97 protein-coding genes and 5 pseudogenes are annotated in these 114,300 nt (G+C 71.4%); 51 read left to right on the forward strand and 51 right to left on the reverse strand.

The annotated features are described in order from the left end of the window. A partial coding sequence (locus ACZ4EF_RS28280; RefSeq protein ID WP_467506881.1) for an RHS repeat-associated core domain-containing protein occupies positions 1-921 on the forward strand: 921 nt, incomplete at its 5' end. Between the two features lie 535 nt (positions 922-1,456). Here ACZ4EF_RS28280 and ACZ4EF_RS28285 read toward each other — a convergent pair. Further along, positions 1,457-1,645 (reverse strand): annotated as a pseudogene (locus tag ACZ4EF_RS28285) (IS701 family transposase); the annotation flags it as partial. Positions 1,646-2,022: 377 nt separating this feature from the next. Between ACZ4EF_RS28285 and ACZ4EF_RS28290 the strand changes: the two are divergent. Beyond that, positions 2,023-2,190, forward strand: a complete 168-nt coding sequence (locus ACZ4EF_RS28290) for a hypothetical protein (protein WP_467506883.1) — start codon at positions 2,023-2,025, stop codon at positions 2,188-2,190. Between the two features lie 116 nt (positions 2,191-2,306). Here the strand turns inward: ACZ4EF_RS28290 and ACZ4EF_RS28295 are convergent, their stop codons facing one another. Continuing rightward, entirely contained in the window at positions 2,307-2,573 is a 267-nt protein-coding gene (locus ACZ4EF_RS28295; protein ID WP_391050043.1) for a hypothetical protein, read from the reverse strand. Positions 2,574-3,838: 1,265 nt separating this feature from the next. On the opposite strand from ACZ4EF_RS28295, the pseudogene ACZ4EF_RS28300 reads away from it, so the two are divergent. Continuing rightward, positions 3,839-4,034 (forward strand): annotated as a pseudogene (locus tag ACZ4EF_RS28300) (IS5 family transposase); the annotation flags it as partial. A gap of 27 nt (positions 4,035-4,061) precedes the next feature. Here the strand turns inward: ACZ4EF_RS28300 and ACZ4EF_RS28305 are convergent. From ACZ4EF_RS28305 to ACZ4EF_RS28330, 6 genes are all read right to left on the reverse strand, one after another. Then, positions 4,062-4,463, reverse strand: coding sequence for a hypothetical protein (locus ACZ4EF_RS28305; protein WP_391161758.1), 402 nt, complete (start codon positions 4,461-4,463; stop codon positions 4,062-4,064). Beyond that, on the reverse strand, positions 4,457-4,621 hold the full coding sequence (locus ACZ4EF_RS28310; protein WP_391050036.1) for a hypothetical protein: 165 nt from the start codon (positions 4,619-4,621) through the stop codon (positions 4,457-4,459). Before ACZ4EF_RS28310 ends, ACZ4EF_RS28305 begins: the two co-directional genes overlap by 7 nt. 134 nt (positions 4,622-4,755) lie before the next feature. Beyond that, positions 4,756-4,920, reverse strand: a complete 165-nt coding sequence (locus ACZ4EF_RS28315) for a hypothetical protein (RefSeq protein ID WP_467506886.1) — start codon at positions 4,918-4,920, stop codon at positions 4,756-4,758. Between the two features lie 952 nt (positions 4,921-5,872). Continuing rightward, positions 5,873-6,772 (reverse strand): RHS repeat-associated core domain-containing protein, encoded by a 900-nt coding sequence (locus ACZ4EF_RS28320; protein WP_467506888.1) that lies wholly within the window; start codon positions 6,770-6,772, stop codon positions 5,873-5,875. Continuing rightward, positions 6,769-7,185, reverse strand: coding sequence for a hypothetical protein (locus tag ACZ4EF_RS28325; RefSeq protein ID WP_467506890.1), 417 nt, complete (start codon positions 7,183-7,185; stop codon positions 6,769-6,771). Before ACZ4EF_RS28325 ends, ACZ4EF_RS28320 begins: the two co-directional genes overlap by 4 nt. A 247-nt stretch (positions 7,186-7,432) precedes the next feature. After that, positions 7,433-7,744 carry a hypothetical protein gene (locus ACZ4EF_RS28330; protein ID WP_467506892.1) on the reverse strand — a complete coding sequence of 104 codons (312 nt, stop codon included), beginning with the start codon at positions 7,742-7,744 and terminating at the stop codon, positions 7,433-7,435. A gap of 547 nt (positions 7,745-8,291) precedes the next feature. Here ACZ4EF_RS28330 and ACZ4EF_RS28335 point away from each other — a divergent pair. Continuing rightward, positions 8,292-8,459 (forward strand): hypothetical protein, encoded by a 168-nt coding sequence (locus tag ACZ4EF_RS28335; RefSeq protein WP_355348527.1) that lies wholly within the window; start codon positions 8,292-8,294, stop codon positions 8,457-8,459. Positions 8,460-8,499: 40 nt separating this feature from the next. After that, positions 8,500-9,528 carry a helix-turn-helix transcriptional regulator gene (locus ACZ4EF_RS28340; RefSeq protein WP_467506894.1) on the forward strand — a complete coding sequence of 343 codons (1,029 nt, stop codon included), beginning with the start codon at positions 8,500-8,502 and terminating at the stop codon, positions 9,526-9,528. Here the strand turns inward: ACZ4EF_RS28340 and ACZ4EF_RS28345 are convergent. After that, positions 9,519-10,550: an SDR family oxidoreductase gene (locus ACZ4EF_RS28345; protein ID WP_467506896.1), complete on the reverse strand. Its 1,032-nt coding sequence runs from the start codon at positions 10,548-10,550 to the stop codon at positions 9,519-9,521. The genes ACZ4EF_RS28340 and ACZ4EF_RS28345 overlap by 10 nt on opposite strands. 123 nt (positions 10,551-10,673) lie before the next feature. On the opposite strand from ACZ4EF_RS28345, the pseudogene ACZ4EF_RS28350 reads away from it, so the two are divergent. Continuing rightward, positions 10,674-10,949: pseudogene (locus ACZ4EF_RS28350) on the forward strand (discoidin domain-containing protein); the annotation flags it as partial. 86 nt (positions 10,950-11,035) lie between these two features. Continuing rightward, entirely contained in the window at positions 11,036-11,671 is a 636-nt protein-coding gene (locus tag ACZ4EF_RS28355) for an NAD(P)-dependent oxidoreductase (RefSeq protein ID WP_467506898.1), read from the forward strand. A 95-nt stretch (positions 11,672-11,766) separates the two neighbouring features. Here ACZ4EF_RS28355 and ACZ4EF_RS28360 read toward each other — a convergent pair whose 3' ends face one another. Next, positions 11,767-12,147: a DoxX family protein gene (locus ACZ4EF_RS28360; protein ID WP_391162205.1), complete on the reverse strand. Its 381-nt coding sequence runs from the start codon at positions 12,145-12,147 to the stop codon at positions 11,767-11,769. An 88-nt stretch (positions 12,148-12,235) separates the two neighbouring features. Here ACZ4EF_RS28360 and ACZ4EF_RS28365 point away from each other — a divergent pair, with 88 nt between their 5' ends. Further along, positions 12,236-13,144 carry a LysR family transcriptional regulator gene (locus ACZ4EF_RS28365; RefSeq protein WP_391050021.1) on the forward strand — a complete coding sequence of 303 codons (909 nt, stop codon included), beginning with the start codon at positions 12,236-12,238 and terminating at the stop codon, positions 13,142-13,144. A 270-nt stretch (positions 13,145-13,414) separates the two neighbouring features. Here the strand turns inward: ACZ4EF_RS28365 and ACZ4EF_RS28370 are convergent, their stop codons facing one another. The 3 genes from ACZ4EF_RS28370 to ACZ4EF_RS28380 all read right to left on the reverse strand — a co-directional run bounded on the left by ACZ4EF_RS28370 (position 13,415) and on the right by ACZ4EF_RS28380 (position 15,783). Beyond that, positions 13,415-14,314, reverse strand: a complete 900-nt coding sequence (locus ACZ4EF_RS28370) for a hypothetical protein (RefSeq protein WP_467506901.1) — start codon at positions 14,312-14,314, stop codon at positions 13,415-13,417. Between the two features lie 94 nt (positions 14,315-14,408). Continuing rightward, complete coding sequence (locus ACZ4EF_RS28375; RefSeq protein WP_188283376.1) at positions 14,409-14,756, reverse strand: ATP-binding protein; 348 nt, start codon at positions 14,754-14,756, stop codon at positions 14,409-14,411. Between the two features lie 319 nt (positions 14,757-15,075). After that, entirely contained in the window at positions 15,076-15,783 is a 708-nt protein-coding gene (locus ACZ4EF_RS28380) for a TetR/AcrR family transcriptional regulator (RefSeq protein ID WP_355348507.1), read from the reverse strand. Positions 15,784-15,925: 142 nt separating this feature from the next. Between ACZ4EF_RS28380 and ACZ4EF_RS28385 the strand changes: the two genes are divergently transcribed. The 3 genes from ACZ4EF_RS28385 (at position 15,926) to ACZ4EF_RS28395 (ending at position 20,022) form a co-directional block, all read left to right on the forward strand. Continuing rightward, positions 15,926-17,191, forward strand: a complete 1,266-nt coding sequence (locus ACZ4EF_RS28385; RefSeq protein WP_467506903.1) for a saccharopine dehydrogenase family protein — start codon at positions 15,926-15,928, stop codon at positions 17,189-17,191. 150 nt (positions 17,192-17,341) lie between these two features. After that, positions 17,342-18,013 (forward strand): DUF4232 domain-containing protein, encoded by a 672-nt coding sequence (locus ACZ4EF_RS28390; protein ID WP_355348501.1) that lies wholly within the window; start codon positions 17,342-17,344, stop codon positions 18,011-18,013. Between the two features lie 200 nt (positions 18,014-18,213). Next, on the forward strand, positions 18,214-20,022 hold the full coding sequence (locus ACZ4EF_RS28395) for a gamma-glutamyltransferase family protein (RefSeq protein WP_467506905.1): 1,809 nt from the start codon (positions 18,214-18,216) through the stop codon (positions 20,020-20,022). A gap of 36 nt (positions 20,023-20,058) precedes the next feature. Here the strand turns inward: ACZ4EF_RS28395 and ACZ4EF_RS28400 are convergent, their stop codons facing one another. The 3 genes from ACZ4EF_RS28400 to ACZ4EF_RS28410 form a co-directional block, all read right to left on the reverse strand. Further along, on the reverse strand, positions 20,059-20,442 hold the full coding sequence (locus tag ACZ4EF_RS28400) for a PPOX class F420-dependent oxidoreductase (protein ID WP_355348495.1): 384 nt from the start codon (positions 20,440-20,442) through the stop codon (positions 20,059-20,061). Positions 20,443-20,757: 315 nt separating this feature from the next. Then, positions 20,758-21,639, reverse strand: coding sequence for an alpha/beta fold hydrolase (locus ACZ4EF_RS28405; RefSeq protein WP_467506908.1), 882 nt, complete (start codon positions 21,637-21,639; stop codon positions 20,758-20,760). A gap of 148 nt (positions 21,640-21,787) precedes the next feature. Then, positions 21,788-23,326: an alkaline phosphatase family protein gene (locus ACZ4EF_RS28410; protein ID WP_467506910.1), complete on the reverse strand. Its 1,539-nt coding sequence runs from the start codon at positions 23,324-23,326 to the stop codon at positions 21,788-21,790. Between the two features lie 249 nt (positions 23,327-23,575). On the opposite strand from ACZ4EF_RS28410, the gene ACZ4EF_RS28415 reads away from it, so the two are divergent. Continuing rightward, positions 23,576-24,751, forward strand: coding sequence for an epoxide hydrolase family protein (locus ACZ4EF_RS28415; RefSeq protein ID WP_467506912.1), 1,176 nt, complete (start codon positions 23,576-23,578; stop codon positions 24,749-24,751). A gap of 33 nt (positions 24,752-24,784) precedes the next feature. Here the strand turns inward: ACZ4EF_RS28415 and ACZ4EF_RS28420 are convergent, their stop codons facing one another. Both ACZ4EF_RS28420 and ACZ4EF_RS28425 read right to left on the reverse strand, forming a co-directional pair. Next, complete coding sequence (locus ACZ4EF_RS28420) at positions 24,785-26,503, reverse strand: mucoidy inhibitor MuiA family protein (protein ID WP_467506914.1); 1,719 nt, start codon at positions 26,501-26,503, stop codon at positions 24,785-24,787. Positions 26,504-26,506: 3 nt separating this feature from the next. Continuing rightward, positions 26,507-28,795 (reverse strand): DUF4139 domain-containing protein, encoded by a 2,289-nt coding sequence (locus tag ACZ4EF_RS28425; RefSeq protein WP_467506916.1) that lies wholly within the window; start codon positions 28,793-28,795, stop codon positions 26,507-26,509. A 423-nt stretch (positions 28,796-29,218) separates the two neighbouring features. Here ACZ4EF_RS28425 and ACZ4EF_RS28430 point away from each other — a divergent pair, with 423 nt between their 5' ends. Beyond that, positions 29,219-30,532 carry a family 16 glycosylhydrolase gene (locus tag ACZ4EF_RS28430; RefSeq protein ID WP_467506918.1) on the forward strand — a complete coding sequence of 438 codons (1,314 nt, stop codon included), beginning with the start codon at positions 29,219-29,221 and terminating at the stop codon, positions 30,530-30,532. Positions 30,533-30,987: 455 nt separating this feature from the next. Beyond that, the gene (locus tag ACZ4EF_RS28435; RefSeq protein WP_467506920.1) at positions 30,988-32,142 is read left to right on the forward strand and encodes a cytochrome P450; all 1,155 of its coding nucleotides are present in this window, start codon (positions 30,988-30,990) and stop codon (positions 32,140-32,142) included. A 59-nt stretch (positions 32,143-32,201) separates the two neighbouring features. On the opposite strand, the gene ACZ4EF_RS28440 is transcribed toward ACZ4EF_RS28435, so the two are convergent. Together ACZ4EF_RS28440 and ACZ4EF_RS28445 are read right to left on the reverse strand one after the other, a co-directional pair. Continuing rightward, a complete protein-coding gene (locus ACZ4EF_RS28440; RefSeq protein WP_467350361.1) occupies positions 32,202-33,569 on the reverse strand; it encodes a HAMP domain-containing sensor histidine kinase in 1,368 nt (455 codons plus the stop codon). Continuing rightward, complete coding sequence (locus ACZ4EF_RS28445) at positions 33,566-34,264, reverse strand: response regulator transcription factor (RefSeq protein ID WP_355348469.1); 699 nt, start codon at positions 34,262-34,264, stop codon at positions 33,566-33,568. The genes ACZ4EF_RS28440 and ACZ4EF_RS28445 overlap by 4 nt, the downstream gene beginning before the upstream one ends. Positions 34,265-34,299: 35 nt before the next feature. Between ACZ4EF_RS28445 and ACZ4EF_RS28450 the strand changes: the two genes are divergently transcribed. Both ACZ4EF_RS28450 and ACZ4EF_RS28455 read left to right on the forward strand, forming a co-directional pair. Then, positions 34,300-34,863 (forward strand): hypothetical protein, encoded by a 564-nt coding sequence (locus ACZ4EF_RS28450; RefSeq protein WP_401858425.1) that lies wholly within the window; start codon positions 34,300-34,302, stop codon positions 34,861-34,863. Positions 34,864-35,183: 320 nt separating this feature from the next. Then, on the forward strand, positions 35,184-35,960 hold the full coding sequence (locus ACZ4EF_RS28455; RefSeq protein ID WP_467506923.1) for a CAP domain-containing protein: 777 nt from the start codon (positions 35,184-35,186) through the stop codon (positions 35,958-35,960). 159 nt (positions 35,961-36,119) lie between these two features. On the opposite strand, the gene ACZ4EF_RS28460 is transcribed toward ACZ4EF_RS28455, so the two are convergent. The 4 genes from ACZ4EF_RS28460 to ACZ4EF_RS28475 all read right to left on the reverse strand — a co-directional run bounded on the left by ACZ4EF_RS28460 (position 36,120) and on the right by ACZ4EF_RS28475 (position 41,085). Next, positions 36,120-38,276 (reverse strand): ATP-binding protein, encoded by a 2,157-nt coding sequence (locus ACZ4EF_RS28460; protein WP_467506925.1) that lies wholly within the window; start codon positions 38,274-38,276, stop codon positions 36,120-36,122. A 154-nt stretch (positions 38,277-38,430) separates the two neighbouring features. Beyond that, complete coding sequence (locus ACZ4EF_RS28465) at positions 38,431-39,570, reverse strand: glycosyl hydrolase family 18 protein (RefSeq protein WP_467506927.1); 1,140 nt, start codon at positions 39,568-39,570, stop codon at positions 38,431-38,433. A 95-nt stretch (positions 39,571-39,665) separates the two neighbouring features. Next, positions 39,666-40,499: a GntR family transcriptional regulator gene (locus tag ACZ4EF_RS28470; RefSeq protein ID WP_467506929.1), complete on the reverse strand. Its 834-nt coding sequence runs from the start codon at positions 40,497-40,499 to the stop codon at positions 39,666-39,668. Between the two features lie 193 nt (positions 40,500-40,692). After that, on the reverse strand, positions 40,693-41,085 hold the full coding sequence (locus tag ACZ4EF_RS28475) for a DUF5997 family protein (RefSeq protein ID WP_391049983.1): 393 nt from the start codon (positions 41,083-41,085) through the stop codon (positions 40,693-40,695). Positions 41,086-41,144: 59 nt separating this feature from the next. On the opposite strand from ACZ4EF_RS28475, the gene ACZ4EF_RS28480 reads away from it, so the two are divergent. Next, positions 41,145-41,951, forward strand: coding sequence for a LysR substrate-binding domain-containing protein (locus ACZ4EF_RS28480; RefSeq protein ID WP_467506931.1), 807 nt, complete (start codon positions 41,145-41,147; stop codon positions 41,949-41,951). A 115-nt stretch (positions 41,952-42,066) separates the two neighbouring features. On the opposite strand, the gene ACZ4EF_RS28485 is transcribed toward ACZ4EF_RS28480, so the two are convergent. Continuing rightward, positions 42,067-42,582 carry a malectin domain-containing carbohydrate-binding protein gene (locus ACZ4EF_RS28485; RefSeq protein WP_467506933.1) on the reverse strand — a complete coding sequence of 172 codons (516 nt, stop codon included), beginning with the start codon at positions 42,580-42,582 and terminating at the stop codon, positions 42,067-42,069. Between the two features lie 132 nt (positions 42,583-42,714). On the opposite strand from ACZ4EF_RS28485, the gene ACZ4EF_RS28490 reads away from it, so the two are divergent. Further along, the gene (locus tag ACZ4EF_RS28490) at positions 42,715-43,035 is read left to right on the forward strand and encodes a DUF6191 domain-containing protein (protein ID WP_355348442.1); all 321 of its coding nucleotides are present in this window, start codon (positions 42,715-42,717) and stop codon (positions 43,033-43,035) included. Positions 43,036-43,061: 26 nt separating this feature from the next. Here the strand turns inward: ACZ4EF_RS28490 and ACZ4EF_RS28495 are convergent, their stop codons facing one another. The 10 genes from ACZ4EF_RS28495 to ACZ4EF_RS28540 form a co-directional block, all read right to left on the reverse strand. Then, positions 43,062-43,961 carry an aldo/keto reductase gene (locus tag ACZ4EF_RS28495; RefSeq protein ID WP_467506935.1) on the reverse strand — a complete coding sequence of 300 codons (900 nt, stop codon included), beginning with the start codon at positions 43,959-43,961 and terminating at the stop codon, positions 43,062-43,064. Between the two features lie 59 nt (positions 43,962-44,020). Further along, the gene (locus tag ACZ4EF_RS28500; RefSeq protein WP_355348436.1) at positions 44,021-45,235 is read right to left on the reverse strand and encodes a metal-dependent hydrolase family protein; all 1,215 of its coding nucleotides are present in this window, start codon (positions 45,233-45,235) and stop codon (positions 44,021-44,023) included. 60 nt (positions 45,236-45,295) lie between these two features. Continuing rightward, a complete protein-coding gene (locus tag ACZ4EF_RS28505) occupies positions 45,296-46,282 on the reverse strand; it encodes a succinylglutamate desuccinylase/aspartoacylase family protein (protein WP_355348433.1) in 987 nt (328 codons plus the stop codon). Between the two features lie 101 nt (positions 46,283-46,383). Continuing rightward, positions 46,384-47,163, reverse strand: coding sequence for an IclR family transcriptional regulator (locus ACZ4EF_RS28510; RefSeq protein ID WP_355348430.1), 780 nt, complete (start codon positions 47,161-47,163; stop codon positions 46,384-46,386). A gap of 62 nt (positions 47,164-47,225) precedes the next feature. Continuing rightward, a complete protein-coding gene (locus tag ACZ4EF_RS28515; protein ID WP_467506938.1) occupies positions 47,226-48,875 on the reverse strand; it encodes a gamma-glutamyltransferase family protein in 1,650 nt (549 codons plus the stop codon). Then, positions 48,872-50,467 carry a DUF885 family protein gene (locus ACZ4EF_RS28520; protein ID WP_467506940.1) on the reverse strand — a complete coding sequence of 532 codons (1,596 nt, stop codon included), beginning with the start codon at positions 50,465-50,467 and terminating at the stop codon, positions 48,872-48,874. Before ACZ4EF_RS28520 ends, ACZ4EF_RS28515 begins: the two co-directional genes overlap by 4 nt. Positions 50,468-50,555: 88 nt before the next feature. Next, a complete protein-coding gene (locus ACZ4EF_RS28525) occupies positions 50,556-52,349 on the reverse strand; it encodes an ABC transporter permease (RefSeq protein ID WP_355348421.1) in 1,794 nt (597 codons plus the stop codon). Between the two features lie 133 nt (positions 52,350-52,482). After that, positions 52,483-53,664, reverse strand: coding sequence for an ABC transporter substrate-binding protein (locus ACZ4EF_RS28530; protein WP_355348418.1), 1,182 nt, complete (start codon positions 53,662-53,664; stop codon positions 52,483-52,485). Positions 53,665-53,763: 99 nt separating this feature from the next. Further along, complete coding sequence (locus ACZ4EF_RS28535; RefSeq protein WP_391049967.1) at positions 53,764-54,840, reverse strand: ABC transporter ATP-binding protein; 1,077 nt, start codon at positions 54,838-54,840, stop codon at positions 53,764-53,766. A gap of 313 nt (positions 54,841-55,153) precedes the next feature. Next, positions 55,154-55,807: a GntR family transcriptional regulator gene (locus ACZ4EF_RS28540; protein WP_355348412.1), complete on the reverse strand. Its 654-nt coding sequence runs from the start codon at positions 55,805-55,807 to the stop codon at positions 55,154-55,156. A 442-nt stretch (positions 55,808-56,249) separates the two neighbouring features. Between ACZ4EF_RS28540 and ACZ4EF_RS28545 the strand changes: the two genes are divergently transcribed. The 5 genes from ACZ4EF_RS28545 to ACZ4EF_RS28565 all read left to right on the forward strand — a co-directional run bounded on the left by ACZ4EF_RS28545 (position 56,250) and on the right by ACZ4EF_RS28565 (position 61,260). After that, positions 56,250-57,158, forward strand: coding sequence for a dihydrodipicolinate synthase family protein (locus ACZ4EF_RS28545; protein WP_467506943.1), 909 nt, complete (start codon positions 56,250-56,252; stop codon positions 57,156-57,158). Beyond that, complete coding sequence (locus ACZ4EF_RS28550) at positions 57,155-58,156, forward strand: proline racemase family protein (protein WP_467506945.1); 1,002 nt, start codon at positions 57,155-57,157, stop codon at positions 58,154-58,156. Before ACZ4EF_RS28545 ends, ACZ4EF_RS28550 begins: the two co-directional genes overlap by 4 nt. A gap of 104 nt (positions 58,157-58,260) precedes the next feature. Beyond that, positions 58,261-59,502, forward strand: coding sequence for an NAD(P)/FAD-dependent oxidoreductase (locus ACZ4EF_RS28555; protein ID WP_391161795.1), 1,242 nt, complete (start codon positions 58,261-58,263; stop codon positions 59,500-59,502). Continuing rightward, positions 59,486-59,782: a (2Fe-2S)-binding protein gene (locus tag ACZ4EF_RS28560; protein WP_467506947.1), complete on the forward strand. Its 297-nt coding sequence runs from the start codon at positions 59,486-59,488 to the stop codon at positions 59,780-59,782. The genes ACZ4EF_RS28555 and ACZ4EF_RS28560 overlap by 17 nt, the downstream gene beginning before the upstream one ends. Next, positions 59,779-61,260 carry an FAD-dependent oxidoreductase gene (locus ACZ4EF_RS28565; RefSeq protein WP_467506949.1) on the forward strand — a complete coding sequence of 494 codons (1,482 nt, stop codon included), beginning with the start codon at positions 59,779-59,781 and terminating at the stop codon, positions 61,258-61,260. Before ACZ4EF_RS28560 ends, ACZ4EF_RS28565 begins: the two co-directional genes overlap by 4 nt. A 95-nt stretch (positions 61,261-61,355) precedes the next feature. Here ACZ4EF_RS28565 and ACZ4EF_RS28570 read toward each other — a convergent pair whose 3' ends face one another. Together ACZ4EF_RS28570 and ACZ4EF_RS28575 are read right to left on the reverse strand one after the other, a co-directional pair. Beyond that, positions 61,356-62,318, reverse strand: a complete 963-nt coding sequence (locus tag ACZ4EF_RS28570) for a helix-turn-helix domain-containing protein (RefSeq protein WP_467506951.1) — start codon at positions 62,316-62,318, stop codon at positions 61,356-61,358. Positions 62,319-62,454: 136 nt separating this feature from the next. After that, positions 62,455-63,966, reverse strand: a complete 1,512-nt coding sequence (locus ACZ4EF_RS28575) for a glycoside hydrolase family 3 protein (protein WP_391049952.1) — start codon at positions 63,964-63,966, stop codon at positions 62,455-62,457. A 569-nt stretch (positions 63,967-64,535) separates the two neighbouring features. On the opposite strand from ACZ4EF_RS28575, the gene ACZ4EF_RS28580 reads away from it, so the two are divergent. From ACZ4EF_RS28580 to ACZ4EF_RS28605, 6 genes are all read left to right on the forward strand, one after another. After that, positions 64,536-65,597 carry a phytanoyl-CoA dioxygenase family protein gene (locus ACZ4EF_RS28580; protein WP_391161801.1) on the forward strand — a complete coding sequence of 354 codons (1,062 nt, stop codon included), beginning with the start codon at positions 64,536-64,538 and terminating at the stop codon, positions 65,595-65,597. Next, positions 65,579-66,898: a DUF6271 family protein gene (locus ACZ4EF_RS28585; protein WP_467506954.1), complete on the forward strand. Its 1,320-nt coding sequence runs from the start codon at positions 65,579-65,581 to the stop codon at positions 66,896-66,898. Before ACZ4EF_RS28580 ends, ACZ4EF_RS28585 begins: the two co-directional genes overlap by 19 nt. 8 nt (positions 66,899-66,906) lie before the next feature. Further along, positions 66,907-68,118 (forward strand): type III PLP-dependent enzyme, encoded by a 1,212-nt coding sequence (locus ACZ4EF_RS28590; RefSeq protein ID WP_467506956.1) that lies wholly within the window; start codon positions 66,907-66,909, stop codon positions 68,116-68,118. Next, positions 68,115-68,717, forward strand: a complete 603-nt coding sequence (locus ACZ4EF_RS28595) for a GNAT family N-acetyltransferase (protein ID WP_355348379.1) — start codon at positions 68,115-68,117, stop codon at positions 68,715-68,717. Before ACZ4EF_RS28590 ends, ACZ4EF_RS28595 begins: the two co-directional genes overlap by 4 nt. A 5-nt stretch (positions 68,718-68,722) precedes the next feature. Further along, positions 68,723-69,934, forward strand: coding sequence for an MFS transporter (locus ACZ4EF_RS28600; RefSeq protein ID WP_391049942.1), 1,212 nt, complete (start codon positions 68,723-68,725; stop codon positions 69,932-69,934). 61 nt (positions 69,935-69,995) lie between these two features. Then, the gene (locus tag ACZ4EF_RS28605; RefSeq protein ID WP_402711824.1) at positions 69,996-70,436 is read left to right on the forward strand and encodes a GNAT family N-acetyltransferase; all 441 of its coding nucleotides are present in this window, start codon (positions 69,996-69,998) and stop codon (positions 70,434-70,436) included. Here ACZ4EF_RS28605 and ACZ4EF_RS28610 read toward each other — a convergent pair. Further along, complete coding sequence (locus ACZ4EF_RS28610) at positions 70,412-71,008, reverse strand: GNAT family N-acetyltransferase (RefSeq protein WP_467506959.1); 597 nt, start codon at positions 71,006-71,008, stop codon at positions 70,412-70,414. The genes ACZ4EF_RS28605 and ACZ4EF_RS28610 overlap by 25 nt on opposite strands. A gap of 160 nt (positions 71,009-71,168) precedes the next feature. Between ACZ4EF_RS28610 and ACZ4EF_RS28615 the strand changes: the two genes are divergently transcribed. After that, positions 71,169-72,071 carry an oxygenase MpaB family protein gene (locus ACZ4EF_RS28615; protein WP_391161808.1) on the forward strand — a complete coding sequence of 301 codons (903 nt, stop codon included), beginning with the start codon at positions 71,169-71,171 and terminating at the stop codon, positions 72,069-72,071. A gap of 90 nt (positions 72,072-72,161) precedes the next feature. Here the strand turns inward: ACZ4EF_RS28615 and ACZ4EF_RS28620 are convergent, their stop codons facing one another. The 8 genes from ACZ4EF_RS28620 to ACZ4EF_RS28655 form a co-directional block, all read right to left on the reverse strand. Continuing rightward, positions 72,162-73,418, reverse strand: a complete 1,257-nt coding sequence (locus tag ACZ4EF_RS28620; RefSeq protein ID WP_391049934.1) for a S53 family peptidase — start codon at positions 73,416-73,418, stop codon at positions 72,162-72,164. 264 nt (positions 73,419-73,682) lie between these two features. Next, positions 73,683-76,655 (reverse strand): alpha-L-rhamnosidase-related protein, encoded by a 2,973-nt coding sequence (locus ACZ4EF_RS28625; RefSeq protein ID WP_467506961.1) that lies wholly within the window; start codon positions 76,653-76,655, stop codon positions 73,683-73,685. A gap of 333 nt (positions 76,656-76,988) precedes the next feature. After that, positions 76,989-77,171: a hypothetical protein gene (locus tag ACZ4EF_RS28630; protein WP_355349108.1), complete on the reverse strand. Its 183-nt coding sequence runs from the start codon at positions 77,169-77,171 to the stop codon at positions 76,989-76,991. A 131-nt stretch (positions 77,172-77,302) separates the two neighbouring features. Beyond that, positions 77,303-77,563, reverse strand: coding sequence for a DUF5133 domain-containing protein (locus ACZ4EF_RS28635; RefSeq protein ID WP_467506963.1), 261 nt, complete (start codon positions 77,561-77,563; stop codon positions 77,303-77,305). A 125-nt stretch (positions 77,564-77,688) separates the two neighbouring features. After that, positions 77,689-78,450, reverse strand: coding sequence for a GOLPH3/VPS74 family protein (locus ACZ4EF_RS28640; protein WP_355349102.1), 762 nt, complete (start codon positions 78,448-78,450; stop codon positions 77,689-77,691). 247 nt (positions 78,451-78,697) lie between these two features. Next, entirely contained in the window at positions 78,698-79,438 is a 741-nt protein-coding gene (locus ACZ4EF_RS28645) for a hypothetical protein (protein WP_391161812.1), read from the reverse strand. 564 nt (positions 79,439-80,002) lie between these two features. Next, a complete protein-coding gene (locus ACZ4EF_RS28650; protein WP_391161814.1) occupies positions 80,003-80,929 on the reverse strand; it encodes a hypothetical protein in 927 nt (308 codons plus the stop codon). Positions 80,930-81,133: 204 nt separating this feature from the next. Next, on the reverse strand, positions 81,134-81,412 hold the full coding sequence (locus tag ACZ4EF_RS28655; protein WP_355349093.1) for a hypothetical protein: 279 nt from the start codon (positions 81,410-81,412) through the stop codon (positions 81,134-81,136). Positions 81,413-81,774: 362 nt separating this feature from the next. Here ACZ4EF_RS28655 and ACZ4EF_RS28660 point away from each other — a divergent pair, with 362 nt between their 5' ends. Both ACZ4EF_RS28660 and ACZ4EF_RS28665 read left to right on the forward strand, forming a co-directional pair. Then, positions 81,775-82,518 (forward strand): alpha-L-rhamnosidase-related protein, encoded by a 744-nt coding sequence (locus ACZ4EF_RS28660; RefSeq protein ID WP_467506966.1) that lies wholly within the window; start codon positions 81,775-81,777, stop codon positions 82,516-82,518. Positions 82,519-82,546: 28 nt separating this feature from the next. Continuing rightward, positions 82,547-82,897 (forward strand): hypothetical protein, encoded by a 351-nt coding sequence (locus ACZ4EF_RS28665; protein ID WP_467506968.1) that lies wholly within the window; start codon positions 82,547-82,549, stop codon positions 82,895-82,897. Positions 82,898-82,909: 12 nt separating this feature from the next. Here the strand turns inward: ACZ4EF_RS28665 and ACZ4EF_RS28670 are convergent. Beyond that, positions 82,910-83,756, reverse strand: a pseudogene (locus ACZ4EF_RS28670) (IS5 family transposase). Positions 83,757-84,164: 408 nt separating this feature from the next. Between ACZ4EF_RS28670 and ACZ4EF_RS28675 the strand changes: the two are divergent. From ACZ4EF_RS28675 to glgX, 7 genes and pseudogenes are all read left to right on the forward strand, one after another. After that, complete coding sequence (locus ACZ4EF_RS28675; protein ID WP_391049919.1) at positions 84,165-84,689, forward strand: hypothetical protein; 525 nt, start codon at positions 84,165-84,167, stop codon at positions 84,687-84,689. Between the two features lie 247 nt (positions 84,690-84,936). Further along, positions 84,937-85,552 (forward strand): annotated as a pseudogene (locus ACZ4EF_RS28680) (IS5 family transposase). Positions 85,553-85,682: 130 nt separating this feature from the next. Continuing rightward, positions 85,683-86,720 carry an alcohol dehydrogenase catalytic domain-containing protein gene (locus tag ACZ4EF_RS28685; protein WP_467506970.1) on the forward strand — a complete coding sequence of 346 codons (1,038 nt, stop codon included), beginning with the start codon at positions 85,683-85,685 and terminating at the stop codon, positions 86,718-86,720. Positions 86,721-86,870: 150 nt separating this feature from the next. Next, the gene (locus ACZ4EF_RS28690; RefSeq protein WP_467507014.1) at positions 86,871-87,317 is read left to right on the forward strand and encodes an MmyB family transcriptional regulator; all 447 of its coding nucleotides are present in this window, start codon (positions 86,871-86,873) and stop codon (positions 87,315-87,317) included. A 229-nt stretch (positions 87,318-87,546) separates the two neighbouring features. Continuing rightward, positions 87,547-91,254, forward strand: coding sequence for an alpha-N-acetylglucosaminidase TIM-barrel domain-containing protein (locus ACZ4EF_RS28695; RefSeq protein WP_467506972.1), 3,708 nt, complete (start codon positions 87,547-87,549; stop codon positions 91,252-91,254). Positions 91,255-91,357: 103 nt separating this feature from the next. Beyond that, the gene (locus ACZ4EF_RS28700) at positions 91,358-92,401 is read left to right on the forward strand and encodes a zinc-dependent alcohol dehydrogenase family protein (RefSeq protein ID WP_467506974.1); all 1,044 of its coding nucleotides are present in this window, start codon (positions 91,358-91,360) and stop codon (positions 92,399-92,401) included. A 187-nt stretch (positions 92,402-92,588) separates the two neighbouring features. Next, positions 92,589-94,703: a glycogen debranching protein GlgX gene (gene glgX / locus ACZ4EF_RS28705; protein ID WP_401725392.1), complete on the forward strand. Its 2,115-nt coding sequence runs from the start codon at positions 92,589-92,591 to the stop codon at positions 94,701-94,703. Between the two features lie 85 nt (positions 94,704-94,788). Here glgX and ACZ4EF_RS28710 read toward each other — a convergent pair whose 3' ends face one another. Then, positions 94,789-96,318, reverse strand: a complete 1,530-nt coding sequence (locus tag ACZ4EF_RS28710) for a class I adenylate-forming enzyme family protein (RefSeq protein WP_467506976.1) — start codon at positions 96,316-96,318, stop codon at positions 94,789-94,791. A gap of 295 nt (positions 96,319-96,613) precedes the next feature. On the opposite strand from ACZ4EF_RS28710, the gene ACZ4EF_RS28715 reads away from it, so the two are divergent. The 4 genes from ACZ4EF_RS28715 to ACZ4EF_RS28730 all read left to right on the forward strand — a co-directional run bounded on the left by ACZ4EF_RS28715 (position 96,614) and on the right by ACZ4EF_RS28730 (position 102,160). Beyond that, positions 96,614-98,299 carry an NAD(P)-binding domain-containing protein gene (locus ACZ4EF_RS28715; protein WP_467350418.1) on the forward strand — a complete coding sequence of 562 codons (1,686 nt, stop codon included), beginning with the start codon at positions 96,614-96,616 and terminating at the stop codon, positions 98,297-98,299. After that, positions 98,296-99,375, forward strand: a complete 1,080-nt coding sequence (locus ACZ4EF_RS28720; protein ID WP_467506978.1) for an alpha-hydroxy acid oxidase — start codon at positions 98,296-98,298, stop codon at positions 99,373-99,375. Before ACZ4EF_RS28715 ends, ACZ4EF_RS28720 begins: the two co-directional genes overlap by 4 nt. After that, positions 99,369-100,811, forward strand: a complete 1,443-nt coding sequence (locus tag ACZ4EF_RS28725) for a cytochrome P450 (protein WP_467506980.1) — start codon at positions 99,369-99,371, stop codon at positions 100,809-100,811. Before ACZ4EF_RS28720 ends, ACZ4EF_RS28725 begins: the two co-directional genes overlap by 7 nt. Before the next feature lie 62 nt (positions 100,812-100,873). Then, a complete protein-coding gene (locus ACZ4EF_RS28730; protein WP_467506982.1) occupies positions 100,874-102,160 on the forward strand; it encodes a cation:proton antiporter in 1,287 nt (428 codons plus the stop codon). A 36-nt stretch (positions 102,161-102,196) separates the two neighbouring features. On the opposite strand, the gene ACZ4EF_RS28735 is transcribed toward ACZ4EF_RS28730, so the two are convergent. After that, complete coding sequence (locus ACZ4EF_RS28735) at positions 102,197-103,669, reverse strand: serine hydrolase domain-containing protein (RefSeq protein ID WP_467506984.1); 1,473 nt, start codon at positions 103,667-103,669, stop codon at positions 102,197-102,199. Between the two features lie 444 nt (positions 103,670-104,113). Between ACZ4EF_RS28735 and ACZ4EF_RS28740 the strand changes: the two genes are divergently transcribed. Beyond that, a complete protein-coding gene (locus ACZ4EF_RS28740; RefSeq protein WP_391161825.1) occupies positions 104,114-105,568 on the forward strand; it encodes a ricin-type beta-trefoil lectin domain protein in 1,455 nt (484 codons plus the stop codon). Between the two features lie 246 nt (positions 105,569-105,814). Here the strand turns inward: ACZ4EF_RS28740 and ACZ4EF_RS28745 are convergent, their stop codons facing one another. Next, positions 105,815-106,045 carry a hypothetical protein gene (locus ACZ4EF_RS28745; RefSeq protein WP_467507018.1) on the reverse strand — a complete coding sequence of 77 codons (231 nt, stop codon included), beginning with the start codon at positions 106,043-106,045 and terminating at the stop codon, positions 105,815-105,817. On the opposite strand from ACZ4EF_RS28745, the gene ACZ4EF_RS28750 reads away from it, so the two are divergent. The 7 genes from ACZ4EF_RS28750 (at position 105,963) to ACZ4EF_RS28780 (ending at position 113,270) form a co-directional block, all read left to right on the forward strand. Continuing rightward, complete coding sequence (locus ACZ4EF_RS28750; RefSeq protein ID WP_467507016.1) at positions 105,963-107,438, forward strand: sugar ABC transporter ATP-binding protein; 1,476 nt, start codon at positions 105,963-105,965, stop codon at positions 107,436-107,438. The genes ACZ4EF_RS28745 and ACZ4EF_RS28750 overlap by 83 nt on opposite strands. After that, positions 107,435-108,481, forward strand: coding sequence for an ABC transporter permease (locus ACZ4EF_RS28755; protein WP_467506986.1), 1,047 nt, complete (start codon positions 107,435-107,437; stop codon positions 108,479-108,481). Before ACZ4EF_RS28750 ends, ACZ4EF_RS28755 begins: the two co-directional genes overlap by 4 nt. Continuing rightward, the gene (locus ACZ4EF_RS28760; protein WP_467506988.1) at positions 108,478-109,482 is read left to right on the forward strand and encodes a sugar ABC transporter substrate-binding protein; all 1,005 of its coding nucleotides are present in this window, start codon (positions 108,478-108,480) and stop codon (positions 109,480-109,482) included. The genes ACZ4EF_RS28755 and ACZ4EF_RS28760 overlap by 4 nt, the downstream gene beginning before the upstream one ends. Continuing rightward, on the forward strand, positions 109,475-110,485 hold the full coding sequence (locus ACZ4EF_RS28765) for an ABC transporter permease (RefSeq protein ID WP_467350431.1): 1,011 nt from the start codon (positions 109,475-109,477) through the stop codon (positions 110,483-110,485). The genes ACZ4EF_RS28760 and ACZ4EF_RS28765 overlap by 8 nt, the downstream gene beginning before the upstream one ends. Positions 110,486-110,546: 61 nt before the next feature. After that, positions 110,547-111,305: an SDR family NAD(P)-dependent oxidoreductase gene (locus tag ACZ4EF_RS28770; protein WP_355349045.1), complete on the forward strand. Its 759-nt coding sequence runs from the start codon at positions 110,547-110,549 to the stop codon at positions 111,303-111,305. Further along, positions 111,302-112,066 (forward strand): SDR family NAD(P)-dependent oxidoreductase, encoded by a 765-nt coding sequence (locus ACZ4EF_RS28775; RefSeq protein ID WP_467506990.1) that lies wholly within the window; start codon positions 111,302-111,304, stop codon positions 112,064-112,066. Before ACZ4EF_RS28770 ends, ACZ4EF_RS28775 begins: the two co-directional genes overlap by 4 nt. Before the next feature lie 202 nt (positions 112,067-112,268). Beyond that, positions 112,269-113,270, forward strand: a complete 1,002-nt coding sequence (locus ACZ4EF_RS28780; RefSeq protein WP_467506992.1) for a LysR family transcriptional regulator — start codon at positions 112,269-112,271, stop codon at positions 113,268-113,270. Between the two features lie 51 nt (positions 113,271-113,321). Here ACZ4EF_RS28780 and ACZ4EF_RS28785 read toward each other — a convergent pair whose 3' ends face one another. After that, a complete protein-coding gene (locus ACZ4EF_RS28785; RefSeq protein WP_467506994.1) occupies positions 113,322-114,200 on the reverse strand; it encodes an SMP-30/gluconolactonase/LRE family protein in 879 nt (292 codons plus the stop codon). Between the last annotated feature and the right edge of the window lie 100 nt (positions 114,201-114,300).

Below are 114,300 nucleotides of genomic sequence, written 5' to 3' on the forward strand. Positions count from 1 at the left end.
GCCAACCAGATCACCACCAGCGGCTACACCTACGACGCCGCCGGGAACCTCACCAAGACCCCGTCCCTGTCCTCGGTCACCTACAACGGTGCCGGACAGATGACCGCGGCCACCACCTCCGCCGGAACCGGCACCTACACCTACGCCGGCACCAGCCAGACCGAGCTGACCCACCAGACCACCGACACCGGCGAGAACGTCGACTACGTCTACGGCCGCCCCGACGGCAACGGCCAGCCCGTCATCGAACAGGTCACACTCGACGCCGGCACCGCCTACATCGACCACGACCCCACCACCGGCCAGCCCCTGGTCCTGCGCACCACCACCGGCACCGAGGCGTACTACATCACCGACGGCTTCGGCAGCCCCGTGGAATTCATCAACCAGTCCACGGTCACCTCCACCGTCTACCAGTACGACCCCTACGGCGCCTACCAGACCACCACCGCCACCGGATCAGCCGCAGCCCAGAACCCCTACCGCTACGTCGGCGGCACCTACGACCGCACCACCGGCTGGATCAAATACGGCCAACGCTGGTACAACCCCACCACCGGCCGCTTCACCACCCAGGACACGTACTCCTTCCTCGCCGACCCCGCCCAGGGCAACCGCTACGCCTACGCAGGCGACGACCCCATCAACAACACCGATCCCACCGGGCAATTCGGACTGTCGTCGGTGACTAGTGGCCTCGCAAAAGGGCTCGACGCTTATGACTGGCTGCAGGCAGGCACTAGCCTGCTGAGCGGAGACATTTCAGGAGCGGCGTCTGGGTTCGCCAGCATCAGCGCAGGAGTGGTGGCCGGTGCCGTATGTGAGGCAGCAACAGCCCCTGAATCCGCCGGACTTTCCACCGTAGGCTGCTATGCGTTCGGTGTGGCCGCATCATATTCAGTGCAGGTAGCTCTGTCGTGAATTAGATCGCTGGGGGAGCGCTCTCTCCAGGAGCGCCCCCCAGCCCCCCTCGAGAGGTGATATTCATTTCCGATAAAATCGAGAAAAACTCCGCTCGCGGCTGGCTGTACCTCGCTGCGGCTTTCTTAGGCTTCTACGTGATCGTTGGATTCATAATGACCGCCAGCGGAAAAAGCGCGGCTTCGGCCTGGGGCGGCACACTCCCTGTATTGATCGCCCCACTCCTAGGCATCGGATTCGTCCGATACCGAAGGCAAAAGCCAAATGGCCTCCGATAGGCCCGACGCGAGTAAGCATGGCATCCAATACAAGCGGCAGGAGTCACAATGACGACAATAAACTTCGCCGCCGGAGGGACGAGCCTGCCCAGTAGCACCGGAACGGATATCGCAATTACCTGCGTGTGCGCCGTCGTAGCAGGCGTAATATTCTTCATCTTCAGGTTCAAAAATAAGAAGTAGCGCGACACTGCAACTCGGGTAAGAGGCTGGTCTCGCAACATCGGGGTTAGTACTCCAGTCGTAGTTCGTGATCTTCAAGTCTGAGTTGCTTGTCGTCGGTAGCGGCTGGTCTGGGAGCGGGCCTGGTGGTGACGTCGCCAGTCGGACCAGCCGAGCCGGTGGTCCGTGCCGTAGACGGGTTGTTCGTTGCAGGTGAGCGGGGTGCGGGTGTCGGGTGCGGGGTGGCGGTCGCCGTCGTCCGCGCGGACGACGGCGAGGAAGGCGCACCCAGCAGGTGATCTGGCCAACCGTCCGGGGAGTCCGCACTGGCTTTCTCGCCAATAATAGAAAACGGGAAAAATGAGCAAAGACGCAACACGAACGCTGGTAATATTCATAATTATTTGCGCAGCACTGGGAATCGCTGGCATCACTCAGGGGGTAAACGGAAATGCCGTAATCCTAACAGCAGGGATCGTCGCTCTTGCTTGTGCCCTTGTGATGCTTTTTCTGATTATTCGAGGACCCAAAAAAGAGTAGCTTTACTCCAACCGCGGATTCCAGAGCAGCCCCTGGTGCGTCGGCGGTTTCGATAGCAATGTCACCCACCACGCCGAAAGAGTGCCGAATGGGAAAATCGGGTCCGAATATGGCGCGGCGAATGGTGATCTTCATCATCATCACGTTCATTGCTGCCGTATTTCTTATCATCCAGGGAAATAACGAGGAGGGCACAGGCGGAGTGGCATTCATCTGCGTGGGAATCGTTACGCTCGCAGCCGCCGGAACGCTGACCTATCTCATGCTGCGCGGTCCGCGGCGTGAATGATTCTACTGGGGGCTGGCAGCGGCGGGAGCGGAACCACACAGTCAGTTGACCCGTGAACAACCGTCACCCACGACCGAGCAGTACGGCGCCGACGAACACTCCTGACGGCACGGCTCTCAGCGATGGGGGTGCCGGTAGCCGGGATGGCGCTGCGGCGTCGCGGTCCCGTCGAGGCGCTTGCGCGGTTTGGCTTTCGGTGTCTCGCGGGCGAGCGCGCCTATCCGGCGCCGCAGTTCCTCGAGCCAGGCCAGCCGCTCCGGGCTGAGCACCAACTGCTGCTCTTGGCCGTCGTCGTCCGTGTCGGCCGGATCGGGAAGGGCGGGCTGCTCGTGCAGCACCACGGCGGTCGACCGGTCCTGCGGCGAGCGCTTGCCGGGACTCACCTCACCACTTGGCGCAGCCTGGTCCGGGGCCGGGTCCCGTGAAACGAACGGGCCCCGGATGTGCCTGCGGAGTCCGGACGCTACGGATCGCAGCGACTCCCCCACAACCTGTACGAGTGGGTCCACCTGTCGTCCTACGCCATGACCGACGCCCACGCCTACACGCAGATGATGGTGGGCACCAATGGCGCTTTCTTCCAGATGCTGGGCTGGGCGACGACCGGATTCGCCGCCAACTCCATTGCTGCGACGCCGACCGCTACGTCACCCAGGACGCGGTCGCCCACGCGGTCGGCCTGTTCGGTCAGCCGCTCCTGCCGGGCACCGACCTCAGCAACTGGTGGACCATCGGCAGCCAGTACGCCGTCGAACGCTCCTGACCCAGGCCGCCTGTGCGGCGGCGGAAGCACTTCGCCGCGTGCTGCGGATATGCAGATGCTCCCGGTGCTCGGCACCGGGAGCATCGAAGAGCAGGGCCGCTCGCTCGGCCTTGCCGGGTCTCTCCAGGGCGGTCGACCCGGGTGACCACGGGCGGGTCGTCGCTCTTCTTCTCCGTGCCGACGAGTGCCGGGTTGGCGAAGGTGTCAGCGAAACTCTGCTGCTGAGCCGGTGGCGGCGGTGCCTGACCGGGCTCCCTCGTTCTGTGCGTCGCTCATGGTCACCAGTGTGGACCATGAGGGCGACGAATTCACTATTTGGTAAGGTGAAAGATTAATGCACGTATTATTCGAAGTCCTGTTGGTGGTTGCTGGAACAGTTTTCATCGGTGGCGCGCTCTTTCGATGGCGCAACCGTCAATCGTACGGCGTGAAGTCCCTTTCAGCATCTGTCATGTTGGGTTTGACGGGGTGCTTTGCCCTGGCAGCAGCGGCCTGGCCACCTCTGCTCGGAGGCATGGTTTTGACGGGAATCGCCTTCTGGGCATTCCAGCGAAAAGAGTGACTTTCCCCGGGTGCTGGCGCGGTGATTGCGCCAGCACCCGGCCCTGCCTATGGCCGTGATCCCGTGCCGTTCGGATCCGTGGTCACCGCGTCGACCAACACCGGCACGTGCGTCTACGCCCCAGCAGGTGATCTGGCCAACCGTTCGGGGAGTCCGCACTGGCTTCTCGCCAATAATAGAAAACGGGAAAAATGAGCAAAGACGCAACACGAACGCTGGTAATATTCATAATTGTTTGCGCAGCGCTGGGAATCGCTGGCATCGCTCAGGGGGTAAACGGAAATGCTGTAATCCTAGCAGCAGGGATCGTCGCTCTCACTTGTGCCCTTGGCTTCAAGGTGCTTCCGCGGCGCTGGGTCGTCGCGCGGACGTTCGGCTGGCTCATGCACCACCGCCGGCCCGCCCGCGACTACGAAACTCACCCTCACTGCTCCGAAACCCATGATCAACATAGCGATGATCGACCTCACGAGCCGCAGACTGACCCGGGAATCGATCCACAACTGGCGCGACAACTGAACGGCGGCAGAGTCGGCCTCCTGCGAATCACAGCAGGTAGGGCCACAGGCTGACGCTGTTCCGCTCCACACTGATCTCGACCCACGTTCCATCGACAGCAGTCGATGGCGGCGGGTCGGCGAGGTCGAACAAGATGTGGGTTCCAGCTACTTCCAGCATGGCTCCGCCATCGCCCGTCAGGCCCAGCCGCCCCCGAAAGACAATCCGACCGCCTTCCTCCTCATCCACCCCCGGTGAAAATGAAGTGGCCGGTCGAGTGTTGCCGCCCCAGGCCACGTCCTCTTCAACGGTCCACTCCACATGATGTTCGCGGCCCACTCCCGTCGGATCGCCGCACCAGAACGCCGCAGCGGCACCCACCTCCGAGCGCACTCGAACCGTCGCGCGCCCGTCGGCGACCTGCCTCACCGCTTCCACTTGGATCAACACCCCGCAATCATCCACGGCAGCACCGCGCTGCCAAACACTCCTGCCAGGACAAAACGCTCTTTCAGGGCAAAGGATGCCTTGGCGTCCACTTGCCCCGTCCACTCGCCGACGGCGCCGTGGATCCGCCAGGCGGTCTCCCGGGCGTCCTCACTGCTCACGGCTTGGACCACCAGGAGGACTTGTAGCCCTGCCAGCCGTCGAGGCCCGGCTGACCCACCGAGCGCCCCTTGCCGGCAGCTCGAATGCTGGGAACGGGGCGCCGGCGTACGGGGCAGGTCAGCCGATGCCGTAGTTAATAGTGCGGCGTTCGGATGACGGGTTCCTGCGGGGCGGGCCCGCCGTACGTGTACTCGCCCTTGTTGCCCTCGGTACGGCGGCCGCGATGAAGCTTGGCGACGAACATTCCCCGGTCGAACTGGGCGAAGACACCCATCATCTGGCGCATGGTAGTGCGCATCGGGACCTCCGGGGTCGTCGGGCATGATCTCGCCCTCTGTTATGAGTTCTTACGACGCCGATTTTTTCGGAAGTTCGCCCCCTTCCGCCTCATCAGCGGGCCCAAAAAGGCCGTTGCAGCGATCACTGCGATGATCACAATCAGAGTGCTCACGTGACTCCTTCAGATTGCGAAAGGAAGCCCGAAGGCGGCGCCTCCGGGCAGATGAATTCAGCAGATATTCAGTGGTCTTGGTTATTTTTTCTTGCTTTTCTTTTTCCGACCACAATAATAATGGCGAATATGACGATTAGGCACATAATTCCTATGAGATCGAATACGGGACCGCCCGGCAGTCGGGTTCCGCCTACTGCAATATCAAAACCACTCTTCAATTTCTACTCCTATGGTTAGCGGTGACGAGGGCGGCCACCGATGGTCGGGGCCGCCCTCACCTCGCAGGTTAGTCGGATACCAGGCCGGAGACGTAGTCGCCCGCCAGAGCGGAGCCAGCTACACATCCTGACTCAAAGATGGTTGACAGGCCTGCTGTGGGAACTTCGAAGTATCCGATAACAAGTTGCATGCGGATTCAACGATGATTCCAGTCGCTGCGCCGGCTCCTTCTTGTCCGGGGTGCCGACGGCGGTGTAGTCCGCCGTCACCACCAGATCCTCCTCGCTGTCAGCCGCCCGCCCTTTTAGCTTTCTACTGTTTGCACCGCTCAAGCCATGCATAGGTGGACCATATGGCGAACATTAGGACTGCAAAGAACAAGCACGTCCAAATTGCTTGATGTGCCCCATTGTCCGTGGCGAAAAAGTCCACGAGGCCGGCGACCACCCCGACCAAGAGGGCGAGTATTCCCCGCATGCTACTTTTCCAGTCATGTTCACCGCCGGTATAGTTGGTTCATTTGTTATGGACCGTGGCCAGGTTTTCGCAAATCCGGCCACGGTCCATGGAGAATCTTCTACAATTTCCCTACCATTTTGAGGACAGTGCCGCCGGCCCCGCCCCCAATTGCGCCGCCAGCGCCGTACCCAACACACGAATCAAGGTCACCTTTTGTGCTTCCACTGTTCATGGAGCTGGCAGTCATTCCGTCCACACAACCACTGAGGAATCCGGCGACATACGGGTTTTGAGTCACCACCAATGCTGTAACTCCGACTGCGGTTCCCAGTACGATTCCCATCGTATCCCCCAGACTGAATGTGCCGTTGGGGTCCATATGATTGATGGGGTCGTTGCCGAAGGCGGCGTACGGGTTGGTTTCCTGGCCGGAGGGGTCGGTTTGGGTGAAGCGGCCGGGGGTGGGGTCGTAGTAGCGGGCGCCCGTTTTGTACGGGCCGGTGGGGTCGAGGTAGGTGCCCTGGAAGCGGTAGGGCTGGGGCACCGCTTCGACGGGGGTCGAGGCCTCCTGGCCGTAGGGGCTGTGGGTGCGGGTGCGGGCGGCGTTGGCCAGGCCGAGGACGGAGCCGTCGACGTCGGTGAGGTAGTAGTCCGAAGTGCCCCCGGTTTTCATGGAGTTGAGTGTGCCCTGGGGGTCGCGGGTGTATCCGGTGTCGGTTCCTGCGGTGGTGGAGGCGGCGAGTCCTTCGGGTCCGTTGTGGAAGGTCGTCGCGCCGAGGCTGGTGCGTTCGCCGTTGTCGGTGCCGGAGTACGCGGCGGTGAGCTGGTTGAACTCCGACCAGGTCTCGCCGTTGCGGGCCACCGCGCTGATGCAGGGGTTCGCGGCTGTTTCGTCTCCTGCTGCGTTGTAGGACCAGCCGGTGGAGGAGCCGTTCTTGGAGATGAGCTGGCTGGCGTCGTTGTAGGCGTAGGTGGTCCTGGTGTCGGGGCACGTGAAGAGGGCGTCGACGCCGGTCATGTTGCCCGCCGCGTCCAGGCAGTAGTGAACGGGGGTGGGGGTGTCCGCTTCGGTGAGCCGGTTATGGCGGTCGTAGGTGTAGGTGAAGTAAGGCGTCCGGCGGCGTCGTAGCCGTAGTCGACAAGGCCGGTGGGGTCGGTGTAGGTGTCGACGTGGCCGTCGGGGGTGTAGGTGAGCAGTGTGGTGGAGCCGTCGGTCAGGGTTCGCAGGGGCTCGCGGTTGAGCTTGTCCATCGCGTACGTGGTGGTGCCGGTGGCGTCAACGCGGGAGCGCTGGTTGCCGTCACCGTCGAAGGTGTAGGTGACACTGGCGCCGCCGGATGTGACCACCTTCGTCGTGCGGGTGTCGGTGGTCTTGACGAGGTTGCCGTAGCCGTCGGTGTCGAACACCGCGGTGCGGCCGTCGCTGCTCATCGGCGGCCGCGGTGTGCTGGTGGGGGTCGGTGCCGGTCAGCTGCCGGGCGCGGTGGAGCAGGCCGGTGCCGTAGATGCGTTCCGCGGCCGCTGCCCGGCGCATCTGCCGGATCTCTGTCGCGGTCGTGTCCTGCGGGCCCGCCAGCTCCGGCAGCCCCTCGATGCCGGCAGCCGGGGGCTCGGGTGTCAGGGCCTGCTCGAGCAGCTGGTCGGCGTCACGCCATGCGGTGGCGCTGTGCGGCTTCTGTCAGGTGCTCTCGCTGCGTTCTTGCTGGTTGCGAAGCTGTGTGCTGCGGTTCTCGGGGGCGTCGACGGCGGCGTGGCGGTGGTCGACCTGTACGGGGCGCTGCTGGCGGGTGGTCCAGCCGGGCATGGTAGCCATGCCGCGCGGCCCGGCGGCGAGGAACCCGGACGCACGCCGTACGCCGCCGGGCGGTTCCTGGCGCAGGTCCAGGGCTGCCAGGACAACATCGGCGGTCCAGACCGCGTCGGAGACCTCGTTGACCGCCCACGCGATCCGGGCCTGGTCGGCGGCCCGCGGCCATGGCAGACGCCGCATCAGCTCTTCGGCCAGCGCGAACCGTTGGCCGACGTGGTTGTGCTTACATGGCCCGCGCTTGGCCTTCTTCTGGTGAGACGACGTGCGCTTCCCGCTGACGGGCTTGCCCTCGGAGGGATCAGGGGTACTACCGGCAGTGGAGACAGTTGAGGTACCACCCCGCAGTGGGGGTGCAACGGCCCTCGCCCAATCCGGGCCGGACACCGCTCCTGGCCGTGCTCCCCGGCCTCCGTTGCACCCTGCGTCGACGTTGTCGGCGAGGTCTTCGCCGACCGCCTTGGGACCGTCTTCCTCGCCATCACAGCAAGCCGGACACCTCACCCACACGCCAACCGCGCGAGCCAGGGTCAGGGAACCACGGCCGGGCGCGGAGTGTCCTTGAGGGCATCCGCACCCGCGGGAGACCCTGCGGGCAGAGACGAGGACGATGAGGATGCCGGTGAGAGGTCGTACGACGAGATGTGTGATCGCGGGGGCATCGCTGGCCATCGCCCTGGCCGCTCTGTCCGGGTGCGCAAGCGACAGACGCGGGACCGGGGACTCACCCGTGGCGAACCACAAGGGTGACAACGCGCCCGCCGACGTCACCAACTTCCCCGACCACTACGCCAACATCGCCACCAAATGCGTCGCGGGCGCACCCGGCTACCGCGCGTTCGTCACCACCCGCGACGCCGCACCCGTCATACTTCCCGACCCCGGCTGCAAAGGCTGACCCCTCACCGCCGCGCCGGCGGGTGCGGGATCATGGGGGGATGCGCGCTGCCCGGCTGATCCGTATGGCCCTGCTGGTCCAGTCGAGTCCCGGTATGACCGCCGCCGCGATCGGCCGGGAACTGGGGGTCAGCGAGCGGACGGTGATCAGGGACGTACAGGCGCTGCAGGAGGCGGGAGTCCCCGTACGGTCGGAGCGGGGACGGGCGGGCGGATACCGGCTGGCGCCGGGGTACCGGACCCGGCTGACCACGCTCGGTCCCGGGGAGGCCGAGACGCTCTACCTCACCGGACTGCCCTCGGCCCTGCGGGACCTCGGACTGTCCGACGCCGCGGACACCGCACGGCTGAAACTGTCCGCGACCCTGCTGCCGTCGCTGCGCGCGGCGGCCGAGTCCTCAGCGCACCGCTTCCACCTCGACGCACCGGCCTGGTTCCGCGAACCGCCGGCCTGCACGCTGCTGCCCGAACTCGCCCGCGCCGTATGGTCCGACCGGACCGTCGAACTCACCTATACACGGCCGGGACGCGACGGCACACCGCCCGCCACCGTGACGCGGCACCTGGAACCGTACGGCCTCGTCCTCAAAGCCGGGGTCTGGTACGTCGTGGGCCGCGTCCCCGGCCCACCGGCAGAACACGAAGACCCGTGGCGGACCTACCGCGCCGACCGGATCACCGCCCTGTCCCCCGGCGCCGGCGAGCCCTTCACCCGCGACCCCGCCTTCGACCTCGCCGCGCACTGGCAGGCCAGGGCCGCAGAATTCGCCCGGGCACTGCTGCGCACCACCGTCACCGTCCGCCTGACCCCCCGGGGACTGGACCGCCTGCCCGCCGTCACCGACCCCGCCGCGACCGGTGAGGCACTCGCCCGCGCCGACACCCCCGACACCGCGGGCCGCGTCACGCTCCGCCTGCCCGCCGAAAGCGAAGAGGTCGCCTTCACCCAGCTCACCCAACTGGGCGCCGACGCCGAGGTATTGGCCCCGCAGGGCCTGCGCGCCCGCTTCCGCGACCACGCGCAGGCCCTCAGCGACCTCTACGGCCCCCCGCCGCAGGATCAGCGGTAGTCGTCCGCCGTATCGGCCTTCCCCCCGTACCGCACATCCTCGAAATACCCCCACCCGTCCGGCTGGCTGCCGTCGACGTCCCGCACACCGTAAACCCTCGCCAACTCCCCGCTCGACGTCGACGTGCCGTTCCACCGCGCCGACCTCTCCGGGTCAGCCGCCAGGGCCGCCACCGCCCGCGCGAGATAGTACGGCGACTCCGCGACCGCGAAATCCGGCTCCGTCAGGACAGCGTCACGCCAGTTCTCCTCCGACACGCCGAAGTGCGCCAGCATCTGCTCCGACCGCAGAAAACCCGGCGACACCGCAACCGCCGTACCGCCGAACTCCGCCAGTTCCTCACCCAGCCCGAACGCCATCCGGATCGGGGCGTTCTTCGCCAGGTCGTAGAAGAGATTCTCCCGGTAACGACGGTTCGACACCGCCGTGCCATCCGTCACCTCCACCAGCAAAGGCTCCGCCGACCGCACCAGCAACGGCAGCGCCAACGCCGCGGTGATCACGTGCGAGCGCACCCCCAGCTCCAGAATCCGCAGACCGTCCTCCAGCGGCGTCTCCCAGCTCTTCTTCCCGAACACCGAACCGGTCAGCAGATGCTCACCGCCCCACAGATCGTTCACGAGGATGTCCAGCCGCCCCCGCTCACGTCCGATCCGCGCCGCAAGAGCACGGACCTGCTCCACCACCAGATGATCAGTGGGAACAGCCACGCCCGTACCCCCCGCCGCCGTCACCAGCTCCGCCGTCTCCTCGATCGTCTCCGTCGCCCGGCCGACCTCGCTGACGCGCCCGCGCGTCGTACGGCCCGTCACATACACCACCGCACCCGCACGGCCCAGCTCAACGGCCAACGCCCGCCCCGCACCACGCGTGGCCCCCGCCACCAGAGCGATCCTCCCGTCCAAGGAACCTGCGGAAGAACCAGCAGAAGAGACGGCGGAAGAGACCGTGGAAGAGACGGCGGGAGAACCGGCGGGAGAGACGTTCCGGCCGGGATCCTGAATGTTCGTGTTCTTGTCCATCCCCCCAACCTCCACCCCAAAGGTGACAACCCCCGTCACCCTTTCCCGGCGGTCACAGAAACCGCGACGACGACAGGTCCAACAGCGCCAAACCCACAGCCCTGACACCCCTGGCATCCGGCCCGGTCAACGGCACCCGGAGCCGCGCTCACCGTCGACCTGGGCAAGGCCACGTGCGTCGGACGCCCAGTGGTCCAGGCGTCAGGGGCCACGACCGCGTACCGGATCGACGTCTCATCCGACGGCGCCGCCTGGACGCCCTTCGGCGACCCCGTCGCCGCGTCGGGCCCCGCCACCTCGACGGTCACCGCGACACCGGTGACCGCCCGCTATGTCGGATACACCGCGCAGGGCCCGGCGGCGCCCCATGTGGTGAGTCTTGAGGTCTATACCGGGTAGCCGCGGGCGACAATGCGCACAGGCCGGGTGACGGTCCGCGGGAGCACCGCGGACCGCGCCCCCGCACACCGGTCCGGGAGGCCGACGTGAAGCTCCTCGTGTTCGGGGCCAACGGCAGGACCGGGCGGCAACTCCTCGCCCAGGGACTGGCCGCGGGCCACGAGATGACCGCCTTCGTCCGTCCCCGGGCCACCCCGCCGGAACCCCGGCCCCGGCTCCGCGTCACGACCGGGGAAGTGACCGGGGACCAGGAGGCGGTGCGCGCCGCCGTCGAAGGGCAGGACGCGGTCCTGACCGCGTTCGGCAGCCCCACCACCTGGCACGGCCTGACCTCGCCCACCCTGACCGTCACCGCGATCCCGCGGATCGTGCGGGCCATGCGCGACACCGGAGTCAACCGGATCGTCCACCTGTCCGCACACGGCGTCGGCGACACCGCCGACCAGGCGCCGGCGGTGTACTGGGCCGTCTACAAGGCCCTCGGACCGATGTTCGCCGACAAGGCGGCCGGAGAGGAGATCCTGCGCGCCAGCGGCCTGGACTGGACCCTGGTCTATCCCGTGATGCTCGTCGGCGGACCCCTCACCGGCCGCTACCGGACCGGCGAACGCCTCCCGTTGCGCGGAATCCCCCGTATCTCCCGCGCCGACGTCGCCCACTTCATGCTCCGCGAGGCCGCCTACCCGGCCCACCTCCACACCACTGTCCAGCTCGCCAACTGACCCGCTCCACAGCTGCGTCGGGTACCGGACCGCACGCGCGCCGGTGAGCGCGGCACGGGCCCGCGCAAAGGAACGGATTCCGGGCCGCCGACCCGCTAGTAGGCGACAGTGAGCGCGAGGGACGCGACCGCCAGGGCCAGATAGCCGCCGGGGAACGCGATGTTGTAGAGCACACGGGCACGCACATGGGTGAGGACAGCGCCCACGAAGAAGACGACGAGGCCCGCGGCGGCGGCGACACCGACGGGCCGGACGCCCAGGAGCCCGAGGAGAAGACCGGCGGCGCCGGCGGCCTTGAGCGAGGCCAGCCAGATGTGCCAGCTCTGCGGGACGCCCACCTCCGCCGAGTTCGCCAGGACGAACTCGGCGCGGGCGAGGTCCGCGACGGCGATGCCCGCGTTGGCCAGGATGGTGACGACGGTGATGATCACATACGCGGTGAACACGATGCTTGTCCTCGGGGTCGGAAACGTCATGGGCTCGAAGAAGGTGCGGGCGCCCGCGACCACCAGCCTCGTCACACTCAACTTTCCCGTCCAATACCTGCACCTATAACCTGGGGGCATGGACGTGGACACCCGGCTGCTGCGCTACTTCGTCGCCGTCGCGGAAGAGGGGACCCTCACCCGCGCCGCCGAGCGGCTCTTCGTGTCGCAGCCCGCGCTCACCAAGCAGATCAAGCAGTTGGAGAGTCAACTCGGGGTGCGGCTGTTCACCCGGTCCCGTACCGGCATGACGCCCACGGACGCGGGCCGTCTGCTGGCGCAGCGCGCGCCCGCGCTGCTGGCGGACTGGGACCGCGTGCTGACGGAGACCAGGAGCGCGGAGCGCCGGGGCCTGCGGCTGCTGCGGGTCGGCTTCCTCGCCAGCGCGGCCAATGAGGCGACTCCGCACATCATCGCGGAGTTCACGCGTCGGCGTCCGCGGTGGCGGGTGGAGATGCGGCAGGCGTCCTGGGCGAATCCGACCGCCGGGCTCGCCGACGGGGACGTCGATGTCGCGCTGGTACGGCTGCCGTTCCCGGGCCAGGAGGCGCTGCGGGTGGTGCCGCTGTTCACCGAGCCGCGCTGGGTCGCGCTGCCCGAGGCGCATCCGCTGGCCGCGCGGGAGACGATCGCCTTCCGGGACCTGTGGGACGAGCCGTTCGTGGCCGCTCCGGCGGAGACCGGCCGGTGGCGGGAGGAATGGCTGGCCGCCGGGGAGCGCGAGGGCCGTCCGGTACGGATCGGCGCCGTCACGGACCTGCCCGACGACTGGCTCAGCGCCATCGCCAACGGTTACGGCGTCGCTCTCGCGCCCGCGTCCGCCGCCCGCTTTTACGCCAGGCCCGGTATCGCCTACCGCCCGGTGAGCGGCGTCAGCGACAGCGAGGTCGGCGTGGCCTGGGCACCGGCCGACGACGCCAATCCCGTGGTCCGGGACTTCGTCAGCTGCTGCACCGACCGGCCGTGGCCGGACGCGTCAGGGGCCTGACCACCACGGGCGGGCACGGGAACACGGCGCTCGGACGGGAAGACCGCGGCACCAGGGCACGGGGAACGCGGCGCTCGGCGAGAAGCCCACCTTCGCATCATTCCGTTTCCGGCCGCTGGGGATACCCATGGTCTGACAGCGGCTAACACAATGGGTTGACCTGTCGTCGCGTGATGAGGCAGCAGGCGAGTTTGAGGAACGCTTCGTGGATGGCGGTACGGTGTCTCAAGGGCCGTATCGCCGAAGGCCGTTCAGGGATCTGACCTGACGTCAGGCGGGCAGGACGGCCAGCGATCCCGAGTGCACGGTCAGGGCGACCCGGTGGGCGGCGCCGTCCCGGTTCGGGACCTTCACCTGGACGTCGGCGGAGGTGGCGGCCGTGGTGACGGCGTAGGCGTCGCCCGCCGGGACCGGGAGGCGTACGGCGGTCGACGCGGAGGTCGTCACCACGGCGAGGGTGTCCGGCGGCGCGCTGAAGCCGAGGTCGGCGCTGCTGGAGGTCACCGCGAAGTCGGCGTGGGAGGGGTGCAGGGCGTGGGCGGTGAGGCGGTCGGAGGCGACATTGACGGTGAGTCGGCCGCCGAGTCCTTCGAGCAGGGTCTCGCCCGAGGTCTGCCGCAGCCGCAGGCCGGTCTTCTCAGGGACGGTGAGGGTCAGGTCGCCGTCGCACGAGCCCACCGTGTCGCCCCCGACGCCGCCGCCGTCGTCGTCACCGCCGTCATCACCGGTGTCCGTACCGCAGACCAGGGTGAGAGTGCGCAGGCCCGCCGCGTCGTCGACGACACCGCGCACGCGCGCCGTACCGCCGTCGGGGCGGTGATACGTGCCCGAGACCGTGTGGGCGCTCGCGTCGGCGGTGATCCGCACGCGACCCGCGACTCCTTCGAGGACCAACAGGTCGGCGGCGTCGGCGTGCAGACGGGCCGTGGCGTCGGGATCGGTGCTGCCGAATCCGGCGCTTCCCTGGTCGGCACGTTCCTGGTCGCTTCCCGCGCCGGGCGCGCCCTTGTCCGCCGGGCCGCCGGCTCCGGCTCCGCCGTGGTCGCGGCCGTGTCCGGTGAGGACCACAGCGGCGGTCACGGCGAGGGCGATCACCAGTACGGCGATGAGGACGCCCGGCCGGGCGGTCCGTCGTCCTGCGGGGTGTACGGGCTGGTCAGCGGTCTCCATGCCGCCCGTCTGCCCCGCGGGCCACGCCCGAACCCCACCGGGATGCCGGTCGGGTCACGGGCGGGCGAGGTGCGGGCGCGAGGTCCCGGCGACCCTATCGGGCCAGCGTGACCAGGACGGTCTTGCCGCCTCCGGGGCGGCGGGTCACCGCCAGTGAGTGGGCCAGCCGTTGGATCATCATCCAGCCGAAGCCGCCTCTGGCGCCGTTCCAGTCGGGCGCGCGGCCTTGCGGCGGGGTGTCGCTGGGGTCGTCGATCGCCACGCGAAGGGTGTTCGCGGCGGCGCTCAGACGCAGTTCGCGTACCGCTCCAGCGTGCCGGAGGGCGTTGGCGGCCAACTCGGAGACCACGAGGGTCAGATTCTGCAGGGTCCGTACGGCCAGCGGAGGGTGGAGGGTGTCCGCGAACTCCGAGGCGGCGACGCGTGCTTCCGCCGCGCTCATGGGCCGGGAAACAGTCACGGCGTGGGCCACCGGCGTTGCCGCCGGTGCCCCGCCATCGGACGGATCGCTCACGTGAATCACCTCTGGAGGAGATCCCGCGGCGCGTGCGACCTGAGGTCAGCCGCGCCGCAGCATCATGACGACGAGTACGACGACGACGATGAGAACGATGGTTCCGATACCTATGTACATGTGACGCTCCTGAACCAGATTGTCCGGCGGTTTGCTTCCTCAGGTCGCTTGCCCGGCTCGGACCGGTCTACCGCGTTCTTTCGATACAGGGGTAAGGGACCGGATCCGGGGAAGGACGCCGGGTCGGTCAGCGCGTGGCCGGGGGCAGTTCGCGGGCAGCCTGCGCGATGAGCATGTCCAGGGCGTCGGGATAGGCGCTGCGGGTCATCCGGGCGGCGAGCAGGGGCGCGGTCGCGGCGATGTGCGGGTGGGTGCGGGGCGACAGGGCCGCGTACGTGTCCTGCCAGATCTCCTCGTCGGCCGCGCGGGCGGCGGCGGGCAGCGCCAGCGAGGCCGCGTCCAGGGCGGCGAAGGCCAGGCAGCCGTCGATGAAGACGTGGTAGACGCGTACGAGGCCGGGGCCGGTGAATCCGGCGCGGTGCAGGATGCCCAGGATGGCCTCGTCCGCGGCCAGTTCGCGCTTCCCCCCGCTGACCCGGCTGGCGGTCAGCACCGCCGCCTGCGGGTGGGCGAGATACGCGCGGTGGATCCGCAGGCCCAGGTCGCGCAGATCGCGCCGCCACTGGCCGGTGGGCGTCCAGCCCGCCAGGGCCCGGCCCATCAGTTCGTCGGCGATGGCCAGGACGAGGGCGTCCATGCCCCGGAAGTAGCGGTAGAGGGAGCTGGGGTCGGCGCCGAGTGCCAGGCCGAGCCGCCGCGCGGTCAGCCCCTGCGCGCCGTGTTCCGCCAGCATGCGCAGGGCGGTCTCCACGATCAGTTCGTGGCTGAGCACCTCGCCCTGCCGCGTCGGCCGACGTCGTTGCCGCGCGGCTCCGTCCACCACCTTCTTGGCCACGGCCGGGAGCTTACGCCAACGGCATTGACCTTACGGCGCCGCCGGCGGTTCCATCACTCCACGGCGCGAGCACCCCCCGTGCGAGGGCCCCGGCCGCACCGCTCACCCGCTCATCCACTCGACCAGCGGAAGGAACCCCGCCATGCGCGTACTGCTCATCGGAGCCGGAGGCGTCGGAAGCGCCATCACCCGGATCGCCGCCCGACGCGATTTCTTCGAGCACATGGTCGTCGCCGACTACGACCCGGGCCGGGCCGAGGCGGCCGTCGCGGCACTGGGCGAGGCGGCGGACCGGTTCAGCACGGCCAGGATCGACGCCTCCGACCAGCTCTCCGTGGAGGATCTGCTGCGGGAGCGGCGGTGCGACGTGCTGCTCAACGCGACCGACCCGCGTTTCGTCATGCCGTTGTTCCAGGCCGCGCACCGGGCCGGGGCGACGTATATGGACATGGCGATGTCGCTGTCGGTGCCGCACGCGCGGCGGCCCCACGAGGAGTGCGGCACGAAGCTCGGCGACGACCAGTTCGCGCAGGCGAAGGCGTGGGAGGAGGACGGGCTGCTGGCACTGGTCGGCATGGGCGTGGAGCCGGGCATGTCCGATGTCTTCGCCCGCTACGCCGCCGACCACCTCTTCGACGGCATCGACGAGATCGGGGTGCGCGACGGCGCGAATCTCACGGTGGACGGCTACGACTTCGCGCCGTCGTTCAGCATCTGGACCACCATCGAGGAGTGTCTGAACCCGCCGGTGGTGTGGGAGAAGGACCGCGGCTGGTACACCACCGCGCCGTTCAGCCAGCCCGAGATCTTCGACTTCCCCGAGGGCATCGGCCCGGTGGAGTGCGTGAACGTCGAGCACGAGGAGGTGCTGCTGATCCCGCGCTGGGTCGACGCCCGCCGGGTGACGTTCAAGTACGGTCTCGGCCAGGACTTCATCGACAAGCTCCAGACCCTCCACGACCTGGGCCTGGACCGTACGGACCCGGTCACCGTCGCCACCGACCGGGGTCCGGCCCGGGTCTCCCCCAGGGACGTCGTCGCCGCCGTGCTGCCGGACCCGGCCGCGCTCGGCGACCGGATGCACGGCAAGACCTGCGCGGGCACCTGGGTGAAGGGCACCAAGGACGGCCGCCCGCGCGAGGTCTACCTCTACCACGTGGTCGACAACCAGTGGTCGATGCGGGAGTACGGTTCCCAGGCCGTCGTCTGGCAGACGGCGATCAATCCGGTGATCGCCCTCGAACTCCTCGCCGACGGCACCTGGAGCGGCAGCGGTGTCCTCGGCCCCGAGGCGTTCGACGCGCGGCCCTTCCTCGACCTGCTCGTCGCGTATGGGTCCCCGTGGGCGATGCGCGAACAGGCCGGGAACGCGCAGGATCGGGACGCGGCCCCGGCGCCGAACGCGTAGCCCCCGCCGCCGTCGGGGCGGATGCCCCGAGGTGCCCCCGGACCTGGGGCGCCTGTGTAGCCAGGGAGGACAGGGGCAGGCGTGGCATCACACGGTGAATGAGTACGACGGGGTCGGTCTTCCGGCCCCAGGACGCACGGAGGTCCCACGATGCGCAGCCTGTCCGTACGCGTGATGGTGCCCGCCGCGGCTCTGGCCACGGCGGCCCTGACCTTGACGGCTTGTTCGGACGACGGCGGGTCCGCCGCTCCGGCGGGCTCGTCCGTCTCGGTCAGCGCGGCGCCGTCCGACTCCCCGTCCGCCGGTGCGCCGTCCACGACGGGCGACGGTACGCAGAGCGCGCCGGGCGGTACGCCCACGTCGTCGGCGGACGGCTCCGGCGGCGCGTCGGCCGAGGCGGCGGGGCCGAGCGCGTGCGTCAGCGACCACCTCAGCGTGGCGCTGAAGGACGCCGAGGTCGGCGCCGGGCAGTACCACGCGAAGGTCGTCTTCACCAACACCGGCAGCACGGCGTGCACGCTGACGGGCTATCCGGGCGTCTCGTACGTCAAGACGGCCGGGGCGCAGGCCGGTCCCGCGGCCGACCGTGACGGCGGTTCGCACGGCACCGTCTCGCTGGCGCCGAAGGCGACCGCGTACGCGGAGCTGCACGACAGCAACGGTCAGGGCGGCTACAGCGCCGACCAGTGCAAGCTGACGAAGGTCGAGGGGCTGCGGATCTATCCGCCGAACCAGAAGGCGGCGCTGTTCCTCGCCGACAAGACCGAGCACTGCGCCGGTACGGGCATCCATCCGCTGACCATAGGCGCCGTGCGGCGCTGACGGCCGGTCGCCTGACGCACCGTCAAGGGCCCGCGCGGGCCCGGATGGTGGACCGCCGCGGACCCGCCGCTTCCCGGTCGCTAGCCTGCGTGCAAGGACGCGGCACCGTGATGTGCCAGGTCATGGCGGCGGACGGCCCTCGAAGCGGGCAACGGGACGCGCCTTGACGGGAGTTGCCCGACCCGAGAGAGGCGCAGCGCATGTTCACGACCAGGCCGACCCTCCAAGGCACCTTCGGCATGGTGGCCTCCACCCACTGGCTCGCCTCCCAGAGCGCGATGGCCGTACTGGAGGGCGGCGGCAACGCGTACGACGCCGCCGTGGCCGGTGCTTTCGTGCTGCACGTCGTGGAGCCGCACCTCAACGGTCCCGGCGGCGAGGTGCCGATCATCGTCGGGCCCGCCGAGGGGGAGGTACGGGTGCTGTGCGGGCAGGGGGTGGCGCCCGCGGGCGCGACCGTCGCCCACTACCGCTCGCTCGGCCTGGACCTGGTGCCCGGTACCGGGCCGCTGGCCGCCGCCGTGCCCGGCGCGTTCGACGCCTGGATGACGTTGCTGCGCGACTACGGCACCGCGTCCCTCGCCGAGGTGCTGCGTTACGCGATCGGGTACGCGGCGGACGGTCATCCGCCGGTCGAGCGCGTCACGGCGACCGTCGAGACGGTGCGTGAGCTGTTCGAGACGGAGTGGACGACGTCCGCGGAGCTGTATCTGCCGGGCGGCGAGGCGCCGCGTCCCGGCGAGCTGTGGCGCAATCCGGCGCTCGCCGCGACCTGGCGGCGGCTGATCGCCGACGCGGAGGCGGACGGCGGCGGGGACCGGGTCGCGCAAATCGAGGCCGCGCGCCGGATCTGGCGGGAGGGCTTCGTCGCCGAGGCGATCGTCGCCCAGGCCGTCCGTCCGACCATGGACACCAGCGGCGAGCGGCACACCGGGACCCTCACGGCCGCCGATCTGGCGGGCTGGTCCGCGTCGTACGAGGAGCCCGCCACGTATGAGTGGGACGGCTGGACGGTCTGCAAGGCCGGTCCGTGGAGTCAGGGCCCGGCCTTCCTCCAGCAGCTCGCCCTGCTGCCGTCGCGCGCCGCCGACCTGCCCGCGTACGGGTCCGCCGCGTATGTCCACCGACTGGTCGAGGGCACGAAGCTCGCCATGGCCGACCGCGAGGCGTGGTACGGCGACGCGTCGGACGTCCCGCTCGACGCGCTGCTGTCCACCGCGTACAACACCGGCCGCCGCCAACTCATCGGTGACCGGGCCTCGTACGAACTGCGGCCCGGCGACCCCGAGGGTCGGACGCCGAAGCTGAGCGCGTACGCGACCGCCGCGGGGGAGGGCGCGAGTGCGCGGGTGGCGCCGGCCGGAGTCGGGGCGGGCGAGCCGACGGTCGCGGTCGACGGCGGCACGCGCGGCGACACCTGTCATATCGATGTCGTGGACCGCTGGGGCAACATGATCTCGGCGACGCCCAGCGGGGGGTGGCTCCAGTCGAATCCGGTGATACCGGAGCTGGGCTTCCCGCTCGGCACGCGGCTCCAGATGACCTGGGTCGAGGAGGGTCTGCCCAACTCCCTGTCCCCCGGCCGCAGGCCGCGCACGACGCTCAGTCCGTCGCTGGCGCTGCGGGACGGGGTGCCCGTCCTCGCCTTCGGCACCCCCGGCGGCGACCAGCAGGACCAGTGGCAGGTGCACTTCTTCCTTGCCGTGGCGCTCCGCGACCGGGTGCGCGGCGGCTACGACCTGCAAGGCGCCGTCGACGCGCCGAACTGGCACACCGACAGCTTCACCGGCTCCTTCTACCCGCGGGCCATGGCGCCGGGCAGCCTCACCGTCGAGGAGCGGACGGGTCCCGATGTCGTGGCCGAACTGCGCCGCCGGGGGCACGCGGTGAGCGTCGGCGGCGCCTGGTCGGAGGGGCGGATCTCCGCCGTCGCGCGCGATCCGGAGACGGGCGTGCTGTCGGCCGCCGCGAATCCGCGCGGCATGCAGGGCTACGCCGTGGGACGTTGACGCGTCCGGACGGCGGCGCGCGGCCCTGCGGAATCCTCAGCCCATGCCCACGCTCTGGTGCTCGGGCTCGATGAGCGCGACGACGAGCTCGTTGTCGCGCGAGTAGGGGCCGCCGGTGTACTTCGTCGCCATCCGGTCGATGATCTCCCAGACGGCGTCGCCCTCCAGCCATTCGACGACCTTGCCGCGGATGACGACCGGCTGGAAGGGGTTGTCGGCCGGGGTGAGGGAGAGCGCCACGCGCGGGTCGCGGCGCAGATTGCGGGCTTTGCGGGACCGCGGGCCGGTGAAGATCGTGACGCGGTCGCCGTGGGTGCCGATCCAGACGGGGACGGTGTGCGGGGCGCCGTCGGGCAGGACGGTCGCGATGTGGGCGAGTGAGGTGCCGTCGAGGACGCGGCGGACGTCGGGGTCGAGCATCGTGGTCAGCTCCTGATGGCTGGTGCGGGTGCGCCGGTGAACGGGTCGGCGGCTCTGGTGGTGTACGCGGACGGCCGCCCAGGGCCGCGTCCGGGGACGTATCCGTGGACCGACACGCGTGCACACTGAGAACCCTGCCAGGTCCGCGCGCCCTCGGCATCCCGCGCGAGGCGCCGGCCGAGCGGCTGAACCGCCTCGTCGACGAGGGCGTCCTGGAGGGGTGACCATACGACCGCCGGGCCGTACGGGGGCGAGGCCGGTCCGCCGGGGCTCCGCGACCTGACGGACGCTGCGCGACCGCAGCGCGGTCATCGCTCAGGCGGTGTGCTCCGCCACGAGGCCGATGATCTCGGGCCACAGCTCACGGGGGCGGTCGTGGCCCATATCGGGGATCAGGACGAGTTCGGCCCCTGGCACCAACTCCGCGGTGCGCTCCCCGCCGCTGGGGCCGATCAGGGTGTCGTCCAGGCCGTGGATGACGAGGGTCGGCACCTTGAGCTTCCGGAGTGCGTCCGCGCGTGAGCCGCCGAGGATCATCGCGCCGAGCTGCCGGCCGACGCCGGAGGGGTGATAGGCGCGGTCATAGCTGCGGGCGGCCAGGTCGCGCAGGGCGTCGGCGTCGCCGTAGCGCCGGGAGGCCCACACCAACTCCCTGTCCGCCGCGGCGACATAGCCTTCGCGGTCGGCCGGTTTCGGGGCGAAGAGCACCGCCTGCGCCTCAGGGGTCGGCCGACCGTATTCGGACTCGCCGGTCGAGGACATCATCGAGGTCAGGGTCAGCACCCGCGACGGCCGGTGGATGGCCATCGTCTGGGCGATCATGCCGCCCATCGAGGAGCCGAGGACGTGGGCCCGGTCGATGCCGAGCGCGGTGAGCAGGCCGAGGCCGTCGTCGGCCATGTCCTGGAGCGTGTAGGGGACCATGGCCAGGGCGGAGGCGATGTCTCCCGAGCCGACCGCGGCGATGAACCGGCCCATGTCGACGGGGTGGGCGTCGAAGGAGGTGGACAGCCCGCAGTCGCGGTTGTCGTACCGGATGACGTGGCGGCCACGGTCCGCGAGCGCGCGGCAGAAGTCCTCGTGCCAGGAGATCATCTGGGCGCCGAAGCCCATCACGAGCAGGACGGCGGGATCGGCGGGGTCGCCGAAGGTCTCGTAGGCGAGGGACACTCCGGGCGCGACGTCTGCATGGGGCATGTGCGGAGTCTGCCAGTCGGCCGATCGCCTCGCATCCGGCTTTCGGCCAGGGCTGACCTGCGTCTTCTCCCGCACTTTCAGGTGCCGGGTCGGGCGGGCAGGGGGCGCGGATGCCGGTGGCGGCGCCCCCTGCCCGGACATCGGGCGGCTAGGCGGTGATCTTGACCGCGTCGATCACCCAGTACCAGTTGTTGGAACCGGTGTAGTGGAAGCGGAAACTGACAGTGGAGGCGCCCGCGGGCGCGGTCAGGGTGAGGGACTCCACCTTGGCGACCGTGTCGGTGGTGTAGGTCTTGACGACCGTCGGGGTGCCGCCGTTCCAGGAGGCGAGGATCTCGGCCTTCTGGCTGCCTTCCTGGAGGTAGTGCGTGACGAAGTCGAGGGTCACCTTGGAGCCCGCGGTGACCGCGTGGGCGGGGGTGACGAGCGTCGAGTCGAACGTGCCGGAGAAGGACTTGTCGGCCCACTCGTCGGAGTCGGCGACCGCGAAGACCCCGCGCGAGCGGACGTTGAGTTCACGCGACTGGTCGGCCTGGGCGCGGGACCAGAACTCGTCGGTGGCGAAGGACCAGCCGCGCCACTCGGTGACACCGCCGGTGCCCATCGCGGAGTTGATGATCGACCAGCCGCTGGGCGTGGTGTGCGTGTAGCCCAGAACCCCGGCGGGGATGCCGGTCTCGTCGGTGCGCGGTGAGAGCGTCAACGCGTCGAAGGGATCGGTCGAGCGCTCCTGAATGGGCTTGCCGTCCAGGCCCCAGGAGGCGGCGGGAACGATGCCGAGCTGCTTGAAGACCGTGGCGGCCACGTCGACCAGGCGGGTGTCGATGGGCCGCAGGCCCGCCGCGATGCCGGGCCCCTGGGCCAGCACGAAGGTGCGCCGCTCCTCGATGGTGGAGCCGCCGTGGCCGCCCGCGTCCAGGTGTCCGTGGTCGGTGGCGACGATGACCGTCCAGCGCTCGCTCGCGTAGGTGGGACGGGCCTTGACCGCGGCGAGCAGGCGGCCGAGGTAGCCGTCCTGGGTGGCGATGGCCTTGAGGTACGCCTGGCTGGCGGCGCCCGAGGCGTGCCCGACCTCGTCGGTGTTGCCGAAGTAGACGAAGGCGACATCCGGGTTCTGATCGCGCAGGACGGATTCGGAGTCGGCGACGATCTGGGCGTCGGTGACGGTGTAGTCGGCTGTGTCGCCGTCGTAGACGGCCTTGCCGTCCGCGCCGTCGGTGAAGGTGCCCTGCGCGTCGAGCGGCTTCCAGTCGACGGCCACGTACGTGGACAGGGCCGGTTTCACGGACGCGATGCGCTTGATGAAGCCCGGGTAGGCGCCGTAGTTCTTGCCCGCGAAGGTGTTGTCCTTCACGCCGTGCTTGTCCGGCCACACACCGGTGGCGATGGTCGACCAGCCGGCGCCGGAGACGGTGGCCGCCATCGGGCTCGCGTAGAGCAGGCTGGTGCCGTAGGTGCCGTTCGCCATCAGGGACTTGAGGTGGGGGGCGGTGGCCGCGTCGATCCTGTCGTGGCGCAGGCCGTCCATGCCCACGACGAGGACCTTGTCCTTACTGGTGCCGTTCGGCAGCGTGGGGGCCGCGGCGGCGGCCGGGGTCGCGGCGGTGACGCCGCTGACGGCGACGGTCGCGCCGACGGCGGCGGTGGCCGCGAGGACGCTGCGGCGGGAGATCCCGTGGTCGGACATCTGTTGCTCCGTTCGACATGGCGGAGGTGGCGGAGGCGGGCGGTGCGGGAGGGCACCAGTGGGACCGAACACCCCGGAACATCGAGGCCGTTCGGTCCATACCTGTTATCTTTCCGTGACGCGTGGGCGGAGGCCAGACCCCTGCGGGAGACGACCTGTTGAACGGTCGGCTACCAGTGGCCGACGTCCGGATTCGCCACGCTCCCCCGTTCCGGGGCCGCCGGGGTACGCGGCGTTAGCATGCGTCCCATGCCCGATGCCCCGTTCCGCCCCGAACCCTTCGCCCCGCGGGCCGACGCCGCCGCGCTCGACGACCTGCGGACCCGGCTGCGCGCGACGCGCTGGCCGGACGCGCCCGAGGACGCGGGATGGTCGCTGGGAACCGACCTGGACTACCTCCGCGAACTGGTCGCCTACTGGGCGGACGGCTTCGACTGGCGGGCGCAGGAGGCGGCGCTGGCCCGGCTCCCCCGGTTCCGGGCCCCGATCGGCGGGCTCGGCATCCACTTCGTCCACGCCCGCGCCGTCGCGCCCGCGGGGCCCGTCCTGCCGCTGGTCCTCAGCCACGGCTGGCCGGACTCCTTCTGGCGGTACGCGAAGGTCGTCCCGCTCCTCACCGATCCGGCCGCGCACGGCGCCGACCCGGCCGACGCCTTCGACGTGGTCGTGCCCGACATGCCGGGCTACGGGTACTCCGACCGCCCCGCCGCGGGACGGCCGCTCGACTCCGTCGCCGTCAGCGGCCTGTGGGCGGAGCTGATGGACGTCCTCGGCTACGCGCGGTTCGGCGCGGCGGGCGGGGACATCGGCAGCCATGTGAGCCGCTATCTCGGGCTCGACCACCCCGACCGGGTGGTGGCCGTCCACCGCACCGACGGCGGCCTGCCCGTCTTCGCGGGCGATCCGGCGGAGCTCACACCCGAGGAGAGCGCCTGGTTCCAGCAGACCGCCGCCTGGGGCGCGGCCGAGGGCGGATACGCCGCCATGCACCGTACGAAGCCGCAGACCGCGGCCGTCGGGCTCCAGGACTCGCCCGCGGGGCTGGCCGCGTGGATCGTGGAGAAGCTGCGGGCGTGGAGCGACTGCGGCGGCAACATCGAGCGGAGCTTCACCAAGGACGAGATCCTCACCAACGTGACGATCTACTGGCTCACCGGGACGATCGCCTCGTCGATGCGGATGTACCACGCGAATTCCGCGATCCCGTCGGCCCAGCTCACCCGCCGCGTCGAAGTGCCCTCCGGCTTCTCGCTCTTCCCCGGCGACATCGCCCGCCCGCCGCGGGCCTGGCTCGAGCGTACGGCCAACGCCGTACGCGTCACCGAGCCCGCGCGCGGCGGCCACTTCGCGGCGTTCGAGGAACCCGAGGTGTACGCGCGGGAGTTGCGCGAATTCTTCCGCCCCTACCGGGCGGCAGCGGGCTGAACGGCGGTCCTGCGTAAGGGCGTCAGGGCCGCGTCACAGACCGGTCACCGCGCTCGACGCGCTGACCTCGTAGACGAGGGTGATCTCGCGGCGCTCGCCGGGAGCCAGGCGCTGGACGTAGCGGACGATGCCGTCGTCGTCGGTCTCGTCGGGCGCCGGGCGGCAGCGGTCGGGCAGGGTGCGGACCTCGACGGCCGAGACCTCGGAGACGGGGACGCGTTCGCGGATCACGACCTCGCGGGTGAGGTCGGCGCCCGGCCGGTCGGTGTCGCCGGGGTGCTCGGCGCTCGGCTGGTCCAGGCGGGAGACGAAGAGCCGCACCTGACGGGTGATCACGGTGCGCTGGTTGATCCCGGCGAGACCGGTGGTGTCGCGCTGCTCCTCGGTGTGGCGGACGACCCGGAAGGTGTCCTGGCTGCCGAAGGACAGGCGTACGTCCTCGCCCGTACCGGCGAAGGACATCGTGGCCCGGCCGGTGTAGCCGCTGTCGCGCACCAGGTCGACGGGGCCGGCCAGCAGGACGTGGCCCGCGGCGTTGGGGAACCGCGCGGTGGTCACGACCAGCGGCGACAGTTCGGGGGCGCAGGTGTCCTCGGTGCGGCAGGCGGCGGTGAAGGCCGACAGGTGGACGCGGTGCGGGCGCCGGTCGGAGGGGACGGTGACGGGGCGGGGCGCGTGCAGGACGCGGACCGCGCCGCCGTCGTGCAGGCCGGGCAGCGGTCCCGCGCCGCCCGCGGTGTCGGCGGCCGAGTCGCCGCCCACGGTCGTGACGTCCTCCTCGCGCAGGTCCACCTCGACGGTCCGGCGCTCCTCGACGGTGCGTTCCCTGAGGGTCAGGACGTCCTCGGTCAGCTCCGGCGGGGCCGCAGCGAGCGTCGGGCGCGCGGTGGACAGGGACAGCCGTACGCCGTTCCAGTCCTCGCCGGTGTCCTGCCACACGAAGGCGTCTGTCTCCAGGGTGACGCTGTCGCGGTCGGCGGCGAGCGTCGCGCGGTAGGCGGGGCGCCACAGCGCGCACGGGACGAGGCTCACGACGCGGATCCGCGCGGAACCGGCCTCGGGCGCCTCCACGACGAGTTCCACGAAGGCCGTGAGCACCGGGGGTTCGGTCTCGGTGGCCGCCAATGCCGTACGCGCCGTACGCAGTTCCTCGTTCAGGTCGTGCTCGCGGCGGCGCAGCCGGTGGAGTTCGCCGATCCTGGTCTCGGCGTCCTCGTCCACGCGCTCCAGGCGGTCGGCCCAGCGCTCGGGGTCGGCGGCGCCCGCTCCCGCGCCCTGCACGATGTCGCGGTGCAGATCGGCCTTGGCCTGGTGGACCACGGCCAGCGCGCTCTCCAGGCGCTGCCGCAGCTGTCCGACCTCGCGCATCTCCCGTTCCAGGGAGTCGACTTCGCGGCGCAGCTCGGACGCGTCGGGACCCGGCCCGCCGGGAGGCGCGGGGGTGTAGGTGCGGATGACGCGGGCGTCGAACACGCGCGGACCGTCCGCGCCGAGGTCCGTGTCGTCGTCCCCCTCGGTGTCCGCGGAGATCTCGGCGCGCAGGGACCGGTCGACGGTCAGCGAGGTGACCGGGCCGATCCGCAGGCGCTGGACGCCCGCGGTGAGCCGCGCGGTGCCGGTGCGTTCGACCTGGGCGCGGTCCTCCAGGCAGGTCACGGTGGTGACCGGGAGGAAGAGCGCGTCCGGCTCGGCGGGCGTGTCATCGGCGCCGGGCGCGCCGGTCCCGTCGGTCAGGGTCTCCGGGGTGGTCACGGTTCACTTCCTCCGGTTTCCGCCGACGACCGACTTGCCCGCGGGGAGGCGGACCTCGAACCCTCCGGTGAGCCTCGTGGTCCGGCCGGGTGCCAACTCCACGCGCCACACGCGCGCTCCGCGGACGTACGAGCCGCCCTGGCCCGTGAGCGGTTCCTCGGGTTCCGTCCAGGCCGGTCGCGCCCGGTGCTCCTCGATACGGACGTCCTTGTCGGTCGACACCGGTACGCGCTCGCGGACCTCGACGACGACGGGGTACGGCAGGCGGTTGGCGACCTCGATCTCCACGGTGTGGTCGAGGACGGTCGTGCCGCCGCGCAGTCCCGCGGTGGACTCGCGCATGTGGGTGCGGCGGGCCACCTGGACGCTCTCGGCCACGCCGACGCCGACCGCCTGCCGCTGTCCGGGGGCGAGGGTCGGCAGGGCCGCGGTGAGGACGAAGTCGCCGTCCACCATGACGTCGGCCGGACCGGCGAGCAGCGCGTGCGGGGAGGTGTTGGTGACCAGGACGGTGCCGAAGACGGCCGTGTCCACCGCGGGGACGCACACGTGCAGCGACTCCGTGACGACCGGCACCTCGCTGACCGGCACGATGTGCCACGCGCCGTCGGACACCACGTCCGCGGGCGCGGCGGTGTCGAAGCGGTAGTCGAAGGAGCCGGCCGAGGTCCGTACGTCGACCGCGTGCGCGGGCCGCGGGAGGCGGCCGACGGTCTCGGCCCTGCGCCGGTACTCGGTGACCACGGTGGCGATCGGGGCGGCTTCCGGTCGCAGCGTGCCGCGCTCGGCGCCCGCGTCGGGACCCGCGACGGTCAGGCGGCCGTAGTCGAGCATGTCCACGGACGGCGCGGTGGACGGCGGCGGTACGGGCGGCGCGGCGGTTTTGCGCCGGGCGCTGCGGGCGACGGGCGCCGACCTGCCGCGTGCGCGGTCCGTCGCGGGCTCGGCGTGCGCCTGGGACATGGGCGCTGCGGCGGGGAGCGGAGCCGGGGGCGGCGCCGCTCCCGGTGCGGGCACCGGGCCGCCGAACGAACCGCCGTAGCCGACGGCCTCGGCCGCGCCGCCGGGCTCCGCGGGTCCGTACGCGCCGCCCGCCGCCAGGTCCGGCGAGAGGTCGGCCTCTTCCAGGTCGTCCTCGACGCCGCCGAGCCACGCGTTCATGGACCTGGGGGCGCCCGGGCCCGACGGCCGGGCCGGACCGCGCGACGCGGCGGGGTGCGCCGCGGCGGCGCCGTCATAGCCGGTGAACAACTCGGCGAGCCCTGGCGGCGGTTCGCGCCATCCGGGGGTCTGCGGTTCCTGCTGGGCGCGGCCGATCCGCAGCGACCGCAGTTCGGGCACGTCGGAGCGGCGCAGCAGGTCCGCGGTGGACAGCGCGAGACGTACGCCCAACCAGTCCTCGCCGGTGCGCTGGGCGACGCAGGCGCGCAGGACGAGCGTGCCCGCGCCGCTGGTGCCGTCCAGGCGGAGTTGGTAGGTGGGGACCCAGGTGGCGCCGGGGACGTGGTACTCGACCTCGACCTCCACGTCGATCTCGGCCGGGGCGTCGGCGGGTGTCCGGGCCTCGTCGTTCGGGGAGGTGTCCTCGCGGGTTTCGGGCGCGTCCGGTGCGTCGGCCGACGCGTCCGGTACGTCGGTCGTGTCGGTCACCTCGGAGGCCAGTGTCACGACCGCGCCGACGGCCGGGTCGGTGCGCTCGGCGCTCAGGGCGGTGGACGACTGGTGCAGTCGCGCCCGCAGGACGTCCACGTCGTGGTCGGCGCGCGCCAGTTGGTCCTCGGTGGCCCGCAACCGCTCGTGCAGGAAGCCGAGTCGGGTGTCGACGAATCCGGCCAGGGCGAGGAAGGACTCGACGGGCGCCCAGCGAGGCGGGTCGCCCCTGCGCGGCTGCGGCGGCTCGGCGCGCAGCGCCGCCACCTCCTCGATCTCGCTCTCCAGCCGGTACTTGCGGTCCTGGAGCCGGGACTGCTGGTCCTCGGCGTCCTCCAGGTCCAGCCGCAGCGAGGGCAGTTGCTCGCCCCGGTGCACGGTGGCGCCGACGTCCAGCCGTACGCCGGTCACGCGCAGCCCGTGCGGTCCGTTCACCACCCGGCCGCGCAGCGACTGTTCGTAGAGCGTGGGCGGCAGGCCCTCGACGCGGACGGTGGTCTCGGCGGTTCCGGTCGGCACCGTGACGCGCGCGCGGCGGGTGACGACCGCTCCGGAGGCGTGCACGACGACGGAGGTCACCTCGGACTCAGCGGCGGACGGCTCGTTCGGCTCATCCGTGCCGCTCGGAACGGCTGCGCCCACCTTGTCTCCCCCACGCTCGGCCCGCGGCCGGTCTGCCCTGTAACGTCTCGGGGCCCGGACTCGTCCGTACCCTAGCCGAGTCCTCCTGGGCACGCCGAGGGTCGGTGCCGGTCCGGCGGCGCGGGAGGTCCGGCCGGTGACGGACGATCACGAACGCCGTGTCTTAAGGGCCGGTTAAGAGCGGCTTATCAGCGCCTCGGGCCGATCGGCGTCCTCGCAGTTCGGGCACGTCACGGGCGTGCGGGCGGCTGTCCGGGCGGGTTGGCGGGCAGGGTGACCGTGCGTAGCATCGGGGCCGTCGGCGGCGGTCGTCGCTCCCGTGAGAGCGCTCCCCCGGCCACGGCCCCCGCCTCCCCCGACGCCGTACGCCCGGCCGCCGCCGACGCGAACCCTGATCTCCCCCACAGACAAGGTACGTAACCCATGGCTGCACACCGCGCACGCAGATGGTCGCTCGGCGGACTGGTCGTCCTGGTCGCCGCCGCTCTGGTGGCCGCCGTCCTGGTGGCGACGACCGGTCCCGGCACGTCGAGGGCGGACGCCGCCGAGGGCCGGCAGACCTGGTCCGACGAGTTCGACGGCCCCGCGGGCAGCGCGCCCGACCCCGCCAAGTGGACGCATGAGAAGGGTGGTTCGGGCAACGGCAACAACGAGTTGCAGTACTACACCGACAGCACCTCCAACGCCGCTCTCGACGGCGACGGGCACCTGGTGATCACCGCACGGCCCAACTCCGACACCGGACTGTCCTGTTGGTACGGACCCTGTAAGTACACCTCGGCGCGGCTGAACACGGCCTCGACCTTCACGCAGGCGTACGGTCACTTCGAGGCCCGCATCAAGATCCCGCGCGGCCAGGGCATCTGGCCGGCGTTCTGGATGCTGGGCAGCGACATCGGCAGCGTCGGCTGGCCCCACAGCGGTGAGCTGGACATCATGGAGAACATCGGACGGGAGCCCGGCACCGTCCACGGCACGATCCACGGCCCCGGCTACTCGGGCGCGGCCGGTATCGGGTCCCCGTACACACTGCCCGGCGGCGCGGCCTTCGCGGACGACTTCCACACCTTCGGTGTGGACTGGAGCCCGAGCGCGATCACCTGGACGGTGGACGGCACGGTCTACCAGACGCGTACGCCGTCGGACGCGGGCGGCAACACGTGGGTGTTCGACCACCCGTTCTTCCTGATCCTCAACCTGGCGGTCGGCGGTGACTGGCCGGGCTCGCCCGACGGTTCGACGTCCTTCCCGCAGACGATGACGGTCGACTACGTACGGGCGTCGCAGTGGGCCAGCGGCTCCGGCACGACGGCGGGCGGCGGCACCGGCGGGTCCGGCGGGTCTGGCGGCTCCGACCGGGTCGGTTCGATCAAGGGCATCGGCGGCATGTGCGTGGACGTGGCGGGCGGCGCGTCGGCCGACCGTACGCCGGTCCAGCTCCACGACTGCACCGGCAATGTGGCCCAGCAGTGGACGCTCGGCGCCGACGGGACGGTACGGGCGCTGGGCAAGTGCCTCGACGTGGACGGCGGTTCGACGGCGGACGGCGCGGCCGTGCAGCTCTACACGTGCAACGGCACCCAGGCGCAGCAGTGGAAGTACACCGACGCCCACGACCTGACGAACACGGGCGCGGACAAGTGCCTTGACGCGAAGGACAACGCGTCGGCGGACGGGACGCGGTTGCAGACATGGACGTGCGGCGGGGCCGCCAACCAGAAGTGGATCTTCGGCTGACCCCTGGTCCGACGGCGTGGGGCGTGCCCGGTCCACCGGGCGCGCCCCGCGCCGTCTTTGGCCGGTTTCGGCGGTTCGCCCGGTTCGCTCGTGGGAGTACCGTCACCTTCCGGGAGCACCGACCGACAAGGAGTACGCCATGTCATGGGTGACCAGCGGCCTTCGGGCGCTCAGCGGCGAGATGCGCGCACGGTGGCACGGGTACTTCGTCGGCTACGGGCAGCAGGACTGACGCCCGCAGCAGGACCGGGCACCACTCGGACCGACAAGGAGGACGGCCACGATGTCATGGATCGTCAGGAGCCTTCGCGCGCTCAGCGGTGAGGCGCGTGCGCGGCGCAACCAGTACGGCGACAGGTACGGGCACAACGCCTGACGTCTTCTCCGCGCGGGGACGGGGCGGGCGGCCGTACGCGGCGCGCGTTCCGTCCCGTATCCGACAAGGCGGGCGACCCGTGTTCCTCGACAGGAAGAGTCTGTGGCCGGACCTGCGGCGGTGGGAGGAGCAGGCGGCGGGCCGTGACGGGCCGTTCCGGCTGCGCTTCGGCACCCTGTTCGTGGCCGACGGCGGCGCGGCCCGTGACGTGCTGGTCGAGCAGGCGGGCGACTATCTGTCCCAGTCCGGGTTCTTCCGCCTCGGGCCGGAGTCCCTGCCCCCGGCGGTCAGGGGCGAAGCCTCGCGTGAACTGCTCAGGGTCCTGGCCCGGCACGATCCCGCGTCGTCCTTCGACCTCGGCGCGGCTCTCGGCGAGGTGTGTGACGGTCGCGGCCGTCTGCGGCACCAGCGCTGGGGCGTCGAGGTGGTCCGGCGGTACTTCGCCCCCGTCATCGCGGACCGGAGCCACACCGCGATCAACGCGCTCGTCGACACGTATGTGACATCGAGTGTGGTCGCCGACGACGTCGTCGGCCATGTGCTGAGACGCTCGCACCGTACGGTGCCCGCCGTCCGGGCCGGGCTCGCCGAACAGCTCGGGCGGCTGTCCGCTCAGGAGGACGGAGCGCGGGATCTGGTCGACCTCGTGCTGGGGCTGCCCGGCGAGCTGTCGACGGCCGATCGCGCGCAGGTGCTGCAACGCCTCGTGCTGTCCACGGTCGGCTTCACCGGCGTGACGCTCGAATGGGTGGTGCTGCTCGGGGTCCGGCACGGCTACAACACCCCGACGGTGCGGCGGGAGCAGGTCCACCGCCTGGTCAGGGAAGCGCTGCGCCTGTATCCGACCGCCTGGCGGCTGATGAGAGTGGCCGCCGCCGACCACGAGATCGCCGGGGCCGAGGTCCGCGAGGGCGAGCACGTCCTGATCGGCACGCACGCGATCCACCGGTCGGCGGCCGTCTGGGAGGCGCCGCTGGACTTCCGCCCCTCGCGCTGGCAGCGGCCGACCGACGAACAGCGGCGGTCCTACCTGCCGTTCGGCAAGGGCGAGGGCATGTGTCCGGCGAGCGGCTTCGCCGTCAGGGCCCTCGAACACCTCGGCCACCTCATCCTGAGCGGCTACCGGGGCGAGGTACGGCTGCGCACGCGCAGGCCGCACGTGCGTACGCTTCTGGCGCCGCCCGCCGGCTGGACCCGGCTCACCGCGCGAGCGGTACCGGCTCCCGAGCGCTGAATCGGCCACCGCGGCCCACGCCCTCGGCCGCGGGGCAGGACTTCTTCGTGGCCGCCGCGTCAGACCGGCGACTTGCGCAGGCGGGCCCGCCTGCGGTGCAGCGGTCCGCGCTTGGGCGGCGGTGAGGCGAGGCCGAAGCGGACGGCGACGCGGGTGCCGCCCATCGGGCCGCGGTCGATGTCCAGCGCGCCGCGGGTCGCGGCTGCGGCGCGGCGGGCGATGTCGAGGCCGAGGCCGGTGGACGCGGTGCTGGCGCCGCGGACGAGGGCGTCGTCGGGGTCCGGGATGCCGGGGCCCGCGTCCTCGACGGTGAGGGTGACGGACTGGGCGGCGCGCACCAGGCGCAGCGCGAAGGCGGTGCCGGGCGCGGTGTGCCGGAAGACGTTGCCGACGAGCGCGTCGATGACGGCGGCGAGGTCGTCCTCCGGCAGGTCGATCAGGGCGTCCTCGCCGGTCACTTCCACCAGGCAGGGGCGGCCCTGCTGTTCCGCGAGCGTCGTCCAGAATCCGGCGCGGCGGCGGACGATCACCGTGGCGGCGCACAACACCTGTTCGGGCCGGTCGAGTTGGGGCGCGCCCATGTGTCCGACGGCCAGCGGTGTGCGGGCCGCGGTGATGACGGCGTGCAGTTGTGTTTCGAGCTGGGCGACCGCGGCGGCCACGGGGGCGGCGTCCGGTCCCGTACCCATGCGTTCGGTGGCCAACTGGAGGGCGGTCAGGGGTGTCCTGAGGCGGTGGGACAGGTCGGCGACCAATTCCCGCTCGACGGCGAGGAGTTCCAGCATGCGTGCGGCCATGGCGTTGAACGCCTGCCCGGCCTCACGCAGTTCCGGCGGCCCCATGGGGTCGACGCGGGACTCCAGGTCGCCGCGGCCGAGCGCGTTGGCGGCGCAGGAGAGGTTGCGGGAGGACCGTACGACGCGGGAGGCGAGGCGGTCGGCGACCAGGACGGAGCCGACGACCAGGCCGACGGCGAGCAGCGCCATCACGGTCAGCGACGCGTTCACCCCGCGGTTCAGCTCGGCTTCGGGGACGAATTCCTCGACGACGGCGACCCGGCCCTGCGGCAGCACGACCGGCTGGAGGTAGACCCAGCCGCCGCCCGGCAGGTCCTGCGCCAGTGACTCGCCGTCGTGCTGTGCGCGCACCAGCAGGGAGTGGGGTGCGTGGCCCGCGCCGATGGAGCGGCCGGCGGGCTGGTGGACCGCCAGGTTTCCCGACGGGTCGAGGCCCGAGACGGCCTGCCGTACGGCGGCCGGGTCGTCGGTGAGCGTGAGGACCGGCGCCAGGGCGGCGGCGCGCTGCTCGGCGGCGGTGATCGCCTGGTTGCGGGCCTCGGAGCGGACCAGCAGGCCCAGCGGGATGAGGAAGGACAGGGCCACCATCGAGGTGACGGCCAGGGCGACCCTGGCCAGGGTCCCTCTCACCGCGGGGTCACCAGTTTGATGCCGACGCCGCGCACCGTACGCAGCAGGCTCGGCGCCGCCGCGCTCTCGCCGAGTTTGCGGCGCAGGGAGGACAGGTGGACGTCGATGGTCTGGTCCTCGACGTAGGGGTCGCGCCAGACCTCGGTGAGGATGTGCCGTTTGGACACGACGGTGTCGGCGTTGGCGGCGAGGAAGGACAGCAGGTCGAACTCGCGGCGGGTCAGGGGGACTTCGTGTCCGTGCAGGTGGACGGTGCGGGGTCCGGGGTCGATGCGCAGCGGTCCGAGGGTGACGGGCTCGCGCAGATTGGGGGCGCCGGTCCTGCCGTCGGGGCCCGCGGAGCGGCGCAGGACGGCGCCGAGGCGGGCGGTGAGCTGTCCGCCGGAGAAGGGTTTGACCAGGTAGTCGTCGGCGCCCGCGTTGAGGAGCCGGATGATCTCGGCCTCGTCGTCCCTGGCGGTGACGATCAGGACCGGTACGCGGGAGATGCCGCGGATCATGCGCAGCGCGTCGCCGCCGTCGAGGTCGGGCAGGCCGAGGTCGAGGATCACCGCGTCCAACGGCGTTCTGGTCGCCTCGCGCAATCCGCTGAATCCGTCGGCGGCGCTGCGGACTTCGTGCCCGTCGCGGGTGAGTATCCCGATCAGTTCGGCACGTATGCCGGGATCGTCTTCTACGACAAGGACGCTCGCCATGCGGCACACCGTAACGGATCGGCCATGATGGCCCGGTGCCCCGGTCCTTGCGCCATTTCCTGATCTGGCTGTCGTGCACGGTCCTCACCGTCACGGCGGTGTCGTTGACCGTGCGCTTCGTGGTGGGTTCGACGGCGCCGCTGCCGCCGTCCGCGCGGGATGTGGCGGCCGGGATCGCCACCAACTCGCCCAGTTCCGTGGTGATCGGCTCGCCGACGGCCACGCCCCGGCAGTCGCCGACGCGGACCCGCAAGCCCACGGTGTCGCCGTCCCCCTCGACCCGTCGCCCGACGGCGACCGCGACCAGCCCGTCCTCCGCGCCGGCCGCGCCGCCGTCGACCGCCTCCCGGCCGCCGGACTGCGAAGGAGGTGCCGGGACGCACAGTTTCGAGTCGACGGGCGGTCAGGCGTCGATACGGTTCGGCGCGGACGCGGTGTGCCTGGTCTCGGCGGTGCCCGCGATCGGCTTCACCACGAGCACCCGGCAGAGCGCGCCGGACACCCTCACCATCACCTTCACCGGGGCGCGCCACCGCTCGGAGCTGACGGCGACGCTGCGTCCGCAGGCCAAGGAGGTCACCAGCGAGGTGTCCTGGTGAGGCGCGGTGTCCGCGGTTCTTCGCCCGCCCGGCCGGGGGCGGGGCTCAGCGGTGTCCGCGGTCCTGCGGACGCCCGGCCGGGGGCGGGGCTCAGCGGAATCTGCGGCTTTCCTTAGGGGAACGTGAAGTTGGGCTCGGCCGGCGGATCGGACGGCTCCGGCGGCCTAGGGTCGTGCCCGCCGGACCGTTCCTGTGAGCGGGTCCCCCTCACGACACGTCTCCCCCACCACGAGGTGCCAGCAATGAGTTCGTCCCGCCGTGCCCACTCCCGTAACTCCGCCCATGGCCAGCACAGGGCGAGGCGCAAGCCGCGGATACGCATGGCGGTGACCGGAGCCGCGGCCCTGGCCGTACTCGGTGGCGGCACCGCCTTCGCCTGCCTCGGGGCGCCGCATCAGGGGTCGCCCCCCGCCGGGCACAGCGGCTCCGGCTCCGGCTCCGGCGACGCGAGCGCGTCGGCCGGGCACAGGCCCGGCGGCAAGCCGGCCGGTTTCCGGCCCACCGCCCCCGCCGCGACCATCTCCACCACGCACCGCCCGCGCCCCGGACGGCCGAGCCCCAAGCCGACGGCCACGCCGACCGGCACCCCGGTGACCACCGCGCCCACGACGGCGGCGCCCAGCCCCTCGGCGACGACTCCCGCACCGCCCGCCACGACGAACCCGCCGAGCGCCGGGGACGCCGTGCGGCAGGTGCTCGACCTGATCAACCGCAATCGCGCCGCGGAGGGCCTCGCCCCGTACACGCTGCTCGAAGGGCTCAACAAGAGCGCCGCCGCGCACAATCAGGTGATGGCGTCCGGCTGCGGCCTGTCCCACCAGTGCCCGGGCGAACCGGCCTTCGGTGACCGCGAGACGGCCGCCGGGGTGCACTGGACGTCGGCGGGCGAGAACATCGGCGAGGGCGGCGGTGTGGGCTCCTCCGCCTCCGCGATCGCCGCGAGCGCGGTCGGTCTGACGCAGATGATGCTGGACGAGAAGGCCCCTGACGACGGCCACCGCCGCAACATCCTCAGCAGCGGCTACACGCACATCGGCATCGACGTCTACCGCGACGGTTCCGGCACGGTCTGGATGACGCAGGACTTCTCCAACTGACCGTCGCCGCCTCCTACTTCCTTCCCGCCCGGTGCCGCGAACCCCACAGCGCGGCACGTTCCCGTCGGCCGGGGCCGACCTCCCCCCGGCCCCGGCCGACGGATGTCCGACCGGCCGCCCCGTTCCCTCGCGGGTCTCCGGCAGGGGTGAACGGGCCGCTCACGCGGTGTGGTTGTCCGGCTGGAGGGCGGCGGCCAGGGCGGTCGGGCCGTGGGCGGTGGACCCTTGGGCGTACGCGGCGGCGTACGCCTGGTCGCCCAGCGCCGCGCGGGCCGTCTCCTCGCAGCGCTCGCGCACCAGTTGGAGTTCCGGCGCGCCGCGCTGCGGGTGGCCGACGCTGCGCCAATAGGCGCCGCCGGTGCCGTAGACCGACGCGGCCTGCTCGGCCCGGCCCTCGGCGGCCAGGGCCGCGGCGAGCAGGTCGAGGCCGAGCGCGATGCCGAAGGCGTCCCCGATGAGGCGTTTGCTCTCCAGCATGGTGCGGGCGTAGCCGATGGCCTCGGTGGGGGCGCCGGAGAAGAGGGCGACGACGGAGAGCTGGTAGTCCAGGTAGGAGCGGGTCCAGACCTCGCCGGTGCGTACGCAGTGCTCGCGCAGTTCGAGGGCCCGCTCGCGGCCTTCGGCGAAGTCCCCGAGGGCGGTGAGGGAGAGCACTTCGACGAGGTTGCAGCGCAGCCGGTCCGGGGAGTCGAAGGCGAAGCCGGGCGCGCCGCCGAGCGCCGCGCGTACCGCGTCCAGTGCCTTGCGCGGCTGGCCCATGAGCAGGCCCAGCAGGCCGGTGAGGCAGGCGGCGGCGATCCGCTCCTCCTGGTCGCCGCCCGCTTCGGCCGCGGCCTCCACCTCGGCGCTGATCTCGGTGGCCAGGGCGTAGTCCCCTTGGAGGGTGACCGTGGCTCCGAGGCCGGTGAGCGCGCGGGCACGGGCCCGGTCCTGCGCGGTGTGCAGTTCCAGGGCGCGCTCCAGATAGGAGCGGGCTTCCTTGAGGTGGCCGCAGCAGGTCCAGAAGTAGACCAGCAGCCCGGCCAGTTCGGCGGCCTGCGCCGGGTCGTGGACGAGCCAGTGGTCGAGGGCGGAGCGCAGGTCGGGGTGGGTGTCCTCGATCACCCGGTAGCCGAGGAGCTGGTCGGGGCTCGACCAGCTCCCGTCAGCCCAGCGGGCGAGGCCGGTGAAGTAGTCGGCGTGACGGCGGGCGGTCGCGGCGGACTCGCCCAGCTCGCGCAGCCACTCACCGCCGTACTCGCGGATCGTGTCGAGCATGCGGTAGCGCTCGCGGTGTCCTGCGCCGCTCGACGCGTCGTCGGCAGGGGCCGTCCTGATGATCACCGACTGGATGACCAGCCGTTCCAGGGTCGGCGCGACGTCAGCGGCGCGCAGCGGGCCGCCGGTGGCGACCGCTTCCGCGGCGGCCAGGTCGAAGGCGCCGCGAAAGACGCTGAGCCGGGCCCAGAGCAGCCGTTCCTGCGGGGTGCACAGCTCGTGGCTCCAGCCGATCGCGGTGCGCAGTGTCTGGTGGCGCCGGGGCCAGACGAAGCCGGTGCGGGACAGGACGTCGAAGCGTGAGCCGAGGCGGTCGGCGACGTCGGCGACGGTGGCGGGGCCGACCTGGGCCGCGGCCAGTTCGATGGCCAGCGGTATCCCTTCGAGGCGGCGGCAGATGGTCGCGGCGGCCTCCGCCGCGCCGGGTTCCGCGAGCGGGGTGTGGCCGAGGCGGCCGGTGACGCGCTGGTTGAAGAGGGCGAGCGCGTCCTGTCCTTCTGCCGACAGCGGTGCGACGTCGATCAGTTCCTCCACGGCGGAGGCCAACGGGCGGCGGCTGGTGGCCAGTACGGTCAGGCCGGGCGCGGCCGTCAGCAGTTCTCCGACGAGGTGGGCGCACGCCTCGATCAGGTGCTCGCAGGAGTCGAGCACGAGTAACAGGCGCTTGTCGGCGAGCCATTCGCACAGTGCCTCGACGGGCATCCGCGGTGAGTGGTCGGCGAGGTCGACGGCGTCGCTGACGGTGGCGAGCAGCAGGTGCGGGCTGTCGAGGGTGGCGAGGTCGGCCCACCAGGTGCCGTCGGGGAAGCGGGAGGAGTCGGTGTCTTCCGCAGAACCGATTCGCCGGTCCGCGCCCGGCTCCTGTTCCGCGGCGACTTCCACGGCGACGCGGCCGACCGACGCGCGCGCCGCCGCCCGCAGCGCGAGCCGTGTCTTGCCGACTCCGCCGGGCCCGGTGAGGGTGATCAGCCGACGGTGTGCCAACGCCATGTCCAGCCGCGCGAGTTCCGCCGTACGGCCGACGAAACTCGTTGTCTCCTGCGGAATGTGCCCCTTCATGGCCACAGCCTGACACCGACCGACCGCGGAGGGAAACGGGCCGTCGTGGTGAAGCTCGGCGCGAGTGCCTCATGAGGGCGCGTCAGGCGGCGTACGCGGAACCGGACTCGGGCCGGTCCCGCGGGTCGCGCGCTTCACCCGCACTGACGGAGAGTCACCCGGTGAACCAGGGGTTCCCGCCGCCGAGGGACCAGACGGAGACTTTGGTGACGCCCAGTGAGGTCAGCACCGCCAGCTTGGAGTTGAGCGCGGTGCTGTCCACGTAGTCGTAGAGCTTTCCTCCGGAGACCCAGCGGATCTCTCCGGAAGAGGCGTCGCGACGGGCGGCGATCGTGCTCGGGTCGGTGGAGAAGCCGGGGCTGTGCTTCATGTCACTGAACTGGATGTTGCCGGTGACCGCGTCCAGGTCGCACGGGTCGGGCGCGCTGATGCCGTACGAGGGCAGGGCGATGACCAGCCGCGACGGGTCCGGGATCTTGCTCTGCGCGTACCGCGTGACCTGCTTGAGCCAGGCGAGCGGGGTGATCGGCAGGCAGCGGCTGCCGGGCGCGGTGTCGAACTCCTCGTCGTACGCCATGATGTCCAGTTCGTCGACGCCCTTGGCGCTGACGGCGGCGTAGTCGTAGAAGGCGGCGTCCTCGGTCATCGCGGGCGCGTCGACCACGAGTTTCTTGCCCTGCGCGTGCAGGGAGGTCGCGAGCTGGCCGAGGAAGGTCTTGTAGTTGGTGAAGTCGGCGGCGCTCCAGGACCAGTAGTCCTCCATGTCGACGTCCACGCCGGTGAGTTGGTTGGTCACCACGAAGGAGGTGAGCTGCGAGACGGCGTCGCTTCGGTTGGCACTGCTGCTGACCAGGGCGTGGACGTCGGCGGTGGTCATGCCGGAGACGGTCGGGTACTGGTAGGCGGAGTGCGCCTTGAGGTCGGCGACGTTGGCGGCGCTGTAGGTGTTGCAGAGCCCGGCGGCCGTGGTCTCCAGGCTGACCTTGCCCTTGCCGGTGACGCTCCAGTACTCGGGTTTGAGCGCGCCGTTCTTGACCCGGTTGTCGGCGTATTCGCTCGGCGCGGTGCAGGTGGAGTCGCCTGCGGAGCCGGGGTAGAGCCAGGTCTGTAGCTGTACGGCGGAGGCGGCGGTACGGGCGGCGGGCTGCCGGTGGGCGGCGCCGCTCGACGCGGCGGCCGACGTACCGGGTCCGGACGTACCGCTGTCGGTCGTCATGGCGCCCGCGGCCATGGCACCGGCGAGGGCGGCCGAACAGGCGGCGGCCGTGGCGAGGATGAGCCTGCGACGAAGCATGATCCGTCCCTTCGGGGCGTGGGGGTGCGCCGCGTCGGCCGGGGGCGGCGGCGCGGGGTGGGGGGTGACGGAGGAGTCGTGGGTGGGCGCGGGGGCTACCCGTTGTCGTTCCAGTAGGGGTCGAGGACCAGGGTGTCGGCGCCCGGTACGCGCGAGGCCGCCGACCAGGAGCCGCCCAGGACGCGTCCGCTGTCGGGCTCGGGGGCGAGCGACAGTTCGGTGAGGATGCGGTACCGGTCGCCCCGGTAGACGGAGCGGGTGAACTCCACGACGCGCCCGTCCGCGTCCCTGGCGGCGCGTTCGAAGAGCAGGGCCGGGGTGTGGACGGGCACGCCGAGCAGTTCGGCCTCGGCCTCGTCCACCACGGTCGGTTCGATGAGCTGTGAGGCGCGGGTGAGCAGGATGCCGTACCGGCTGCCGAGCAGGCGGTAGAAGGAGTCGGTCTCCAGGTCGTGGGCGGTGAGGCCGGGGACCAGCGCCGTCGGTATGTGCAGCGTCTCGACGCACATCGGGTCGCCGTCGACCAGCCGCAGCCGGGCGATCCGCAGGATCCGGTCGGCCGGGGCGGTGCCGAGGCGGCGGCCGATCCTGGGTCCGGCGGCCATGGCGGTGAACTCCACGGTGCGGCTGGTCCACGCGCCGTCCACACCGCCGACGCCCATGCTCGGTCCCGGCCCCGCGGCCGGCCCCAGGCGCTGGGCGACCTTGTCCTCGGCGACGAAGACGCCGCGGCCGTGGGCCCGGATCAGCAGTCCGTCGCGCACCAGGTCGTCCATCACCGAGCGCAGCGTCGGGCGCGAGACCTCCAGGGTCTCGCAGAGCTGGCGCTCACCGGGCAGCGGTCGTCCGGTCGCGGTCTCCTCGACGAGGTCGAGGAGGTGCGTACGGATCCGCTGCCGCTTCTCCCAGCGGCTCTCGCTGCTGACCATGGGCCCACCAGTCCTGTCCGCGCGGGGCGGGTGCCGGTGTCTCGGCGTCCGGACGCCGAGGTGTTCGGCGACGCACCGATGATGGACCCCGTTCTTACCACTGGTCAATATGTGGTCAGCGAATCCGCGCCGGAGTCAGCGGACAAAGGTCGGGGGACAAAGGTCAGCGGGTACGAGTCAGCGGGAAAAAAGATCAGCGGGTACGGGCGGCGCGCTCCGCGTTCTTCTCCTTGATCCGCACCGCTTCCTTGCGGACCTCCGCCTGCACGGCACGCTCCTCGACCAGCCACTGCGGCTGGTCCTGCTTCAGTGCCTCGATCTCCTCGGTGGTGAGCGCCTCGGTCACGCCGCCGCGCGCGAGACCCGCGATGGACACGCCGAGCCTGGACGCGACGACAGGGCGGGGGTGCGGTCCGTTGTGCCGCAGTTCCACCAGCCACTCGGGGGGATCGGCCTGGAGCGCGTTGAGCTCGGTGCGCGAGACGACACCCTCCTGGAACTCGGCGGGTGTGGCCTGGAGGTACACACCCAGCTTCTTCGCCGCTGTCGCGGGCTTCATGGTCTGGGCGGTCTGCTGCGACGTCATGCCGTCAAGGGTAACGAGCGCGTGCGCCGCCTCCGACCACCAGCGGATAACCTGCTGGGGTGACAGGTTCGGAAGTACCTCCTTCGTTCCGGCTCGCATACGTTCCGGGCGTGATGCCGACCAAGTGGGTGCGGATCTGGAACGAGCGACTGCCGGAGGTCCCGCTCACCCTGGTCCCGGTGCCCGCCGCCGAGGCGTTCGGCGCGCTGCGGGACGGCGGCGGGTCCGGCGCGGACGCCGGATTCGTACGGCTGCCGGTCGACGGCGCGGACCTCAGCGCGATCCCGCTCTACACGGAGACGACGGTGGTCGTCGTCCCCAAGGACCACGCGGTCGCGGCGGTCGACGAGGTGTCGCTGGCCGATCTCGCGGACGACATCGTGCTGCGTCCCCTGGACGACACCCTCACCTGGCAGACGCCGCCGGGGCGGCCCGCGAAGGAGCGGCCCGCCACCACGGCGGACGCCGTGGAACTGGTCGCGGCGGGTGTGGGCCTGCTGATCGTCCCCCAGTCGCTCGCGCGGCTGCACCACCGCAGGGACCTCACCTACCGTCCGGTCCCGGACGCGCCCGAGTCCCGCGTCGCCCTGTCCTGGCCGCAGGAGGAGACCACGGATCTGGTGGAACACCTCATCGGCATCGTGCGCGGTCGCACCGTCAACAGCACGCGCGGCCGGCCGCTCCCGGAGCCGTCCGCACCGGGGGCGAAGGCCGCGAAGGCCAAGGACAAGGCGAAGGACAAGCGCCCGGACAAGGCATCGGAGGCGCGCCGCAAGCCCGCGCCGGGCCGGGGTGCCGGAGGCAAGGGCGGCAAGAGCGGCGGTACGGGCGGCGCGAAGCGCGGCAAGCCCCGCCGCCGCCCGTAGCCGGACCGGGGTCCCGGTCCCCCGTACGGCAGCGCGGTCGGCCGGACCCGCCATGGAGGCACCGCCCGGCCGGCCGACCGCGATCACGTGGACGATGCGTGCCGGAGGCGGGTCGTCAGCTCGCGGGCGTCACGACGATGGCGTTGACCTGGGCCTGGTTGGCGGAGCCGCGGGTGAAGTCGAGGGAGACGGTGCCGGAGGCGTCCACGGTGACGGGGAAGTCCTTCTCGACGCCGAAGGCTTCCTGGCCGTCCGCGCCCGCCGCCACGGCCGCGCCGATGATGTCGAAGTCGGTCAGGACCTTGGCGCCGTCGATCGTGACGTCGAATTCACGCTGACCGGAGTGGGTGTAGTACCAGTCCATGAAGTAGAGACGGACCTGGTAGTCGGCGCCCGGCGTGAGACCGGGGATGCTGTAGGAGGAGTCCCCGACGCGTGAGGTGTTCCAGATGTCGGCGGGGATCGGGTGGGCCACGGTCCGTCCCCAGTTCGGGAAGCTGGGAGCGCCCGCGGGAATGGTGTCGGGCCTGCCGCCGGTGCCGGTGTCCGCGATGAAGTCGCCGCCGCCCGCGCCGCCGAGGTCGATCGACATCCCTGGTGCCACGTCGGCGTGAGCGGTCCCCGCGGTCACGAGACCGCCCAGCACCATGCTCAGAGGGAGCCTCCCGCCGGACCCCTCGCGCGGCCGACGAGGTGGCGCGCGGGCCGGACCGGCCCCTGCCGGCCCATGGATCACCGGCGCCCGGACGGCGATACTGGGGGCATGACGTTCGTCGTTTTCATGACCCTGCCCGGTCTGGTCATCCTGCTGACCCTGGTGGCCTTCGCCGATCAGATGCTCATGCGGGCCGGGCGGGCCGGAATCCTGCCGTGGCGCGGTCCTGGCCGCCAGGGGCAGATTTCGTCCACCGGCTTCGAGATGCTGCACGCGAGCTTCTCGCCGGGCAAGCAGAACGAGTTGAAGGAGCGGCAGTCGGCCCTCGTGCTGCGGGACGACGAGGAGGACGGCGCGCCCGCGAACCGTACGACCGTCGATCTCCAGCGCGGGACCGCGGTCGTACGGATGGCGCGGCCCCGCTCCTGAGGCGCGACCTTCGGAACTCCTCTCGCCTAGGACGGCACGCGGCTCGCGACCGCCGCGTCCAGTCGGCTCACTTCGTCCTCCCCCAGGTGCAGTTCGGCGGCGCGGGCGGAGTCGAGGATCGTCTCGGGGCGGCGGGCGCCCGGTATGGGGATGAGGGCCGGGCTGGTGGACAACAGCCAGGACAGCGCGGTGCGTTGCGGGCTGGCGTCGTGGGCGCGGCCGATCTCGGTGAAGGCGGCGGTGAGTTCGTCGTCCTTCGTGCCGATGGTGCCCAACGGCCGCCAGGCCAGAAAGGCCAGACCGAGTTCCTCCGCGCGACGCACTACCGCGCGGTGCTGTACGGCGCTGGGTGAGAACTCGTTCTGCACGGCGACGAGGGCGTCACCCAACAGCTCGTGTGCCTGGTCGAGTTCGGCGACGGTGACGTTGGAGACACCGACCGAGGTGACGGTCCCGTCGGCGACCAGCCGGAGCAGCGCCGTCAGCGAGTCGGCGATCGGCACCACCGGGTCGGGTGCGTGCAGGAAGAACAGCTCGATACGGTCAAGGCGGAGCCGGTCGCGGGACGCGGCGGCCGAGCGGACGAGGTGGTCGGGGCTGCTGTCGGTGAGCCACCGCCCGTCGCCCGGTCTGACCCGGCCCGCCTTCGTCACCACCGTGACTCCGGAGGCGTCGCCGTCCCAGCTCTCCAGCGCGTCGGCGATCAGCGTCTCGTTGTGGCCTACTTCGTCGGCACCTGTGTGGTAGGCGGAGGCGGAGTCGATGAGGGTCACTCCGGCGTCGAGCGCGGTGTGGATCGTCGCCGTGGCACGGGCGCGGTCCGGGCGCCCTTCGATGGACAGCAGCATGCCGCCAAGGCCGACCGGGAAGACCTTCGAACTCCCGCACGCGCGGGTCGGGTTGGTGAGGTGCGGTGGGTGGTGCATACGGCTCCCTGTCTCGTGTGATGGTGCTGCCGCGTGCGGCGCCGGGGCCCTGGCGGCGCCTAGCGGCGTACCGCGAGGCGGCCCCGTGAGAAGACGGCGGCGACCTCGGCCTCCGGGTCCGCCAGCCGCTCGACGTGGACAGCGGGGTTGTGGCGGGTCAGGACGATGTCGGCGCGGGCGCCGGGCGCGAGCACACCGAGTTCACCGGCCGCGCCGAGCAGCCGGGCGCCGGTGGTGGTGGCGCTGCGCAGCACCGCCCAGCCCGGCTGCACCCTGGCCCGCAGCGCGAACTCCCGCGACTGGTGGACGTGCATCGCGCCGAGCAGGTCGGTGCCGAAGGCGATCGGGGCGTCGGCGGCGTGGGCGTGGGCCAGCGCGGTGAGGCCGCTGTCCCGGACGGCCGCGACCTTGGCGGTGCTCGCGGGCGGGAGCCCGTGGAGCGGACCCTCCTGCGCCAGCACCGTGTACGTCACCAGCGTCGGCACGTAGTACGCGTCGTGCTCGGCGAACAGCCGGGCCTCGTCCGGGCCGATCAGATTGCCGTGCTCGATGGTGCGTACGCCCAGACGCAGCGCGCGGGCCACCGCCTGCGGGGTGTAGGCGTGCCCGGCGCAGTAGACGCCCGCACGCGCGGCCTCGTCGACCGCCGCGCGGATCTCGTCCTCGCTGTACTGCGGGGTGTCGATCCGGTCGGTGGGGCTGGAGATCCCGCCGGAGAGCATGAGTTTCACGAACGACGCCCCGGACCGTACGCCTTCGCGTACGGCGGTGCGCAGTGCGTCGGGTCCGTCGACGATCCGGCCGATGCCGGGCACGGCCGGATGGTCGTCGGCGTGGTAACGGCCACGGGGTCGCAGGTCGCCGTGGCCCCCGGTCTGCGACAGCGCCTTGCCGCACACGTACAGCCGGGGTCCTGGCGCCAGCCCCTCGTCCAGGGCGTCGGCCAGCCCGGCGTCGGCGCCGCCCGCGTCCCGGACGGTGGTGAAGCCGCGTTCGAGCATCGCGCGCAGTTCCCGTAGCGCGTGGGCGGTGACGTAGCTGGGCGCCATCCCGGTGTCGGCCCACTCGTCGGCGGTCACCGAGGTGACGTGCACGTGGCAGTCGATGAAGCCGGGGACCGCGTACAGGTCGGTGCCGTCCACGTCGCCGGGCGCGAGTGGGTCCGGGGTGTCGGCCGTGACGGCGGTGATCCGGTCTCCTTCCAGGGTGATCCGCCGGTCCCTGAGGATCTGTTCGCTCTCGGGGTCCACCACGTGGACGTGTCTGATGTCCATGCCGGTACGCCGCTCCTCGTCTCCGCTACACCCGTCGCCCGCTGGCTCGCGCCCCCGCGCTCAGGCGCCGAACAGCTCGTCGACGGTGGTCGTGGTGCCGGCGTTGCCGACCATGAAGCCGTAGTCGCCCGGCGCGGTGCGGGAGTAGCCCTCGCGGCTGAGCACCAGGATGTTGGAGTCGTACGGCGCGACGAGCTGTTCCAGCGTCTCGAAGGTGTACGGGTCCACGACCTCGCCCAGCACCGTGCCGCCCTTGATGACCTCGCCGAGCCGGTCAGGGGTGAAGTGGGAGATCATCGTGCCGCCCTTGGTCGGGCGCAGCGTGACGAGTTCGGTCATCACCGTCTGCTGCTCGACGATCGCCTCGGGGGCGCCTTCCAGCATCCCGATGCCCTTGAGCATGTTGCGGCCCTGGCGTACGGCCTTGTCGAGGAAGGCGTCGGTGAGCTGCCCGCCGCCGCCCAGTTCGCAGACGGTCGAGGAGATGCCGTTCTTGATCGCCCACGCGTTGGAGGTGCCCTCGTAGGGCTCGTGGTGGTAGAGCAGCGCGGCGCCGAAGGACGTGGCCATCTCCCGGCCGTCGTCCATGATGTAGGAGTACTCGACCGTGGAGTACAGGCCGCTGGAGTGGAAGTCCACGAAGTAGTCGGCCTGAAGCATGATCTCGGCGAGCACGGCGGCCAGTTGCTCGGTGACCGAGCCGTTGCGGTCGCCGGGGAAGATGCGGTTGAGGTTGAGGCCGTCCTGCGGGGTGAAGCGGGACATCGCCGCGTACGCGTACGGGTTGGCCACCGGTACGGCGACGATCGTGCCCGCCAGTTCGGCGGGGTCGACCGACGAGACGAACCTGCGGATCTCCTCGGGTCCCATGGCCTCGTCGCCGTGGACGCCGCCGAAGGCGACCAGGGTGGGCCCCGGCCGGGCGCCGGTCAGGCGGTGGACGGTGAGCGCGAGGTCGTGCCCGTTGTCCACGCGGGTGACGGGGACGGTCTCGACGGTGTGGCCGGGCTGCGCGGCCGGGGTACCGGTGGCTGTGGTGTCGCTCATCCGCTGTGTCTCCTTGCTGATACGGGTACTGATACGGGGATCGGTGCTCGGGTTCTGGTCGTCGCCGGGGCCGGGGAGGGTGTCCCCGGCCGCGGCGGGGGTCACCGCATGTCGCCGATCGCGGACGCCTCCTGGCGCAGCGCGGGAACGGCTCCTTCGGCGAGGTCGAGGGTGAAGCGGGCGGCGGGTCCGCTGATGGAGAGTCCGGCGACCGCGACGCCGTCGGGGCCGACGACGGCGGCGGCCCGGCAGCGCAGGCCCACGCTGTAGGTCTCCTCGTCCACGGCGTAGCCGCGCCGCCTGGCCTCCTCCAGCTCCGGCTGCATCTTCTCCAGCGTGGCCTCGGGGTCCGCCACGTCGGCGCCGCGCAGCAGCGCGAGCTGCCGGGCGCGGGGCAGCCGGGACATGATGGCCTTGCCGAGCGCGGAGTTGTCGGGCGGTATGAACTCGCCGATGCGGTTCACCGCGCGCAGCGGCTGCTCGGACTCGGTGCGGGCGATGATGAACATGCTGTTCCCGACGATGCGTCCGGCGGTGGTGCTCTCGCCGGTGACGCCGGTGAGCAGCCGGGTGGCCTGCTGGAGGCGGTCGTTGCTGTAGAGGTGTTCGCTGACGGCCGCGGCCATGGCGGCGAGCCGTCGGCCGGGCACGAAGCGGTGCGAGGTGGTCTCGTTGAGGAAGCCCCAGGTGACGAGCTGGGCCGTCAGCCGGGACACGGTGGACAGCGGCGCGTCGGCCGCCGCCGCCAGTTCGGTGAGGGTCAGCGGTGCGCCCTCGGCGACCACGGACTGCTCCAGCAAGTTGAGGATGCGCCCCATGTAGCTGGGTGACTTGGTGTTCTCGCTGGGGGCCGGTACGGGGACTTCGGTGTCCTCTGCCATGGGTACGTGCGTCTCCTGTCGTCCCAAGTCGGTTGCGTTGGGCGGCTGTTCGGGCGGGTCGGTCACCATCCCGTGGCCCGTCCCGGGCGCCGCGGGTCGCAGTATCCGTGGCGGTGGCCGTCCGCGTCGACTTCCACCGCGTGGACGGATCCGAAGTGCCAGAAGTAGGGGGTGGTCGGTCGTACGTCGGCGCCGTAGCGGGTGGCGAGCGCGTCGAGCACCCGCGGGTCGATCCGTGCCTCGACGGTGAACGGCTGGTCGGTCTGGACGCCCTGGAAGCGCGGCGCGTCGATCGACTCGGCCAGGTCGAGGCCGTATCCGAGGTGGTTGGCCAGGACGATCGCGGTGGCGCGCGCGGACAGGCCCGGTGACCCGAGGGCCAGGTGCGGGGTTCCGTCGCGGGCGACCATGGTGGGCGGGAAGGGCGACAGAACGCGCCGCCCGTCGCCGTCGCCGGTGCCGGGGAAGCTGTTGCCGCTGTTGACGTGGACGCCGTCCACGACCAGGCCGGTGCCGAAGGTGGTGCCGTAGACGCTGTGGGTGAGCGACGCCATGTTGCCCGCGCCGTCCACCGCCACGACGTGGTCGGTGTTGTGGGTGTGCGGCGCGCCGGGCGGCCGGACCGTACCGCCGCTCGCGGGCGCCGGGTCGCGTCGGGTGTTGCCGCGGATCAGCGCGGCCAGCGACGCCGTGAAGTCGGGCGAGAGGAGTTCGTCCACCGGGACGTCGAAGGACAGCGGGTCCTTCACGAAGCGCTCGGTGAAGAATTCGGCGAACGCCATGGCGCGTCGCAGCACTTCGAGGGCTTCGGCGTCGCGGGTGTAGTGGCCCAGGGCGGGCAGGTCGAAGTGTTCCAGGATGCCGAGCACGAGGCCGATGAGGACGCCCGCGGACGACGGGGGCGGGGCGCCGACGATCTCGTGGTCCCGGTAGGCGCGCCGCACCGGGCGGCTCGCGCGGGCGGTGTAGTCGTCGAGGTCGCGGGCGGTCACGGTGCCGCCGGTCTCGCGGACCGCGGCCACGAAGCGCGACGCCCACGCGCCGCGGTAGACGTGGTCGGGGCCGTCGGCGGCGATCCGCCGCATCGTCTCGGCCAGCGCCGGGCGGACCAGCCGCTCCCCGACGGGCGGTACGTGGCCGTCGGGCAGGAATTCGGCGCGGCCCGAAGGGTGCGCCGCCAACCGGCCCGCGGCGGCCTCGAATGCCTCGCCGTACAGGAAGGAGTACATCGGGAAGCCGGCGGCGGCGACCTCGACGGCGGGTGCGAAGTAGTCGGCCCAGGGGATGCTGCCGTGGCGTTCCATGGCCAGGTGCATGCCCGCGACCGCGCCGGGGACCGCGACGCGGCGGCCGGAGGAGGCGCCGAGGGCGCCGTCCACCGTCACGTAGTGGTCCCAGGTGGCGGAGACCGGCGGGCTGTCTCGGGTGTGGTCGAGTTCGCCGTCGATGTAGTCGTAGGCGCGCCGGGCGGCGTCGTAGTAGAGCACGGACATGCCACCGGCCAGGGTGGTCATCTGAGGTTCGACCACGCCTTGCAGGGGGATGGCCGTGAGCACCGCGTCCATGGCGTTGCCGCCGCGCCGCAGGACGTCGAGCATCGCGTCGGCGACCGCCGGGTGCATGGCGGAGACCATGGCGGTGCCGCCGTGGGCGGAGTCCTTCCGCCCCTGTTCGAGTGCCCGGTCCACGACCGGCCGCTGGCCCGCCGTCATGCCGGTCCGCTCCCCTGGTCCGCCGGTGCGCCCGGACCCGGCTGCGAGAGCGGCGCCGGGCCGATGCCCATCGCGGAGGCCACCAGGCCGACCGGCGGGGAGCCGAAGGCCATCAGCTCACGGTGGAAGCGCGGCAGCGTGAAGCCGCTGCCCCACGCGGACTTCGCCTGGTCGCGCAGCCGCCGCATGAGGACCTTGCCCCAGGTGTAGCGGATGTAGGTCGGCTCCCACACACCGCGCAGCGCCTCGGCCCGCGCGGCCGGTCCCGCCAGGAACGCCTTGCGTTCGAAGAGGGCGATGGCGTCGTCGAGGGTGAGGGCGCCGGTGTGGATGCCGAGCGCGGCCTGGACGCGGACGACCCGCATCATGGCTTCCTGCGCCATGCCGAACTGGTAGAGGGGGCTGTCGTCCTGGTAGCCCTCCTCCCACATCATCTCCTCGGCGTAGTGCGCCCAGCCCTCGAAGAACAGCTCGGACCAGAGCGTCTTGCGGATCGGCCGGTCGACCTTGCCCATCATCAGGGCGTGGCTACAGTGGCCGGGCCCGATCTCGTGGACGGCCATCACGGCCATCGCGGGCCGGTTGAACCGGGACAGCCAGGCGCGGTGGTCGTCGAGCGACCAGTGCGGCGAGGGTCCGGTCACGTGGAAGAGCGAGTGGCCGCGCGTCTCCCACGGCGCGGTCCAGCTCACCCGGCCCGCGGCCCAACTCCGCGCGGGCGGGCTGGGTTCGATGACGCACGCCTCGTCGACGACGGGCACCAGTTCGCGCTCGCGCACGAAGCGCGCGGCCAGCGCGACCTGGGCCTGGGTGTCGGCGAGGATGCGCGGGAAGTCTCCGTGGTCGGCGCGCACCCGGGCGCTGAGCCGCCGGGTCCTGGCGGCCGGGTCGTCGGCGCCCGCGGGGTCGAGCCGGGCCGCGGCGTCGTCCAGGATGTCGCTCATCCGCGCGTACTCGCTGTCGGCCATGGCGGCCAGTTCGTCCAGGTCCACCGGGACGCGGTCCTCGCAGCCGAGGAGCGCGGTGAGGTCGGCCCTGCCGAGTCCCGCTGCCGGAGCGGCCTCGCGCGCCGCGCGTTCGAGGTGGGCGGTCAGCCGTTCCAGCGCGGCCAGGGCGCGTACGCCGTCCTCGCCGTCGTCGGCGCGGACCTCGGCGGCCATTCCGCGCGCCGCGGGCAGGAACATCCCGGCGACGGAGGACGACAGTTCGTCCAGCGCCTCGATCGCGTTGTCCACGGCGTCCGGCCAGAGCCGCAGGTGGCGGCGCCTGGCCCGCACGCGTACCGCCTCGTCGTCGTAGGGCCGGTCGTACGGCGACAGGTCCAGCGCCTCGATGTGGACCCAGGGGTCCCAGCGGTGCTGGCGGATACGGCCGAACCGGGTCCGCATCGCGTTCTCGGTGGCGGCGAGCTGTGCTTCGTCGTGCGCGTCGTCCAGCGCGGGACCGCCCAGCGCGGCCAGCGCCGAGGCCACCCCGGCAGGCGACAGGTCGACGATCGTGCCGTCGTACTCGTCGTGCAGTCCTGAGTATTCGCGCAGGTAGGCGGCGTCCAGGTCGCAGACGTGGCGCAGCCGTGGGAACAGCTCAGCCATCGGTGGTCTCCTTGGTGGTACGAAGGCGGGTGGTGTGCGGGTACGCGGACGCGGGTGCGGCGTGGCCCGAAGCGGTGGTGGCGGTCGGTCACAGCTCCAGTCGTCGGCCGCGCTGGACGACACGCAGGAGCAGGGCGCCGAGTCCGACGACGAGCACCGACAGCGCGGTCATGATCGTGGACAGGGCCGCGGGGGTCGGGTCCTGGTAGTTGTTGAGGTAGCCGTACATCCACACCGGCAGGGTCTGCTGGTCGGAGGTGAGCAGGAAGATCGACAGGTCGATCTCGTTGAAGCTGACGAGGAAGGCGAAGACGCCGCTGATGAGCAGGGCGGGCGCGATCTGCGGCAGCGTCGTGCGCAGGAAGGCGCGCAGCGGCGAGGCGCCGAGGTCGATCGCCGCGTAGTCCAGGGTGCGGTCGGCCCGGGTCAGGGCGGCGGACAGCAGCACGATCACGAACGGCACGGTCGCCACGGTGTGGGCGAGGACCACCGCCCACCGCCCGGAGGGCAGACCCGCCCGGGCGAGCAGCATGAACACGGCGAAGCCGAAAGCGATCTTGGGCACCACGACGGGTGAGAAGAGCGCCGACTGCACCACCCCGCTGCCCCGGAAGCGGTAGCGGACCAGGGCGACCGCGCCGGCGGAGCCGAGCAGGACGGCGAGCACCGCGACCAGCGCCCCGATCCACAGGCTGCCGACGAAGGCGTCCATGACGCCGTCCTGGTGGTAGAGGTTGGTGTACCAGCGGGTGGAGAAGCCGGGCGGCGGCCATACCCCGTAGGAGACCGACGACAGCGAGCTGATCACGACGATCGCGGCGGGCACGAGCTGGAAGGCGTACAGCACGGCCATCCACACGCCGAGCCCGCGGATGCCGCGGGGCGGCGAGGGGCTGATGGTGACTCCGCCCTGGTCGGCCTCGGCGAACCGGCGCTGGAGGAGGACGAACGCTCCGGTGGAGACCAGCGCGAGGATCAGCAGCACCAGGGCGCAGACGGAGGCGCCCGGATAGTCCGTGGTGCCGACCAGGGAGTAGATGCTGGTGGACAGGGTCGCGACCCGCCCGCCGCCGAGGAGGCTGGGGGCGGTGAAGCTGGAGATGGTCAGGGCGAAGGTGAGCTGGCATCCGGCGATCAGGCCCGGCGCGCTCAGCGGCAGGGTGATCGAGCGGAAGGTGCGCCAGCGGGAGGCGCCGAAGTCGTCGGCCGCATCGGCGAGGGTCCCGTCGATCTGCCGGAAGGTGCTGCTGATCGGCAGGACCATCAGCGGCAGCAGGGTGTGCACGAGGGCGATGACGACGGCGCTGCGCTCGTAGAGCAGGTGGACGGGGCCGATGCCGAACAGGCCGAGCGCGGAGTTGAGGAAACCCTCCTGGCCGAGCAGCAGTTGCCAGGCGTAGACGCTGGCGATGCCGGAGAAGACGAGCGAGGAGAAGACCACCGCGTATCCGGCGTTGCGCCAGCCGGTCCGCTTGGTGTGGTGCAGTGCCAGGGCGGTGAGGTAGCCGACGACCGCGGTGATCGCGGTGACCAGCAGACCGACGAGTACGGTCTGCCAGATCACCGACCAGTAGTAGGAGCTGGTGAGGACTTTCGTCCACGTGGCCAGGGTGTTGGTGGTGTTGACGCCACCGGGTTGGTACTTCTGCAGGGAGTACTCGACGAGCGACTCCATGGCGAAGGCGAACACCGCGAGCAGCAGCACGATGCTGGGCGCGAGCAGGAGGAGTGCGGTGCGCCGGTCGCGGCCCTTGCCGGTGAAGGCTTTGGGCTGCGCTCGGCGGGGTCCCGGCTTCTCCGGGGCCGGGCGCTCCGCCGTGGCCGTCGCCGCCCCGCTCACCGGGGCGGCTTCTCGTATGCCGCCTGGAGGGTTGTCCGCCATCGTGCAGGTCCTTCCGGTCGTGGGGTGGACGTCGTCGGGGCTGAGCCGTGAGAACCGGGCTGTCGGAACCGGTCCGTGAGAGCTGAGCCGTAAGAACTGGAGCCGTAAGAACTGAGTCGTACGAACGGGGCCGTCAGATCTTGGAGACGACTTCCTCGTTCCACCGCGCGGTCCAGGCGGCCATGTTCTTGCCGACGGTGTCCCAGTCGACGTCCACGAACTTCTGGTCGGCGCCGGCGGCGATGGCCGGGATGGCCTGGAGCTTCGGGGTCAGCTTCGAGGTGCTGGAGGCGGGGATCTCGACCGAGGTGTCCACCCAGCGCTGGTTCCACTTGGGCTGGAGCATCTCGTTGACGATGTCGTAGCAGACCTCGAGCTGGTCGTCGGAGGAACCGGAGTTGATGTTGACGCCGACCGGGTCGAAGAAGGCGCCCTCGGTGGGGCGGCTGAAGCCCAGCGGCGCGCCCTGGGCGTGCCAGGCCGTCGAGGTGCCCAGGTAGTGCGAGGTCAGCGGGGCCTCGCTGGTGGAGAGCACGTTGAGGAACTGAGGGTTGGCCGTCACGATCGTGCGGATGTTCTTGGCGTGCTCGATCCACAGCTTGAAGCCGGGGTCCATGTTGTCCCAGCCGCCGCCGTTGAGCTTGGCGGCCATGCCGATGGCCCACCAGGGGATGGTGAAGAAACAGAGCTTTCCGCGCTGGTCGGGCGACCACAGGTCGGTCCAGGACGCGAAGCCCTTGGGGTAGGTCTTGGTGTTGTAGACCAGCCCCATCTGGTCGGCGCCGAACACCACACCGCAGTGGTCGCGCTCGACGAACTGGGCGTGCAGTTGCGAGGTGTTGGGGATCTTGCTGTAGTCCAGCTTGAGGTACATACCGGTGGCCTTGCCGGTGGCCGTCGCGCCGCCGTTGGAGAAGACCAGGTTGTTCAGCGGCTTGTGCGGGTTCGCCTGGTAGGCGGCGGTCTGCTTGGCGAGGTTGAGCGTGTCGTCGATCTTGATCTGCACGTTGGGGTGCTTGTCCTGGTACTCCTTGGCGAACTCCCTGGGCATGAGGCCGAGATCGGCGCCCGCGAAGGGGGTCATGGTGATGGTGAGCTTCTTGCCCGCTCCCTTGCCCGCGCCCGAACTCGCCGACGTGCCGGGCTGCTTGTTCGAGGCGCAGGCGGCCAGGAACAGTCCGGCCGCCACCGCGCCGCCGCCGGTCAGCAGCGAGCGCCGCGACACCGGGGTACGGCCGGTGCCTTCCCCTGCGGGCGACGCGGCTCCGGCCGCTGCCGCCTTGTCCCCGTTCGATCTGCCCGTGTTGCTGTGCATGGTCTCTCCCTGGGTGGTCACAGCACTTCTGGTGGTGGGCCCGCGCTCGGCCGGGACTGTCGCGCGGACAGGCCCGGTGGCCCGTCGCGCGGACGAGTCCTAGGAGTCGGCGCCGAGCATGACGGCGGCGTCGGACGGCCAGCCGATCTCGACCTCGTCGCCCGTGGCGATCCCCCGTGCGTCCTTGGCGGGGAGTTGTACGACCAGTTCCTGCCTGGAGTCGGCCACGGCCACCTGGAAGCGGATGCTGGCTCCCTGGAAGGTCAGGTCCGTGACGCGGGCGGTGAAGCGGTTGTCGAAGTCGCTGGTCAGCCGGGGCCGCATGGCGATGGCCTCGGGCCGGACCGACAGCGCCGTGCCGGGCCCCGGCGTGCGGCAGGTGAAGCCGTCCGCGCGCAGCACCCGGTCGGCGACGGCGCCGCGGATGATGTTGGTGTCGCCGAGGAACGTGGCGACGAATTCGGTGGCGGGGCGGTCGTAGAGCTCGTCGGGCCGGCCGACCTGCTCCACACGGCCCTGGTTCATCAGGGCGATCCGGTCGGAGATGGTGAACGCCTCGGTCTGGTCGTGGGTGACGAAGACGAAGGTGGTCCCTGACTCCTGCTGGATCTGCTTCAGGGCGCGCTGCATCTGCACCCGCAGCCGCAGGTCCAGCGCGCCCAGGGGTTCGTCGAGCAGCAGTACGGCGGGCTTGTTGGCCAGGGCGCGGGCGATCGCCACCCGCTGCTGCTGGCCGCCGGACAACTGGGCGGGCTTGCGGTTGGCGTAACCCGCGAGGTCGACCAGGTCCAGCATGTCGGTGACGGTCGACCGGATCTCCGCCCGTGACTGGCGGCGTATCTTCGGACCGAAAGCGATGTTTTCGGCCACGGTGAGGTGCGGGAAGAGCGCCAGTCTCTGGAAGATCAGGTTGGTCGGCCGCTTGTTGGGCGGCACTCCGGTCATGTCCTTGCCCGCGATGGCGACGGTGCCTTCCGTGGGCTGTTCGAGACCGGCGAGTATCCGCAGCGTGGTGGACTTGCCGCATCCCGACGGTCCCAGGAGCGAGAAGAACTCGCCTCGCCTGACACCGAGGTTCATGCTGGTCACCGCGGTCTCGCCGCCGGGGTAGGTCTTGCTGACATCGGTCAATCGGGCGTCGAGGGCCGACGGATCGTCCGGGTTCACAGCGTTCACCTGAACTTCCATTCATTGGAACTTGGCTTCCACTGGGGTGAGCAGGACGCTAAGTGAGCGACAAGGGTGCGGTCAACGGTCGATCACGAAGTTCTTGAATCGGCGACGACGCACAGGGCACCGTTCAAGCCATCCGACCGGGCTCGCGAGCGGGTCGGGAAATCGTCGTCCGGGCGCTCAACGCCCGCCCGCCACCTGCGAGTTGACTCCCCCGGGCCGCACGGGGCCGAGCCCGCGCGGAGCGCCGCCGGGCGGGGAGAAAATTTCGTCCGATCCGCCCGGTAAAACCTGTGTTACGCGGACGGAAGGGACGTCAGCGCGCCGCCCAGAGCCCCCGGACATGCCCGATGTGCCGGTGCATCATCAGCTCGGCGCCCACCGCGTCGCCGTACTCCACGAAGTCCGTGAGTTGGTGGTGCTCCATCGCCGACTCGACGAGGCTGCCGTCGGCGAGCAGCGGCGCGAGGCCCAGCAGCCGGGTCCGCGCGCGCAGACCCGCGACGACGTTCACCAGGTGCCGGTTGCCGGTGTAGCCCAGCAGCGTGAGGTGGAAGATCCGGTCGGCCTCGACGTATCCGACCAGGTCACCGGCGCGCGCGGCGACGACGATGTGCTCGGCGAGCGTGCGCAGCAGGGGCAGGTCGGCGGCGGGGACCAGCGGGACGACGGCGCGTACGGCGGGCGGTTCGATCAGCAGGCGGACGGCGGTGATCTGGTCCAGGTCCTGGTCGGAGACCTCGGTGATCCGGAAGCCCTTGTTGGGCTGGGCCACCGCGAGCCCTTCCTTGACCAGGTCGAGCATGGCCTCCCGCACCGGGGTGGAGGACACGCCGAAGCGCGCCGCCAGGCTGGGAGCGGAGTAGACCGCGCCCGGGATCAGGTCCCCGGAGACGACGGCGGCGCGCAGTTCGTCGCGCACCCGGTCCCGCTGCGTCTCCCGGCCGTCGGCGCTCTGCCCACCGCTCACGTGCCCCGCCCTTCGGCTCTCCCGCGCCCCCGCCGCTCGGCCGGCGCATCGCCTGTCCGAGGTCAGGATGACAGCCGGGCGGGGTACGGCGGCGACAGGGCGGAGGGTCAATGAGGTTTCATTGTGCGGCGCAATGATATTCACGGACGCGCGAGCCGGGAACGAAAGGGGCAAAGGCGCATGTCCCCGCGCTGTTCACTCGAAGATCCGTCGAGGTCTGGCGTCAGTGCCATTGCACAGCTACTGTGACAGCGCAGCGCCCACGGTCCCGGCGGCCGGTCCGTAGCCCGTTGCGCACCACCGATCCGGGCTCCCGTCGCGGCGCCCCCGTCAGCGTCCAGGCGCCCAACGCGCGGCCCGCGAGCCCTCGTTCGCCCGCCCGGCCCCCGTCGTCCTCGCACCGCCGAGGCGGCGCGTCCGCCCTTCCCGTGAGGAGAACCGCATGCCCGACACCCAGGCGCAGCCCTGGCACGGGGTCTACGTCGCCACCGCGCTCCCGTTCCGCCCCGACGGTTCGGTCGACCTCGACGCGTACGGCGAGCACGTCCGGTTCCTGGCCGACGGCGGCTGCCACGGCGTGTGCCCCAACGGTTCGCTCGGCGAGTACCAGACCCTCAGTATCGACGAGCGCACCCGCGTGATGCGGACCGCGATCGAGGCGGCCCCCGAGGGCTTCGGGGTGATGCCCGGCGTGGCCGCGTACGGGTGGCGGGAGGTCTGCGAGTGGATCGAGCGGGCGGCGGAGGCCGGCGCCGCCTCCGTCCTGCTGCTGCCGCCCAACTCCTACCGGGCCTCGCGCTCCGATGTCGTCGCCCACTACCGCGAGGCCGCGCGGGTCGGGCTGCCCGTGGTCGCGTACAACAACCCCATCGACACCAAGGTCGACCTCACCCCCGGCCTGCTCGCCGAACTGCACGCCGAGAATCTGATCGTGGCGGTCAAGGAGTTCAGCGGCGATCCGCGCCGCGCCTATCTGCTGGCCGAGTCGGCGCCGGGCCTGGACCTGATCGTCGGCGCCGACGACATGGTGCTGGAGCTGGGGCTCGCGGGCGCGGTCGGCTGGATCGCGGGGTACACCAACGCCTTCCCGGCCACCACCGTCGAGATGTTCCGCCTGATCACGTCGGACGACCCCGCCGACGTACCGGCCGGAATCGCCCTCTACCGCTCGCTGCACGCGCTGCTGCGCTGGGACTCCAAGACGGAATTCGTCCAGGCCATCAAGCTGTCCATGGATGTGGCCGGACGGTACGGCGGCCCCTGCCGTCCGCCGCGCGGTCCGCTGCCCGACGACGTCGCCGCGCGGATCACCGAGCTGACGAAGGCCGCGGTCGCGGAGGGCTGCCGATGAGGGCGCGGCGCGTCTTCCACGCCGTCGACTCCCACACCGAGGGCATGCCGACCCGTGTGATCACCGGCGGCGTGGGCGTCCTGCCGGGCGGCACCATGGCCGAGCGGCGTACGTGGTTCATGGCCACCAAGGACGATCTGCGCACCCTGCTGATGTACGAGCCGCGCGGGCACGCCGCGATGAGCGGTGCGATCCTCCAGCCCCCGACCCGGCCCGACGCCGACTGGGGGGTGCTGTTCATCGAGGTGTCCGGGGTGCTGCCCATGTGCGGCCACGGCACCATCGGGGTGGCGACCGTGCTGGTCGAGACCGGCATGGTGGAGGTCCGCGAGCCGGTCACCGTGATCCGGCTGGACACCCCGGCGGGGCTGGTCACCGTGGAGGTGGCGGTCGAGGACGGCGCCGCCCGGTCGGTGACGCTGCGCAATGTCGCCTCCTACGCGCACGCGCTGGACCGGACCGTCACCGTGCCCGGCCTCGGCGAGGTGGGCTACGACCTCGCCTTCGGCGGCAACTTCTACGCCGTCGTCGACCTGGAGCGGATCGGCCTGCCCTTCGACCGGCGGGAGGGCGGACGGCTGCTGGAGGCGGGCCTGGCCGTCATGGCGGCGATCAACGAGGCCGACGAACCGGTCCATCCGGAGCGCCCTGACATCCGCGGCTGCCACCACGTCTATCTCACCGCGCCCGGCTCCACCGCCCGCCACTCCCGGCACGCCATGGCCATCCACCCCGGCTGGTTCGACCGCTCCCCGTGCGGTACGGGGACCAGCGCGCGGATGGCGCAGTTGCACGCCCGCGGGGAGCTCGCGCTGGACACCGACTTCGTGAACGAGTCGTTCATCGGCACCCGCTTCGTCGGCCGTCTGGTGGAGGAGACCGAGGTCGGCGGCGTCCCCGCGGTGGTACCGACCGTCACCGGGCGGGCATGGATCACCGGTACCGCCCAGTACATGCTCGACCCCGACGACCCCTTTCCCGCGGGATTCCTCCTGTAGTGCCCTGCCGGTGGACCCCCGCCCGCACCCGCCGGTGGACCCCGCGTCCGCACCCGCCCGTGAACCCCACGCCCCGCCCCTGACCTGCGACCGGGAAGGCCGCCATGCGCACACCGCACCCGCCCGCGTCGCGAACGGCGCCGCGCCCGGCCACGGCGTCCGACACCGCTGACCTGGTCGTCATCGGCGCGGGCGTGATCGGTGCCGCCGCCGCGTACTTCGCGGCGCGCGCCGGTCTCGACGTCACGGTCCTGGACCGCGGTCCGCTGGCGGGCGGCACTTCCAGCGCGGGCGAGGGCAATCTGCTGGTCTCCGACAAGGAGCCGGGCCCCGAGCTCGATCTGGCCCTGCTCTCGCTGCGCGTGTGGCGTGACGACCTCGCGGAACACGCCGGCCTGTGGGAGTACGAGCCCAAGGGCGGTCTCGTCGTGGCCGCCACCGCGCAGGGTTCGGGGACGCTGGCCACGCTCGTACGGCATCAGCGCACCCTCGGCGTCGAGGCGGTCGAGGTGTCCGGCGACGAACTGCCCGGCTACGAACCGCTGCTGTCGCGGGAGCTGGTCTCCGGCGCGTTCTACCCGCAGGACGCCCAGGTGCAGCCCGTGCTCGTCGTCGCGCACCTGCTGCGCCTGGCCCGTGAGGCGGGCGCGCGGGTCAGGACCGGCACGGAGGTGACCGGTTTCCGCACGTCCGGGGGACGGATCACCGGCGTCGACACCCACCGCGGTCCGGTGCACGCCCCGGCCGTGCTCAACGCGGCGGGCCCGTGGGCGGGCGACGTGGCGGCGCTGGCCGGAGTACGGGTGCCGGTGCTCCCCCGGCGCGGCGCCGTCCTGGTCACCCGGCCGCTCCCCCTGGTCATCCGGCACAAGGTCTACGCCGCAGAGTACGTCGCCGATGTGGCCAGCGGTGACGCCGCACTCCAGACGTCGCCCGTGGTGGAGGGCACCCGCGCGGGCACCGTCCTGATCGGCTCCTCGCGCGAACGCGTCGGCTTCGACCGGCGGCTGTCCCCCGCCGTCCCCGCGGCGCTGGCCCGCAAGGCCATCGCGCTCTTCCCGTTCCTGGCCTCGGTCCCGGCGCTGCGCTCCTACGTCGGCTTCCGCCCCTACTGCCCCGACCACCTGCCGGTGATCGGCCCCGATCCGCGGGCTCCGGGGCTGTGGCACGCCTGCGGGCACGAGGGCGCCGGGATCGGTCTGTCGGCGGGCACGGCCAGCCTGCTCGTCGGTGCGCTGACCGGCCAGGCCGTACCGCTGGACCTCGCGCCCTTCGCCCCCGAGCGCTTCGACACCAGCCCGCCCACCGAGGAACCGCAGGAGGAACCCCGTGCCCCCTCACGCTGACGACCTCGCGGCGCCCTGCACCGTGTTCCTCGACGGCCGGCCCGTTTCTGCCCGCGAGGGCCAAAGCGTCGGCTCCGCCCTGATGGCGGCGGGCATCGTCGCCTGGCGGTCGACCCGCGTCGAGGGCCAACCGCGCGGCCTGTTCTGCGGGATCGGCGTCTGCTTCGACTGCCTGATCACCGTGGACGGCCACCGCGACCAGCGCGCCTGCCAGGTGCCGGCGGCCGACGGCATGCGGCTGGAGACGGCGCCCGCCACATACGAAGGCACCGACCGATGACGGGCGCCGCCACGACGGCGGAGGCCGAGGTCGCGCGGGCCGAGGTCGCGGTGGTCGGCGCGGGTCCCGCGGGGCTGGCCGCGGCGGTGACCGCCGCCGAGGCGGGGCTGAGCGTCATCCTGGTCGACGCGGCGGCGCGCCCCGGCGGCGAGTTCTGGCGGCACGGACCGGGGGGACCGCGCGCCGACGAGGGACACCACCACCTGGGCACGTACGCGGACTTGACGGAGCGCCTGCCCCGAGCCGGGGTACGGACGCTGTACGGCCGGCAGGTCTGGCGGGCCGAGCGCGGGGCCGACGGCTTCATTCTCAGGACCCGGCCCGCGCACGTCACGGCCCGCGCACCGGCCGTGACGGTGGCCGCGCGCGCCCTGGTGCTCTGTCCGGGCGGATACGACCGCCAACTGCCCATTCCCGGCTGGGACTTGCCCGGTGTCATGGCGGCGGGCGGCGTGCAGGCGCTGCTCAAGGCGGACGGCACCCTGGCCGGGCGGCGGGCCGTGGTGGCCGGGACCGGCCCCTTCCTGCTCCCGGTGGCGACGGGCCTCGCCGCGGCCGGGGCGGACGTACCCCTGATCTGCGAGGCGAACGCGCTGCGCGGCTGGCTGCGCGAGGCCGGCGGCGCGGCGCGGGAACCGGCCAAGGCGGTGGAGGCGGCGCGGTACGCGGCGCTGCTTGCGCGCCACCGTATCCCGTACCGGACGAGGACCGTCGTCACCCACATCCTCGGCGGGACGCGCGTCCGCGCGGTCCGGGTGGCGCCGCTGGGCCGCGACGGCCGCCCCGTCACCGCGCGCGCCACCGAGGTCGCGGTGGATCTGGTGGCGCTCGGCTGGGGTTTCACCCCCGCTCTCGAACTGCCGCTGGCGCTGGGCGCGCGGACGCGGGTGGACGTGGACGGCTCGCTGGTCGCGGTGGTGGACGCGTGGCAGCGCGCGAGCGTGCCCGGCGTCTACCTCGCCGGGGAGTGCACCGGGGTCGGGGGTGCCGCGCTCGCCCTGCGCGAGGGCCGGTTGAGCGGGCTCGCCGTGGCCGCCGACCTGGGCCGGTCCTACGACCGCGGCGACGTACGCCGTCTGCGGTCGGGCATCCGGCGGGGTCGCCGCTTCGCCGCGGCGATGCACACCGCCCATCCGGTCCCGGCGCACTGGACGGCGTGGCTCACGCCCGACACGGTCGTCTGTCGCTGCGAGGAGGTCACCTTCGCGGCGCTCGACGAGGCCCACCGCACGCTGGGCGCGGACGACCCGCGCACCCTCAAGCAGCTCGCCCGCCCCGGTATGGGCATGTGCCAGGGCCGTGTGTGCGGCTTCGCGACCACCGCGATCAGCGCCGCCCTCACCGGCCGCCCCGCCACCGCCGCCGACCACCGCGGCCTGGCCACCCGCCCGCTGGCCTTCCCCGTGCCGCTGGGCGAGATCGCCGCGGCGGACGGGGACGGCGACGGCGACGGCGAAGGGGGCAGTCCTGACGCGTAAGAGGCGCGCTCAGGCATGGCGCACTCAGCCACCGCGTCCTCAGCCATGGCGACCTCAGGCATGCGGCACGACACGGTGCCGCTGAGCCCAGCCGTTTACGGTTCGCTGCTCCCCGTCGCGTGGCGGTAGTCGCGGGGCGAGAGGTGGTAGGCGGTGCGGAAGGAACGGGTGAAGGTGGAGTGGTCCTTGAATCCCCAGCGGGCGGCTATGCGGTGAATGGGGATGTCCCGGAGGGCGGGGTCGCGCAGGTCGCGGCGGGCGCGCTCCAGGCGGAGGCGGCGGATCCAGGCGGCGAGGGTGGTCTCGCGCGTGGTGAAGAGCCGGTGGAGGTAGCCGACGGAGACGTGCAGGGCGTCGGCGATGTGGGTCGGCGAGAGGTCGGGGTCGTGCAGATGCTGCTGGACGAAGGCTTCGACGCTCAGCAGGAGTGTGCGTCGGCGTGAGTCCTCGCGGAGGGCGGCTTCCGCGTCGAGGTGGTGGGCGACGACGGCGGTGAGCAGGTCCTCGGAGATACGGGCCAGCCGCCCGAGATCGTCGGGGCGGTAGGCCGCCTGCGTGGTCAGGCCGGTGAGGAAGTGCACGAGCATGCCCGCGAATCCGGCCTGTCCCGGTAAGGGCCGGGCCAGCAGGCGTTCGATCCGGTCGGCGGGCTGTCCGAGCTGTGCGCGCGGGATGTGGACGCGTACGAGTGTGGTGGGCTCGCCGCCCGCGCCGAGTTGGAGTCCGAAGGGGCGCGAGCTGTCGTAGAGGACGATGTCCGTCGCCTCCAGGACCGCCTCGCGGCCGAGCTGGCTCATGACGAGCTTGCCCGAGGGCGCCATGGCCAGGCAGAGGAGTTCCGGATCCGCCTGGCGGACCATCTTCGGCGTGCGGACGACCTGCGAGGGCGAGACCCTCAGCTCGACCACGTTCACCGCCGCGAGGTCGACGGTCCTGGCCGACGCCCTGAAGTCCTCCGCCTCCCGGCTGGACAGGCTCATCGGGTGCTCGCTGGTGACGAACAGCTCGTTGAGGGCCGCCAGCCGGTCCGGCGGCGACAGATCGTCACGATCGAACATCGTCCGCATCATGGCTCCCCCTCGGACCGCGGTGGCCGCGTCCCGGAGTCTCCGGCCGCGGACCGCCTCGGGCCAAGTATCCCCCGGTGGTCGTCGGACCCGCCCAAGGCGCGGACCCCGCCGGGGCCCGGCCCGACTACCGCGCGCCCACCAGGACTTCCGCCGCGGCGACACCGGAGGCGGCCGTCGCGCCATGGGTGAAGATCTGCGCGGCGCCCTGGACGGAGTCGCCCGGCAGGCCCATCTCGACGACGATCGCGTCGGGACGTGCCCCGGCGAGTTCGGCGAGCGCGCGGCCCATCCACTTGTTGCGGGAGGCGTCCCTGACGACGACGACCAGCGGGCGCCCGGCGGCGGGCGCGAGCGCGTACGACTCCAGGAGGGCGGCGTCGGCGGCGAGTTCCTGGTGGTGGACGCGGACGAAGGTGGTGCCGGGCAGCCGCTCGCGCAGCGGGGCCGCGACGCCCCAGGGGGTCTCCTTGCCGATGGCCAGGTTGGTGGACGGCACCAGTTCGACCACGTGCGGGGGCGCGGTCAGCGGGAGGACGTCGCCCGCGGAGCCGCCGAGGCGTATGGCGCGGCGGGCGGCGACGTAACCGATGTCGCCGCTGACCGGATTGACCGGAACCGCCCGCGCCAGGCCGGTCGACCACTCGGCGAAGGCGCGGACCCGCTCGGACGCCTCCTCCAGCCGCGCCTGCGTGAGGTCGCCCGACCGTACGGCGTCGGCGAGCGCGTCGGTGAGCAGGTCGACGGTGTCGGCCCCGGAGTTCTCGCCGCCGACACAGACCGCGTCGCAGCCCGCGACGACGGCCTTCACGGTGGCGCCGTCGATGCCGTAGCGGTCGGTGACGGCGCCCATCTCGATGGCGTCGGTGACGATCAGGCCGTCGAAGCCGAGTTCCTTGCGGAGCAGCCCGTCGAGGATGCGGCTGCTGAGGGTGGCCGGAACGTGCGGGTCGTAGGCGGGCACGAGGAGGTGACCGCTCATCACGGCGCGCACGCCCGCCCGGACGGCGGCCTCGAAGGGCGGCAGGGCCTGGGCGGCGATGGTCGCGAGGTCGGCGTCGTAGCTGGGCAGGCCGTGGTGGGAGTCGACAGCGACGTCCCCGTGACCGGGGAAGTGCTTGGCGCAGGCGGCGACTCCGGCCGACTGGAGACCCTGGATCCAGGCGCCCGCGTGCCGGGCGACCAGACCGGCGTCGACGCCGAAGGAGCGCACCCCGATGATCGGGTTGTCCGGGTTGGAGTTGACGTCCACGCTGGGCGCGTAGTTGAGGCTGACGCCGGCGGCGTGCAGTTGGCGGCCGAGGTCGCGGGCGACGGACTCGGTGAGGTCGGGGTCGTCCACGGCGCCGAGCGCGAAATTGCCGGGCCGGGTGGAACCGGTCGAGGACTCGATACGGGTGACGTCCCCGGCTTCCTCGTCGATCGCGATGATCAACGCGGGGTTCTCGGCGCGCAGTTGCGCGGTCAGCCGGGCCACCTGCTGGGGCGAGGCGATGTTGCGCGAGAAGAGGACGACGGAGGCCAGGCCGTCACCGATGGCCCGCAGCACCCACTCCGGCGCCTCCGTCCCCACGAAGCCGGGCTGGAGAACGGAGAGCGCGAGTCGTCGCAGCTCCTTGTCGGGCGTGCTGGAGGACATCAACTGGGCCTTCCACGTAGAGCCAACGCATTTGTGACACGGCGGACATTGGTACAGACCATCCGGATACTCGCCCAGCGTGATCTGGGGTGTCAAGTGCCTGACGCACGTACACCGGCCACATCGGCCGGGGCGTCCGGGAGACCGCGCCTGACCTGGTCCGTCGCCGCCGGGGAAGCCGCGTCACCCGTGGTAGGGCCCGGATCGCGCACGGCGACGAGGTGGCCGAATCGCCGCCTTCAGGCGCCGCGACACGTCAACTCCACGGTTGACATGGGCGGTTGGTCTAATCCATTTTAGTGGGACGCGAGTTCAGCGAGCGACAAGCGCGGCGTAGTGCCATGAATGATGGGCAAGTTGCGAACGTCCGTTGCCGTACGCACCCACTCGCCCACCGACGGCAACGCACGGTTCCGCCGTGCTTTGACGTAGGCACATGTAGTGGCGGTCGCCCAGAACCACTCTCGGCACCGGACGCGATTGCCTGTCCCCACACGGCCGATCCGTCCCGGCCGAAGGAAAGCCCGGGGGCGATCCGCATCAGAGAACCGAACCCTGGAGCGACTGCTTTGTCGGCGCCTGATCATTCTTTTCGAGCCTCTTCCGAACGCCCGTACTTCAGCTCGGACGGCGAGACCTACCTCACACCGACTCCGCTGCGGAACCTCCGCAAGACACAGAAACTCCGTGTGCTGTCGGAAGAGGACTTCACTTTCTGGCAGACCTACGGATACGTCGTGGTGCGGCAGGCGATACCCGCCGTCGCGGCCGACGAACTCCTGGAATTCGCCTGGAATTTCCAGGGACTTGATCCGGCCCGCCCGGACACCTGGTACGAGGAGCGGGAGTTCCGCTCGGATCTCGACAGGGAACTGCACATCTACGGTTTCGTCGAGGCTTACCAGCACCAGCTCATGTGGGACAGCCGGCAGTCGCAGCGCGTCTACGACGCCTTCGTCGACGTATGGGACTGCGAAGAGCTGTGGGTGACGCTGGACCGGCTCAACCTCAACCCGCCCAACATCAAGAACCGGGACCGCGCCCACATCGCGCCGACCGAGCGCGGCTTCGACATCACGCTGCACTGGGACATCGACACCACGCTGGAGGTGCTCCCGCAGCGCGTCCAGGGGATCATCGCGCTCAACGACACCAAGCCCGACCAGGGCGGCTTCCAGTGCGCGCCCGACCTCTTCCACCGGTTCGAGGAGTGGAAGGCGCTCCAGCCGGAGGACCGCGACCCGATCCGGCCGAGCGTCGACCGCGCCGAATACCCCGTCATCCAGCCCGATCTCAAGGCCGGTGACCTGCTGATCTGGAACGGGCTGCTCGCGCACGGCGTCGCGCCCAACACCTCGCAGAGCGGCGTCCGCGCCGCCCAGTACCTCTCGATGATGCCCGCCCTGGAGTCGCACCAGGAGCTGCGGGACTCGCGCGTCAACTCCTGGCGGACGCTCAGCACTCCGGAGTGGAACGGCACGCTGGTCGGCGACGCCACCCGGCACGAGTCCCTGCGGTACGGACCCGCGGAGCTGACCGACCTGGGCGCCAAGCTGCTGGGCCGCGACTCCTGGAAGCAGCCGTCCGCGGACCAGGGGACCGGGGAGCGGACATGCGCCGAATCTGCCTGACGCTTCCCACCAACAGGCCCTGCGCGACAACGATATCGGCGGTGCACGAGGAGGCGGCCCACGCCGCCACGCACTTCGACGTCGAGGTGCGTCTGCTGGTCCTGGACTCCTCCGACGCCGAAGCCCGCGAGCAGCACGCTCGGGTCGTGCGCGGTCTGCCGGCCGTACCGGGCGTCGTCGTGCACCACCTCGGCGAGGCGGAGCAGCGCGACTTCCTGCGGCGGGTCATCGAGCGGGCCGCGCCGGACAAGCCCGAGTTGCTGCTCGATCTGATGCTGCCCGCCGGGCTCTCGTACGGCGCCTGCACCAACCGCGCGTTCCTGATCGCCGCGGCGCTGGGCTGCGAGTCCGTACACCGCAGGGACTCCGACAGCCGCTACCAGTCCGTGGACGGTCTGCCGGTCTTCCCCGTCCACCATGAGCTGTTGTCGCTCGGCAAGCGGGCGGCCGACGCGGCGGCCGGAGTGACCGAGACCGATCTGGCGGACGCGCACACCGGCAAGACCGTCTCCATGGTGGGCAGTTCCTTCATCGGCGAGATGTCCGTCGACATCGAGGAGATGCACCGGCTCGACCGCGACGCCTACTACGACGTGGTCGGGCTGTGGGCGCCGGTCCACTGGTCGTCGCGGAAGAAGCGCGAACTGGTCGACGAGTCCTTCAAGGGCGCGGGCCACGAGCCCTTCGCGGGCGACCACTCGACGCTCACCCTGGTCGACCCGATGCGGGTCGACATGTGCAACATCGCCTTCCACGGGGTCCACGAGCAGGTCCCGCTGATGCCCGCGACGGACACGATCGGAAGCGACTACTTCCTGATCCACCTCGTCCACGACGCGACGCTGCCCGGTGTCCTGCACAACCGGAACATCGTCAATTACCACACCGGTGAGCGGAAGACGGACGCCGGGTTCATGGCGTATCACTTGCGCTTCGCCAAATTCTTCCTGTCGATGCTGTATCTCAACGCCGTGTACGACCGGATGGCCGAGGCCGGTTCCGCGCTGCTGGACGACGACCACCGGATACGGGTGGCCGCGGTCGCCGAATTGCTGCGGGACAGCGCTCTGCTGGACCGTGCGGAGAATGTGGAGCGGCTGGACATCCTCGACCGGTCCTACCGCAAGCTCGGCGGCAGGTACGCGGAATTCGCGGAATCGCTCACGGAGCGGCGCGAGCGGTTGCTGGACGAGGCCCGCGGGGACATCGAGGACTACGCCCTGTTGACGGAAACATGGTCGGCGATGATTCGGGCGAGCAGGGAAACGGGTCTCGACACACTCCAGCGGCTGCCTGGCTGACGCCGCACATGACGCACGAGAACGCCTCACTGTTCGCCGCTCTTTCGGCCAGCGCCGAGGACCGGATCGTCTTCGATCTCAGCGGTATCGAGGAACGCTACGATTCCCTGCTGCGCGAGCTGCCGGGAATCGCGGTGCGCTTCGCCATGAAATCCTGTCCCGTGGACGAAGTGCTCGCCTGTCTTGTCGCGAAAGGCAGCGGATTCGACGCGGCGAGTATCAACGAGATCGAGCAGGCCGTACGCTCCGGCGTCGCGGTCGGGAGAATTCACTACGGCAACACCGTCAAGTCGGACCGGGACATCGCGGCGGCCTATCGCCTCGGTGTCAGGGACTTCGCCACCGACAGCCTGGAGGACGTCGCCGCCGTCGCGGCGCACGCCCCCGGCTCGCGGGTGTTCTGCCGGCTGGCGACCGACGGTGACGGTGCGCTCTGGGGTCTGAGCAACAAGTTCGGCTGCTCGGCCGAGGACGCCGTGGCCGTGCTGGAGAAGGCGCGGGAGTCCGGGCTGCGGCCGGCCGGGCTCTCCGTGCACGTCGGTTCGCAGCAGATGACGGCCGAGGCGTGGCAGCGGGCGTTCGAGCAACTGGTCGACACGCTGACCGTGCTCGGCGAGCGCGGTATGCCGCCGCGGTACGTCAATCTGGGCGGCGGCCTGCCCGCGCTCGGCTATCTCGACAAGCGCGGCAGGCCGCTCGACCCGCCGATCGACAAGATCTTCGCCGTCATCCGCGAGGGCATGCAGCGGTGCCGGGAGGCGGCGGGCGACGGCCTGGGCTTCGTGATGGAGCCGGGCCGCCATCTGGTCGCCGACCACGGGGCCGTCCGGGCGCACGTCTCGCGGCTGTCCACCCGGCACACGGCGGACGGCACGGCCCACCGCTGGCTCTACCTGAGCTGCGGGAAGTTCAACGGCCTGTACGAGATGGACGAGTTGCAGTACCGGCTGGTCTTCCCCACCCACCCCGACACCCCGCGCGTCGAGGCCACCGTGGCCGGTCCGACCTGTGACAGCGACGACGCCTATTCGCGCGAGCACAGCCTGGTCCCGGTACCCGAGTCGGTCGTGTCGGGCGACCCGGTGTGGGTGCTGTCCAGCGGTGCCTACGCCGTCAGTTACATGACCCAGGGGTTCAACGGCTTCAGCCCGCTGCCGTACGTGTGCGTACGCGGCGCGGGCGACGGGCCGGGCCGCCCGCGGAAGGAGCACGACAGGTGAGCGACCGCGAGACACCCCGGCGCGCGGTGACGGAGCACGCGCGCGTCCGCCCTGTCGGCGACGGCGACTGGGCGGACCTCGTCGCGCTCGAAGCCGCCGCCTACACCTCCCTCGGTCTGTCCGAGGGGCGGGCCGCGCTGGAGTCGAAGGCGTGGGCGTCGCCGACGACGTGCTTCGTCCTCGACGTCGAACAGCGGCTCGCCGGTTACCTGTTGGCGCTGCCGTACCCGGTCTCGCAGGCGCCCGACCTCGCCCGCGGCGAGGAGGTGGTCTTCCGCTCGCGCAATCTGCATGTGCACGACCTCGTCATCGCCGAGGATCTGCGCGGCCGGGGCCTGGGCAAACGCCTGCTGCACCACCTCACCGGGCGGGCGCTCCGGCAGGGATACGAGCAGATGTCGCTCGTCGCGGTCGGCGGCAGTCACACCTTCTGGGCGGCGAACGGCTTCGCCGCCCAGAAGGAGGTCGTGAACTCCGAGAGCTACGGGGCCGGTTCGGTGTACATGTCCATGGCGCTGCCGACCGCGCCGACCGTCGAGAGTCCGACGCCGACCAGCGGCCTGCTGAGCGGGGCACCAACGCGAAACGAAGTGGGATAACGCCTGTGTTGCACGTTCACGATCCGTTCCGGCGCGGGCAGTTGGCGATCGGGGCGCTCTTCTTCTCGCTGGGTTTTCAGTACGCCACCTGGGCGTCGCGGCTGCCCGCGATCAAGGCGCATCTGGACCTGACCGCCGCGCAGGTGGGGCTGCTGCTGATGGCCACCGGCATCGGCGCCGCCGCCGCTTTCCCGCTGGTGGCGATGCTGATGCGGCGGCTGGGCTCGCGGCTGCTGTCGCTGCTCTCGGCCGTCGGCCTGACGCTGCTGCTCATTCCGCTGTCCGTCATGCCGAACTACCCGGTCGCGCTGCTCGTCATGGGCTGCGACGGGGTGCTCGTGGCCTGCCTGAATGTGGCGATGAACGCGCAGGGCGCGGCGCTGGAGGCCGTCCATCGGCGCAACGCCATGGCCAAGCTGCACGCGACCTTCAGCGGCGGCTCGCTCGGCGCGGCCCTGCTCGCCTCCGGAATGAACACCGTCACCTCGACGATGGCGGTGCACTTCGGCGCCGCCGCCGTCCTGTTGCTCCTGCTGACCGCGTACGCCAGGACCGGGCTGCTGACGCAAGAGCAAATCGCGGCCAAGGACGAGGCGGCCGAGGCGCAGGAGCAGAAGGAGGACGCGGTCGCGGTCGCGGAGGAACGGGGTGCCAAGAGCCGCGGCAAGTGGACACTGCCCGCCCGTATGACCCTGTGGATGGGCTGCGCGATGGCCTTCGGCACGGTCACCGAGGGTGCGATGAACGACTGGTCGGCGATCTACATGAAGGACGTCGCCAAGGCCTCGGCCGAACTGGCGCCCATGGGCATCGCCGTCGTCTCGGTCATGATGGTGCTCGCCCGGCTCTTCGCCGACGGCTGGCGCAGCCGCTGGGGTGACGGCCTGATCGTCCGTGCGGGCAGCGCCCTGGCCGCGGCGGGCCTGGCCATCGCGCTGCTCAGCGGCGGCGTGGTCCCGGCGCTGATCGGCTTCGCCGCGGTCGGCCTGGGCATCGCCGCCGTGACGCCGTGCGTGTACGTGGCGGCGGCCGGTCAGGGTTCGGACGCGCTGACGCTGGTCGCGACGATGGGTACGACGGGGCTGCTCGCGGGGCCGCCGGTGATCGGCTTCATCGCCAACGCGACCGGTCTGGTCTGGGGCCTGGGCGCCGTGGCCGCCTCGGCGCTGGTCGTGTCCCTGTGCAGCACGCAGATCCGCTGGACGTCGACTGCCTGAGCCGCGGGCCGCGCCCCGAATCACGGTTGACGCCTCGGGGCGCGCCCGCTTCGCTGTGCAGGTGAGCACACTTCGCATCGAACGCGTGCGCCCCGACGCCTTCGTCCAGGACTGGCGCGCCGTCCACAACACGGTCATCCCCACGCATCCGCTGTCCCTGGACGACGTCCGGGAGCGCAGCGGGCGCCACCTCCTGGAGGTCGCCTACCTCGGCGACGTCCTGGTCGGAAACATGACGGTACGGCCGCCGACCGACGACGAGCCGGTGGTCACGGTCATCGCGCGGGTCCTCAGCGCACACCGGGGGCGGGGCTTCGGCCGGGAGCTGTACGCGCGCGGGCTCGCGCACGCGCGGGAGCTGCGGCCGGGCGCCGTCGAGACGGTGGTGCTGGAGTCCAATGAGGACGGGCTGCGCTTCGCGCTCACGCAGGGCTTCGTCGAGGTCGAGCGGTATCTGCTGCCGGGCGACACGATCCGTTACGTGACGCTGCGGCTGCCCTGAGCGGCGTCCTCCGCGCCGCCGCCGTGGCGGCCGGGGCGCAGGTCGAGCATGTGGAACACCTTGTCGTAGCGGCGCGGCCCGACCGCCACGAAGTCCGGCAGGCGGCCGTACTCACGAAAGCCCAGTGATTCGTAGAGGCCGATGGCGCGGGTGTTGTCGCCACGGGCGTCGAGGGTGAGCACTTCGATCCCGGCCCGGCGGGCGTCGGCGACGAGCGCCGCGGTCAGGGCGCGGCCGATGCCGTGGCCGTGGGCGGCGCCGTCCACGGCGAGCCGCTCCAGGTCGGCGTGGGGGCGGTGGGTGGGGCGGGTGTACCGCAGCCAGTAGCCGAACCCGACCAGGTCCTCGCCGAGATACGCGGCGCGCAGCGACCCGTCACCGGCCCGTACGGCGGTCAGGACCCGGTCGAGGAGGGCCGTGACCTCGTCGGGGCCGGGCGGCTCCAGCCAGCCGAGCGGGGCGCCGCCCCGGACCAGTGGGGCCAGCAGCGCGTGCGCCGCTCCGGGGTCCAGCGCTCGCGCCCGCTCGATGCGCAGCTCGTCCCCGAGCGCGCCCGCCTCAGCCGTCGTCATCGCGTTCCGCCTCTCCCGCGCAGGTGCTTCCGTTCGTGGGCCGCCGCGCCCGGGTACCGCCGGGGTCCGGCCGCCTGTTCCGTCCCACATCATCTCCGGCGGGACCTCGCCGACACCTCCCCGCGCGACCGCGTTCACGCCCGAGTCGTACAGTGGCGATATGGCCGTCAGTATTCTGGACATTCCCGGCGTCGCAGCCGTGCGGCAGCGGTTGCGCGCGGAATTGCTGGCGCGGGTGGCGGGGCCCTCGGGGCCGGAGAACCGGGCGCGGATCCAGGACGCGCGGGGGCCGCGATGGTTCGGTCCCGAGCGGCCGATCCGTGTGGTGCACGGTGACGCGTCGATGTTCATCGGGGGCTTGCGTGCGCTGCTGTTGCAGTCGCTGCATCCGCTGGCGATGGCCGCGGTCGCCGCGCACTCCGGCTACCGGGGAGATCCGTGGGGCCGTCTCCAGCGCACCAGCACCTTTCTGGCGGTCACGACCTTCGGCACCGCCGAGGACGCGCGGCAGGCCGTCGAGCAGGTACGGGCGGTGCACGCGCGCGTCAGCGGCACGACCGCGGAGGGGGAGCCGTACCGGGCGTCGGATCCGCATCTGCTGGGCTGGGTGCACGTCGCCGAGGTGGACAGTTTCCTGCGCGCTCATCAGCGGTACGGGGCGCGGCCGTTGGACGCCGCAGGCTGCGACGCCTACGTGGCGGACACCGCGCGGGTCGCGGAAGCCCTCGGTGTCCTCGACCCGCCGCGCGACCAGGCGGCGCTGACCGCCCGGCTCGCCGCGTACCGGCCGGAGTTGCGGTCCACGGCCGAGGCGCGGGACGCGGCGCGTTTCCTGCTGCTCGACCCGCCGCTGCCGTGGGCCGCCCGCGGCCCGTACGCGATCTTGGCCGCGGGCGCGGTGGGGCTGCTTCCTTCGTGGGCCCGCAGCCCGCTGCGGCTGCCGTATCTGCCGATCACCGAGGCGACCGGCGTCCGGCTCGCGGGGCACGGTCTGACCAGGACGATCCGCTGGGCGATGGCTCCGGAGGCCGCCGCGCGGTCCGACGGGCCGTCAGAAGGCTGACGGGCGGGGCCGGAAGACGGCGCAGAGGCGGGGGGGGGGGGGGGGGGGGTGGCCCCCCCCCCCCCCCCCCCGCCCGCGAGAAACGGGAGATCAGCCCGCGAAGGCCGTCGTCCCGGCCGGGGTGCCGAGACCGGTCGGACCGTCGTAACCGGCCTTGCCGGTGCACAGGTAGCTGCCGGAGCAGCTTCCGTTGGAGCCGCTGGTCACGTCGTTGAGCGCCGTGGTGTGGGCATACGGGAAGGACGTCGGGTACGAGCCGGAGGACGGGTTGCCCGCCAGCGCGTAGACCGAGGCGATGATCGGGGAGGAGACGCTGGTACCGCCGAAGGTGTACCAGCCGGCCGTGACGCCGTAGGAGTCGTAGACCGCGACACCGGTGGCCGGGTCGGCGACCGCCGAGACGTCGGCGATGGTCCGCTTCGAGCAGCCGGTGTCCTTCTGCCAGGACTGCTTGGCGTCGTAGGCCGAGCAGCCGGAGCCGGAGCCGGACCAGACCGTCTCCGTCCAACCGCGGGTCGTGGACGACTTCTTGAGGTTGGTGCCGCCGACGGCGGTCACGTACTTCGAGGCCGCGGGGTACTCGGCGCCGTAGCCGGAGTCACCGGCGCTGACGGTGATCGCGACACCGGGGTGGTTGAAGTACGAGGAGTCGTAGCTGGTGTCGGAGGACGACTCGGAACCGCCGTAGCTGTTCGAGACGAACTTCGCGCCCAGGGCGACGGCCTCGTTGACCGACTTGCCGAGGTTGGCCATGGAGGCGGAACTGGCCTCGACCAGGAGGATGTTGCACTTCGGGCAGATGGCGCTGGCCATGTCCAGGTCGAGGGAGATCTCCTCGGCCCAGCCCGAGTCGGCGCTGGGCAGGGACGTGGTGGAGCCGGTCTGGCTCACCTTCTTGAAGCAGCCGCTGGCCACCGTGCAGGCGGGCAGACCGTAGTACGACCGGTAGGCGGCCAGGTCACTGGCGGCGTTGGGGTCGTCGTACGCGTCGACGATCGCGACCGTCTCGCCGCTGCCGTTGGTGGACGCCGCCGAGGTGAGGCCGTAGGCGGCGCGCAGGTCGGTGGGACCGTAGCCCGACGGCGTGGCGGCGGTGGCCGCGTCCGGCGAGACCGTAGTGGTCCGCGCGGCGTGCACGGTGCCGCTGGTGACGCGCAGCGCCTTACAGGCCATGTCGCCCGCCTTGGCGGGCGTGGCACAGGCCCGCGCGGTGTGGACGGGCTGCGCGGCGGCCGGCGTCTGCGCGACGGCGGACGGGGTGAGGGCCAGCGCGGAAGCGGCCAGAGCGGCGACCGCTGTGAGGGGTAGACCGGCGCGACGTATCGCCGGATTCAGGGTGATGCGCAACGAACTGCCTCCTGTGGTGGGTTACCTGGGGGCCTGCGGATGCAGTGGTGCCTGCGGTGCCAGGTGGGGTGACTGAGGCACCGAACCGCCACTATGGGTGACGCGGTCACGTCAATACAGGGACCGGGCGAAGTCTCTACCTCCGCTTTGCCTTCGTCAGTTCGCCTTGGGGAAGACGTGGTCGAGAAATGACCGCGCAGGATGCATGGATTCCACTTGCGTGGTTTCGCAACTCCCCTGCGCGTTCCGCCGCTTGGGTCCGCCCTACGACGTCAGGTAGCAGGATTTGGCGACGTTCGGGATCGGGTCACCGCCGCCGAAGGCCGCGGTGGTGCAGGGGGTGCCCCCGGTGAACGTCGCGTAGAGATAGTCGCCCGCCGCCCCGTACGCCACGGTCCTGCGGCCGGTGAAGGCGCAACTGCCGTTCTCCGCCGAGCAGGTCGCCGGAAAGCCGGGCGGGGCGCCCGCGTACGTGTAGCAGCTCTTGGCCACGCCGAAGACCGGGTCGACCCCGATCGTGTCGTTGCCGCAGGTCGTCGGGCCGTTGGAGCGGCCGGTCCAGAACGCGCCCGCGGCGCCGTACGCGACGGGTTGCGATCCGGTGGCCGAGCAGACGGACTTCTCGGCCGCGCACTGCGTCCAGTTGCCCGCGGGCGGCCCGTTCGGGGCGGCCCAGCAGCTCTTGGCCGTGTTGTACAACGGGTCGGCGCCGAAGGCGTCGTTGGTGCAGGCGACGCTGCCGGTGACCACCTGGAAGCGGAAGGCGCCGTTCGCGCCGTAGGCGACCTCCTGGGTGCCGCTGACCGCGCAGGTCCCCTTCTCCGCCGCGCACGAGGTGTAGCCCGCGGGGCCGCCGGACGGGGCGAGGTAGCAGGACTTCAGTACGCCGTAGGCCGGGTCGGCGCCGCCGAAGGCGGAGGCCGCGCAGAGCGTCGCGCCGCTGACGGACCGGTAGGCGTACGCGCCCGCGCCGTAGGCCATGACCTGGCTGCCGGACGGGGTGCAGGTGCCGCCCTCGACGGCGCACAGGGTGTAGCCGGTCGGCAGCGTCGTGCCCGCGACCGAGGTGGCGAAGGGCACGGGTGCGCCGAGGCCGGTGGCGGACACCGCGTACGTCCCGGCGGGGACGCCGGTGAGGTAGACGTAACGGCCGTCGCTCGACCCGCCGTTGATGCCCGCGCCCGGATGGAAGGCGCCGCCGCTCCACACGGTGGCGCCGTTGACGGTGACGGTGACGTCGGCGGAGCCGTTGGTGGGTACGCCGATCCGGCCGGTGGTCCCCGCCGGGCTCGTCAGCGACTCGGTGAGGGTACCCGCGGCCGTGTCCCGGTCCCAGGAGCCGGTCACCGTGCCCTGCGGCATGGTGATGGTGCCCTCGGTGTGGGCGAGGTCGCCGGGGTGCGGCACGAAGTCGTAGGCAGCGGTGCCGGTCGGGGACAGGCCCAGCAGGTAGAAGGTGAGGGCGGAGGTCGGTCCGGTCCCCCAGCCGTGCGCCAGGCTCATGTACGTGCCGCCGTAGTCGAAGGACCCGTCGGAGCGGAACCCCTCCCAGAACGTACTTCCCGTGCCCGTGGGGCTGCCCAGCATGTAGCCCCACTCGCGGCGGATCAGGGCCAGCGCGTTGATGTCGTCGTCGGCCGCGAAGTGGGCCTGAACCTCCATCGATCCGGGGAAGGTGCCGATGGCGCCGCCGTCCTTCTCGGGGCTGGCCGCGCCGTGGTCGTTCCACCGAGCGGCTAGCGCGTGCGCGATGGCGGTGTCCTTGTCCGCGCTGTCGGTCAGCCCGTACCAGACCGCGAGCGAGTTGCCGTCCTGCGGATAGAGCGTGCTGGTCGGGTTGTCGCGGTAGAGGCCGACCGCGCCGTTCCAGAGCCGCTGGTTGACGGCGGACTTCACGGTGGCCGCGCGCTGACGCCAGGCGGTGGCGTCCGTCGTGTCCCCCTCGACGGACGCGAGCGTCGCACCGCTGGTGAGGGCCGCGTAGAGCAGCGCGTTGGCCTCGATGTTCTCGCCGCCCTGGCCGCCGCGCGCCCAGTCGTTGGTCCCGGTGACGTTCAGCAGGCCGTTGCCGTCGATCTTCGCGGTGATGAAGGACATGCCGAGCCGGTAGCGGCTCCACACCGAGTCCAGCCACGCCTTGTCGGCGGAGTAGGTGTAGTACGACGCCGACCCGATGAGCGTCCACGTGTGATAGGTGTCGGAGCCGTAGAAGTTGACGGCCGGACCGCCGTACTCCAGCTCACCGGTCGAGGAATTCTGGTGCTGGTAGAGGCTGTTGAGGGCGTTCTTGGTGGACGCGATGTCATGGGTCGAGACGTATTCGGTGGGCGTCGACACACCGAGGTCGCCGGGCCAGACGGCGCGGTCGCGCTTGGCGCCGTCGCTGAGGATGCCCGCTCCCGTGCCGATCACGGCGTTGTTCTCCCACCCGGAGGCGGGCGGCGGATAGGCGCGGCCGGTGTCGGGCGCGATCGTGTCCATCTGGACGGTGTAGGCCCCGGCGTACCAGATCTTGTTCAGCAGCGGGTCGCTCGAATAGAAGTAGTTGGTGTACGCGGCGGGGTCGCTCATCCCGGCCGCGCCGGTGAACGCCAGCGAGACCCCGTTGAGGTCCACCCAGCCGGACGTCCCCATGAAAACCGTCAAGTAGCGGAAGCCGCCGCGCAGTTTGTCGGTCGGCATGGTGTACGTGCCCGCGCCGTCGACGGTCGCGGTCAGCGCGCCGTCGGTGCCGGAACCGGAGTACACGGTGCCGCTGCTCAAGTCGCTGACCGGGCCGACGTACAGCGACGACTCGCTGAAGGCCAGGCCGACCCGCTGCCCGCTGCCGCTCGCCCCGGCGAATCTCAGCGTCACCAGCCCGCCGACCTCCTTGCCGAAGTCGAGGACCAGATACGCGTTCGTCCCGGAGATGCGGGTCGAGGCGCCCGACAGCACGTTCCCCGGTGAGGTGACGGACCCGGACGTGCCCTTGACCGCGACCGGGGCGAGCGTCCTGCTGTGCGGGGCGTAGATGTACGCGTCGCCCGCCGACCGGCCGGCGAGCCCGGTGGGGGCGGCGGCCGGAACCGCGGGGGCCGCGGCAGTACGGGCTTCGGAGCTGCGGGCATCGGCGGACGCGGGCGGCGTGGTCGACAGGCCGACGGCGGCGCACAGGGTCGCGAGGAACAGCGCGACCCTGAAGCGGCGGGAAGCGGATAAGGGCGATCGTCGCCCCGGCGGGTGGGGGAAGGACATGGCTCCGGCCTCCGTGCGAGGTGGGGGGTGACTCAACGGCAGACGCGAGTGAATCGTTTCATTCATGCGGTGCGTGGGGAACATATGAGAGCGCTCTCCCGCGCGTCAAGGGATCGGACAGGGGGGCGGGTGCGGCCGTCGCGTCGGGGGGTGACCGCGAGCGTCACGCCAGGGGCGGGCCGGGCTCGTATCGCGGCGGGCAGGACGGCATGGCGGGGCGGGCTGGCGGCGGGCTGGGACCGCCTTGTCGGCACGCCGGGACGCGCGGGCAGCGGCCTGAAACCGACTTGTCGGCACGCCGGGACGCGAGGGGGGCAGCGCGTAAGCGGCCCTTCACTCCTCGCTGTCGGCCGGGTCCTCGGGGGCCGCGCCGGTGAAGTACGCCATCGCCTCGGGTGCGCCCGGCCGCGGCTCGGTGTCGAAGCACGCCCACGAGCAGAAGGTCGTGGGGTTCCAGTCGCTGGTGCGCCCGCATTCGGCGCAGACCATCACCGGGTCGTCGTCAAGATCAGCCATGCGGTGAGTGTGCCCCGTCGGGCCGGTTCACAACGGGTTTGGAGCTGATATGTGCCGGTCCGCGTACCGCCGCCCGTGGGCGCGGGAGGTGACGTGAGGTTCTGGAGGTGACGTGGGGTTCAGGAGGGGCCCTAAGCCGCCGCTTCGAGGACGGTGGTCGCGTCTCCGGCCTCGTCGTCCAGCGCCTCGGTGTCCCCGGCTTCGGCGAGCAGGGCGCGGGCGGCGGCCAGCGCGGCGCCGATCTCGCCGGTGCCGGTCGCCACGCACAGTGTGTAGGCGGTGTCACGCAGGAGGTCGCGGATCCGCGGCTCGGAGCGGACCTCGGGGCTCTGGGAATTCAAGTGCTCGTACCGCTCGACCAGTTCACGCAGCGCGGCAGGGTGGGCCGACATCGTCACAGCCTCTCGTGGAAAATTGCTCACCCCGTGTCACGGGGCAAGAGTCGCCTACCCCGTAACAAGCCGTCCACTCCCCCGAATCGTGATTGATCGGGAGCGGGTGACCGACCGTCAGACCGTCAGTAACCGCGGCTGCGGTAGGTGGCGTTGGCGCGATCGAGCCGGGTGGTGCGCAGACGGCGCTCCTCGGCCAACTCCTCGACGGCGTGCCGGAGTGCGCGCAGCACCACCCGCGACGGGCTGCCCGTGGGGACCTCGTCCGGCGGCGGCTCGTCGCCCTTGACCCCGATGAGGGTGGCGAGCGCCCTGAGGACCGGCGCGTCCGACGCCCAGTGCTGGGCCGCCCGGCGCCGACCCGGCGTGTCGGCGAGGACGCGTCGGCTGGTGGGGAGCAGGCCCCAGCGCCGGTGCCGCTCGGGGACCAGCGTGCCGTCCTCTTCGAGCGCGGCGATGTACGCGGTCGGCAGGTCCCGGCCCCGGCGCCACAGCCAGTCCTCGACGCGCTCCCCCGGATTGTCGTCCGCGCCGCTCTCCGCGGCCGGTTCCGCCCGCTTCCCCGTCGGCCTGTCCGCCGCCTCGCCCGCCGCTCTTTCCGTCGCCTTGTCCGTCGCCCTGCCCGGGTCGCGGTCGGCGGCCTCCGCGGAGCGCGTCGCCGTCTCGTACGCCGTCAGCGCCTCCCCCAGCAGCCGGTCCGCGGTGCGCCGCTCGCCCTCCGGCCGGGGTACGGGCACCACGCGGTCGCCGCGCAGCGTCAACTCCTTCGCCGCGATGAGGTCGATCAGCTCGGCCCCGGCCAGGGCGAGGGAGAGGTCGCCGCGGTCCACGAGGAGGTCGGGCGGCACGTCCATGGCGACGACGATCAGGTCTCGTGGTGTGGTCATCGCGCTGCTCCGCATCGTGGGCGGCGCGGCCGGGCCGCCGGACGGCGGTCGCCGGCCCGGAGGCGGTCCGGCCTGGACCGCTGTGAAGGACGTGCCACAAAACTACCCAACGCGACCGCGACCCGGCGGGTACTCCGGCGGCGGGGCTCTCAAGGACACCCGATAGGGGCGAGGGCCCGGGTCGGCGTGGCCGCCGCCTCCGCCCCGACTGTCATGTCCGTCCGGGACGTCACCGTTGCCGTGCCCGCTACTTCTGCCCCTTCATCACGTTGCGCACCGTGGCGATCAGCGCGGGCTGGTACGCCCGCAGGTCGGTCTCGGAGGTGCTGTCGCCCTGCTGCCCGTCCACGCTGGTGGCGAGGTAGTTGTAGCCGTTGAGGGTGAGGGTGAACACCGCGCCGCCGTCGAGGACTTTGAGCTGCTGCGACCCCGCGTTGATGGTGAGGAAGTACGCCTTGTCCCCGAGGTCGGGGACGGATTCGGTGGTCGTGACGGGGATGAGGTCGGCGGTGTCGAGATCGCGCTGGTCCTCGAATTCGGCGGCGGGGTCGGTCGCCTTGTGCAGGTCGACGCCGACGACCACCTCGTAACGCGCCGTGCCGCCGCGCAGCGGGATCGGTGACGTGGTCTCGATCGTGCAGCGGATCTGGTCGAGCGCGGGGCCGAGGTGGACCACTGCGGGTGAGACGGTCTGGGTGTCGGTGGCCTTGAGCGCGTCGGTGAGCGGCTTGAGGGTGAGTCCCGCGCACGGGCTGCCGTGCAGGACGTAGCCGTGCATGTCCGGTGCGCCGCTGTGCCGCGGGCCGTACGCGTACAGGCCGCCCGCCCACGCGGCGGACGCGACGAGGGCGCCGCCGAGGCCGACCGCCCACAGGCGCCTGCCGCCCGGGCCGAAGGCGGCCGGTCGGGGGGCGGGGTCCCCGTCGGAGACCATGTCCGCGGGCGTGGGCTCGTCGAGTCCGCCCGTCAGTTCCGGCTCGGATATCACGGCTGCTCCTCGCGGTGCGCCCGGTCGTGCGTCCGGCGGTGCGCGTTGGTGTGGCCCGTCGTGCGCTGTGCACGTCGATCGCCTGGTCAGCAGATTGTCGCCGCCGCCCCGCTCGGCGCACCAGTGACCGTACGCCCTGTCGTGCCTCGGCAACGCCCGAATCGTCCAGGCGGCACGGGAGGGACGGGCGGGAAGGGGCGGACGGGGCGCGGCGGGGGCGCGTGTCGGGGTCCGGCGGGGGCCCGGGCGGCAGCACGATGCCCCGGCGCGGGGGCCGGGGCAGGGGGTGTGTCGGTTCGTACCGTATGCGGAGGACGTGCGTCCGCACAGGGCGCGTCCGAGGGCCGTGGTGTCGCGTCGCGGGACCCGCGGAACGGACAAGCGAAGGTCCCGCAGCCGGGGGGGGTGGCTGCGGGACCTCTTCTACCTTGGCACACGTGGCGGCTGCACGCACGCCGACGGGCGAATGACCGCCGCCATTCGTGGCGGCACCGGCCGGGCGTCAGCCCGCTGGCACCGCCTGTGGGCCGTCAGCGTCAGCCCGCTGGCACCGCCTGCGGGCCGTCAGGCGTCGGTCGCGGCGACCGTGGGCTTGTGCCTGCGGAGCAGCGCGGAGCCCGCCAGGGCCGCCGCCACCGCGGCGCAGGCCAGCACCGTTGTGGTGGACCCGGCGAAGGACCGGCCGAGGCTGTCCCTGAGCAGGTGCACGGGCCCGAAGCCGGCGGCGAGCGAGTGCAGCACCAGCGTGCCCACGGCCGCGGTGGCGCTGGCCGCCCACGTCCAGACCGTGTCCTGCACGGTCAGCATGACCGCCAGGACCAGGCAGAGGACGGTGATGGCCAGGGACACACCCGCCGCGAGGTCGCCGGCGCGCAGGCCCGCGATGTCGGTGGGCAGGTGGATCGCGGCGACCGCGAGGAGCGCGACGGCGGCGGGCCAGCGCAGGACGGAGGCCAGGGCGGGCGCCGCGCGGCGGGTCCGCGCGGGGCCCGAGCCGGGGCGGCGCCCGGCGAGGCGGCCCGCGCCGCCGCCCGTGGCGGGCGGCTCGTCGGTGCCCTGCCCCTCCCCCTCGGGTCGCTGTTCCGGCCAGGCGTGCCCTGACGTGTCGGGGCCGGTCGGCTCCGGGCCGCGGATCGGCGAGCCGTCGCTCTCCGGGCCGAAGATGGTGACCAGGTGGGCGACGTCCTCGATGGGACGGCCCATGGCCGCCGCGCGCAGGGTCGTACCGGCCTCGCCGTCCGCGTGCGGCGGTTCGTTGAGCAGGACGACCAACTGCCGTACCTCGTCGACCGGTCGGGACACGGCGGCCAGCCGTAGTGCCTCGTCGGCCGGACTCGGCGACTCGCCGTTCTGCTTGAGGAGGTTGACCAGACTGGCCACTTCGGCCAGCGGGCGGGTGGTCGCCGCGGTGCGGAGCAGGGTGTGCCTGGGCTCGTCGCGCGTGGCTATGGGGGATCGCTCGTCGTGGGATGAGCTGGGATCAGATGACATGGTGCGTATTCCTTTGCCGAACTACCAGGGGTGAGACTTCCCCGGCGGTCGCTGTGCGTCACGAGAGACACACGCTTAGTACCATGACATCCGATATGTCCATATTGCGCCATTCGGGACCGTTCCGGATCCCGCGGCGGCCGACTCCCAGCACACTGTTTTCCCAGCTCAGTGGCGGTGCGAACGGTTTCCGCCGGACTCCCGCTACGGCTTCCAGTACGGGGCGAGCGTGCACTGCATGTAGTGCGTCCGCGCCCAGCGCTGCCAGACCCGCGCGTGGACGGTGCCGGGTCCCGCCGCGTACTTGCCGCATTCGGGGCAGTCGGGCAGGGGTTCCGGCTCGGCGTCGTGGTCGTCGAGCTGGTGGGTGGCCCAACCGTAAAGATACGCACCGGGGTTGACGGTCGACGGATCCCTGAACCGGGCCTCCAGCTCCGCGCACCGCACGCACTCTTCTTGCTCAACACCCGTCAGCCGACTCACGTGTTCGAGACTACGTTCCGCACCGCGGCTCGCGCACGTTTTCCAGGTCGGTGTCCCCTGACCGCGTCCGGCGTGCGAATCCGCGAGCGCGGCGCGACGGCGCCGGTCGGCGGCGAGTGCCCTTGCCGGACCCGGCCGCCGCCGCTTCCCGTTCCGCACCGCCCGCGGGCGGGTGTTCCCGTCACCATGGAGCGCGCACCCCTGCGAGCCGCCCCACCGGCCGGGCTCGCGCGCCAGAGCCAGCCGAGGAGGACCCGATTCCCCACCACCCGCCCACCTGCTCGGTGTCCCCGCGCCCCCGGTCATCCGCCCGCCGCCGCCCCGTCGTTGTGTGAGCGCGGCAGCGCGGCCGGGGCGCGGGCATGACGGCCTGGGTGGGCGCGACCGCCGCCCTGGCCGAGCAGGGGGGCGGTCTGTGGCGGCAGGACGTCCAGGTCGGCGACTGGCTCGACCCGGCCGCGCCCGCGGAGGATCCCGGCGCGGCCAGGACCGACGGGGACCTGGTCGCCAACGCCTACCTCGTACGGTCGGCCGACGTGTTCGCGCGGATCGCCGACATCCTGGGCGAGGAGCGGGACGCGAGCGGGTATCGGAGGCTGGCGGCGCGCACGCGGGCGGCGTTCGCCGAGGAGTTCGTCACGCCCGGCCGACGGCTGTCCTGCGACACGCAGACGGCGTACGCGCTGGCGATCCGCTGCGTGCTGCCGCCGACCGAGCGCCAACGGCTCGGCGCCGTCGCCGACTGGCTGCACCGCACGGTCGCCGGGCTCGCCGCTGCCTCCCCCGGCTGGCGGCACATCCGGGTCGCGCCCGTGCCCGGCGCCGGTCTCACCCGGGCCCCCGCCGCGCACGAGACGCCGTACGGCAGGGCGGAGGCCGGCTGGCGGACCGAGGGCGGCACCCTCACCGTCACGGCCGTGGTCCCGCCGAACACCCGCGCCGAGGTGCGCCTCCCCGACGGCCGGCCGCCCTTCGGCATGAACTCGGGACGCCATGCGTTCTCGCTCCCGTTCCTCCCCCGCGCCCCGGCCATGACCGCATCCGGCTCTACGAGCTCTCTTATGGATCACTGGCGGAGATTCGGTCGCAGGACCTGCTGGCGTTGACAGAACTGCTGCCTGCGACGATGCGTCTGTGAGCTATGACCTTGCTGTGTGGGACGGCGACCGTCCATTCGATGACCGCCAAGCGGTCTCGATGTACGACGAGCTTTATGAGCGCTACCTGGAGTCGGACGATGTCGTCGCGCCTCCGGCACCGCGCATCGTGGAGTACGTGGAAGCCCTCGTCGCGCAGTACCCGGATGGCATCGACCGCAGCATGGTGTCGGCGTCGACACCGGTCATCGATGAGGCATCGGGGCCGATCGTGTACCTGATCATGTCTTACGGCAAGGCCGAGGAGGTGTCGGAGTACGCCGCTGAGCTGGCCCGTGAGCATGAGCTCGTCTGCTTCGATCCGCAGGGAGAACGTCTCCGCCCCTGAGCGGGCTGTCCTTCAGCGGACGGACCAGAGAAAGATGCCCGCGATGAGGAGGCCGGCACGGTAGACCGTGGCGGTCTTCTCGTAGCGGGTGGCGAGACCGCGCCATTGCTTGAGGCGATTGATGCAGCGTTCGACGGTGTTGCGTCGCTTGTAGGCCGCGCGGTCGAATCCGGGCGGCCGCCCGCCGCCGCGTCCTCTGCGCTTGCGGTTGGCGATCTGGTCGGCGGGTTGAGGAATCACGGTCCGTACTCCGCGCCTTCGCAGATGGTCCCGGATGGCCCGTGACGAGTACGCCTTGTCAGCCAGCACCATGAAGGGCCTCTGGTCCTGGGCCTGCCAACCCGACGCGGGATCCGGATGGCAGCCATCACGTGGTCGAACGCCAGCGCGACTCCTGCCTGGCCGGGCGTGAGCACGAAGCACAGAGGGCGGCAGCGGATGTCAGCGGCGAGATGGACCTTCGTGGTCAGCCCACCACGCGACCGTCCGATCGCGTGGTCGGCCCGCTCGTCAGCCGAGGCCCCCTTTTCCCGGGCCCCGGCACCATGCTGGTGCACGCGCACGACCGGGGAGTCCACCGCGACGACCCAGCCAACTCGCCGTCAGCATCGGCCTGGGCCAGTAGGGCGGTGAAAACTCGATCCCAGGTGCCGTCGATGGCCCAGTTCCTCAGCCGCGTATAAACGCCCTTCCACGAACCGTACTCCGCGGGGAGATGCACCCACTGTGACCCGGTCTGGAACTTCCAGGCGATCGCGTCGATCACCTGCCGGTGATCACGCCACCGCCCGCCCCGCCTCGGTGTCCGGTCCGGCAACAACGGCTCTATCCGCGCCCACTGCGCATCAGTCAACGACACACATCAACCACCGATCAGATGATCCGAAGGAAATGACCTAGCCACGGTGGCCCCACCCCCTGTGCCCGCAGCGACTCGTACCAGATGCGGGCCACTTCCGGGTCGTCGGTCACCGGCACCGATGTGTATGCCTCGTGGCGCCCGAGGCGTACGGCGGCGCGCAAGCTGCTCACACTACGCCGTGGAGTGACAGCTGGCGTGCTCACTGGCTGCCAGAAGTCGATGATGCACCCGGCTGACCACGCACTAGGACGAATCTAGGACGGTCGAAGGACCCCTGTGCTTAGCGTCTTCACGGGTGGGCGGTCTCCGGACAACGTCTTGGCTGACGCACCGGACGCACCCAGGACCCGCGCTTCTCTGCGAACTACCGCCAGACCTGTCGCCCTCTAGGAGGTAACAGAGATCGTGATCAGGCTCCGGAAAACATCAGGCATCCTCGCCGTCACCGCGATTACGGCCCTCGCCGGAGGCTCGCTGCCTCTGCTTACGGCCGAATCCGCAAGCGCCGCATCCTGCCTTCGCACGGTGGGTCAGATCAAAAGTCTGGTGGCCGACGGTCAACACATCGGCGTTTTCTACCAGGGCTTCGATCAGTGCAACAAGACCGCCTACGCGGAGCTTCACTTCGATACCTCACACGCATCGAGCGAGGTCACATCCACTGACCCATACACCGATAATGATATCGAAATCGAGCATTTTCCGGACGGCAGTCCGGGCATTAGCAACCGCAACCTTCCTCGCGGTGCGCTGTACTGGGATGCCGGATCAGTTTCGGTCGAGCAGCCCGACGGCGAGTATTTCAACGCCAGCACTCATTTCTACTACTGGACGGGCAGCCACATAGCAGAGTGCTATGCCGTAGTGGGCTGGGACTACTCAGATGGCAGCGACCAAGGCGCCAGTGTCAACTGCAACGATGTTGACTAAAACTCCCGCCTCCTGATTGCCTTCCGGCGTCACCGCGTCCTGCTCGCCGAACTGAACACGGTGTTGCGGGCGAGCCCCGCCCCAGGCGGCATAATCCCGGCTGCGGCGAACCCTGCCCGTCCTGCTCTCCGCCACCGCAGTTTCGGCGTGCACCTCGGCGGCGGCCTGCCCCTCGTCTAGGGCGCTTCTTGAGGATCATCTGATCGTTGATTGATGTGTGTCGTGAACTGACGCTCAGTGGGCCCGGATTGAGCCGTTGCTTCCTGACCGGACGCCGGAGTGGGGTGGGCGGTGGCGTGATCACCGGCAGGTGATCGATGCGATCGCGTTCAAGAACCGCACTGGCACGCCGTGGATGGACCTGCCCGAACGCTTCGGGTTCTGGAAGGGCGTCCACAACCGGTTGCGGACCTGGGCGGCGGACGGCACTTGGGAGAGGGTCTTGTCCGCGCTGCTCGCCCAGGCCGACGCCGAAGGCGACCTGGACTGGGTCGTCGCCGTCGACTCCACGATCGTACGCGCTCACCAGCACGCCGCCGGGGCCCGTCAAAAGGGGCCCCAGCCTGCGAGCCGAAAGATCACGCCCTCGGCCGGTCCCGCGGTGGACTGACCACGAAGATCAACCTGGCCGCCGACGGCCAGTGCGGCCCGCTGACCAGGCCGCCAACCGCAAACGCCGCGGCAGCCGGGGCGGCAGGCCACCGTCCTTCGACCGCGACGCGTACAAACAGCGCAACACCGTCGAACGCTGCATCAACAAGCTCATGCAATGGCGCGGCCTGGCCACCCGCTACGACAAGACCGCCACCATCTACCTCGCCGGACTCCACCTCGCCGCCATCTTCATCTGGTCAGCACGATGATCCGAACGACACGGCCTAGGGGGGAGAGATCTCTCCCTGGGCCCGTCCGCGCGTGGGTGCCACGCTGAAAGAGACCTGATCAGCAGGTCTGCGAATGCACCCTTCCAGGCAGAGAGCGAGACGTACCCCCATGCGGGCAACGTTCATGTACAAGGCCGGGGACGTGCGCGTGCAGGACGCGCCGGACCCGACGATCGAGCAGCCCACCGACGCGGTCGTACGCGTCGTCCGTTCCTGTGTGTGCGGCAGTGACCTGCACCCCTTCCACAGCATGTCCGCCACGGACGGCCCGGTCCCCATGGGGCACGAGTTCCTGGGCGTCGTCGAGGACCTGGGCGCCGAGGTCTCGGGGCTGAGCGTGGGCGACCTGGTGGTCTCCCCGTTCGCCTTCGCCGACAACACCTGCGAATTCTGCCGCGCGGGCCTGCACACCTCGTGCCCGCACGGCGGCTTCTTCGCGGCGGGCGGCGTCGGCGGCGCCCAGGCCGAGGCGGTCCGCGTCCCGCAGGCCCAGGGCACCCTGGTCAAGCTCCCCACCGGAGTCGACACCGCGCTGCTGCCGTCGCTGCTGACGCTGGCCGACGTGTACGGCACCGGCCATCACGCCGCCAAGCAGGCGCGGGTACGTCCCGGCGACAGCGTCACCGTCATCGGTGACGGGGCCGTGGGCCTGCTCGCGGTGCTGTCCGCCAGGCGGCTCGGCGCCGAGCGCGTCATCCTCATGGGCCGCCACAAGGTCCGCACCGACCTGGGCCGTGAATTCGGCGCCACCGACGTCGTCGCCGAGCGCGGCGAGGAAGGGATCGCCAAGGTCCGCGAACTGACCGGCGGACACGGCACCCGCGCCGTCCTGGAGGCGGTCGGCCACATGCCCGCGTACGAGACGGCCGTCGGGGTCGTCCGCCCCGGCGGAGTGATCAGCCGGGTCGGCGTCCCGCAGTACGCGAACGCGCCGGTCGGTTTCGGCAGCCTCTTCGGCCCCAATGTCACCCTGACCGGTGGCCCGGCTCCCGTGCGCGCCTACATCGAGGAGCTGCTGCCCGGGGTGCTGGACGGCACGGTCGACCCCGGCCGGGTCTTCGACCAGACCGTGTCGCTGGAGGACGTACCCGAGGGGTACCGGGCCATGGACGAGCGCGCCGCGCTCAAAACGCTCGTCATTCCGTAGCCGCTCCCCCGCGGGACCGACGCGGTGAGGGACGGAGGGAGGCCGTGTCACGGCCTCCCTCTTCGCGTGCTCCGCGTATTCCATGGACCCATGGAGTACACCAACCTGGGAAGCTCAGGACTCGAGATCAGCCGTATCACCCTGGGGTGCATGAGCTTCGGGCGGTCGGGCACCGGCCGCGGCTGGGCGTTGGACGGCCCCGAGGCCGAACCGCTCTTTCCTGCTCGCCCGTCGCACCCAGACCACCCCCCGGTCCGGGGGTCCGCCGCACGCCCGGCCTGCGCCGCGAGGAACTGGCCACGCTCTCCGGGGTCAGCATCGACTACTACACCCGGCCGCCCGCGAGGTCTTCCCCGACTGGGCGGGCCAGGTCCGCGGCTGTGTCGCAAGGTCGCCACCAAGACCTTCCAGCACCCCCGGGTCGGCAGGATCACCCTCGCGTTCCAGGGCATGGCCCTCGAAGGCACCGCGGGCCAGCGCATGGGCATCTACACCGCCGCCCCCGGCACCCCCGGCACCCCCGGCAACGACGCGATGCTCCTGCTCGACATGACCGCCCCCCGTACCGCGCCGACGCCGTCGCGGCAGGAGCGCTGAGCGACCGTACGGCCCTGCCCGGCACACGCGCGGCGGTACGGCGCCCGCGCGGCTCGCCGCCGGATGCGGTCCTGGCCGGGACATCCCGGTCACCGTGGTGGCCGTCGCCTACGGCGCGTCAGATCAGCTCCCTGTGACGGGAGTGGTACCTGTTGACGGACGGTCGGGTGGGGAGTTCACTCTGCGAGCGGTTTGCCTACGGTTCCGGTCCTCGACAGGAAAGAGATCCGTGTCCACACGTCTCTTCGCCCCGCGTGCCGTCAGCGGCCGATCCTTACGCGTCAGGGCGTTCCTCACCGTCCTGGCGACCCTCCTGGCCCTCGTCACGGGCGCCGTCGTGGCAGGACCCGCCGCGTCCGCCGGGACGAGCGGGTCGAACAGGTCGAGCGGGCCGAGCGGGCCGAGCGGGCCGAGCGGGCCGAGCGGGCCGAGCGGGCCGAGCGGGCCGAGCGGGCCGAGCGGGCCGAGGGAGCTTCCCACCGGGAATGACGCGACGACGGGGAAGGCCCGGACGGCGACCCTCGCCGCGCCCCCCGCCGTCGACACCTCGGTCGCCGAAGCCGCCGTCACGCGCCTGCTCGGCCCCGATCACGCGCGCCAGATCGACCTGCGGGGCATCGCCGCCGGGTCGGGCCAGGACCGCTATCTGATCGAGGCGGCGGGCGGGCGGGTGCGGATCAGCGGCACCACACCGGGCACGCTCCTCGCGGGACTCGGCCAGTACCTGCGCGTCGTCGCCCACGCCGACATCTCGCTCAACGGGGAGCAACTGCGGCTGCCCGACCGGCTGCCCCTGCCGTCCTCCCCCATCGGCCGGTCCGCGAACGTCGCCCACCGTTTCGCCCTCAACGACACCGACGAGGGGTACGCGGGCGCGTATCCGACCTGGCAGCAGTGGCAGCGGCGGATCGACGTGCTGGCGCTCGACGGCATCAACGAGATGCTGGTCTACGAGGGGCAGGAGGCCGTCTACGACAAGACCTTCCAGCGCTTCGGCTACTCCGACGCCGAGATGCGCGCCTGGATCCCGCAGCCCGGCCACCAGCCGTGGTGGCTGCTCCAGAACATGTGCTGCGAGAACGGCCCGATCAGCGCGCAACTCCTCGACCAGCGGGTGACGCTCGGCCGCCGGATGACCGGCTATCTGCGGCAGCTCGGCCTCACTCCGGTGCTGCCCGGATACTTCGGCACCGTCCCGCCGGGCTTCGCCGCGAAGAACGCGGAAGCCCATGTGATCGCGCAGGGAACCTGGAACGGCTTTCCCCGGTCCGACTGGCTGGACCCGACGACGGCGCTGTTCGGCCAGGTCGCCGACGCGTTCTACGGCGAGCAGAGCAAGCTGTTCGGCGACAGCTCGATGTACAAGATGGACCTGCTGCACGAGGGCGGCCAGGCGGGCGACGTCAACGTCGGCGACGCCTCCCGGGCCGTACAGAACGCCCTCGACCGGGCCCACCCCGGAGCGATCTGGGCCATCCTCGGCTGGGAGAGCAACCCGCGCGAGGAGACCCTCCGGGCCGTCGACACCTCCCGCATGCTCGTCCTCGACGGCAACTCCGACACCACGGGCGCGACCGACCGCGACCAGGACTACCTCGGTACCCCGTACGCCTTCGGCACGATCTGGAACTTCGGCGGCAACACCAACATGGGCGCGAGCATGGCGCTGTGGAACACGAAGTTCCATGCGTGGCTCGCCAAGCCCCGCACGGCCCTGAGCGGTATCGCGTTGATGCCGGAGGCGATCGACAACAATCCGGTCGCCGTGGAGTTCTTCGCCGATCTGGCGTGGGAGTCGTCGGCGGTCGACATGGACACCTGGATGGCCGCGTACGCCACGGCGCGCTACGGGGCCGCCGACCCGCACGCGGTGGCGGCCTGGCAGATCCTGGGCCGTACGGCGTACTCCTGGCCGGGCGACACCGGGACCAGGCACACCAGCAGCATTTTCTCGATCCAGCCCGGTCTGTCCGCGACGGCCGGTTCGGTCCCGTACGACCCGAAGGACGTCCAGCGGGCGTTCGGCGAACTCCTCCAGGTGGGACAGGCGTCGCGCGGCAGCACCGCGTACACGTACGACCTCGTGGACCTCGGCCGTCAGGTGCTGTCCAACGACACCCGGACGCTGCTGCCGCGCATCCGCCAGGCGTACACCGCCCGCGACACCGCCGCCTTCGACGCGCTCAGCGGGCAGTGGATGACCAAGCTGAATCTGCTGGACACGCTGCTGGGCGCCGACGGCACGTCGCTGTTCGGCGTCTGGCAGAAGGAGGCCGCCGCGCAGGCGCCGACTCCCGCGGAGGCCAAGCGCCTCGAGTACGACCTGCGCACGCTGGTCAGCGACTGGACGGAGACCCATCCGATCCAGGACTACGCGGGGCGCGAGTGGAACGGCCTGGTCGGGGACTACTACGGGGCGCGCTGGCGGACGTTCTTCGACTCGCTCCGCACCGCGCTCAGCACCGGCGGTCCGCCGCGGGCCGTCGACTGGCGCGCGGTCGCCTCGACATGGGTCCACAAGGTGGCGCGCTATCGGAGCACGCCCACCGACGACGCCTATCAACAGGCGCGGAAGGTCGCCGCGTACCCGGCGGGGCATGTGGACCTGGCCGCGGACCCGAAGGCCGGGCCGCCCGGCGCGACCGTACGGCTGACCGCGGTCTTCACCAACGGCAACGCCCTGTGGTCCACCGGCGCCGCGAGCTTCGCGCTGACCGCGCCGGGCGGCTACACCGTCCGCCCGGTCGGCGGTGCCACGCCGTCGGTGCCCGCGGGCGGGACGGCCACCGCCGCCTGGGACGTGACGATTCCGAGCGGCGCCGCACCCGCCGGCCTGGCGCGTCTGACGGCGACCGTGCGCTGGTCGTCGGGCGGAGCCGACGACGCGGTGTCGGCGACCGCGGCCGACACGACCGACGTCCTGGTGTCAGGACCGGTGGCCGAGCCGTATCGCACGGCGTCCTCCGCTTCCCCCGCGTCGATCGCCTTCGCCCAGCACGGCGACGTCTTCGGCATGGCAGGGGGCGGCGCGGACATCGGCGCGTCCACCGACCAGTACGGCGCCGTCTACCGCCCGCGGTGGCTGACCTCCGGGCAGGCCGTCGGCACGGAGGTGCTGGAGCAGGACGACAGCGGCCCCTGGGCGCGCGCCGGACTCGTCGTGCGCGCGGACCTCGCGCGGCCGGGAAGCCCCGGTTACGCCGATCTGGCCGTCACGCCGGAGCACGGCTGCGTGTTCATGTGGGACGCCGACGGCAACGGAACCCTTGAGCACTCCGCGTCGAGCGGCGGATTCACCGGTCCTGTCCACCTGCGGATCAGCCGCGACGGCGACACCTTCACCGGCTGGTGCAGCCAGGACGGCACCGACTGGACCCGGGTGGGGTCGGCGCCGCTGCCCGGCGCCGCGCCCGCCGAGGACGCCGGTCTGCTCTTCTCCGCGGTCAACGCGTCCACCCACCGCCAGGGCGCCGCGCGGTTCGACGGGCTGACGCTGGCACCGTTCACCGCACGGGACACCTCGGGCGACACCGTACTGAGCCTCGGCAGGCCGACGACCGCCCTGTCCTACGAGGCGGGCAGCCCGCCCTCCGCGGCGGTCGACGGCGACCGCACCAACAAGACGTACTGGGCGAGCGCGATGGCCGGCGGCGACACCTGGTGGCAGGTCGACCTCGGCGCGGCCCACGACCTGTCGGCGGTCAACGTCCGCAATTACGTGGACGGCAGGCGCGCCTACACCTATACGTTGACCGGCAGTCTCGACGGCGTCCACTGGTTCGCCCTCGGCGGCAAGAACACCGCCGGGGTCGCCACGGACGCCGGGGACACGTTCTCCCTGACCGCCGCGGCGCGCTACATCCGTGTCGACGGCCTCAGCAACACCGCCAACACCTCCTTCCACCTCACCGAGGTCACCGTCACGGGCGCGGCCTGACGCCCACGGGGTGCGGCGGGGTGCGGCGAAGTGCGGCCGTGCGCGAGGGTAGGGCGCAACTGCAGGGCGGGACGACTGATGTGACGGCAAGGTGGTGGCGGACGTGCGGGCTGTGGTGTTCGAGGAATTCGGGCGGGTGCCGGAGGTTCGGGAGGTGGCCGATCCGGGATGTCCGCCCGACGGGGTGGTCGTACGGGTGGAGGCGACCGGGCTGTGCCGCAGCGACTGGCACGGGTGGCTCGGACATGACGACGGGATCACGCTGCCGCATGTGCCGGGTCATGAATTCGCGGGCCGGATCGAGGAGGTGGGTCCCGGGGTCAGCCGGTGGCGGGTCGGCGACCGGGTGACCGTGCCGTTCGTCTGCGCCTGCGGGAGCTGCGCCGCCTGCGCCCGCGGCGACCAGCAGGTGTGCGAGCGGCAGGAGCAGCCGGGCTTCACCTACTGGGGCTCCTTCGCGGAGCACGTCGCCGTCCCGCACGCGGACGTCAACCTGGTGGGGCTGCCCGACGCCATGCCGTACGCGACCGCCGCGTCGCTCGGCTGCCGCTTCGCCACCGCGTACCGCGCGGTGGTCGCGCAAGGCCGTACGCGGCCGGGCGAGTGGGTGGCGGTGATCGGCTGCGGCGGGGTCGGCCTGTCGGCGGTGATGATCGCGGTGGCCTGCGGGGCACGCGTGGTGGCGGTGGACACCTCGGCCCAAGCCCTCGGCCTGGCACGGAAGTTCGGCGCCTCGGTGGGGGTCGACGCCTCGCGGTCCGATGTCGAAACGGCGGAGGCGGTCCGCGCGGCGACCGACGGCGGGGCGCATGTCTCGGTCGACGCGCTCGGCTCCCCCGCCACCTGTGCGGCCTCCGTGGCGGGGCTGCGGCGGCGGGGCAGGCATGTGCAGGTCGGGCTGCTGCCGTCGGGCGGTGTCGCCGTCCCCATGGACCGGGTGCTCGCGCTCGAACTGGAGATTCTGGGCAGCCACGGCATGGCCGCGCACGCGTATCCGGAGATGATGCGGCTGGTCGCGGCCGGGACGCTCCGCCCCGATCTGCTGGTCGGCTCGGTCATCGGCCTGGACGCGGCGCCGGGCGCGCTGGCCGCCCTCAGCGACGGGTCGGCCGGCGGCGTCACCGTGATCACGCCGCAGAAGAAGTGAGCGCGGGCGTGGTGAGCACGGGCTCGGCGGGGTGAGGGCACGACGTTATAGGCACGGGCTCGGCGGAATAGGCACGGGCGCGCGCTCATAGGCGCGGGCTCGGCGTTATGGGCCCGGGCGCGGTGTCACCCGTACGGACGCGGCGTGCGTCGGCGCCGTCGTGCCGCGGAGCGGTTAGCTTCGGCGAATGCAGAAATGGTCCGGACTTCCGTATCCCCTGGGCGCGACCTATGACGGCTCAGGCACCAATTTCGCCCTCTTCTCGGAAGTGGCGGAGAAAGTCGATCTGGCCGTCATCGACGCGCGCGGGCGTGAACAACGCACCCCGCTGGCGTCGGTGGACGGATCGGTCTGGCACGCGTATCTGCCGGGCGTCGGTCCCGGCCAGGCGTACGGATATCGCGTGCACGGCCCGTACCGGCCGGACAGCGGGCACCGGTGCAATCCGGCGAAGCTGCTGGTGGACCCGTACGCGAAGGCCATCGACGGCCAGCCCGACAGCCACCGGTCGCTGCTCGGTTACCGCGACGACGGCTCGGACGAGCCCGACACCGCCGACAGCCTCGGCCACACCATGCTCTCGGTGGTCGCCGACCCGGCGTTCGACTGGGGCGAGGACCATCTGCCGAAGCGGCCGTACCACGAGTCGGTACTGTACGAGGCGCACGTGAAGGGCCTGACGGTACGTCACCCGGCCTTGCCGGAGAAGCTGCGCGGTACCTACGCGGGAATGGCGCATCCGGCGATCGTGGAGCACCTGACCGAACTGGGCGTCACCGCCGTCGAATTGATGCCGGTGCACCAATTCGTGCAGGACGGCCATCTGCGCGACCGTGGTCTGTCGAACTACTGGGGCTACAACACCATCGGTTTCTTCGCGCCGCACAACGCGTACTCCTCCAGTGGCACGCGCGGTCAACAGGTCACCGAATTCAAGGAGATGGTCAAGGCACTGCACCAGGCGGGCATCGAGGTGATCCTCGACGTGGTGTACAACCACACCGCGGAGGGCAGCGAGCTCGGCCCGACGCTCTCCTTCCGCGGTATCGACAACGCCTCGTACTACCGGCTGGTGGACGACGACCCGCGGCACTGCTTCGACACCACCGGCACCGGCAACAGCCTGCTGATGCGCCACCCCAACGTGCTGCAACTCATCATGGACTCGCTGCGCTACTGGGTGACCGAGATGCATGTCGACGGCTTCCGGTTCGACCTGGCGTCCGCGCTGGCCCGGCAGTTCCACGAGGTGGACCGGCTGTCCGCCTTCTTCGACCTCGTGCAGCAGGACCCGGTGATCAGCCGCGTGAAGCTCATCGCCGAGCCCTGGGACGTCGGCGACGGCGGGTACCAGGTGGGCAACTTCCCCGCTCTGTGGAGTGAGTGGAACGGCAAGTACCGTGACTCGGTACGGGACTTCTGGCGTGGCGCCCCTTCCACCCTGCCGGAGTTCGCCTCCCGGCTGACCGGCTCCTCCGACCTGTACGAGGGCAGCCGCCGTCGCCCGCGCGCCAGCGTCAACTTCGTCACCGCCCACGACGGTTTCACCCTCCGCGACCTGGTCTCGTACAACGACAAGCACAATGAGGCCAACGGCGAGAACGGCAACGACGGGGACAGCAACAACCGTTCGTGGAACTGCGGCGCCGAGGGCCGGACGGAGGACAAGGAGATCCTGGCCCTGCGGGCCCGGCAGCAGCGCAATTTCCTCGCCACGCTCTTCGTGTCCCAGGGCGTGCCGATGCTGGCCCACGGCGACGAGTTGGGCCGCACCCAGCTCGGCAACAACAACGTCTACTGCCAGGACAACGAGATCGCCTGGGTGGACTGGGACCTGGACGAGCCCCGGCGCAATCTTCTGGCGTTCACCCAGCGCGTCATCGCCCTGCGCTCCCGGCATCCGGTGCTGCGCCGACGGCGCTTCTTCCGTGGCGGGGACGGCAAGGGCACGCCGGATCTGGTCTGGTTCCGCCCGGACGGCCGCGAGATGGAGGAGGCCAACTGGCTGCGTGAGGACGCGCACGCGGTGGGCGCCTTCCTCAACGGCGACAGCATCCCCGAGCCCGGCCCGCACGGCGAGCGCGTCACCGACGACTCCTTCCTCGTCCTGGTCAACAGCCATGACGAGCAAGTGGACTTCACCGTCCCGGCCGGTGCCTTCGGCGACGGCTGGCAGATCGTCGTGGACACCGCCGTCGAATCCGACACGGGCGGCCCGGACGGACCGAGCATCCCGGCGAACGCGGTGGTGCCGGTGCACGCGCGGTCGATGACCGTCCTGATCCGTCCGCGCACCGACTGAACCGACTGAGCGGCGAGCCGAACGCCCGGCCCGGTGGACTGACTGACGGCCGGGTCGACTGACGGCTGGGCGGGCGCGAGTCCGCTCAGCCGCTCGTCGTCACCGGGGCGCCGGGCGGACCCGGGACACCGTGCGCACCGGGGAGGAGTGCCAGCAGGGCCCCCTTGTCGGGCTTGCCGCTGGGTGCGACCGGCATCGCGTCCAGCACGGTGACGGTGGCGGGCACGGCAGCCTCGCCCAACTCGGCGCGTACGACGCCGCGCAGGACCTCGGCGGTCGGCGTGCGCCCCACGACGGGTACGACGAAGGCGTGGGCGGCCTCACCGGTCGTCTCGTCGGGAGCCCCGACCACATAGGCCTGGTCGACGTCCGGGTGGGCGGCGAGCGCGGACTCGATCGCTCCCGCGTAGTGCAGGATCGCGTTGACGAAGATGACGTCGCGGGCGCGGCCGACCAGGCGCAGATAGCCGTCGTCCGCGAGGGTGCCGAGGTCGCGGGTACGGATCCAGCCGTCGCTCACCACCTCGCGGGTCTGTTCCTCGTCCTGCCAGTAGCGCGACATGGCGCCCGCGCTGCGGACCCAGATCTCGCCGGGTGTGCCCGGCCGCACGGGGCGCCCCTGGGGATCGCGCACGCTGACGTCGACGCCGGGCATCGGCCGGCCGACCGAGTCCGTCACCTGCTCCGGCCGCTCGGCCAAATCCTCGGGGGTGAGGAGCGCGAGCATGCCCGTCTCGGTCTGCCCGTACCCCTGGTGGACGGCGGGGCCGAGCCGGTCGGCGGCCTCGGCGAGCCGGTGCGGCGGCAGCGGTGAGCCCGCGACGAGCAGGACGCGCAGGCTGCTGGTGTCGATGTCCTCGGTGCGCAGGGTGTCGAGGATCTGGTAGAGCCGGGGGACGGTGCACAGGCAGGCGGTGATGCGGTGGCGCTGCCAGATCTCCGGGAAGGTGAGCGGCGGTTCGGGGATCACGGCGGTGCCGCCGTCGAGCAGACACAGGGAGAGGTGTTCGAGCATGACGGCGCTGGTGAGGGTGCCGAAGACGAGGTAGCGGCGGTATCCGGCGGCGAGTCGGGCGGTAATCGCGCTCCACCGCGCGGGCTGCCACGACCAGTGTTCGCTGAGCGCGCGGTAGGTCTGGGCGCAGCCCTTGGGGTGGCCGGTGCTGCCGCTGGTCAGGGTGATGAGGCCGATGTCGTCGGGGCGGCCGTGCGCGGTCAGGGCGTCGGGCGATGTGTCCGCCGGTGCGGCCGACAGGTCGCGGTCCACGTCGAGCACGGGGCGGGTGCCCGCCGCCGCCAGGAGCGCGGGGGTCGCGGTCGAGTCGTCGGCGACGACCGCGTCGACTCCGGTGGACAGCACATGGGCGAGCTGGCTCGGCGTCAGTCCGGGGCGCAGCCCTGTGACGCGGCATCCCAGCAGGTGGGCGGCGATCTGGGCGGCGAAGCCCCGCGGGGTGACGGCGGTGGTGACGGCCACTCCCCCGCCGGGGCCGAGTCCGGCCGCCCGCAGTCCCGCGACGCAGCGGCGTACGAGGTCGAGCACCTCGCCGCGGCTGACGGGATGTGACCGGAATTCGAAGGCCGGGGTGCCCGGATCGCGCAGGAAAGCGTCCACGAGTGGCTGGGGAAATACCGATTCGGCCGGATTGTTCACGGCGCTCTCCGATCCGGTGGGGCGGTCACGGGGGTCGCGTTTCGGCCGCGGACAACTGCAATGCCGGGAGGGAAACCTCGGCGGGCATATGTGCGCACGGCTCGCACGGCACACGTCGGGCACTTGCGCCGAAGCTGAAATTATCCGCCTGAACACCAAGGGCTGTGGTGTGATATGGATCACATCCCTGCCTATAGATGTCTCCTTTAACTCTCAACTACGGTGACTCCGTCCATCTCAGGAGCCGGGAGGCCCAGTGTCCGGAGAAGAGCGGATCGATTACCTCGTCGTCGGTGCGGGACCCGCGGGAATCCAGGCGGCATATTTCCTGGAACGCGCGGGACGCGACTATCTGATCGTCGAGGCGGGCGCGGCTCCCGGCACCTTCTTCACGAGGTTTCCCAGACACAGGAAACTCATATCCATCAACAAGGTGCACACCGGCTGGGACGATCCCGAGCTGAATCTGCGCACCGACTGGAACTCGCTGCTGTCCGACGAGGGCTCGCCGCTGTTCACCACGGTCACACCCCGGTACTTCCCCGACGCCGACGACATGGTCGGCTATCTCGCCGACTTCGCCGACACCCACCGCCTGCGGATCCGCTACGGCACGCGGATCACCCGTATCTCCCGGCGACCGGCGCAGGACGGCGGCCCGCGCGGGGACTTCGAGACCGTGGACCAGGACGGCACCGTCCGCAGGGCCCGGCGGCTGATCATGGCGACCGGCGTGTCCCGCCCCTACATCCCGCCCATCGAGGGCGTGGAACTGGCCGAGCGGTACGACCTGATGCCGGTCGACCCGGCCGGGTTCACCGGGCAGCGGGTACTGATCATCGGGCGGGGCAATTCGGCCTTCGAGACCGCCGACAACCTCATCGAGACGGCCTCGGTCATCCATGTGGCGGGACCCGGCTCGCTGCGGCTCGCCTGGCAGACCCATTTCGTGGGGCATCTGCGGGCGGTGAACAACAATTTCCTGGACACGTATCAGCTCAAGTCGCAAAATGCCCTGCTCGACGGGGAGATCATGCGCATCACCAGGGACGGCGAGGACGGCCCCTACCGGGTCCCGGTGAAATTCGCGCGGGTGAACGAGGTGGTCAAGGAGATCACCTACGACCGGGTTATCCTTGCCACCGGTTTCCGCTTCGACGCCTCGGTCTTCGCCGAGGAATGCCGCCCGGAACTGACCATCAAGGACAGATTCCCGGCGCAGACGGACGCCTGGGAATCCCCGAACGTACCCGATCTGTATTTCGCCGGCACGATCACTCAGGTGCGGGATTTCAAGAAGTCCACCAGCGGTTTCATTCACGGCTTCCGCTACGGTGTCCGCGCGCTGCACCGCATCCTGGAACAGCGTTACCACGACCGGCCGTGGCCGCGCCGGGAACTGGCCGCCGATCCCGCCGGTCCCGGCGACCGCACCGACCGCACCGACCCCGCCGGACTCCCCGGGACGATCGCCGAAGCGGTGATCGAGCGGGTGAACCGCAGCTCCGCCCTGTGGCAGCTCTTCGGTTTCCTCGGCGACGCGGTCATCGCCTCCCGAGGACCGTCGGGCGAATCGGTCGGCTATCACGAGGAGGTGCCGGTCGACCATCTCCACCAGGCGGTCGGCGACGGCGTCTTCGGAGACGTCGGCCGCTATCTGACGGTCACCCTCGAATACGGCGCCGACCACGACAAGGTGAATCCGTTCGACATCTCCGTGGGCCGGGTGTCGCAGCAGGCGACCGCCGGGCTCGACGGCCGCTATCTCCACCCGGTGGTGCGGCTGTTCGAGAACGGCAAGCCGGTCGCGGAGCACCACATCACGGAGAATCTGGAGAACGAGTGGGACAGCGAGGAGGTCCACCGCGCCCCGCTCGTCCGCTTTCTGACGGACCATCCCGTCACGGGTGACGCCCCCGTCCCCGCCGCCGACCCGTCGTGAACGGGGTGCTGTCGGCGCTGCGGGACAGAGCCCGTGCCCGACTCGACCCGGTCCACTGGGACTTCTACGAGGGCGGCGCGGGCTCCGAGACCGCCCTGGCCGAGAACGAACGCGCCTTCGCCCGGCTGGCCCTGCTGCCCCGGGTGCTGACCGGCACGGGCCACCCGGACACCGGCGTGTCGCTGCCCGGCGGCCGGGCGTCGATGCCGGTGGTGGTCTCCCCCACCGCCTTCCACCGGCTGGCCCATCCGGACGGCGAACGCGCCACGGCGCGCGCTGCCGCGGCGGCCGGCACCGTACTGATCACCTCGCAGGCGGCCACCACCGCCGTGGACGAGGTCACCGCCGCCGCCCGCTCGGTGCGGTCCGACGCCGTGGTGTGGTTCCAGCTCTATCTCCAGCCGGAGGCCGAGGTCACCGCCGCGCTCGTCCGGCGCGCGGAGAAGGCGGGCTGTACGGCGCTGGTGGTCACGGCGGACTCGCCGGTCTTCGGCCGCCGCGGCCGGGACGAGCGCAACGGCTTCCACGACCTGCCGCCGGGACTGGCCGCCGAGAACATGCGGGATCTGCCCGGCGCGCCGCCCGGCCGCACCCGCGACATCGCGATGTCACCGGCCCTGTCCTGGGACGACCTGCGCCGCCTGCGGGACGTCACCGGCCTGCCGGTCGTGCTGAAGGGCGTTCTGCACCCCGCCGACGCCCGGCGCGCGGTCGACGAGGGCGTACAGGCGCTGATCGTCTCCAACCATGGCGGCCGTCAGCTCGACGCGGCACCGGCCACCGTCGAGGCGCTGCCCGCGGTGGCCGACGCGGTCGGCGGGCGCGTCCCCGTGCTGCTGGACGGCGGGGTGCGCGGCGGCTGCGACGTGGTGGTCGCGCTGGCGCTCGGCGCGGCGGCGGTCGGCATCGGCAGGCCCGTGCTGTGGGGCCTCGCGGCGGACGGCGAGGCGGGCGTGACCGCCGTACTGGAGGAGTTGCGGGCCGAGTTGGCGCATGTGCTGACGCTCTGCGGCAGCGCCGACTGCCGCGGCCCGGCACGCGATCAGGTCGTGGCGCGGGGGGCGAGGGCGTGCTGAGGCGCGCCGGGGCGGCGGCGCTCGCGCTGTCCGTCCCCTATTGGCTGCCGCGGACCGTCATCGCCCTGCGGGTGAGGGTCTTCGCCCGGATCAACGGCCCGGAGGGCGTGGTCGTCCCCAACGCGGAGGTGGCCGCGGACCGCTTCACCGAGCTGTACGAGCATCCGGCCGCCAGCGGTCGCAGCAAGGGCGCTGCGCTGTCCGATCTGTTCTGGTACTGGCTCTCCCCCGGTCCCGAGGTCCACCAGGAGCATCTGGAGCCGGGGCCCCGCTACGACGCCGTCGCCCGGACCACCGCCGCGATCCTCGCCGGGACCAGCGCCGAACTCGCCGCGGCCGCGGCCCGGCGGACGGCGCGGGTGCTGGACGAACTCGTGCCGGGCGACGCCGCGTTGGTGCGGCTGCGGGATCTGATGATGCCGGTCTGGGCGGAGTTCTTCTACGGCCTGGTCTTCCGCGAGCCGTGCCCGCCGCACGCGCGCCGGCTCATCGTGGCCAATGCCGAGGACGTCATCAACTCCCTGAAGAACACCCGCCTTCGGCACATGCGGCGGCGCGAGCGGCTGACCCGCTACCTGCTGCGCAGGCTGGCCGCGGGCGACGTACCGCACGCGCTGCCCGCGGAGTTGGAGTCGCCGAAGGACCGCGCGCACTACCTCCAGGGCACCTTCTTCAACACCGCGGTCGTGCAGATGTCGGAGGCGATGGCGCATCTGCTGCTGATGCTCGCCGCGGAATCCGACGTCCAGCAGCGGCTCGCGGACCACCCCGAGGACGACCGGTACCTGTCCCACGTGATGAACGAGACGCTGCGGATGTACCCGCTGTTCGGCATCGCGCACCGCGTCACGGCCGAGGAGATCGACCTCGGCGGCGGCGCGCGCTATCCGGCGGGCACGGTGCTGTGCTTCGACTATCCCGCCTACCACGCGGCGGGGTACGCCGATCCGGACACGTTCGACCCGGAGCGGTGGAATCGGACGTCCGCCAAGCACGCGCACCACATCCCCTTCGGGGTGGCCGCGAACCGGCCGTGTCCCGCCTGGCGGCTCGCCCCGCTGATCATGCGGGCCGCGACCCGCGAGGTGCTGGCCCGCTTCACCCTGCACACCGCGGTGTCGCACACCCGCTCCATCCCGCACCGCGCGCCCTGCCTGCTGGTGCGCCGCGACCGGCCGCTGCCGCGGTACCGGATCGCCGTCGTCCGGGCGTTCCTGCGGGTCCGCGACCGCTGGGAGGACGTCGGCCGCAGTCTGCTCCAACTGGCCTTCGGCACCTGGATGGTGCTGGACGCGCGGCGGCAGCGGCCGACAGAGCGGTGGTTCGCCGCGCACGACACGCAGGGCCGCCCGCTGACCGGCGCGCGTCCGGGCGGTCACGGCCCGGACGACGACGCGTCCGGCGGGCCCGCGGACCGCTGTCCTCACCCCCACTGACCCCGGCAGTCACAGGCACTGCCTCCCCCCATGAATCCGCACCCGCCGAAGGGCAGCCCGCCATGTCCGCGACCGCGCTCGGCCCCGCCTTCCTGCTCGCCGTCGTCGTCATCCTCCTCACCTGCCGGATCGCCGCCTGGGCGCTGCGCCCGCTCGCCCAGCCGCCCGTGGTGGCCGAGATGATCGCGGGCGTGCTCCTCGGTCCCTCCGTGCTCGGCCTCGTCGCCCCCTCGTGGGAGCACGCCGTCTTCCCCGCAGACCTGCGGCCCGTGCTGTACGTGGCCGGGCAACTCGGTCTGGTGCTCTTCATGTTCCAGGCGGGGTACGAATTCCGCGTCGACCGGATCAAACCGGTGGCCAGACCCGCCGCGCTGATCTCGACGGCCGGGATTCTCGTACCGCTGGCACTGGGCACCGCGCTGGTGTGGGCCGTGCGCGCTTCGGTGCACACCGCTCCCGCCGGTGTGCCGATGTACGTGGCCGCGCCCTTCGTCGGCGTCACACTGTCGATCACCGCGTTTCCCATGCTGGCCAGGATCATCACCGAACGCGGCCTGACCGACACGGCGTTCGGCACCATCTCGCTCGCGGCCGGCGCGCTGGACGACGTCGTCGCGTGGATTCTGCTGGCGGGCGTCCTCAGCCTGTCGCGCGGCACCTCCGGGCCCGTCGTGCTCGCGGTGGCGGGCGCGGCCGGTCTCGCGGCGGTGCTGTTCGCACTGGTGCGGCTGCGCGCTCCCGCGATCCGGATCGCGGAGCGGCTGCCCTCGGATCAACTGCTGCTGGTGACCTTGCTGTTGCTGTGCCTGGCGGCCTGGTACACCGACCGGATCGGCCTCTACGCGGTCTTCGGCGCATTCAGCCTGGGCGTCGCGTATCCGAGGGCGCCGAGGATCGACCGTACGCTGGAGGCCGCGGCGCCGGTCAGCCGCGTCCTGCTGCTGCCGCTGTTCTTCACGTACTCCGGGCTGAACACCGACACCGGTCTGCTGACCGACCCGACGCTGCTGCTGTTCGCCGCGGGCTGCACGCTGGCCGCCGTGGTCGGGAAGTTCGGCGCGTGCTGGCTGGCCGCCAGGCTCGCAGGGCAGAGCGGTCCCGTGGCGCTGCGGGTCGGCACGCTGATGAACGCGCGCGGGCTGATGCAGCTCATCGCCATCAACGTCGGGCTGGCGGAGGGCGTGGTGACGCGGTCGATGTTCACCGTGCTCGTCCTGGTCGCGCTGGTGACCACGGTGATGGCCACGCCGCTGCTGGCGCTGTGGGACCGGCGGGACGGCGGCGTCCCGGACGCGCCCGCCGTCCCCGCCGCCCCGCCTCCGTCGAAGGTCTCCGCCGTCAGCGAGTGAGGACGCGGCCTCGCCGCCGGGCCGGACGCGGCGCGGTCAGCGGGGCGCGCCGAACGAGCTGAGCGGTGTCGGACGCAGCGGCTTCCCGTGCCAGGCCGCCGTGAAGTCGCGGGCGGCGAGCGAGCACGTGAGCGTCAAGTGATGCGGGGTCTCCAGGAATCCCAGCTCGGCGACGAAGGTGTCGGCGTCGGTCCAGCCCGCGCTGACCGCGGTCGGTACGGGGACGGCGGGCCGTTCGGCGACCGCCCAGCCGGTCCCGGCGAAGCGCAGCGCGAACGGCGGCTCGTCCTCGTCCTTCGCCTGGTCGAGCGTGAGGATCCAGCCGTCGCCGTCGGCCGTCAACTCCACCGCCGTCAGGCTCGGTTGGGCCTCGGCCTCGCCGTCGCGCGGCGCGAACCGCACTCCGGACCACGCCTCGGTGTCGGCGGGCGCCGCCTCCCCCTCGACCGTCGGGAGGACGAGCCGGGACAGCCGCTCGCGCAGCGCCGCGTCCTCGGCGCTCTCCGCCGCGTCCTGCCCCGCGGCGCTCACCGGCTCCGGCCCGAAGGCGGGCAGCAGGTGCTCCCAGATCATGTCCATCACGGACTGCATGAGATCGGTGTTCGCGGTGATCGCGATCACCACGTCGTGCTCGGGCAGCACGACGCAGAACTGCCCGACCGCCCCGTCACCGCGGTAGCCGTGGCGCGACATCCAGAACTGGAAGCCGTATCCCTGCGCCCAGTCCGAGTTCCGCGCCTCGGGCGAGCCGTCGCTGTTGTCGACGTGCGCGCGGGTCGCCTGCTCGACCCAGGACGCCGGAAGGAGCTGCTCGCCCTCCCACACGCCCTTGTCGAGGTAGAGCTGGCCGAGTCGGGCGACCGCGTCGGTGGCGGCGTGCAGCCCGCTGTAGCCCAGCTCGCGGCCCGCCCTGTCGCGCTCCCACAGCGTCTCGCCGATGCCGAGCGGATCGAGCAGCCGGGGCCGCAGGTACTCGGTCAGCGTCTGTCCGGTGGCGCGCTGGATGATGGCGCCGAGGGTGTACGTGGTGGGCTGGTTGTACGCGAACACCGAGCCCGGCTCGCGGTCCGGCGGGATCAGCAGGAAGCCGCGGACGGGCTCTTCCGCGTCGATCGCGTGCGCCTGGACCACGGTCTCGGACAGGTGACCGCTGGCCATGGAGGCGATGTGCCGCACCTTCATGGCGCGGCTTCCGGGATCGGTGATGTCGGCGTCGAATTCGGGGAAGTAGGAGATGACCCGGGCGTCCAGGTCCAGCAGTCCCTCCTCGATGGCGAAGCCCACGGCCGATCCGGTGAAGCTCTTGCTGATCGAGTAGAGCCGGTGCGGCCGGTCGGCGGTGAAGGGAGCCCACCAGCCGGAGGCGACCACACGGCCGTGCCGCAGGATCATCAGGCCGTGCGGTTCGACACCGGGCGCCGCCTCGATCGCGTCGAGGAACGCCTGGACTGCGCGGGCGTCGACGCCTTGCGCGGCCGGGCTGCTGACGGGCAGCGGGTGAGCGGTCATCGGGCTTCCTCCTGCTGCTGGATCTTCGACGGCCATCCTCGCCGCGCCCCGGCACGGGTGTCCAGGGGGGGTGTCGTCGGCGGGCCGCCGGACAGATCCGCGCGCGGGGCCGCCGCGTCCCGTCCGCCGGGTCCCGTACGGCCCCGGTGACGCGATGCGGTCGCGCCGAATAGCGGACATTCCGCATTCCGAATGGCCGCCATTCGCATAACGGGTGCGGATTATCGGCGGCCCGACCGTCGAGAACTCCCGCTATTCGTCCCGCGGATGACCGCCTTCCGAAAGACGCGATCGACGCAGATGGGAGGCGTCGATACGTTCATCCCCAACTTGTCGACGGCGCGTTGCCGCCCACGTCGGGCCGTGTTCGGCAATTCGCGCCACGCCGGAGAGGACGTCATGTCACCCCCCCACCCCATGGTGATCGCACCCGCTCCACCCCGTATGAGCCGCCGTCTGCTGACCTGGGTACTGACCGCCCTGGCCATGCTCACCGTGGTCCCGCTGATGACGGTGACCGCCGCGACATCGGCCACCGCCGCCGAAACCCCCCTCAACCCCAGCCAGTTCCACGGCGTGCACTGGTCGCGCCTCGGGGACAACTTCACCTTCGACAGGCTCGTGCTCCAGGGCCTGTCGGCCAACGACGACTACAACTCCGCCAGGACCAAGGCCGACGGTATGTTCGCCGCGTTCCAGAGCACTCTGGGCGCCAACACCGTGCGGCTGCCGATGAATCCCGCCACGGTCAACTGGAACACCTACAACGCCGTGATCGACGCGGCGACGGCCAAGGGCTTCAAGGTCATTCTCTGTTACTGGTCGGAGGACGGCAGCAACACGATAACCAGCGCTTACCTGCCCACCTGGAATCAGATGTGGGACACGGAGATCGCCCGGTATCTCAGCAATCCGCTCATCTCCTTCGACCCGATGAACGAGCCCGTCGGCATGACCACTCCCCAGTGGCTCGACTTCGCCGCCAACTGGATCGCCCGGGCGAGCGCGGCCGGGCTGCCCAGGAGCCGGATGTTCATCGAGGGCGCCCAGGCCGACGGCGGCGGCTGGGGAAGCGACCTCAGGCCGCTGTGCAACGACTCCCGTTTCAACGGGGTCTACCTCGCGATGCACCGCTACGCCTTCCCCTACGGCGCGCGGTCGTACAGCGACTGGGTCAACGACATCAAGACCTACATGGGCAACTGCTCCTCGCGCACCGTCATCGAGGAGTTCGGCGCCGACGCCGACAACGGCATCAACTACGACGCCACGCCCAGCAGCACCACGCCCAAGGAAGTCGCCTTCCTGCGGGCCGTCACCGATGTCGCCCGCCAGTACAACCTGGGCACGATCTGGTGCCACGGCATAGGCGGCAGGACCACCAGTTCCGACCACGACTCGCTGAACATCCTCAGGCTCTACAGCGCGTACGGCGGCGGCACCCAGAATCTGCCGCTGTGGGTCCCGAACCAGACGGCCGTCAACCGCCTCGAATACGCCTGGGGCGCGTCCGGCGCGAGCACGACCCGGCTGCGCGATGTCGGGTACACCGCGTGCCTCGACGTCCCCGGCGCGTCCCACGTCAATGACGTCCAGCTCCAGGTGGCGGGCTGCGGCGCCGGCGACAACCAGCAGTGGACACGCCAGTCCAACGGCGCGATCAGCGTCTACAACGGGACGAAGTGCCTGGACGCCCAGGGCTTCGGCAAGACCAACGGCACTCATGTCATCAGCCATGACTGTCTGGGCACCGCCAACCAGCAGTGGCTGTTCTTCTCCGACGGCACGGTCCGCGGCGTCGACTCGCACCTCTGCCTGGACGCCGACCTCTACAGCGCCCAGAACGTCCAGCTCTGGTCCTGCGGGAACGGCACCAACCAGAAATGGCAGCTCCTGTGACGAGGACGCCTGCCGGGCACATGCGCCGCCGGTCGCGGAGACTCCACCCCGCGGCCGGCGGCGCTCGCCGAGCCGGCGGGCGGCGGCACCGTGCAGGAGGCGGCGGAAGCCGCCGCTCCGGGCCATTCGCTTAACGGATTGACGCCTCCCGAAACACGAACTTCACACGCACGACTCTTGGCCTTAGCGTCATCCGCATCCTGACAGGCCGATATACGGCGTCCGGAGATCAGGTGTACCGGGGCGTCAGATCAGGTGTACCGGGGCGTCCCCCATCACTTCACGGAGGAAACATGTCTGCCGGAATTGCGAGCCGAGGATGACGGGCGGGGCGCCGGCGATCGTGGTGCGCCATGTGTCGAAGTCGTTCGGCGGTGTCGCGGCGGTCCAGAATGTGTCCTTCACCGTATCGGGCGGCGAAGTCGTCGCATTGGCGGGTGAAAACGGCGCGGGGAAATCCACGGTGAAGAACATCATCGGCGGAATCCTGCGTCCCGACACCGGGCGGGTCGACTTCGGCGGGCCCGGCGCCGACGCCGACAAGGCGGGTGCGGCGGGTGCGGCGGGCGGTGCGGCGGCCGGAACGGGCGCTGCGAGAAAGCGCTCAGGTGTTGCCACGGTGCACCAGGAGACCAGTCTCTTCCCGGATCTCACGGTCGCCGAGAACATCCTCATCGGCCGGCTGCGCGACGGCCGCTCGCTGACCGTCAGGCCAGGACGCCTCAAGCGGCTCGCGGCGCCCGTCCTGCACCGTGTCGGCGCGCGCTTCGGCCCGGAGGCGCTCGTACGGGACCTGTCCGCCGGGCAGCGGCAGTTGGTGGAGATCGCCAAGGCGCTGGCCACCGAACCGCGGGCCATCGTCTTCGACGAGCCGACCGCTTCGCTCAACCTCGCGGAACGCGAACTGATCATGCGGATCATCGAGCAGTTGCGCGCCGACGGAGTGGCGGTTCTCTACATCTCGCACTATCTGGAGGAGATCGCGCGGCTCAGCCAGCGCATCGTGGTGATGCGGGACGGACAGGTCGTCGGCGACCGCCCGACGAGCGAACTGGACCGCAGCGCGCTCGAAGCCCTCATGGTGGGACGCGAACTCGCCCGGGGATACCCGGCGCTTCCGCGTCCGCGGTCCGAGACCATGCTCTCGGTGCGGGACCTCGACGACGACGCACGCGTCAGCGGGGTCTCGTTCGACATCGCCAAGGGCGAGATCTTCGGGCTCGCGGGGCTGATGGGCTCCGGTCGCACCGAGGTCGCCAGGGCCGTCTTCGGGCTCGGCGGCAGGACCGGGCGGATCGAGATCGCGGGGCAGCCGCTGCGCCGCGGCGATGTCCGCGCGGCCATCGCGGCCGGAATCGCGTTCGTCACCGAGGACCGCGCGCACGAAGGGCTCTTTCTGGAGCGGCCCATTCGGGAAAGTCTCTCCCATGTCGACCTCGGCTCGGTCTCCGCCGCGCGAAAGGGCGGCTGGCTGGACCACCGGGCCGAACGGCGTCTGGCCCAGGAACTCGCCGCCAAGGTCGGGCTCGTCGCCCGCGGCGGCCTGGAATCCGGCGGGAATTCACTCAGCGGCGGAAACCAGCAGAAAGTCGTCATCGGCAAGTGGCTTGCCAGGAAACCACGTCTGATCATTCTGGACGAGCCGACCCGGGGAATCGACGTCGGCGCCAAGGCGGAAATCTACCGTCTTCTCATCGACCTGGCCGACAGCGGATCGTCCATCCTGCTCATCAGTTCGGAAATGGAGGAAGTGCTCGGCCTCAGCCACCGCGTCGGGGTCATGCACGACGGCAGATTGGTTGACATTCTCGACAGGTCCCAGGCCACTCAGGAAACGGTGATCAGGCTCGCCACGGGCGGCGTCCGATGAGAACCCCTTCGTGGCTGTACGACGGCCCCCGCGCGCTGGTGCGGCGACAGCCGCTGCTGCCCGTGCTGGCGGTGCTGCTGATCGTTCTGTCGGTGTCCTACGACGGCTTCGCCGGTACGGCGAACTTCCGCAACATCGCCGTACAGGCGAGTCCCCTGACCATCGCCGCGGTCGGCGCGACCTACGTGGTCATCACGTCGGGCATCGACCTGTCCGTCGGCTCGATGCTGTTCCTGGCCGCCGCCGTCGAGTCCAGCGACGCCCTGATCGGCAGGCCCGCGGGCGTGGTGTTCCTCGCCGTCGCCGCGGCGGGGGTGTGCATGGGGCTGCTCAACGGCGCCGCGGTCGCGACGAGCCGGGTGCCCGCCCTCATCGTCACCCTCGCCACTCTCCAGGTGTTCCGCGGCGCCGGGGGTCATATCACCGGCCAGCAGAACATCAACCTCCCGGCGAATCTCCGGCACATCGGCACATCGGCGGTGCTGGGGGTTCCCGCGCCGGTCTGGCTGGCCGCGGCCGCGGCGCTCGGCGGGGGCTGGGTGTTCAGCCGCACGCTGTTCGGCCGGTATCTCCAGGCGGTGGGTTCCCACCGCGACGCCGCCGTCAACGCGGGCCTGCCGGTGAAATGGGTGACCGTCGGGGCGTACGCGCTGGCCGGGCTGCTGGCCGCGCTCGCGTCCCTCACCCAGACCGGCCGCCTCGGCGCCGTTCAGCCGTCCATCGGCCAGGGCTACGAACTGACGGTCATCACGGCCGTCGTCCTCGGCGGGACGAGTCTGTTCGGTGGCCGCGGCAGCATCACCGGCACCGTCCTGGGCGCCCTCGTCCTCACGACCGCGCAGACCGGACTGGTGTTCTCCGGGGCCTCTCCCTATGTCTTCGACATCGTCCGGGGCGCCGTTCTGCTCGTCGCTGTTCTCGCCGCCGCCGTCCGGTGGCGCAATCCGGTCCGGCTGTTCGGTCCGACCCGTCCCTCTCCGTCGGACGGCCCCCGGACCGTGCCCGCGGAGGCCGGCGCAACGAAACTGAAGGAGCTCAGATGAAGCCGAACCTGATCACAAGATGCGCGGCCGTCGCGGCCGTGGCCTGCCTGGCGCTGACGGCCTGTGGCTCGTCCTCGAAATCCGGGGCGGGATCGACGTCCGGGGGCAAGCACGGCACGATCGGGGTCAGTTTCGATCTGCTCAACGCGATCCGCACCTCGGAGAAGGTTTCCATCGAGAAGGCGGCGGCAGCGGCCGGTTACAAGGTCGTCTTCTCCGTCGCGGACCAGGACGCGCAGAAGCAGGCGTCGCAGATCCAGGATCTGATCCAGACACGCAAGGTCGACGCGCTCATCGTCATCGCGCAGGACGGGAAGCAGATCGCCTCCTCGATCAGCCTGGCCAAGGCCCGCCGCGTTCCCTTCGTGACCATCGACCGGGCGGTCGCCGACGTACAGGACGTCACGTTCCAGATCACCGGCGACCCCAAGGCGGACGGCAAGCTGGCGGCGGACGAGTTCGCCGCGGCGGGCAAGTCCAAGCCGTTGAAGGTGCTGGAGCTGGTGGGCGCGCTCACCGACCAGAACGCGATCGGCCGCAGGGACGGCTTCGACCACACACTGGACGGCAACCCCGACGTCACGGTGGTCAGCCGGGTCCCCACCAACTGGGACCCGTCCCAGGCGCTGGACGGCACCTCCAACGCGCTGCAGAAGGACTCCGGCATCAACGCGATCTTCGTTCCGTCGGACTTCCTTCTGCCGTCGGTGCAGTCGGCGCTCACCACCGCCATGCGGCTCGCTCCGATCGGCGACCCCAAGCATGTGTTCCTGGTGACGATCGACGGTGACGAGAACGGCTGCAAGGCCATCAAGGACAAGACCCTCGACGCCGACATAGCCACCCGCGTCGACCAGTTCGGCAAGGAGGCCGTCGCGTCGATCGCCACGGCGCTGGCCAAGCAGACCGTCAACCCCAAGACGGTCCAGAGCGCGGGCGTGACCCTCGACCAGGCCAACTTCGCGGCCGTCAGCTCCCAGGTGTGGGGTTGCGGTGCCTGAGACCGCCGACACCGGATCGCGTCCGGGCCGCCTGTCGTGGCTGCGTGATCCGGCCCGTCGTCCCGCCTGGTTCGGCGATCTGTCGATGCTGCCGGCCCTCGCCGTGCTGATCGCCGTCCTGAGCCTGACCACCGACGGCCTGCTGACGTCGTCGAACATCACCAATGTGTTCAGCCAGTCGGCCGTCGTCGCGATCGCCGCCATCGGCGCGACCTTCGTGATCCTCACCGGCGGCATCGACCTGTCCACCGGGAGCGTGATCGGCGCCAGCGGCGTCGCGGGGGCGTGGGTCATCACCACGACCGACAGCGTCGCGGCGGGCATCACGTTCGCGCTGCTGACCGGGGCGGCCATCGGTGTGCTGGTCGGACTGCTGGTCGCCAGGCTGCCCGTCGTGCCGTTCGCGGTGACGCTCGCGGCGCTGTACGTCGTCAGCGGCGCCACGACGCTCCTCAGCCACGGCAGGACGATCGCCCCCGTCCCGACCGGTTTCGTCGACTTCAGCATCGACGGGCCCGGCGGCGTGCCGTACGCCGTGTGGATGACGGTCGGGCTGTACGTGGTCGCGCAGGTCGCCCTGACGCGCACGGCGTGGGGCCGCCGGGTCCTGCTGCTGGGAGCCAGCGAGGAGGTCGCCCGGATCAACGGGGTCAACGTCCCCCTCATGAAGACCAGCGTGTACGCGGTGGCCGGTCTGTTCTCGGCGCTGGCCGGTGTCGTGCTGACCTCGGAACTGGCCGGGGCGGGAGCGAGCATGGGCAGCCCCCTGCTGCTCAACGTCGTCGGCGGCGTGGTCCTCGGCGGCACCAGTCTGTTCGGCGGTCGGGGCAGCCTGCTGCGCACCGCGACAGGGGTGCTGTTCCTCGGCTTCCTCTCCAACGGCATGAGCCTGCTCGGACTGGCCTCCTACGACCAGCAGATGGTGACCGGCGCGCTCATCTTCGTCGCCGCCTGCGGGGACGGTCTGGTGCGCTGGATACGCCCACGGTCGGCCACTGCCTGACCGCCGCCGTCGCCGTACCTCACTCAACAACTCGACCCATGGACGAAGAAGCAGGCGATCAATGAGATTCACCCACAAAGTCGCGGTGGTCACCGGCGCCAACTCCGGTATCGGCCGGGCCACCGCCGTGCGGCTGCTGGCCGAAGGCGCTCAGGTGCTCGCGGTCGACCTCCGCCATGACGCACCGTGGCCCGAGCCCGACCGCGACCGGCTGAGCACGCTCACCCTCGATGTCGCGGCGGCGGACGCCGCCGACGTCCTGACCGATACCCTGCGGTCGCGCTTCGGGCGCGTCGACGTGCTCGCCAATGTGGCGGGCATCCTGCGCATCGCGCCCTTCCTCGACGTGAGCCGCGCCGACTGGGACCGCGTCCTCGCGGTGAACCTGACGGCGCCGTTCTTCCTCGCCCAGGCGGTGGCGCGGATGATGGTCGACACGAAGACTCCCGGACGCGTCGTCAACGTCTCGTCGGTGCACGCCGTCGTCTCCGAGCCGGGCGCCGCGCCGTACACCGCGACCAAGGGCGGTCTCGAGGCGATGACGCGGACCATGGCGTCCGAACTCGCCCCGCACGGCATCACGGTCAACTGCGTACGGCCGGGGCCGGTGCGTACCGGCATGAGCGACCCGATCTACACACCCGCCGTCGAGCGGGCGCTGGAGTCCCGCGTGCCGCTGGGCATCGCGCCGCCCGAGTGGATCGCGGCGGCCATCTGCTACCTGGCGTCCGACGAGGCGTGCTACACCACCGGAGCCGGTCTCGATGTCGACGGAGGGTACGCGATGGACGGCGCGCTTCCCGGATTGGCGTACTCGTGAGCGCCCGGGAGCAGCGGGTCGCGGTGGTCACCGGGGCGGCGTCCGGCATCGGCCGGGCCACGGCGCTCCGGTTGGCGGACACCGGATACGACCTCGCGGTGCTGGACATCGACGCCGACGGGCTGGCGCGGACCTGCGCGGAGATCGAGAAAGCGGGGGGTGCGGCCCGCGCCTTCCCCGTCGACCTGCGCGATCCCGACGCGGTCGGCTCGGTCACCAGGGAAGTCGCCGTCACGCTGGGGACGCCCGCGCTGCTGGTGAATGTCGCGGGCACCGGACTCGCCGCGACGGTGCTGGAGACCAGCGACGAGGACTGGGACCGCGTCCTGTCGGTCAATCTCACCGGGCCCTTCCTCACCACCCGCGCGATGCTGCCGCTCATGCTCGACAACGGCGGTGGCGTGGTCGTCAACGTCGCCTCGGTCGCGGGCCAGGTCGGCCTCGCCCGGCGGGCCGCGTACTGCGCCTCCAAGGCGGGGCTGGTCGGGCTGACCCGGGCCATCGCGGTGGACCACGCCAAGGATGGCATCCGGTGCGTCGCGGTCTGCCCCGGCACCGTCGCGACCGAGTGGATCGACAAGATCGTCGCGAACGCCCCCGATCCGCTCGCGGCCCGGCAGGCGATGGCCGCCCGCCAACTGGACGGACGGCTGGGCTCGCCCGAGGAGATCGCCGCCACGATCGCCTTCGTCGCGGGCCCGGACGGCCGCTTCGTCAACGGCGCGGCGCTGATCGTCGACGGCGGCCTGACCGCGGCGTGAGCCGTCCTCGGAAGGGGACCGGCCGAGTGCCGGGGAGTGACGGTCCGGGGTCCGCCGGGGCCGCCTCTCACGGACGACGCCGTCCGCGAGTGGCGGCCCCGGTCCCCGGCCGGACCGCGCTGATCAGGCATTGATGTCCTGCACGCCCGTAGTGGCCCGGGGGGCGATCGGGTAATTTGGCCGCACACGAAAGGAACCGTCAGTGACCCTGTCCACAGGTGACAACGACGTCCCGTCCGAGCAGGGGACGACGGTTCCCCGCGACGCGATGTCTCTGCAGACAGCGTGGCTGCGCAGCTTCCTCGCGGTCGCCGACCGGGGCGGATTCGGCACCGCCACGCATACTCTGCACCTTTCGCAGTCGCGGGTCAGCGCGCACATAGCGGCGCTGGAACACGCCCTGGGGGTCACGCTCTTCGACCGCAAGGCCCGCCCGGTCTGCACCACGCAGGCGGGTGACCTCTTCTACGGTCACGCGCGGGCGGCGCTCCAGGAACTCCAGCGCGGTGTCGACGCCGCCCGCAGTACGCAGGACCAGATCGTCGCCCACCTCACCGTGGCCAGCTACCCGTCGGTCAGCTCCACCTATCTCCCGACGCTCCTCCAGATCCTCAAGGCCGACCATCCCGGTCTCACCGTCGAGCTCTGGGAAGGGACCGCGGCCACGTTGGAGGAGGCCGTCGCGACGGGCACGGTCGACATCGCCTTCCGGCCGACGCTGCCGAAGATGCGCGAGCCCACGCTGTGCCACCGCACGATCTGGCGGGAGGACATCGTCGCGGTCATGCGGGACAACGATCCGCTGGCGACCAAGGCGACCGTCCGCGTGGACGACATCCTCTCCCGGCCCCTCATCGGCAATCCGGCCGGTTCCGAGGAGGAGGGCGGCGGCTACGACCTGCGGCACATGCTCGGGGAGTACGAGTCGAAGGCGGACATCGCCTATCTCACCGATCATCCCGCCACGCTCATCGCCCTTGTCCGGTCGGCGTTCGGCATCGGGATCATCAACCAACTGGCCGTGGAGACAACGACGACGGACGGTCTCACCGTCCGCCGTATCGAGTCGCCCACCGCCCACCGGGACGTCGCGCTGTTCTGGCCCCGCCGGCGTTCGAGCAACGCGGCCGTCTGCGCCTTCCTCAACGCGCAGGGCCGCACGCCGCTCCCGGCGAGCGTACGGCCCCTTCCGCCGACGGCCTGAGCCGGTCGCCCGGACGCCGCCGCCGTACGCGCCCGGAGCGGCCTTCCCGTCTCAGCCGCGGAAGGCCGCCACGGGGACGCCGCGCGTGTCCGTGGCGACGACGAAGACGGAGCCGGACAGCGGGGAGCGCTCCAGATCCTCGGCGGACAGGCCCTCGCGGGCCGAGGTGACATACAGCCTGCCGTCGGCGCCGAAGGCACAGCTCGTGGGCTGCGGGACGGGCACCGGCACGCGTCCGATCACGCGGCCCGCCGGGTCGTAGCGCCGTACCTCGGCGCCGCCGTGCATGGCTGTCCAGAAGCAGCCGTCGACGTCGACCGCCAGGCCGTCGGGGACCCCGGAGCCGTCGGTCTTCGTCAGGACCTCAAGGCCGCCCAGTTCCCCGGAGTCGGCGTCGAACGCGCTGCGGTAGAGCAGTCGGGCGTAGCTGTCGGCCAGGTACATCACGGTGTTGTCGGCGTTCCAGCCCAGTCCGTTCGGCAGGACCAGCCCGTCCGCGACGACGACGCTCGGGGCGTCTGCGTCCCAGCGGTGGAGCCGTCCCTGGCCGGGGGCGAACCGCATGTCGTTGCTGCCCGCCCAGAACCGTCCGCGGGCGTCCACCTTGCCGTCGTTCATCCGCAGGTTCGGCTCCGGCAGGACCGGGTCGACGACGGTGGTCACGCCGTCGACGACGAAGCCGAATCCGCCGGCCACGGCGGCGGCGAACCCGTCGTCGTGGGCCCGCGGCGCGACCGCGCCCACCATGACACCGACCTCGGTCACGGTCTGCCGCCCGGTGGCCAGGTCGTCCTCGTAGACCGTGCCGCCGTAGATGTCGACCCACACCAGCCGGCCGGTCCTGGGGTCGAAGACAGGGCCCTCCCCCACCTCGGAGGTGTCGCTGCGCACCGCGACATCCAGATCGGTGTAGGTCCGCACACTGCCCATGACGACTCCGTTTCCGCGTGACGTCCACGTTTTCCCGCGTGTTCTTCGGCCGCGTGCCTCTTCTGCGTGCTGTTCCGGGCAGTCGCGGCGGCCCCTGCCG

Source organism: Streptomyces sp. NPDC025721 (genome assembly GCF_055558595.1).

What these genes read in the sequence shown, in the direction of transcription:
- glgX (WP_401725392.1), top strand. Translation starts at nt 92,589, where the DNA reads ATGCAGAAATGGTCCGGACTTCCGTATCCCCTGGGCGCGACCTATGAC.
- ACZ4EF_RS28465 (WP_467506927.1), bottom strand. Translation starts at nt 39,570, where the DNA reads ATGCTTCGTCGCAGGCTCATCCTCGCCACGGCCGCCGCCTGTTCGGCC.
- ACZ4EF_RS28730 (WP_467506982.1), top strand. Translation starts at nt 100,874, where the DNA reads ATGTCCGCGACCGCGCTCGGCCCCGCCTTCCTGCTCGCCGTCGTCGTC.
- ACZ4EF_RS28630 (WP_355349108.1), bottom strand. Translation starts at nt 77,171, where the DNA reads ATGGCTGATCTTGACGACGACCCGGTGATGGTCTGCGCCGAATGCGGG.
- ACZ4EF_RS28760 (WP_467506988.1), top strand. Translation starts at nt 108,478, where the DNA reads ATGAAGCCGAACCTGATCACAAGATGCGCGGCCGTCGCGGCCGTGGCC.
- ACZ4EF_RS28570 (WP_467506951.1), bottom strand. Translation starts at nt 62,318, where the DNA reads ATGTTCGATCGTGACGATCTGTCGCCGCCGGACCGGCTGGCGGCCCTC.
- ACZ4EF_RS28635 (WP_467506963.1), bottom strand. Translation starts at nt 77,563, where the DNA reads ATGTCGGCCCACCCTGCCGCGCTGCGTGAACTGGTCGAGCGGTACGAG.
- ACZ4EF_RS28590 (WP_467506956.1), top strand. Translation starts at nt 66,907, where the DNA reads ATGACGCACGAGAACGCCTCACTGTTCGCCGCTCTTTCGGCCAGCGCC.
- ACZ4EF_RS28345 (WP_467506896.1), bottom strand. Translation starts at nt 10,550, where the DNA reads ATGGACAAGAACACGAACATTCAGGATCCCGGCCGGAACGTCTCTCCC.
- ACZ4EF_RS28770 (WP_355349045.1), top strand. Translation starts at nt 110,547, where the DNA reads ATGAGATTCACCCACAAAGTCGCGGTGGTCACCGGCGCCAACTCCGGT.
- ACZ4EF_RS28315 (WP_467506886.1), bottom strand. Translation starts at nt 4,920, where the DNA reads ATGCGCACTACCATGCGCCAGATGATGGGTGTCTTCGCCCAGTTCGAC.
- ACZ4EF_RS28495 (WP_467506935.1), bottom strand. Translation starts at nt 43,961, where the DNA reads ATGCACCACCCACCGCACCTCACCAACCCGACCCGCGCGTGCGGGAGT.
- ACZ4EF_RS28520 (WP_467506940.1), bottom strand. Translation starts at nt 50,467, where the DNA reads ATGGCTGAGCTGTTCCCACGGCTGCGCCACGTCTGCGACCTGGACGCC.
- ACZ4EF_RS28400 (WP_355348495.1), bottom strand. Translation starts at nt 20,442, where the DNA reads ATGCTCGACCCCGACGTCCGCCGCGTCCTCGACGGCACCTCACTCGCC.
- ACZ4EF_RS28405 (WP_467506908.1), bottom strand. Translation starts at nt 21,639, where the DNA reads ATGCCCCATGCAGACGTCGCGCCCGGAGTGTCCCTCGCCTACGAGACC.
- ACZ4EF_RS28410 (WP_467506910.1), bottom strand. Translation starts at nt 23,326, where the DNA reads ATGTCCGACCACGGGATCTCCCGCCGCAGCGTCCTCGCGGCCACCGCC.
- ACZ4EF_RS28490 (WP_355348442.1), top strand. Translation starts at nt 42,715, where the DNA reads ATGACGTTCGTCGTTTTCATGACCCTGCCCGGTCTGGTCATCCTGCTG.
- ACZ4EF_RS28320 (WP_467506888.1), bottom strand. Translation starts at nt 6,772, where the DNA reads ATGACCGGCGTCGACGCCCTCTTCACGTGCCCCGACACCAGGACCACC.
- ACZ4EF_RS28395 (WP_467506905.1), top strand. Translation starts at nt 18,214, where the DNA reads ATGTTCACGACCAGGCCGACCCTCCAAGGCACCTTCGGCATGGTGGCC.
- ACZ4EF_RS28785 (WP_467506994.1), bottom strand. Translation starts at nt 114,200, where the DNA reads ATGGGCAGTGTGCGGACCTACACCGATCTGGATGTCGCGGTGCGCAGC.
- ACZ4EF_RS28625 (WP_467506961.1), bottom strand. Translation starts at nt 76,655, where the DNA reads ATGTCCTTCCCCCACCCGCCGGGGCGACGATCGCCCTTATCCGCTTCC.
- ACZ4EF_RS28445 (WP_355348469.1), bottom strand. Translation starts at nt 34,264, where the DNA reads ATGGCGAGCGTCCTTGTCGTAGAAGACGATCCCGGCATACGTGCCGAA.
- ACZ4EF_RS28365 (WP_391050021.1), top strand. Translation starts at nt 12,236, where the DNA reads ATGGACGTGGACACCCGGCTGCTGCGCTACTTCGTCGCCGTCGCGGAA.
- ACZ4EF_RS28755 (WP_467506986.1), top strand. Translation starts at nt 107,435, where the DNA reads ATGAGAACCCCTTCGTGGCTGTACGACGGCCCCCGCGCGCTGGTGCGG.
- ACZ4EF_RS28650 (WP_391161814.1), bottom strand. Translation starts at nt 80,929, where the DNA reads ATGTCATCTGATCCCAGCTCATCCCACGACGAGCGATCCCCCATAGCC.
- ACZ4EF_RS28530 (WP_355348418.1), bottom strand. Translation starts at nt 53,664, where the DNA reads ATGCACAGCAACACGGGCAGATCGAACGGGGACAAGGCGGCAGCGGCC.
- ACZ4EF_RS28545 (WP_467506943.1), top strand. Translation starts at nt 56,250, where the DNA reads ATGCCCGACACCCAGGCGCAGCCCTGGCACGGGGTCTACGTCGCCACC.
- ACZ4EF_RS28515 (WP_467506938.1), bottom strand. Translation starts at nt 48,875, where the DNA reads ATGACGGCGGGCCAGCGGCCGGTCGTGGACCGGGCACTCGAACAGGGG.
- ACZ4EF_RS28475 (WP_391049983.1), bottom strand. Translation starts at nt 41,085, where the DNA reads ATGACGTCGCAGCAGACCGCCCAGACCATGAAGCCCGCGACAGCGGCG.
- ACZ4EF_RS28585 (WP_467506954.1), top strand. Translation starts at nt 65,579, where the DNA reads ATGCGCCGAATCTGCCTGACGCTTCCCACCAACAGGCCCTGCGCGACA.
- ACZ4EF_RS28690 (WP_467507014.1), top strand. Translation starts at nt 86,871, where the DNA reads ATGAGCTTCGGGCGGTCGGGCACCGGCCGCGGCTGGGCGTTGGACGGC.
- ACZ4EF_RS28290 (WP_467506883.1), top strand. Translation starts at nt 2,023, where the DNA reads ATGGTGATCTTCATCATCATCACGTTCATTGCTGCCGTATTTCTTATC.
- ACZ4EF_RS28470 (WP_467506929.1), bottom strand. Translation starts at nt 40,499, where the DNA reads ATGGTCAGCAGCGAGAGCCGCTGGGAGAAGCGGCAGCGGATCCGTACG.
- ACZ4EF_RS28640 (WP_355349102.1), bottom strand. Translation starts at nt 78,450, where the DNA reads ATGACCACACCACGAGACCTGATCGTCGTCGCCATGGACGTGCCGCCC.
- ACZ4EF_RS28610 (WP_467506959.1), bottom strand. Translation starts at nt 71,008, where the DNA reads ATGACGACGGCTGAGGCGGGCGCGCTCGGGGACGAGCTGCGCATCGAG.
- ACZ4EF_RS28360 (WP_391162205.1), bottom strand. Translation starts at nt 12,147, where the DNA reads ATGACGTTTCCGACCCCGAGGACAAGCATCGTGTTCACCGCGTATGTG.
- ACZ4EF_RS28745 (WP_467507018.1), bottom strand. Translation starts at nt 106,045, where the DNA reads ATGATGTTCTTCACCGTGGATTTCCCCGCGCCGTTTTCACCCGCCAAT.
- ACZ4EF_RS28375 (WP_188283376.1), bottom strand. Translation starts at nt 14,756, where the DNA reads ATGAGCGCGGCGGAAGCACGCGTCGCCGCCTCGGAGTTCGCGGACACC.
- ACZ4EF_RS28415 (WP_467506912.1), top strand. Translation starts at nt 23,576, where the DNA reads ATGCCCGATGCCCCGTTCCGCCCCGAACCCTTCGCCCCGCGGGCCGAC.
- ACZ4EF_RS28685 (WP_467506970.1), top strand. Translation starts at nt 85,683, where the DNA reads ATGCGGGCAACGTTCATGTACAAGGCCGGGGACGTGCGCGTGCAGGAC.
- ACZ4EF_RS28460 (WP_467506925.1), bottom strand. Translation starts at nt 38,276, where the DNA reads ATGAAGGGGCACATTCCGCAGGAGACAACGAGTTTCGTCGGCCGTACG.
- ACZ4EF_RS28660 (WP_467506966.1), top strand. Translation starts at nt 81,775, where the DNA reads ATGACGGCCTGGGTGGGCGCGACCGCCGCCCTGGCCGAGCAGGGGGGC.
- ACZ4EF_RS28455 (WP_467506923.1), top strand. Translation starts at nt 35,184, where the DNA reads ATGGCGGTGACCGGAGCCGCGGCCCTGGCCGTACTCGGTGGCGGCACC.
- ACZ4EF_RS28430 (WP_467506918.1), top strand. Translation starts at nt 29,219, where the DNA reads ATGGCTGCACACCGCGCACGCAGATGGTCGCTCGGCGGACTGGTCGTC.
- ACZ4EF_RS28390 (WP_355348501.1), top strand. Translation starts at nt 17,342, where the DNA reads ATGCGCAGCCTGTCCGTACGCGTGATGGTGCCCGCCGCGGCTCTGGCC.
- ACZ4EF_RS28500 (WP_355348436.1), bottom strand. Translation starts at nt 45,235, where the DNA reads ATGGACATCAGACACGTCCACGTGGTGGACCCCGAGAGCGAACAGATC.
- ACZ4EF_RS28510 (WP_355348430.1), bottom strand. Translation starts at nt 47,163, where the DNA reads ATGGCAGAGGACACCGAAGTCCCCGTACCGGCCCCCAGCGAGAACACC.
- ACZ4EF_RS28615 (WP_391161808.1), top strand. Translation starts at nt 71,169, where the DNA reads ATGGCCGTCAGTATTCTGGACATTCCCGGCGTCGCAGCCGTGCGGCAG.
- ACZ4EF_RS28550 (WP_467506945.1), top strand. Translation starts at nt 57,155, where the DNA reads ATGAGGGCGCGGCGCGTCTTCCACGCCGTCGACTCCCACACCGAGGGC.
- ACZ4EF_RS28565 (WP_467506949.1), top strand. Translation starts at nt 59,779, where the DNA reads ATGACGGGCGCCGCCACGACGGCGGAGGCCGAGGTCGCGCGGGCCGAG.
- ACZ4EF_RS28555 (WP_391161795.1), top strand. Translation starts at nt 58,261, where the DNA reads ATGCGCACACCGCACCCGCCCGCGTCGCGAACGGCGCCGCGCCCGGCC.
- ACZ4EF_RS28575 (WP_391049952.1), bottom strand. Translation starts at nt 63,966, where the DNA reads ATGTCCTCCAGCACGCCCGACAAGGAGCTGCGACGACTCGCGCTCTCC.
- ACZ4EF_RS28370 (WP_467506901.1), bottom strand. Translation starts at nt 14,314, where the DNA reads ATGGAGACCGCTGACCAGCCCGTACACCCCGCAGGACGACGGACCGCC.
- ACZ4EF_RS28505 (WP_355348433.1), bottom strand. Translation starts at nt 46,282, where the DNA reads ATGAGCGACACCACAGCCACCGGTACCCCGGCCGCGCAGCCCGGCCAC.
- ACZ4EF_RS28525 (WP_355348421.1), bottom strand. Translation starts at nt 52,349, where the DNA reads ATGGCGGACAACCCTCCAGGCGGCATACGAGAAGCCGCCCCGGTGAGC.
- ACZ4EF_RS28325 (WP_467506890.1), bottom strand. Translation starts at nt 7,185, where the DNA reads ATGAGCAGCGACGGCCGCACCGCGGTGTTCGACACCGACGGCTACGGC.
- ACZ4EF_RS28740 (WP_391161825.1), top strand. Translation starts at nt 104,114, where the DNA reads ATGAGCCGCCGTCTGCTGACCTGGGTACTGACCGCCCTGGCCATGCTC.
- ACZ4EF_RS28385 (WP_467506903.1), top strand. Translation starts at nt 15,926, where the DNA reads ATGCGCGTACTGCTCATCGGAGCCGGAGGCGTCGGAAGCGCCATCACC.
- ACZ4EF_RS28735 (WP_467506984.1), bottom strand. Translation starts at nt 103,669, where the DNA reads ATGACCGCTCACCCGCTGCCCGTCAGCAGCCCGGCCGCGCAAGGCGTC.
- ACZ4EF_RS28340 (WP_467506894.1), top strand. Translation starts at nt 8,500, where the DNA reads ATGCGCGCTGCCCGGCTGATCCGTATGGCCCTGCTGGTCCAGTCGAGT.
- ACZ4EF_RS28330 (WP_467506892.1), bottom strand. Translation starts at nt 7,744, where the DNA reads ATGCGGCGTCTGCCATGGCCGCGGGCCGCCGACCAGGCCCGGATCGCG.